Source organism: Rahnella ecdela (genome assembly GCF_019049625.1).
GTDB classification, from domain to species: domain Bacteria; phylum Pseudomonadota; class Gammaproteobacteria; order Enterobacterales; family Enterobacteriaceae; genus Rahnella; species Rahnella ecdela.
Map to the genome: position 1 here is coordinate 57,672 of NZ_JAFMOY010000123.1, position 105,548 is coordinate 163,219.

The 105,548-nt window shown below is 52.0% G+C and carries 93 protein-coding genes, 3 tRNA genes and 2 pseudogenes (1 of these 98 only partly in view); 61 read left to right on the forward strand and 37 right to left on the reverse strand.

What is annotated here, in order from left to right:
* On the forward strand, window positions 1-2,022 hold the 3' portion of the coding sequence (locus J1784_RS10405) for an efflux RND transporter permease subunit (RefSeq protein ID WP_217149141.1). The gene continues 1,104 nt to the left of window position 1, outside the view; 2,022 of the gene's 3,126 nt are visible here — the last part of the coding sequence; the start codon falls outside the window, past its left edge; the stop codon is at window positions 2,020-2,022.
* On the forward strand, window positions 2,015-3,463 hold the full coding sequence (locus J1784_RS10410; protein ID WP_238485474.1) for an efflux transporter outer membrane subunit: 1,449 nt from the start codon (window positions 2,015-2,017) through the stop codon (window positions 3,461-3,463). Before J1784_RS10405 ends, J1784_RS10410 begins: the two co-directional genes overlap by 8 nt.
* A 115-nt stretch (window positions 3,464-3,578) precedes the next feature.
* Here J1784_RS10410 and J1784_RS10415 read toward each other — a convergent pair.
* The 4 genes and pseudogenes from J1784_RS10415 to J1784_RS10430 form a co-directional block, all read right to left on the reverse strand.
* Window positions 3,579-3,851, reverse strand: a pseudogene (locus J1784_RS10415) (type IV toxin-antitoxin system AbiEi family antitoxin); the annotation flags it as partial.
* Between the two features lie 77 nt (window positions 3,852-3,928).
* Complete coding sequence (locus J1784_RS10420; protein ID WP_217149142.1) at window positions 3,929-5,332, reverse strand: efflux transporter outer membrane subunit; 1,404 nt, start codon at window positions 5,330-5,332, stop codon at window positions 3,929-3,931.
* Window positions 5,325-8,474: an efflux RND transporter permease subunit gene (locus J1784_RS10425; protein ID WP_217149143.1), complete on the reverse strand. Its 3,150-nt coding sequence runs from the start codon at window positions 8,472-8,474 to the stop codon at window positions 5,325-5,327. Before J1784_RS10425 ends, J1784_RS10420 begins: the two co-directional genes overlap by 8 nt.
* 9 nt (window positions 8,475-8,483) lie before the next feature.
* The gene (locus J1784_RS10430) at window positions 8,484-9,617 is read right to left on the reverse strand and encodes an efflux RND transporter periplasmic adaptor subunit (RefSeq protein WP_217149144.1); all 1,134 of its coding nucleotides are present in this window, start codon (window positions 9,615-9,617) and stop codon (window positions 8,484-8,486) included.
* A gap of 616 nt (window positions 9,618-10,233) precedes the next feature.
* Here J1784_RS10430 and J1784_RS10435 point away from each other — a divergent pair.
* The gene (locus J1784_RS10435) at window positions 10,234-11,835 is read left to right on the forward strand and encodes a PTS transporter subunit EIIC (protein WP_217149145.1); all 1,602 of its coding nucleotides are present in this window, start codon (window positions 10,234-10,236) and stop codon (window positions 11,833-11,835) included.
* Window positions 11,836-11,841: 6 nt separating this feature from the next.
* Here J1784_RS10435 and J1784_RS10440 read toward each other — a convergent pair whose 3' ends face one another.
* Together J1784_RS10440 and J1784_RS10445 are read right to left on the reverse strand one after the other, a co-directional pair.
* Complete coding sequence (locus J1784_RS10440) at window positions 11,842-12,582, reverse strand: GntR family transcriptional regulator (protein WP_217149146.1); 741 nt, start codon at window positions 12,580-12,582, stop codon at window positions 11,842-11,844.
* Window positions 12,583-12,755: 173 nt separating this feature from the next.
* Complete coding sequence (locus tag J1784_RS10445) at window positions 12,756-14,510, reverse strand: ABC transporter ATP-binding protein/permease (protein ID WP_217149147.1); 1,755 nt, start codon at window positions 14,508-14,510, stop codon at window positions 12,756-12,758.
* Between the two features lie 129 nt (window positions 14,511-14,639).
* On the opposite strand from J1784_RS10445, the gene J1784_RS10450 reads away from it, so the two are divergent.
* Window positions 14,640-15,356 carry a tetratricopeptide repeat protein gene (locus tag J1784_RS10450; protein WP_217149148.1) on the forward strand — a complete coding sequence of 239 codons (717 nt, stop codon included), beginning with the start codon at window positions 14,640-14,642 and terminating at the stop codon, window positions 15,354-15,356.
* A gap of 44 nt (window positions 15,357-15,400) precedes the next feature.
* On the opposite strand, the gene J1784_RS10455 is transcribed toward J1784_RS10450, so the two are convergent.
* Both J1784_RS10455 and J1784_RS10460 read right to left on the reverse strand, forming a co-directional pair.
* On the reverse strand, window positions 15,401-15,733 hold the full coding sequence (locus J1784_RS10455; protein WP_120508933.1) for a DUF805 domain-containing protein: 333 nt from the start codon (window positions 15,731-15,733) through the stop codon (window positions 15,401-15,403).
* Window positions 15,734-16,068: 335 nt separating this feature from the next.
* Window positions 16,069-16,382 (reverse strand): annotated as a pseudogene (locus tag J1784_RS10460) (MBL fold metallo-hydrolase); the annotation flags it as partial.
* Between J1784_RS10460 and J1784_RS10465 the strand changes: the two are divergent.
* Both J1784_RS10465 and J1784_RS10470 read left to right on the forward strand, forming a co-directional pair.
* The gene (locus J1784_RS10465; RefSeq protein ID WP_238485491.1) at window positions 16,371-16,544 is read left to right on the forward strand and encodes a hypothetical protein; all 174 of its coding nucleotides are present in this window, start codon (window positions 16,371-16,373) and stop codon (window positions 16,542-16,544) included. The pseudogene J1784_RS10460 and the gene J1784_RS10465 sit on opposite strands and share 12 nt — an antisense overlap.
* Before the next feature lie 217 nt (window positions 16,545-16,761).
* Entirely contained in the window at window positions 16,762-17,925 is a 1,164-nt protein-coding gene (locus J1784_RS10470; protein WP_217149149.1) for an MFS transporter, read from the forward strand.
* 65 nt (window positions 17,926-17,990) lie between these two features.
* Here the strand turns inward: J1784_RS10470 and J1784_RS10475 are convergent, their stop codons facing one another.
* Window positions 17,991-18,926: a LysR family transcriptional regulator gene (locus tag J1784_RS10475; protein ID WP_217149150.1), complete on the reverse strand. Its 936-nt coding sequence runs from the start codon at window positions 18,924-18,926 to the stop codon at window positions 17,991-17,993.
* A gap of 133 nt (window positions 18,927-19,059) precedes the next feature.
* Between J1784_RS10475 and lysA the strand changes: the two genes are divergently transcribed.
* Window positions 19,060-20,319, forward strand: coding sequence for a diaminopimelate decarboxylase (gene lysA / locus J1784_RS10480; protein WP_217149151.1), 1,260 nt, complete (start codon window positions 19,060-19,062; stop codon window positions 20,317-20,319).
* A 137-nt stretch (window positions 20,320-20,456) separates the two neighbouring features.
* On the opposite strand, the gene J1784_RS10485 is transcribed toward lysA, so the two are convergent.
* On the reverse strand, window positions 20,457-20,777 hold the full coding sequence (locus tag J1784_RS10485; protein ID WP_120134522.1) for a PTS lactose/cellobiose transporter subunit IIA: 321 nt from the start codon (window positions 20,775-20,777) through the stop codon (window positions 20,457-20,459).
* A 278-nt stretch (window positions 20,778-21,055) separates the two neighbouring features.
* Here J1784_RS10485 and J1784_RS10490 point away from each other — a divergent pair, with 278 nt between their 5' ends.
* Genes J1784_RS10490 through J1784_RS10510 form a run of 5 tightly spaced genes read left to right on the forward strand, consistent with a single transcriptional unit; the run spans window position 21,056 to window position 25,458 of the window.
* Window positions 21,056-22,399: a PTS sugar transporter subunit IIC gene (locus J1784_RS10490; protein ID WP_217149152.1), complete on the forward strand. Its 1,344-nt coding sequence runs from the start codon at window positions 21,056-21,058 to the stop codon at window positions 22,397-22,399.
* Between the two features lie 23 nt (window positions 22,400-22,422).
* Window positions 22,423-23,859 (forward strand): glycoside hydrolase family 1 protein, encoded by a 1,437-nt coding sequence (locus J1784_RS10495; protein WP_217149153.1) that lies wholly within the window; start codon window positions 22,423-22,425, stop codon window positions 23,857-23,859.
* A gap of 14 nt (window positions 23,860-23,873) precedes the next feature.
* A complete protein-coding gene (locus J1784_RS10500; RefSeq protein WP_217149154.1) occupies window positions 23,874-24,191 on the forward strand; it encodes a PTS sugar transporter subunit IIB in 318 nt (105 codons plus the stop codon).
* 38 nt (window positions 24,192-24,229) lie between these two features.
* Window positions 24,230-25,003 (forward strand): FCD domain-containing protein, encoded by a 774-nt coding sequence (locus J1784_RS10505; RefSeq protein WP_217149155.1) that lies wholly within the window; start codon window positions 24,230-24,232, stop codon window positions 25,001-25,003.
* A gap of 5 nt (window positions 25,004-25,008) precedes the next feature.
* Window positions 25,009-25,458, forward strand: a complete 450-nt coding sequence (locus J1784_RS10510; protein ID WP_217149156.1) for a GNAT family N-acetyltransferase — start codon at window positions 25,009-25,011, stop codon at window positions 25,456-25,458.
* Here J1784_RS10510 and galR read toward each other — a convergent pair.
* Together galR and J1784_RS10520 are read right to left on the reverse strand one after the other, a co-directional pair.
* The gene (gene galR / locus J1784_RS10515) at window positions 25,455-26,462 is read right to left on the reverse strand and encodes an HTH-type transcriptional regulator GalR (protein WP_217149157.1); all 1,008 of its coding nucleotides are present in this window, start codon (window positions 26,460-26,462) and stop codon (window positions 25,455-25,457) included. The two genes, J1784_RS10510 and galR, sit on opposite strands and share 4 nt — an antisense overlap.
* Before the next feature lie 209 nt (window positions 26,463-26,671).
* The gene (locus tag J1784_RS10520; RefSeq protein ID WP_238485476.1) at window positions 26,672-27,634 is read right to left on the reverse strand and encodes a LysR family transcriptional regulator; all 963 of its coding nucleotides are present in this window, start codon (window positions 27,632-27,634) and stop codon (window positions 26,672-26,674) included.
* Between the two features lie 113 nt (window positions 27,635-27,747).
* On the opposite strand from J1784_RS10520, the gene J1784_RS10525 reads away from it, so the two are divergent.
* From J1784_RS10525 to lplT, 4 genes are all read left to right on the forward strand, one after another.
* Window positions 27,748-28,986, forward strand: a complete 1,239-nt coding sequence (locus tag J1784_RS10525) for an MFS transporter (RefSeq protein ID WP_217149159.1) — start codon at window positions 27,748-27,750, stop codon at window positions 28,984-28,986.
* 155 nt (window positions 28,987-29,141) lie between these two features.
* On the forward strand, window positions 29,142-31,400 hold the full coding sequence (locus J1784_RS10530) for a molybdopterin guanine dinucleotide-containing S/N-oxide reductase (protein ID WP_217149160.1): 2,259 nt from the start codon (window positions 29,142-29,144) through the stop codon (window positions 31,398-31,400).
* A 359-nt stretch (window positions 31,401-31,759) separates the two neighbouring features.
* Window positions 31,760-33,925 carry a bifunctional acyl-ACP--phospholipid O-acyltransferase/long-chain-fatty-acid--ACP ligase gene (aas, locus tag J1784_RS10535; RefSeq protein WP_217149161.1) on the forward strand — a complete coding sequence of 722 codons (2,166 nt, stop codon included), beginning with the start codon at window positions 31,760-31,762 and terminating at the stop codon, window positions 33,923-33,925.
* The gene (gene lplT, locus J1784_RS10540; RefSeq protein WP_217149162.1) at window positions 33,922-35,133 is read left to right on the forward strand and encodes a lysophospholipid transporter LplT; all 1,212 of its coding nucleotides are present in this window, start codon (window positions 33,922-33,924) and stop codon (window positions 35,131-35,133) included. Before aas ends, lplT begins: the two co-directional genes overlap by 4 nt.
* A gap of 76 nt (window positions 35,134-35,209) precedes the next feature.
* Here lplT and J1784_RS10545 read toward each other — a convergent pair whose 3' ends face one another.
* The 3 genes from J1784_RS10545 to mutH all read right to left on the reverse strand — a co-directional run bounded on the left by J1784_RS10545 (window position 35,210) and on the right by mutH (window position 37,437).
* On the reverse strand, window positions 35,210-36,250 hold the full coding sequence (locus tag J1784_RS10545) for an NADP(H)-dependent aldo-keto reductase (protein WP_217149163.1): 1,041 nt from the start codon (window positions 36,248-36,250) through the stop codon (window positions 35,210-35,212).
* A 176-nt stretch (window positions 36,251-36,426) separates the two neighbouring features.
* Window positions 36,427-36,645: a YgdI/YgdR family lipoprotein gene (locus tag J1784_RS10550; RefSeq protein ID WP_162940790.1), complete on the reverse strand. Its 219-nt coding sequence runs from the start codon at window positions 36,643-36,645 to the stop codon at window positions 36,427-36,429.
* A 105-nt stretch (window positions 36,646-36,750) separates the two neighbouring features.
* Window positions 36,751-37,437 (reverse strand): DNA mismatch repair endonuclease MutH, encoded by a 687-nt coding sequence (gene mutH / locus J1784_RS10555; protein WP_420803965.1) that lies wholly within the window; start codon window positions 37,435-37,437, stop codon window positions 36,751-36,753.
* Between the two features lie 694 nt (window positions 37,438-38,131).
* Here mutH and rppH point away from each other — a divergent pair.
* The 9 genes from rppH (at window position 38,132) to ptrA (ending at window position 48,137) form a co-directional block, all read left to right on the forward strand.
* Complete coding sequence (gene rppH, locus J1784_RS10560; RefSeq protein ID WP_013574162.1) at window positions 38,132-38,659, forward strand: RNA pyrophosphohydrolase; 528 nt, start codon at window positions 38,132-38,134, stop codon at window positions 38,657-38,659.
* 11 nt (window positions 38,660-38,670) lie between these two features.
* Window positions 38,671-40,917, forward strand: coding sequence for a phosphoenolpyruvate--protein phosphotransferase (ptsP, locus tag J1784_RS10565; protein WP_120508919.1), 2,247 nt, complete (start codon window positions 38,671-38,673; stop codon window positions 40,915-40,917).
* A 182-nt stretch (window positions 40,918-41,099) separates the two neighbouring features.
* Entirely contained in the window at window positions 41,100-41,969 is an 870-nt protein-coding gene (gene lgt / locus J1784_RS10570; protein ID WP_112288300.1) for a prolipoprotein diacylglyceryl transferase, read from the forward strand.
* A gap of 6 nt (window positions 41,970-41,975) precedes the next feature.
* Complete coding sequence (thyA, locus tag J1784_RS10575; RefSeq protein ID WP_217149165.1) at window positions 41,976-42,770, forward strand: thymidylate synthase; 795 nt, start codon at window positions 41,976-41,978, stop codon at window positions 42,768-42,770.
* 266 nt (window positions 42,771-43,036) lie between these two features.
* Window positions 43,037-43,531: a prepilin peptidase-dependent protein gene (locus J1784_RS10580; RefSeq protein ID WP_217149209.1), complete on the forward strand. Its 495-nt coding sequence runs from the start codon at window positions 43,037-43,039 to the stop codon at window positions 43,529-43,531.
* A complete protein-coding gene (locus J1784_RS10585) occupies window positions 43,522-44,100 on the forward strand; it encodes a prepilin peptidase-dependent protein (RefSeq protein ID WP_338019903.1) in 579 nt (192 codons plus the stop codon). Before J1784_RS10580 ends, J1784_RS10585 begins: the two co-directional genes overlap by 10 nt.
* Window positions 44,097-44,585: a YgdB family protein gene (locus tag J1784_RS10590; protein ID WP_238485478.1), complete on the forward strand. Its 489-nt coding sequence runs from the start codon at window positions 44,097-44,099 to the stop codon at window positions 44,583-44,585. Before J1784_RS10585 ends, J1784_RS10590 begins: the two co-directional genes overlap by 4 nt.
* Window positions 44,563-44,922: a prepilin-type N-terminal cleavage/methylation domain-containing protein gene (locus J1784_RS10595; protein WP_238485479.1), complete on the forward strand. Its 360-nt coding sequence runs from the start codon at window positions 44,563-44,565 to the stop codon at window positions 44,920-44,922. Before J1784_RS10590 ends, J1784_RS10595 begins: the two co-directional genes overlap by 23 nt.
* Before the next feature lie 302 nt (window positions 44,923-45,224).
* Entirely contained in the window at window positions 45,225-48,137 is a 2,913-nt protein-coding gene (gene ptrA / locus J1784_RS10600) for a pitrilysin (protein WP_217149167.1), read from the forward strand.
* A gap of 77 nt (window positions 48,138-48,214) precedes the next feature.
* On the opposite strand, the gene argA is transcribed toward ptrA, so the two are convergent.
* The gene (gene argA / locus J1784_RS10605; protein WP_217149168.1) at window positions 48,215-49,540 is read right to left on the reverse strand and encodes an amino-acid N-acetyltransferase; all 1,326 of its coding nucleotides are present in this window, start codon (window positions 49,538-49,540) and stop codon (window positions 48,215-48,217) included.
* Window positions 49,541-49,768: 228 nt separating this feature from the next.
* Between argA and amiC the strand changes: the two genes are divergently transcribed.
* Window positions 49,769-51,019 carry an N-acetylmuramoyl-L-alanine amidase AmiC gene (gene amiC, locus J1784_RS10610; protein WP_217149169.1) on the forward strand — a complete coding sequence of 417 codons (1,251 nt, stop codon included), beginning with the start codon at window positions 49,769-49,771 and terminating at the stop codon, window positions 51,017-51,019.
* 126 nt (window positions 51,020-51,145) lie between these two features.
* Here the strand turns inward: amiC and J1784_RS10615 are convergent.
* The 3 genes from J1784_RS10615 to J1784_RS10625 form a co-directional block, all read right to left on the reverse strand.
* Window positions 51,146-51,222, reverse strand: a tRNA-Met gene (locus tag J1784_RS10615).
* 73 nt (window positions 51,223-51,295) lie between these two features.
* Window positions 51,296-51,372: transfer RNA gene (locus J1784_RS10620), tRNA-Met, on the reverse strand.
* Window positions 51,373-51,434: 62 nt separating this feature from the next.
* Window positions 51,435-51,511, reverse strand: a tRNA-Met gene (locus J1784_RS10625).
* A gap of 220 nt (window positions 51,512-51,731) precedes the next feature.
* Between J1784_RS10625 and mltA the strand changes: the two genes are divergently transcribed.
* Both mltA and tcdA read left to right on the forward strand, forming a co-directional pair.
* A complete protein-coding gene (gene mltA / locus J1784_RS10630; RefSeq protein ID WP_120508910.1) occupies window positions 51,732-52,844 on the forward strand; it encodes a murein transglycosylase A in 1,113 nt (370 codons plus the stop codon).
* A 33-nt stretch (window positions 52,845-52,877) separates the two neighbouring features.
* The gene (gene tcdA / locus J1784_RS10635) at window positions 52,878-53,693 is read left to right on the forward strand and encodes a tRNA cyclic N6-threonylcarbamoyladenosine(37) synthase TcdA (RefSeq protein ID WP_217149170.1); all 816 of its coding nucleotides are present in this window, start codon (window positions 52,878-52,880) and stop codon (window positions 53,691-53,693) included.
* Here the strand turns inward: tcdA and csdE are convergent.
* The gene (gene csdE, locus J1784_RS10640; protein WP_217149171.1) at window positions 53,681-54,115 is read right to left on the reverse strand and encodes a cysteine desulfurase sulfur acceptor subunit CsdE; all 435 of its coding nucleotides are present in this window, start codon (window positions 54,113-54,115) and stop codon (window positions 53,681-53,683) included. The two genes, tcdA and csdE, sit on opposite strands and share 13 nt — an antisense overlap.
* Window positions 54,116-54,135: 20 nt before the next feature.
* On the reverse strand, window positions 54,136-55,341 hold the full coding sequence (gene csdA / locus J1784_RS10645; protein ID WP_217149172.1) for a cysteine desulfurase CsdA: 1,206 nt from the start codon (window positions 55,339-55,341) through the stop codon (window positions 54,136-54,138).
* Between the two features lie 187 nt (window positions 55,342-55,528).
* Here csdA and J1784_RS10650 point away from each other — a divergent pair, with 187 nt between their 5' ends.
* From J1784_RS10650 to rlmM, 4 genes are all read left to right on the forward strand, one after another.
* Window positions 55,529-55,750, forward strand: a complete 222-nt coding sequence (locus J1784_RS10650; protein WP_217149212.1) for a YgdI/YgdR family lipoprotein — start codon at window positions 55,529-55,531, stop codon at window positions 55,748-55,750.
* 506 nt (window positions 55,751-56,256) lie between these two features.
* Complete coding sequence (locus J1784_RS10655) at window positions 56,257-57,177, forward strand: transcriptional regulator GcvA (protein WP_112288312.1); 921 nt, start codon at window positions 56,257-56,259, stop codon at window positions 57,175-57,177.
* A gap of 94 nt (window positions 57,178-57,271) precedes the next feature.
* Window positions 57,272-57,667: a DUF423 domain-containing protein gene (locus J1784_RS10660; RefSeq protein WP_112288313.1), complete on the forward strand. Its 396-nt coding sequence runs from the start codon at window positions 57,272-57,274 to the stop codon at window positions 57,665-57,667.
* Entirely contained in the window at window positions 57,660-58,766 is a 1,107-nt protein-coding gene (rlmM, locus tag J1784_RS10665) for a 23S rRNA (cytidine(2498)-2'-O)-methyltransferase RlmM (protein ID WP_217149173.1), read from the forward strand. Before J1784_RS10660 ends, rlmM begins: the two co-directional genes overlap by 8 nt.
* 169 nt (window positions 58,767-58,935) lie before the next feature.
* Here the strand turns inward: rlmM and xni are convergent, their stop codons facing one another.
* The 3 genes from xni to queF form a co-directional block, all read right to left on the reverse strand.
* Window positions 58,936-59,688 (reverse strand): flap endonuclease Xni, encoded by a 753-nt coding sequence (xni, locus tag J1784_RS10670; protein ID WP_217149174.1) that lies wholly within the window; start codon window positions 59,686-59,688, stop codon window positions 58,936-58,938.
* Between the two features lie 66 nt (window positions 59,689-59,754).
* The gene (ppnN, locus tag J1784_RS10675) at window positions 59,755-61,119 is read right to left on the reverse strand and encodes a nucleotide 5'-monophosphate nucleosidase PpnN (protein ID WP_217149175.1); all 1,365 of its coding nucleotides are present in this window, start codon (window positions 61,117-61,119) and stop codon (window positions 59,755-59,757) included.
* A gap of 170 nt (window positions 61,120-61,289) precedes the next feature.
* Window positions 61,290-62,135 (reverse strand): NADPH-dependent 7-cyano-7-deazaguanine reductase QueF, encoded by an 846-nt coding sequence (queF, locus tag J1784_RS10680; RefSeq protein WP_217149176.1) that lies wholly within the window; start codon window positions 62,133-62,135, stop codon window positions 61,290-61,292.
* Between the two features lie 79 nt (window positions 62,136-62,214).
* Here queF and syd point away from each other — a divergent pair, with 79 nt between their 5' ends.
* Window positions 62,215-62,766 carry a SecY-interacting protein gene (syd, locus tag J1784_RS10685; RefSeq protein ID WP_217149177.1) on the forward strand — a complete coding sequence of 184 codons (552 nt, stop codon included), beginning with the start codon at window positions 62,215-62,217 and terminating at the stop codon, window positions 62,764-62,766.
* Between the two features lie 677 nt (window positions 62,767-63,443).
* On the opposite strand, the gene J1784_RS10690 is transcribed toward syd, so the two are convergent.
* Window positions 63,444-64,682 (reverse strand): MFS transporter, encoded by a 1,239-nt coding sequence (locus tag J1784_RS10690; protein ID WP_217149178.1) that lies wholly within the window; start codon window positions 64,680-64,682, stop codon window positions 63,444-63,446.
* Window positions 64,683-64,872: 190 nt separating this feature from the next.
* Here J1784_RS10690 and J1784_RS10695 point away from each other — a divergent pair, with 190 nt between their 5' ends.
* The 3 genes from J1784_RS10695 to J1784_RS10705 are packed head-to-tail and all read left to right on the forward strand — an operon-like array spanning window position 64,873 to window position 66,460.
* Complete coding sequence (locus J1784_RS10695; protein WP_217149179.1) at window positions 64,873-65,187, forward strand: YqcC family protein; 315 nt, start codon at window positions 64,873-64,875, stop codon at window positions 65,185-65,187.
* Between the two features lies 1 nt (window position 65,188).
* On the forward strand, window positions 65,189-65,968 hold the full coding sequence (gene truC / locus J1784_RS10700) for a tRNA pseudouridine(65) synthase TruC (protein WP_217149180.1): 780 nt from the start codon (window positions 65,189-65,191) through the stop codon (window positions 65,966-65,968).
* Window positions 65,969-66,010: 42 nt separating this feature from the next.
* The gene (locus J1784_RS10705) at window positions 66,011-66,460 is read left to right on the forward strand and encodes a flavodoxin (RefSeq protein WP_217149181.1); all 450 of its coding nucleotides are present in this window, start codon (window positions 66,011-66,013) and stop codon (window positions 66,458-66,460) included.
* A gap of 87 nt (window positions 66,461-66,547) precedes the next feature.
* On the opposite strand, the gene J1784_RS10710 is transcribed toward J1784_RS10705, so the two are convergent.
* The 4 genes from J1784_RS10710 to map form a co-directional block, all read right to left on the reverse strand.
* Window positions 66,548-66,937: a DUF3461 family protein gene (locus J1784_RS10710; RefSeq protein ID WP_056781756.1), complete on the reverse strand. Its 390-nt coding sequence runs from the start codon at window positions 66,935-66,937 to the stop codon at window positions 66,548-66,550.
* A 144-nt stretch (window positions 66,938-67,081) separates the two neighbouring features.
* Window positions 67,082-67,906, reverse strand: a complete 825-nt coding sequence (gene dapD, locus J1784_RS10715; protein WP_101079222.1) for a 2,3,4,5-tetrahydropyridine-2,6-dicarboxylate N-succinyltransferase — start codon at window positions 67,904-67,906, stop codon at window positions 67,082-67,084.
* Window positions 67,907-67,952: 46 nt separating this feature from the next.
* The gene (glnD, locus tag J1784_RS10720; protein WP_217149182.1) at window positions 67,953-70,643 is read right to left on the reverse strand and encodes a bifunctional uridylyltransferase/uridylyl-removing protein GlnD; all 2,691 of its coding nucleotides are present in this window, start codon (window positions 70,641-70,643) and stop codon (window positions 67,953-67,955) included.
* A gap of 108 nt (window positions 70,644-70,751) precedes the next feature.
* A complete protein-coding gene (map, locus tag J1784_RS10725) occupies window positions 70,752-71,543 on the reverse strand; it encodes a type I methionyl aminopeptidase (RefSeq protein WP_217149183.1) in 792 nt (263 codons plus the stop codon).
* Between the two features lie 367 nt (window positions 71,544-71,910).
* Here map and rpsB point away from each other — a divergent pair, with 367 nt between their 5' ends.
* The 21 genes from rpsB (at window position 71,911) to J1784_RS10830 (ending at window position 96,223) form a co-directional block, all read left to right on the forward strand.
* The gene (gene rpsB, locus J1784_RS10730; RefSeq protein WP_217149184.1) at window positions 71,911-72,636 is read left to right on the forward strand and encodes a 30S ribosomal protein S2; all 726 of its coding nucleotides are present in this window, start codon (window positions 71,911-71,913) and stop codon (window positions 72,634-72,636) included.
* A gap of 147 nt (window positions 72,637-72,783) precedes the next feature.
* Complete coding sequence (gene tsf / locus J1784_RS10735) at window positions 72,784-73,635, forward strand: translation elongation factor Ts (protein WP_112288325.1); 852 nt, start codon at window positions 72,784-72,786, stop codon at window positions 73,633-73,635.
* Between the two features lie 159 nt (window positions 73,636-73,794).
* The gene (gene pyrH / locus J1784_RS10740; protein ID WP_095923215.1) at window positions 73,795-74,526 is read left to right on the forward strand and encodes a UMP kinase; all 732 of its coding nucleotides are present in this window, start codon (window positions 73,795-73,797) and stop codon (window positions 74,524-74,526) included.
* A 108-nt stretch (window positions 74,527-74,634) separates the two neighbouring features.
* Window positions 74,635-75,192 (forward strand): ribosome recycling factor, encoded by a 558-nt coding sequence (frr, locus tag J1784_RS10745; protein WP_112288326.1) that lies wholly within the window; start codon window positions 74,635-74,637, stop codon window positions 75,190-75,192.
* 157 nt (window positions 75,193-75,349) lie between these two features.
* The gene (gene ispC, locus J1784_RS10750; protein WP_217149185.1) at window positions 75,350-76,546 is read left to right on the forward strand and encodes a 1-deoxy-D-xylulose-5-phosphate reductoisomerase; all 1,197 of its coding nucleotides are present in this window, start codon (window positions 75,350-75,352) and stop codon (window positions 76,544-76,546) included.
* A 285-nt stretch (window positions 76,547-76,831) separates the two neighbouring features.
* Window positions 76,832-77,590 carry a (2E,6E)-farnesyl-diphosphate-specific ditrans,polycis-undecaprenyl-diphosphate synthase gene (ispU, locus tag J1784_RS10755; RefSeq protein WP_095923213.1) on the forward strand — a complete coding sequence of 253 codons (759 nt, stop codon included), beginning with the start codon at window positions 76,832-76,834 and terminating at the stop codon, window positions 77,588-77,590.
* Window positions 77,591-77,599: 9 nt separating this feature from the next.
* Window positions 77,600-78,448: a phosphatidate cytidylyltransferase gene (gene cdsA / locus J1784_RS10760; RefSeq protein WP_217149186.1), complete on the forward strand. Its 849-nt coding sequence runs from the start codon at window positions 77,600-77,602 to the stop codon at window positions 78,446-78,448.
* Between the two features lie 41 nt (window positions 78,449-78,489).
* A complete protein-coding gene (gene rseP, locus J1784_RS10765; RefSeq protein ID WP_217149187.1) occupies window positions 78,490-79,845 on the forward strand; it encodes a sigma E protease regulator RseP in 1,356 nt (451 codons plus the stop codon).
* A 36-nt stretch (window positions 79,846-79,881) separates the two neighbouring features.
* A complete protein-coding gene (gene bamA / locus J1784_RS10770; RefSeq protein WP_217149188.1) occupies window positions 79,882-82,302 on the forward strand; it encodes an outer membrane protein assembly factor BamA in 2,421 nt (806 codons plus the stop codon).
* A gap of 153 nt (window positions 82,303-82,455) precedes the next feature.
* Window positions 82,456-82,953, forward strand: coding sequence for a molecular chaperone Skp (skp, locus tag J1784_RS10775; RefSeq protein ID WP_120134677.1), 498 nt, complete (start codon window positions 82,456-82,458; stop codon window positions 82,951-82,953).
* Between the two features lie 2 nt (window positions 82,954-82,955).
* Window positions 82,956-83,978, forward strand: a complete 1,023-nt coding sequence (gene lpxD / locus J1784_RS10780) for a UDP-3-O-(3-hydroxymyristoyl)glucosamine N-acyltransferase (RefSeq protein WP_217149189.1) — start codon at window positions 82,956-82,958, stop codon at window positions 83,976-83,978.
* Window positions 83,979-84,092: 114 nt separating this feature from the next.
* Window positions 84,093-84,581 carry a 3-hydroxyacyl-ACP dehydratase FabZ gene (gene fabZ, locus J1784_RS10785; RefSeq protein ID WP_120163110.1) on the forward strand — a complete coding sequence of 163 codons (489 nt, stop codon included), beginning with the start codon at window positions 84,093-84,095 and terminating at the stop codon, window positions 84,579-84,581.
* Window positions 84,582-84,584: 3 nt separating this feature from the next.
* Window positions 84,585-85,373 (forward strand): acyl-ACP--UDP-N-acetylglucosamine O-acyltransferase, encoded by a 789-nt coding sequence (lpxA, locus tag J1784_RS10790; protein ID WP_217149190.1) that lies wholly within the window; start codon window positions 84,585-84,587, stop codon window positions 85,371-85,373.
* A gap of 18 nt (window positions 85,374-85,391) precedes the next feature.
* Window positions 85,392-86,540 carry a lipid-A-disaccharide synthase gene (lpxB, locus tag J1784_RS10795; protein ID WP_217149191.1) on the forward strand — a complete coding sequence of 383 codons (1,149 nt, stop codon included), beginning with the start codon at window positions 85,392-85,394 and terminating at the stop codon, window positions 86,538-86,540.
* Entirely contained in the window at window positions 86,537-87,133 is a 597-nt protein-coding gene (gene rnhB, locus J1784_RS10800) for a ribonuclease HII (RefSeq protein ID WP_217149192.1), read from the forward strand. The genes lpxB and rnhB overlap by 4 nt, the downstream gene beginning before the upstream one ends.
* Before the next feature lie 70 nt (window positions 87,134-87,203).
* Window positions 87,204-90,686 carry a DNA polymerase III subunit alpha gene (dnaE, locus tag J1784_RS10805; RefSeq protein ID WP_217149193.1) on the forward strand — a complete coding sequence of 1,161 codons (3,483 nt, stop codon included), beginning with the start codon at window positions 87,204-87,206 and terminating at the stop codon, window positions 90,684-90,686.
* 12 nt (window positions 90,687-90,698) lie between these two features.
* Window positions 90,699-91,658, forward strand: coding sequence for an acetyl-CoA carboxylase carboxyl transferase subunit alpha (gene accA, locus J1784_RS10810; protein ID WP_120134671.1), 960 nt, complete (start codon window positions 90,699-90,701; stop codon window positions 91,656-91,658).
* Between the two features lie 187 nt (window positions 91,659-91,845).
* On the forward strand, window positions 91,846-93,993 hold the full coding sequence (locus J1784_RS10815) for a lysine decarboxylase LdcC (protein ID WP_217149194.1): 2,148 nt from the start codon (window positions 91,846-91,848) through the stop codon (window positions 93,991-93,993).
* Window positions 93,994-94,079: 86 nt separating this feature from the next.
* On the forward strand, window positions 94,080-94,469 hold the full coding sequence (locus tag J1784_RS10820) for a VOC family protein (RefSeq protein ID WP_217149195.1): 390 nt from the start codon (window positions 94,080-94,082) through the stop codon (window positions 94,467-94,469).
* Window positions 94,470-94,476: 7 nt separating this feature from the next.
* A complete protein-coding gene (gene tilS, locus J1784_RS10825; protein ID WP_217149196.1) occupies window positions 94,477-95,823 on the forward strand; it encodes a tRNA lysidine(34) synthetase TilS in 1,347 nt (448 codons plus the stop codon).
* 52 nt (window positions 95,824-95,875) lie between these two features.
* Window positions 95,876-96,223: a c-type cytochrome gene (locus J1784_RS10830; RefSeq protein WP_420803966.1), complete on the forward strand. Its 348-nt coding sequence runs from the start codon at window positions 95,876-95,878 to the stop codon at window positions 96,221-96,223.
* Between the two features lie 64 nt (window positions 96,224-96,287).
* Here the strand turns inward: J1784_RS10830 and rof are convergent, their stop codons facing one another.
* Together rof and J1784_RS10840 are read right to left on the reverse strand one after the other, a co-directional pair.
* Complete coding sequence (gene rof / locus J1784_RS10835) at window positions 96,288-96,548, reverse strand: Rho-binding antiterminator (RefSeq protein ID WP_015696107.1); 261 nt, start codon at window positions 96,546-96,548, stop codon at window positions 96,288-96,290.
* Entirely contained in the window at window positions 96,535-96,735 is a 201-nt protein-coding gene (locus J1784_RS10840; RefSeq protein ID WP_120508883.1) for a YaeP family protein, read from the reverse strand. Before J1784_RS10840 ends, rof begins: the two co-directional genes overlap by 14 nt.
* 215 nt (window positions 96,736-96,950) lie before the next feature.
* Here J1784_RS10840 and J1784_RS10845 point away from each other — a divergent pair, with 215 nt between their 5' ends.
* The 3 genes from J1784_RS10845 to nlpE are packed head-to-tail and all read left to right on the forward strand — an operon-like array spanning window position 96,951 to window position 98,670.
* Window positions 96,951-97,511 (forward strand): YaeQ family protein, encoded by a 561-nt coding sequence (locus tag J1784_RS10845; protein WP_217149197.1) that lies wholly within the window; start codon window positions 96,951-96,953, stop codon window positions 97,509-97,511.
* On the forward strand, window positions 97,478-97,933 hold the full coding sequence (gene arfB / locus J1784_RS10850) for an alternative ribosome rescue aminoacyl-tRNA hydrolase ArfB (RefSeq protein ID WP_238485480.1): 456 nt from the start codon (window positions 97,478-97,480) through the stop codon (window positions 97,931-97,933). Before J1784_RS10845 ends, arfB begins: the two co-directional genes overlap by 34 nt.
* Window positions 97,934-97,992: 59 nt before the next feature.
* The gene (gene nlpE / locus J1784_RS10855; protein ID WP_217149199.1) at window positions 97,993-98,670 is read left to right on the forward strand and encodes an envelope stress response activation lipoprotein NlpE; all 678 of its coding nucleotides are present in this window, start codon (window positions 97,993-97,995) and stop codon (window positions 98,668-98,670) included.
* A gap of 95 nt (window positions 98,671-98,765) precedes the next feature.
* Here nlpE and proS read toward each other — a convergent pair whose 3' ends face one another.
* The 6 genes from proS to metN all read right to left on the reverse strand — a co-directional run bounded on the left by proS (window position 98,766) and on the right by metN (window position 104,438).
* Entirely contained in the window at window positions 98,766-100,484 is a 1,719-nt protein-coding gene (proS, locus tag J1784_RS10860) for a proline--tRNA ligase (RefSeq protein WP_217149200.1), read from the reverse strand.
* Between the two features lie 119 nt (window positions 100,485-100,603).
* On the reverse strand, window positions 100,604-101,311 hold the full coding sequence (gene tsaA, locus J1784_RS10865) for a tRNA (N6-threonylcarbamoyladenosine(37)-N6)-methyltransferase TrmO (RefSeq protein WP_217149201.1): 708 nt from the start codon (window positions 101,309-101,311) through the stop codon (window positions 100,604-100,606).
* Window positions 101,308-101,715: an Rcs stress response system protein RcsF gene (gene rcsF, locus J1784_RS10870; RefSeq protein WP_217149202.1), complete on the reverse strand. Its 408-nt coding sequence runs from the start codon at window positions 101,713-101,715 to the stop codon at window positions 101,308-101,310. Before rcsF ends, tsaA begins: the two co-directional genes overlap by 4 nt.
* A gap of 168 nt (window positions 101,716-101,883) precedes the next feature.
* The gene (locus J1784_RS10875) at window positions 101,884-102,699 is read right to left on the reverse strand and encodes a MetQ/NlpA family lipoprotein (RefSeq protein WP_217149203.1); all 816 of its coding nucleotides are present in this window, start codon (window positions 102,697-102,699) and stop codon (window positions 101,884-101,886) included.
* A 61-nt stretch (window positions 102,700-102,760) separates the two neighbouring features.
* Entirely contained in the window at window positions 102,761-103,414 is a 654-nt protein-coding gene (locus tag J1784_RS10880) for a methionine ABC transporter permease MetI (RefSeq protein WP_217149204.1), read from the reverse strand.
* The gene (metN, locus tag J1784_RS10885; protein WP_217149205.1) at window positions 103,407-104,438 is read right to left on the reverse strand and encodes a methionine ABC transporter ATP-binding protein MetN; all 1,032 of its coding nucleotides are present in this window, start codon (window positions 104,436-104,438) and stop codon (window positions 103,407-103,409) included. The genes J1784_RS10880 and metN overlap by 8 nt, the downstream gene beginning before the upstream one ends.
* Window positions 104,439-104,617: 179 nt before the next feature.
* Here metN and gmhB point away from each other — a divergent pair, with 179 nt between their 5' ends.
* On the forward strand, window positions 104,618-105,178 hold the full coding sequence (gene gmhB / locus J1784_RS10890; RefSeq protein WP_217149206.1) for a D-glycero-beta-D-manno-heptose 1,7-bisphosphate 7-phosphatase: 561 nt from the start codon (window positions 104,618-104,620) through the stop codon (window positions 105,176-105,178).
* The last annotated feature ends 370 nt before the right edge of the window (window positions 105,179-105,548 follow it).

Below are 105,548 nucleotides of genomic sequence, written 5' to 3' on the forward strand. Positions count from 1 at the left end.
TCTCTGATCGGCACCTGCGCGGTGATGTATCTGCTTGGCTACAGTCTGGATAACCTCTCGCTGATGGCGCTGATTATCTCCACCGGGTTCGTGGTCGATGACGCCATCGTGGTGCTGGAAAATATTACGCGGCATATCGAGGAAGGGCTGGGGCCGGTGCGGGCAGCGCTGAAAGGTGCGCAGGAAGTCAGTTTCACTGTGCTGTCGATGACGCTTTCTCTGATTGCCGTATTCATCCCGATCCTGCTGATGGGCAGTATCGTCGGGCGTCTGTTCCGTGAGTTTGCGGTCACGCTCAGCGTGTCGCTGATCATCTCCATGCTGGTGTCGCTGAGCCTGACGCCGATGTTGTGCGCGCGTTTCCTCAAGCGCAAGCCGCCGGTGGAAAAACGCCAGCCACGCATTTATCGCATGATTGAACGCGGACTGAACAACCTGCTGGCCGCGTATTCCGCCGCACTCGGCTGGGTGATGCGCCATCAGCTGATCACTCTGGTCGGCCTGTTCCTGACGATCCTGCTGAATTTTTACCTGTATACCGTAGTCGAAAAAGGCTTCTTCCCGGATCAGGACACCGGCATGCTGATGGGCATGTTGCGTGCGGATCAGAACACCTCGTTCCAGTCGATCCAGCCGCAGGTGCTGAAATACAGCAAGATCATTCAGGACGATCCGGCAGTAGATGCCGTGATGAGTTCGGCGGGCAGTGGCGGTTTTGGATCACGTAACACCGCCACCTTCTTCGTGCGCCTGAAAGATTTCGACAAACGCACCGCGACCGCCAATCAGGTCGCTAACCGTCTGATGATGGCCACCGGCAAAGAACCGGGCGCGCAGCTGTTCCTGATGGCGGCGCAGGACCTGCATATCGGCGGACGCAGCGCCAACGCGCAATACCAGTACAGCCTGCAATCTGACGATCTTTCCGTGCTGCGTGAATGGGCGCCGAAAGTGCAGAAAGCGCTGGCGAAACTGCCGCAGCTGACCGGTGTGGATTCAGACGCGCAGACCGGTGGTCAGGAAATCATGCTTAATATCGACCGGGATCGCGCCACGCAGCTCGGTGTGAACGTGAAGATGATCGACACGCTGCTCAATAATTCCTTCAGCCAGCGGCAGGTAGCCACCATCTACAAAACGCTGAATCAGTATCATGTGGTGATGAATCTGACGTCTGACTACACCAGTAATCCCGATGTCCTGCATCAGCTGTACGTCGTGACCGATTCTGGCAATCAGGTGCCGCTGTCGGCTTTCGCCACGTTCAGCGGAGCCAATGCGCCGCTGTCGGTTTCCCATCAGGGACAGACGGCGACGACGACCATTGCGTTCAACCTCGCCGACGGTTATGCGCTGGAAGATGCACAGGCCGCGCTGAAAACGACGATGGCGCAGATTGGTTTGCCGGATACCGTTCATGGCAGTTATGCCGGTACCGCGCAGGCGTTTGAGGCGCTGGCCAGTTCTATGCCGTGGCTGATTCTGGCGGCGCTGGCGGCGGTGTATATCGTGCTCGGCGTGTTGTATGAAAGTTATATTCACCCCCTGACCATCCTTTCCACGCTGCCGTCCGCCGGGCTTGGTGCGTTATTACTGATGTTGGTGACGGGAACGCAGCTGACGGTGATCGCTCTTATCGGGATCCTGCTGCTGATCGGCATCGTGAAAAAGAATGCGATCATGATGATCGACTTCGCGCTCGACGCCGAAAGGCGGCTCGGCCTGACGCCGCAACAGGCGATCACTCAGGCGTGTCTGATGCGATTCCGCCCGATCCTGATGACCACGCTGGCGGCGTTCTTCGGCGCATTGCCACTGGCCCTGGGCAGCGGCGGTGACGCGGATCTGCGCAGTCCGCTGGGCCTTGCGATTGCCGGTGGTCTGGCACTGAGTCAGATCCTGACCTTATTCACCACGCCGGTCGTTTACCTGTATATGGACCGCACCAGCCGCGCAACGCATCGTCTGTGGCACCGTCTGCGTCCTCACGCGACGTCTCCGGAGGCCAGTTCACATGACTGATCACACTGAAACTCATTATCCTGAAGCGAATCTGATGACTCTGCAAAAAACACGTTCTATGGTGTTCCGTCTTGCTCCGCTGGCACTGGCACTTCTGGTCAGTGCCTGTGCTGTCGGCCCTGATTACCAACGACCGGATGTCGCCATGCCAACGGCTTTTAAAGAAGACAAAGGCTGGACGGCGGCGATCCCGAAAGATAATCAGGCCAAAGGCGATTGGTGGTCGGTGTATCAGGATCCTGAACTGTCATCACTGCTGACGCAGGTGCAGATTTCTAACCAGAACGTCGCGCAGTACGCCGCGCAATATCGTGAAGCGCAGGCTCTTGTGACGCAGGCGCGTTCCGATTTATACCCTTCCGTGGATGCCACCGTCGGCAGCACACGCAGCGGCAGTAAGACGACCACCAGCAACAGTCAGTCCGCGCAGCTCAGTGCCAGCTGGGAGCTGGACTTGTGGGGCAAACTGCGCCGCACGGCGGAAGAACAAGACGCCAGTGCGCAGGCCAGCAAGGCGGATCTGGCCGATGCGACGCTCAGTGCGCAGTCCGAACTGGCGCAGGATTATTTCCAGCTGCGGGTGATGGATCAGCAAATCGCGCTGTATAAACAAAGTATCGATGCGTATCAGCGTTACCTGACAGTGATCCAGAACCAGTATGAGGGCGGCAACACCTCGCGCGGCACTCTTGCGCAGGCGCAGACTCAGCTGGAAAGCACCAAAGCCTCGGCGCTGGATCTTCAATGGCAGCGCGCCCAGCTTGAGCATGCTATCGCCGTGCTGATTGGCAAACCGCCAGCGCAGTTCAGCCTGGCCGCGAGGGATGTGAAACTGAACCTGCCAGCGATGCCGGATGCCATTCCGTCGCAGCTGTTGCAGCGTCGTCCTGATATTGCTGCCGCTGAACGCACGATGGCGTCTTCCAACGCCGCCGTCGGTGTGGCGACTGCAGCGTACTATCCGGATCTGACTTTAAGCGCCAGCGGCGGTTTTGCCAGCTCGGCGTTCCATAATTTGTTCTCGCTGCCAAACCGTGTCTGGTCATTAGGCCCGGAACTCAGCCAGACGGTACTGGATTTCGGTTCCACCCGCGGCAAAGTGGCACAGGCCGAAGCCGCGTATGACGCCGACGTCGCCAGTTATCGTCAGAGCGTGTTAACTGCGATGCAGGAAGTGGAAGATTATCTGGTCGAACTGCACACGCTGGACAGCGAACGGGTCGCCCGCCAGAACGCCGCCGATTCCGCCAAAGAATCTGCGCGCGTTACCAACAACCAGTATCAGGCCGGGATGATCGATTATCTGGATGTCGCCACAACCGAAAACACCAGCCTGACACAACAGCAAAGCGTCCTGTCACTGGTCAGCACCCAGATGGTCACCAGCGTTAAGCTGATTGCCGCACTGGGCGGCGGCTGGAACGGGGATGTGGGTAAGTAACAGAGTTTGAATGAAAGGGCTGGAAACAGCCCTTTCGCAGATATACCTGAAGGACAGCTACAACCTATATTCCGCAGAGTTCCGCCCGTTTTTAATATCCATTTCGCTCAGCACATCACTTAATCAGATGAGTATCCCTGCCAACACGGCGCAAATCTCGGATTGCCGTGGCGGGTATCGCTTGTTTCAGTGGTGATTGCGTTTCGACGGGTGCATCGAGAATATCCAAAATGCTCCGGTGAGTATGCGTCAGTTCGATAGTGTCCCAGGGCGTCGGGTATTCCCCTCCGCGTCCGGTTGTCATGACAGTCAGTCTGTCGACAGGTATCTGCGAAATGATGCCATATGCAGATAATGCAGATTCCAGACTGACGTAGCTGTACTCCCCGCTTTCATTGCATGCGTGAGGTCCTCAGGAATATTTTCTGCAGGTCACGCAACAAAAAACGCTCCGCCCCTGACGGCTTAATGCTTCCATCCCCCGCCTAACGCCTTATACAAACTGATGTCCTGATTCAGCTGGGCGAGTTGGGTGGTGATCAGCGTTTGCTGCGCGGAGTACAGGGAGCGTTGCGCGACCAGTACGCTCAGGTAGTTGTCGACACCGCCTTTGAAGCGCATTTGCGAAAGATCGTAGTTACGCTGGTTGGCGTCGGCGTCCTGCTGTCGGGCCAGTAGTTCGTCTTTGTAGGTCGCCTGACCGGCTAAGCCGTCGGACACTTCTTTGAACGCTGTCTGAATCGCTTTCTCATAGTTGGCGATATCAATTTTCTTGGTGTCCTTGGCGATGTCGAGATTGGCCTGATTCACGCCCCCGTCGAAGATTGGAATATTAATTGAAGGCATAAATGACCACGCGCCGGTGCCGCCGTCGAACAGTTTGCTCAGGCTTCCACTTTCTGAACCTGCGGTGCCGGTCAGCGTGATGCTCGGGAAGAACGCCGCACGCGCCGCGCCGATGTTAGCGTTAGCCGCTTTCAGCGTGTGTTCCGCCGCAATAATATCCGGGCGTCGTGTCAGCAGGTCAGAGGGCAAACCGACGGGTGTCTGCGGGAATTTCCAGTCCTGTTGCAGTGTGGCATCCGCCAGCAGATTCTTCGGAATGGTTGTTCCGACCAGCAAGGTCAGCGCGTTCACGTCCTGCCGAACCTGGCGGGTGTACTGCGCAATATCGGCCTGTGCTGCGCGCACCGTAGTTTCCGCCTGCACCAGATCCTGCGAGGTGCTGATGCCGGAATCGTAACTGCGTTTGGTCAGCTCGTAGGATTTGTTCTGGCTGTTGGCGGTGTTGATCGCCAGCTTCAGCAGGTCATTATCCGCCGCCAGACTCAGATAACCGGAAGCCACTTCAGACACCAGCGATATTTGCGTCGCCCGCTGTGTCGCTTCGGTGGCGAGATAAGTTTCCAGCCCCTGATCACGCAGGCTGCGCACCCGTCCAAACAGGTCAACTTCATAGGACGTTACACCCAGATTAGCGCTGTATTGCTGATACGTCACCGGCCCGGTGTTTTGCGTCGAATACAATCCGCCCGGCAGATGCTGGTTGGTTTCACCGGCGCTGGCGTCGAGCGTCGGCAGCAGCGCGGCGCGGTCAATCTGGAAGGCGGCGCGGGCAGTATCGACGTTTAACGCCGCGACCCGAAGGTCGCGGTTGTTCTTCAGGGACATGCCAATCAGCTGGTTCATCGCCGGTTCATTGAAGAATGCTTTCCAGCCGATATCTTCTGCGGCACCGGTTTTGGCGCCGTCCCAGTTGCTGGCGACCGGCAGCGCAGGGCGTTGATAATGCGGTTCCATCGTACAGCCCGCCAGCAGGGTGAGTGAAAACGCGCCGATAAGTGACAGCGCGAAATGCGATTTATTCATGGTGTGTTGCCTCAGACGCAGGAAGCGCCTTGTCTTGTTTTTTCGATTTGCGGGTGAACAGATTCACAATCGTGACGTAGAACATCGGGACGAAGAAAATCGCCAGGAAGGTCGCCGTAATCATCCCCCCGACCACGGCGGTACCGATGGAGTGCTGGCTGCCCGCGCCCGCGCCGCTGGAAATCGTCAGCGGGAATACACCGAGAATAAAGGCCATTGAGGTCATGATGATTGGCCGGATGCGCAGTTTGGCGGCTTCAATCGCCGCTTCGGTGACCGACATCCCTTCGTTCTCATGCAGCTCTTTGGCGAACTCGACAATCAATATGGCGTTCTTCGCCGCCAGCCCGACGGTGGTTAACAGGCCGACCTGGAAGAAGACGTCATTCGACAGCCCGCGCAGCAGCACGGCGCCGATGGTGCCTAATATCCCCAGCGGAACCACCAGCATGACTGAGAACGGAATCGACCAGCTCTCGTACAGCGCCGCCAGACACAGGAACACCACGATCATCGACAGGCTGTAAAGCGCAGGGGTTTGTGAGCCGGAAAGCTTTTCTTCATAGCTCAGGCCGTGCCATGCCACTTTGTAGCCCGGTGGCAGTTTGGCCGCGATTTCCATCACCGCGTCGTTGGCATCGCCCGAACTGTAGCCCGTTGCCGGTGCGCCCATCAGTTCGACGGAGGACACGCCGTTGAAACGCTCGTAACGCGGTGAGCCATAGACCCATTTTCCGCTGCCGAAGGCGCTCCACGGCACCATATCGCCGCTGGAATTACGGAAATACCAGTTGTTCAGATCTTCCGGCGTGACGCGCGAAGCCGCCTTGCCCTGGATATAAACGCGCTTCACGCGGTTGTTGTACATGAACTGGTTCACGTAGGCCGAACCCCAGGCCGCCGACAAGGTGTTGTTGATGTCGTCGAGGCTCAGACCCAGCGCCTGCGCGCGTTCATCGTCAATTTCCAGCTGATATTGCGGCTCGTCTTCCATTCCGTTCGGACGTACAGCGGTCAGACGTTTGTCCTGCGAGGCCAGTTGCAGGAATTGGTTACGTGCGGCCATCAGGGCGGCGTGCCCCTTGCCGTTGGTGTCTTGCAGGAAGAAGTCGAAACCGGTGGCGTTACCCAGTTCCATTACCGCGGGCGGAACGAAAGCAAACACGCGGGCGTCTTTGATGGTGGCGAAATGCGCCATCGCACGACCGGCCAGCGCCTGCACTTTCTGCGCCGCATCAGGACGTTTAGCCCAGGTTTTCAGCTGCACGAAGGCGATACCGACGTTCTGACCACGTCCGGCAAAGCTGAAGCCGTTGGCGGTGAACACCGAGGAAACAATGCCGCCTTCCTGCGTCATCAGATATTCACGCACGTTATCCAGCACCTGCTGGGTGCGCTCCGCCGAGGCGTTAGCGGGCAACGTGGCCTGAACCAGCATCACGCCCTGATCTTCATCCGGCAGGAAGGTGGTCGGCACGCGGGTGAACATAAAACCGGTGGCGATCACGATCAGCAAATAGATGCACATAAACAGACGGCGGCGGGAAATCACCGTGCCTACGGCGCTGGTGTAGCGCATCGCGCCTTTGTCGAAGGTACGGTTAAACCAGCCGGCGAAGCCTTTCTGCGATTTTTCCTCGTCGTTGTGTCTGATGATGGTCGCACACAGCGCCGGGGTGAAAATCAGCGCCATCAGTACGGAAAGCGCCATCGCGGAAACGATGGTGATGGAGAACTGACGGTAGATGATCCCGGTCGAGCCGCCGAAGAACGCCATCGGCACTAATACGGCAGAGAGCACCAGCACGATACCAAACAGCGCGCCTTGAATTTGCTTCATCGATTTGATAGTGGCTTCTTTGGGCGACAACTTATCTTCTGTCATCACACGTTCGACGTTTTCCACCACCACGATGGCGTCATCCACCAGCAGGCCGATGGCCAGCACCATCCCGAACATGGTCAGGGTGTTAATGGAGTACCCGGCGGCTGCCAGAATACCGAAAGTACCGAGCAGAACGACCGGCACCACCAGCGTGGTAACCAGCGTCGCGCGCAGGTTTTGCAGGAACAGTAACATTACGCAGAACACCAGCACGATGGCTTCGATCAGCGTCTTCACCACTTCTTCAATGGACGCACTGACCACCGGCGCGGTCTGGTAAGGGAACTCCACTTTCACGCCCGCAGGCAGGGAATCTTCCAGCCCAGCGACGGTGGCTTTTACCGCTTTGTCGGTATCCAGTACGTTCGCGCCGCTCGCCAGACGCAGGGCGATAGCGGTAGATGGTCTGCCGTTAAAGGTGGAAGAGATGGAATAACTTTCCGGCCCCAGATCCACATTCCCGACATCGCTCAGGCGCACCTGCGAGCCGTCAGCGTTCACTTTCAGCAGCACGTTTTTGAACTGATTAATGCTGTCGAACCGGGTTTTCCCGATGATGGTGGCGCTGACTTTACTGTCTTTGACCGTCGGCAGTCCGCCGAGAGAACCGGAAGACACCTGCACGTTTTGCGCTTCAATCGCCGCGCTGACATCACTTGGGAACAGCTGATATTTATACAGTTTTGCCGGATCCAGCCAGATACGCATCGCGTATTCCGAACCGAGCACCAGGAAGTCGCCGACGCCTTTGGTACGAACGATCGGATCTTCGAGTTTAGTGACCAGCAGGTTACTCAGATCCGAGTTACTCATTTTGCCATCGGTCGAAATCAGGCTGACCAGCAGCATGAAGTTGGCCTGATATTTGGCAATACGGATCCCCTGATTGACCACTTCGGTCGGCAACTGCGATTCGGCCAGCGACACTTTGTTCTGCACCTGAACTTGCGCGATATCCGGATTAGTCCCCTGATCGAAGGTAGCAATAATGGTGGCGCTGCCGTCGCTGTTACTTTGCGATTCGATGTAGCGCAGGTTATCCAGCCCGTTCAGCTGCTGCTCGATAACCTGAACCACGGTGTTCTGCGCGGTTTCCGCCGAAGCACCCGGATAGGTGACGCTGACGGAAATTGCCGGAGGCGCGATATTCGGATACTGGTTGATCGGCAGTTTCATGATCGACAGCGCACCGGCGATCATGATGACGATGGCGACAACCCAGGCGAATATCGGGCGGTTAATAAAGAAAGTTGACATTCAGCTCACCTATTGCGCGGAGGGATCGGTCATCGCGAGATTAGCCTGTTCGGCAGGGGCACTGGCTTTGCGCTCGGTGGCATTCACTTTGGCACCCGGTCGGACATTCTGTAATCCGTCGGTGATCACTTTGTCGCCGTCATTCAGTCCCTGATTCACTAACCAGTTGCCGTTCATCATCTGACCGGTGGTGACGGAACGCTGTTCGACGGTGTTATCGGCTTTCACGACGTAAACGTACGGTGCGCCTTTTACGTCGTGCATGATGGCTTCCTGCGGCACAAGAATGCCTTTGTCATCAATTCCTTGTTGCAGCTGTGCGTGAACAAACATACCCGGCAGCAGTTCGTCGTGCGGGTTCGGGAAAGAGGCGCGCAGGGTCACGGAACCGGTGCTTTGCGACACGGTGACTTCAGAGAATTCCAGCTTGCCCGGCAGCGCGTATTTACTGCCATCTTCCAGCGTCAGCGTGGCCTGTGCGGCATTGTCACCGGCCGATTGCAATTTGCCGGACGCCAGCGCACGGCGCAGTCTCAGTAAATCCTGCGAGGATTCGTTCACATCGACATAAATCGGGTTCAGCTGATCGATGGTGGTCAGATACGCCGTCTGGCCGCTGGTCACCAGCGCCCCTTCGGTATACAGCGAACGGCCAATATGACCGGAAATCGGCGCATAAACTTTGGTGTATTGCAGATTCACGCGCGCGGTTTCGACATCTGCCGCGGCTTCGCGCTCGGCGGCAACGGCATCGTCGTATTGCTGGCGGCTGACGGCCTGTGCATCAACTAGCGGTTTGTAGCGGCGGGCGGTGGCGTCGGCGCTTTTCCAGGTCGCCATCGCGCGGTCAAATGCGGCCTGATAGGTCGAAGGATCAATCTGATAAAGCTGCTGACCGGCTTTGACTTCGCTGCCTTCCACAAAAAGACGTTTTTGGATCACGCCGTTTACCTGCGGACGGACTTCTGCACTGCGAACCGCCGTGGTGCGGCCGGGCAGGCTGGTAGTCAGGGCAACGGGCTGGCTGTGTAAAGTGACGACATTGACCACAGGTGCCTGGGCCACCGGAGATGCAGAACCGGCGGAACCGTCACATGCCGAAAGCAGTACAACTGTACTGACAGAAAGAAACTTCAGGTGCATAGAATTCACTCTTTTTGGAAGATTGAGAATAACCATTCTCAACAAGTCCTCCACTATACGAGAGCGCCAGAGTTCCCTGTGTAAGGATATTGTCATTACCCATGAGTCGATGTGTCGAAGTATGAAGAAAATGTTGCCGCATAATCCATTGAAATTATAGGGTTTTAAACTTTTTGTGCAGTGGCAAATGGCAGGGAAGTCGTTACTTAGCAAACTAATTTATAGTTCTTAAGAATGATAACCAGTTAAATATTCTGAAAGTGAATGAATTGTTGGTGGTTAGGAAAGTGTGATGCAGATCAAACAAATTTATACATTTTAACCGGCTGCTTACCAGAAAAGGCTGAAGGATCGCGGTAACTGCCGTTACCTTAAGGGCCGAGAGCGAGCAGTTCTCATATTTGCTTGTTGCCAGCCGTTCTGAACGACGGCCAGTCGCAACCCCCGTGCCCACAGTCCGATGTGGGCTTTTTTTTGCCTGCTACCCCAATCCGCTTTTCCCCGGCAAAACTGTGATCCCTTTCATACTCCTGACTGCTATGTCTATACAACTATACATTCTGTGACTTAACTCAATTAACGGCTTATTTTTAGCCAGCTAACTGAGGGACGACAGATGATAAAACTTGGCAGCAAGGTGCATGATCTGGGCAAGGCCCTGATGACGCCTATCTCGGTGATTGCCGCCGCCGGGATTTTCTTGGGTCTGGCGGCGGCTTTGCAGAATCCGGCAGTCACCGGTGAAGCCTTCACGCAGATGAAAACTCTGCAACTGGTGATCGGCTTTATCCGCCAGGTTTCCGGCGCGTTGTTCGCCAATCTTCCGCTGTTCTTTGCCGTTGCCACGGCGATGGGGCTGGCCAATGCAGAGAAAGCCACAGCGGCTTTTTCCGCAGTGATCGGCTTTGTCGGATTGCACGTCGGGGTTAATTACAGCCTGCTGGCGCAGGGGATTACGCCGGATACCATTACGGTCGCCAAACTCACCGCAAAAGGTATGACGCAAAGCGATGCGATGATTTACGCTGCCGAGTTCACCAATACGCTGGGGATTTTCACTTACAACATGAGCGTGCTGGGCGGGGTACTGGTCGGGTTAATCACCATGTGGCTGCACAATCGCTTTTATACGATTGTGTTGCCGACGGCGATCGCGTTTTTTGGCGGACGTCGTTTTGTGCCGATCGTCACTGTACTGGTACTGCCGATAGTGGGGGTGCTGATGTCACTGATCTGGCCGACTATTGCGATGGGGATCCAGTGGATCGGTGAACTGATCGGACGCACCGGCGAGATCGGCACTTTTATTTATGCCACGTCGGAGCGTTTGCTGATCCCAACCGGTTTACATCACATCATCAACGAAACCGTGCGTTTCACGCCGATTGGCGGTGTCACAACGGTAGATAATCAGAGCATCGTGGGCGCGCTGAACATCTTCAATGCCGCACTGGCGAATCCCGGCATGATCCCGGATGCGGTGACGCAGCAGGCGACGCGTTTCCTGGCGCAGGGCAAAATTCCGGTAATGATGTTTGGTTTACCTGCGGCGGCGCTGGCGATGTATCACTGTGCCAGACCGGAACATAAAGGCCGCGTAAAAGCGCTGATGCTGGCGGGCGGACTGGCGTCGTTTACTACCGGTATCACCGAGCCGCTGGAGTTCTGTTTTATCTTCGTCTCGCCGGTGCTGTATATCCTGCACGCGGTGCTGACCGGCCTGTCATTTGTGCTGATGCAGATGCTGCATGTGATGATCGGTAACGTACAGGGCGGGGCGATCGATTTCCTGATCTTCGGCGTGCTCGGCGGCAGCCGGACGCACTGGTGGTATCCGCTGATCCTCGGGATTATTTATGCGCCCGTTTATTACTTCAGTTTCCGCTGGGTTATCTTGCGCATGCAGATAAAAACGCCGGGACGGGAGGATGAAAATGATGCCGAAGAACGCGCGAAGCCAGCGCAGGGAACCGGTGAGAAAACCAAAAATATCATTATCGGGCTGGGCGGTGAGGGGAATATTACGGCGGTCGATTGCTGCTTTACCCGTCTGCGCGTGAAAGTGAAAGATATGGCGCAGGTGCAGGACGGAACGTTAATGAAGACCGGCGCGGCGGGGGTCAAGAGGATCACAGACACCGATGTGCATGTGATTTATGGCCCGCAGGTTGAGCAGGTAGCAAATCTGGTGAAAGCTGAGTTGTCAGGTATTGCCTGACGGCGTTTAACCTTTGACTTTGGCATGGACGCTGAAGCCATAGTTTTTCTGGTTGTAATAGACATCAGACACTTCAAACAGCGAACCGTCAGTGAAAGAAACCACTGCGTGCGAGTGCAGCACCGGCTGGTCGCGTGACAGGTTCAGCGCAAGGCGGATTTCATTAGAGGGCAGTTCGGCAGAAATCAGTTTGGTGCTGCCTGCTGGCTGAAAACCTTTGGAGCGGATGTACGCATATTTCGACGCGGTCATGGCGGCGCGGTTAATATCCGGGAAATTATCGGCGCGCATCCAGCATTGTTCATACACAAACGGCTCATCGCCCAGAAGACGCAGCCGGACCATAAAATACACGTCTGTTCCGGCAGGGATATTCAGCTCGCGGGCGATGTCTTCACTGACGGGTATCCGGCGAAAATCCAGCACCTGATTTTCAATCCGCTGATTATTTTCCTGCGCGACTTCGCTGGCGGTGAGATGCCGGTCGAGCGGTAAGATGATTTTTTGCTGCTTCGGCGGTTCGACTACAAAGGTGCCGCGTCCGCGAAATCGTGCCACACGACCCTGACGGACCAGATAATCAACGGCTTTGCGTGCGGTCATCCGCGAGACCCCGTAGATTTCGCACAGCGCCGCTTCGGTCGGGATCGGGTCACCCGGTTTAACTTCTCCCGCGCTGATTTTTTCGGTCAGTTGTTGCTCAATTTGCAGATAGAGCGGGGTGAATGAGTTCTTATCTATTTTCATTAAGCCTGACCTCCGGTTCTTCACTTAAGAATAATTGTATAGTCAGCTATACAAATCAGCCAGCCACCCTGTTGATTTTCTGTCCAAAATGGGTTTCAGCACACAAAAAAGAAAGGTTGCTGACATCAGCAACCTTTCTTCATTTATCAGCCACTTCGCAGCGGCTCCAGGCGTTATTCAGGCAGCAGCGCGCTGGACGTAAATCCACATGGACCGTTTTCCTGATTTTTGAACCGCCAGCAGTGCTGATGGTACTTCGCCACAGTATTTCGGTGTGCGACGCTGATAACCGACGTCTGAGGCAATTCGCTCAGCAGCAGAGCATATACCTGTTGCTCGGTTTCATCATCCAGCGCGCTGGTGGCTTCATCGAGGAACAGCGTATCCGGTTGGATCAGCAGCGCGCGGGCGAAAGACAACCGCTGCTGTTCACCCGGCGACAGACGCTGGCTCCAGTTGGCGTAATCATCGAGGATTTCAACCGAGGCCAGATGCGGCAGGCGGCACTGTTCCAGAACCTGCTGCAGGCGTTCATCGGTATATTCGCGGCTGGCGTCAGGATAACTCAGCGCGTCACGCAGGGTGCCAATCGGGATATAGCTGCGCTGCGGCAGGAACAGGTAACGCTTACCTTCCGCCAGCCCGATATTACCCGAGCCGTAAGGCCAGATCCCGGCGATTGCGCGCAGCAGAGTGGATTTACCACAGCCAGAAGGACCGGCAATCAGCACGCGCTCACCCGGTTTCATCGAGGCGGAAACATCACAGAATAGCGGATTACCGTTCGGCAGATTCAGTGTCAGCTTATCGAGTTGCAGGGCGTGTTCGCTGCTCTGACCGACTTTGATCCCGCGCGGTTGCGCATTGACCTGATCGATTGCGGCGTTGAAACCGGCAAGACGGTTAACCGTGGCTTTCCAGTTAGCCAGATCGGTAAAGGCATCGATGAACCAGGACAACGCCCCCTGTACCTGTCCGAAGGCAGAGGCGATTTGCATCAGCGCACCCATCTGGATGGCGCCGGCAAAATAGCGCGGAGAAGCCACCAGAATCGGGAAGATATTGGCAAACTGCGCGTAGAAGTTAGAGGCCACGTTCAGACGACGGGTCACGCGCATGATTGACCACCAGTTGGTTTTGATGGATTCAAATTTGCCGGTCAGCTGGTCATGTTCATTTTTCTCACCGTGATACAACGCGATGGCATCGCTGTTTTCGCGGATACGGATCAGGCCAAAACGGAAGTTCGCTTCGAACCATTCCTGATTAAATCCTAGTTTTACCAGCGGCTTACCGATATACCAGATAATGAAGGAACCGACGGCAGCGTACAGCAGCGCGAACCACAGCATGTAGCCGGGGATTTCAAAGTGGTGTCCCGCCAGCATGAAGTTCAGCGGACCACTGATCGACCACAAAATGAACACGAACGAGAACAGCGTCACCACGCTCGACAGCAGCCCGAGTACCAGAGAAAGTGTCCCGCTGGTGAGGGCATTCAGGTCGTCGGAAATACGCTGATCAGGGTTATCGACCTGATGCTGATACTCCGTGTAATAATAGGCGTGATTGGTCAGCCACTTCTCCATATACTCTTCGGTCATCCAGCGCCGCCAGCTCATTTGCAGGCCCTGCGTCAGATATACCCGGTAGATGGCAATCACGATGAACAGCAGCGCCAGCCAGGTAAATTTCCACAGCTGGGCTTTGAACACCGGATAGTTTCTGTTTTGCAGCGCGTCATAAAACACGCGGTTCCATTCGTTAAACTGCACGCTGAGGTACACGCCAGCCAGCGAAAGGATGATGATAGTGGTCAACATGCCCCAGGCTCGCCACTTTTCTTCTGAACGCCAGTAAGGCTTAATTAACTGCCAGACGGCGCCCCATTGCGCCGATTTCCCAGGTTTTTTAGTCATAATAGCCATGTGTAATCGATATGTTGTGAAGCCAATCATCCCAGAATGAGTGCCTCAGTGCGATAGGGCAATGAGCCACTTGTAAGGATGTTTTTCCAGCACGAAGCTCTGTAGACCACAAAAGTAGAAGGATGTTTGATGAAAGTCGCAGTGAATTTACTGCTGGTGGCAGGATGTTTTGCCAGTGCTCAGACACTGGCCCAGATTGATGAACCTGATATTGAAGCGGATTGCGTAAAAACGGGCATTTATGCCGCTGCCGGGAAAGTCGCATATCAGCAGGGAGATCTCGCCAACGCGCGTGAAATTTTCCGTAATCAGGTCGCCTGGAGTGAGTTTTGCCACAAGCCGCAGGATCAGATAGCGACCGCCTACAACAACATTGCGCTGACCTACATAAAGCAGGGTGATTATCTGAAAGCCAAAGCCTGGCTGATGCTGGCACCTGCTGACAAAAAATCACAACACAACCTCGGTCTGATCCAGCCAAAACTCGACACATTGCCGCAGGCTGAGAGTCCGGCAGGCATTTACTGGCAATATGCCGGTTTTGGCAGCTGGAACATTGTGGAAGTGAAAGGCGAGGAAGCGCAGTTCAAAATCGATTTCAGCGGCTTATATATGGGACAGATGTCGTTGTATTACGGCCCGAACACCGGCGAGTTTTCAGTGGTGACGGCAATCAAAGATAATCACGCGATTTACCACGAAGCCGACGATGCCTCCGCCGGGGGCGGTGAATGCAGCGTCGATATGAATTTCGACCCGCAAAACGTGAAACTGCATACCACCGGCGACTGCGGTTTCGGCCACAACGTGCAAGCCGAAGGCGGCTTTGTACGGGTGACGCAGTAGATCTGAGCCCCCTCCCCTTTAGGAGGGGGCAGATCGAATCTTTTCTATGCCTGAGGATCTACCACATAAGGACCGAAGCAGTTGTCTTCAGGATCGCTTTGGAAGAACATCAGGATCAGATTGAAGACCGGGCACAGCACCCACCAGCCGCTGTATCCTGCATCGTGATTACGACGCACGGCTAATGCCAGGCTGGGAAGGAAAATGAATAATGAGTAAAGCAAAGACGTTAAATATTCATCACCAAACATCATGGCAATAATGCTCACACCAATTGAAATAAGAATATTGAATAACACGAACCACCAATACTCTCTTCTTTGTGCTCGCCCAGAAAAGTTAGCGTAATTTTTAATTGCCTTCAAATACCAATTCATAATAATCCTTTATATAAAGTTAATTCAGGCTCGCCTCTGTGTATGACAGAGTCCGTATGCCTGGAAGTGGAGAGGGATGTGATCCGGCAGAAGTCTAATATGAGGGGCTTGCGGGTTCAATTTTTAATTAACAGTTTGTTATTTCTGAATAATTACTTTTCAGTTCTTTTTGGAAATCATTAAGGGTAAGTGAGTGATAAATATTAATACGTTTGTTTTTTCATTTTTTTAAAATAAAAATCAGCGGGGAGTAATTCCGCCGCTTTGATTGGCTAATTATTTATAAATAATATCTATTAAAGTCACTGCATTTCGCCCTTCAATACTTTCGCGCTCAGTTCTAATGACGAATCATCCTTAAGTTGCGGCCCCCAGAAAGCCACTTTTCGGTCTTTAGTGGCATTGATCTGATCCACCGTCGCCTGCGTAGCCACCACTTTTGCTTGCGGGAAGGCGGCGCGGATCGCATCCAGCCCGAAGTAGAAATCAGGGTCTGACTGGCTGATGTAAACCGTGGTCAGTTTTTTGCCGCTCGCTTTGATCATCTCCACCAGTTTTTCAGCGTCATTGCGCTGGAACTGCGCGTCGATCAATACCGCTTTTTTTCGCCGGTAATGATTTCCGAGAACACCGGGAAATGCTGTCTTTGGCAGCTGAAATGGCCAGCGTGGCAGTGATTGCGGTCAGTGAAATCCTGCGACGACATCCGCAGGTGAGTATCGATCTTCAGCTGGAAAGCCGGGCGATCAATCTGGTGGAGTGGTTTAAAGAGAACCCGCGCTGGCTTTCGCTTAAAGAGGAAAAGCGCTGAGCTGAGGGGAAAGAAATCACTGGAATCGGTTCCTTTTCCGCTTTTATCGCATTTTCTGCAATGTATTGTTATGTAAAGATTAATCCGGAAGGTGGGTGTTTTTCAGGCCGTGAGGGCACAGACTGCGTCTGGTCAAAAGTGTGATCAACGTGGTATTTAAGCCAGTCCGGCGTGATGCCGGAGCCTTTACTCATAACTAAAAATATCCGGAGCTTTTATGCCTGTCGCACTCCTGGCACTGGCGCTCAGCGCGTTTGCCATCGGTACCACCGAATTCGTCATTATGGGGCTGCTCCCCAACGTGGCGGGGGATCTGAATGTCAGTATTCCTTCTGCAGGCTGGTTAATCAGCGGATACGCACTGGGCGTGGCGATCGGCGCGCCGATCATGGCCGTGCTGACGGCAAAACTGCCGCGCAAGAAAACCCTGCTGCTGCTGATGAGCATCTTTATTATTGGCAACGTGATGTGCGCGCTATCCTACAGTTACGGCTTCCTGATGCTGGCGCGCGTGATAACCGCCCTGTGTCATGGTGCATTCTTCGGGATTGGCGCGGTAGTAGCGGCCAGTCTGGTGGCACCGAATCGTCGGGCTTCAGCCGTGGCGCTGATGTTCACGGGGCTGACGCTGGCTAACGTGCTGGGTGTTCCGCTCGGTACTGCGCTCGGACAAGCTTTCGGCTGGCGCTCGACGTTCTGGGTCGTCGCGGTAATTGGCGTGGCATCGCTGTTTGCGCTGTATAAAAATCTGCCGGATAAGAAAGAAGAAGAGCCGACCGATCTGCGTAAGGAAATTCGGGCGCTGGGCAGCCTCGGCCTGTGGCTGTCGCTGTCGATCACCATTTTCTTTGCGGCAGCAATGTTCGCGCTGTTCACTTATATCGCGCCAATTCTTACGCAAATCACCGGCGTGTCTGAGCACGGTGTCAGCTGGACGCTGCTGCTGATTGGCCTCGGTCTGACCATCGGTAACGTGCTTGGCGGGCGTCTGGCGGACTGGCGTCTGGGTATTTCGCTGACCATGACCTTCCTGATGATCACGATATTCTCCGTGCTGTTCAGCTATACCAGCGTTCATCTGGTGGCTGCTGAAATCACGCTGTTTATCTGGGCGATGGTGAACTTTGCTGCGGTGCCTGCATTGCAGGTGAACGTGGTGACTTACGGCAAAAATGCGCCGAATCTGGTTTCCACGCTGAATATTGCTGCCTTTAACGTCGGTAACGCGCTGGGTGCGTGGGTCGGTGGTGCGGTTATTGAACGTGGCATGGGGCTGAGCACCGTACCTCTGGCGGCGGGCGGACTGGGCGCAATCGGCTTCGTGCTTTGCGTGATCACTTTCCGTCGTGCGGCGAAAAAAGCGGAAAAAGCGGCGGCGTAATTCAGTACTTTTAGAAAACAAAAGGCCACACGGAATTACTCCTGTGTGGCCTTTTTTGTTTCTGTTCAGTACATCAGCGCGGCTTCAAGGCGTTCTGCAAAACGTTGCGCCTGCTGATGGCAATGCTCAGCAAACGTGGTGACCAGCGCAGAAGCGGGGCGATGCAGCGGCCTGATCAGGCTGACGGTGAAGGGCACGACGATGCTGAATTCCCGCAGTACGACGCCGTTCTCGCTGTTATTAACAGAATAATCCAACGCTGTCAGCGGGTTGACTATAGAGACGCCCGCGCCTTCGCGCACCATGCTGCACACCGATGCGGCGCTGTGCGTTTCCATCACCAGCCGCCGGTTCACCTGTTGTTCGGTGAACAGCGCATCGAGTAATTGCCGGTAACTGTCGGTCGCCGACAGGCTGATAAAATTCAGGCCGCTGAAATCCTGTGGCGTGAGACATCGCTTCGCCGCCAGCGGATGTCCGGCGGGCAGCACGCACACTTCGTTCAGCGTCAGCAGTGTCTGGCGCTCGGTTCCCGCAGGCGTGTGAGTGTTTTCCGTCAGCCCTAAATCATGGCGCTGCGCCGAGAGCCATTCTTCCAGCAGCGGCGATTCCTGCGGCACAATATTAAAACTGACGTCGGGAAAGCGGTCGAGAAACGGCTTACATACCGCAGGCAGTAAAGACTGACTGAACACCGGCAGGCAGGCGATCGATAACTGCGCCTGCTCGAACTGACGGATGCTTTGTGCCGCGCTGACGATCCTGTCCAGCCCGTAATACGAACGCTGCACTTCCTCAAACAACCGCAAACCCTGAACCGTCGGATACAAACGCCCGCGCAGGCGCTCGAACAACTGAAGATTCAGCAGCATTTCACAGCGCGCCAGCTCGCGGCTGACCGTCGGCTGCGACGTATTGAGTAAGGCGGCGGCTTCGGTCAGATTGCCGGTGGTCATTACCGCATGAAAAATTTCGATATGGCGCAGGGAAATCGCAGGCATGGTTTATCCGGTGAGCGGAGCGAGTTATCCATATCATAATTGAATAGACTGGCCTGAAATAGATATTTTATCGCCGGTGAGTCACGCGGCATACTGAGGGAAATATGACTGAATTCACCTGACGGAAAATCTTATGCCACGCGCCCTGAATGACATGTCTACTGCGCTTAACGCCGCAAATTTACTGGCCCTGCCGCAACAATTTGGCTGCCCTGTGTGGGCGTATGATGCGGAAATTATCAAAGCGCGCATCGCGCAGTTGCGTCAGTTTGACGTTATCCGTTTTGCGCAGAAAGCCTGTTCCAATATTCATATTCTGCGTCTGATGCGCGAGCAGGGCGTGAAGGTTGATTCCGTTTCTCTGGGCGAGATTGAACGTGCGCTGGTGGCCGGTTTTATTCCGGGCCGCGAAGACAGCGAAATTGTCTTTACCGCCGACGTGCTGGATCAGCCGACGCTGGAGCGAGTAACGGCGCTGGATATTCCGGTGAACGCCGGTTCCATCGACATGCTCAGCCAGATTGGGCAGCACAAAGCCGGACATCCGGTGTGGCTGCGTGTGAATCCGGGCTTCGGTCACGGTCACAGTCAGAAAACCAATACCGGCGGCGAAAACAGCAAACACGGGATCTGGTATGCCGATTTGCCACAGGCAATGGCAGAAATCAGCCGGTACGGCCTTAAACTGGTCGGTATTCATATGCATATCGGTTCCGGCGTGGATTACGGACATCTGGAGCAGGTTTGCGATGCGATGGTGCGTCAGGTGATTGAAACCGGACAAGATATCGAAGCGATTTCAGCCGGTGGCGGTCTGTCGATCCCTTATCATTTCGAAGAAGAATCCATAGATACCGGCCACTATTTTGGCCTGTGGAACCGTGCGCGTGAACAAATCGCCGCGCATCTGGGGCATGAAATCAAACTGGAAATCGAACCGGGACGTTTCCTGGTGGCGGAATCCGGCGTGCTGGTGGCGCAGATCCGTGCGGTAAAAGACATGGGCAGTCGTCATTTTGTGTTGTGCGATGCGGGCTTTAATGACCTGATGCGTCCGGCCATGTACGGCAGCTATCACCATATTTCGCTGTTACCGGCTGATGGTCGTGACGTGAGCGGACAGCCGCTGACCGAAGCAGTGATTGCCGGTCCTTTGTGCGAATCCGGCGACGTGTTCACCCAGCAGGCAGGCGGCGGAGTAGAAACCTTCCCGTTACCGCCGGTACAAATTGGCGATTATCTGGTATTCCACGACACCGGCGCGTACGGTGCTTCGATGTCATCTAACTACAACACCCGTCCGCTGTTGCCGGAAGTGTTGTTTGAAAATGGCGTGCCAAGATTGATTCGTCGCAGGCAGACGGTGGAAGAATTGATCGCTTTAGAACTGTAATCCCCGCTATCCTCCGAGCTGAATCTGCGTTGGCTGCGTTCATGAACCCCGGTCACATACTTGTGTATGCTCCCGGGGATTCACTCAGTTGCCGCCTTGATTCTGCTCGAATGATTTAGGGGAGTTTCGTGTTGAATTCACTGTTTTTCAAACATCTCTTTTCTCAGTAACACGATTTCTTCTGCCAGATCACGGCACAGCATCGCGGTCATCAGATGGTCCTGCGAGTGCACCATGATCAGATTCACCGGTATTTTGCCCACGCCTTCATCCAGACCTATCAGTTGTGTCTGCACTTTGTGTGCGACACGGGCCGCGTCGTCCGAGGCTTTCAGCATCGCGTCCGCCTGTTCCCATTCTTTTTTACGCGCATGCTGAATCGCCATCATCGCGTTAGATCGTGCTTCTCCGGCGTTGATCAATAACTCCATCACCGTTTGTTCCAGATCGAATTCCATCAAAAACTCCAAATTGGTATACCAGAAAAGTGTGAATTCATCATATTGGAATTCCAATATTCACATGTGAGAACGCTGTCACAGAAATTAATTCGTATTCCGCTATTTTTTGGCATGCCACATTACGCAAAGATCGCCGAAAAGTGGCCGACAGGATAATTAACAGAACCGGATTCTGACTCAGCTTCGGGCGACACCTTTAATCCTCATTCAATATAAAAAGGTGAAGACGAAACCAACACCTGTGAAGTATAGAAAAAAGAAAATGAGGTGCTGTCATGTCACTGAAAGACCGTTTTATCGATTCTCTCGGGGGATTCGCCAATACCTTTAATAGCCTCAGATATATCATGGCTATTAAGGCTTCTTTTATCACGTTAATGCCGGTCATTATCGTGGGTGCATTCTCAGTTTTAATTTCTAATATGGTGATGGATCCGAAAAACGGATTAGCTCACTTTGAAATGTTCTCCTGGCTGGCGACGCTCAAACCGATCATGAGCAGTATTAACTACGCCACGCTCAGTTTTCTGACCATCGGTGCCGTCTTTTTAATTGGTATTGAACTCGGGAAAATTAACGGCTCGCGTTCGTTATTCCCTGGCCTGCTGGCGGTGATTTGTTTTATTGCCGTCACGCCGACCACCGTCGATATGATGGTGAACGGCCAGATGCAGGAAGTGAAAGATGTGCTGGCCAAACAATTCTCCGATACCAAAAGTCTGTTCCTCGGCATGTTTATTGCGATTCTTGCGGTCGAGATTTATTCCCGTCTCGAGCGGATAAACGGCCTGCGCATTAAAATGCCGGAAAGCGTGCCGCCTAACGTTTCTGCCTCATTCTCGGCGTTAATTCCCGCCATTATCACCGTGGTTATCGTCGCCACTTTCGGTTTTGTATTCCATCGCGTCACCGGCATGTATTTGTACGATGCGGTGTATCAGGTTATCCAGCGTCCGCTGGAATCGGTGATGCAAAGCCTGCCGGGCATCCTGCTGCTGATGTTTGTCGCGCAGCTGTTCTGGGTGATTGGTATTCACGGCAACCAGATGATTAAACCGATCCGTGAGCCGCTGCTGCTTGGCGCGATTATGGTCAATATGACGGCGTTTGAGCAGGGCCACGAAGTGCCGAATATCATCACCATGCCGTTCTGGGATGTGTATATGAGTATCGGCGGTTCCGGCTGCACCATCGGTTTGCTGCTGGCGGTAATGCTCGCCACCCGCCGTAAAGAGATGCGCGAAATCGCCAAACTTTCTCTCGGGCCAGGCTTCTTCAACATCAATGAACCGGTGATTTTCGGTATGCCGATCATGCTTAACCCGATTCTGGCGATCCCGTTCATCATCACGCCGCTTATCACCGGCACCATCGGTTATTTTGCGACGAGCCTTGGATTCGCCGGACGCGCCGTGGTGATGGTGCCCTGGACTACGCCACCGATTATCAACGCCTGGTTATCGACTGCCGGTTCCATGGGCGCGGTCATCACCCAGTTGGGCTGCATCGTGGTGGCGGTGCTGATTTACCTGCCGTTCGTGAAAGTGGCCGCTCGCCGTGCTGAACAGGCGCAGCTCGAAGCCATGCAACAGAGCCAGAAACAGGCCGCAACGGCGTAAACCATTTCGAAAAGAGGGACGTTATGAGCAAGGTTTCAATCGCCATTCCTGACGGATTTATGCTCGGTGCTGCAGCTTCTGCGTGGCAGACCGAAGGCTGGAGCGGCAAAAAAGACGGGCAGGATTCGTATCTGGATCTCTGGTACAAAAATAACCGCCACGTCTGGCACAACGGCTATGGTCCGGCGAAAGCCACCGATTTTATCAACCGTTATAAAGAAGATGTGGCGCTGATGAAGGCCAGCGGACTGAGCCATTACCGTACGTCAGTTAACTGGTCGCGCTTTTTCACCGACTACGAACTGGGCACCGTTGATGAAGAGTATGCGGCGTACATTGACGATTATCTCGATGAAATGAAACGCAATGGCATAGAGCCGATGCTGTGTCTGGAACATTATGAATTACCCGCGTTTCTGATTGAGAAATATGACGGCTGGAGCTCGAAGAAAGTCGTCGATTTGTTCGTGCTGTACGCGGAAAAAGTCTTTGAACGGTATGCCGGAAAAGTCAGCCGCTGGTTTACGTTTAACGAACCGATAGTCGTGCAAACCCGCGTGTATCTGGATGCGATCCGCTGGCCGTTCGAGCAAAACACTGCGAAATGGATGCAGTGGAATCATCACAAAGTGCTGGCCACCGCCAAAGTCGTCGAGCTGTTTTATCGCAAGGGGTATAACGCGTCGGGCACAGTCGGCGTGATTTTAAATCCTGAAGTGACGTATCCCCGTTCATCGGCAGCCCATGACCAAAAGGCGGCGCATTTATACGATTTATTCTATAACCGCGTATTTCTGGACCCGATGATCAAAGGGGAATATCCGCAGGAATTGCTGGAATTACTCGAAAAGCACGGCGTGCATTTCGAGTATTCAGAATCCGAACTGGCGGTTATCCGCAATAACACTGTGGATGAAGTGGGCATTAATCTTTATTACCCGCACCGCGTCAAAGCGCCGTCCCGCGAGTGGAATAAAGACACGCCTTTCCATCCGGCGTATTACTACGAGCACTTTGAATTGCCCGGACGCCGGATGAATAAATCGCGTGGCTGGGAAATCTATCCCAAAATTATTTATGACATGGCGAAGCGCATTAAAACGGAATACGGAAATATTTCGTGGTTTGTGGCGGAAAACGGCATGGGTATCGAAAATGAAGGCCAGTTCCGCGATGCGAATAGCGGGGAAATTCAGGACGACTATCGTATTGAATTTGTTGCCGAGCATCTTTACTGGACATTAAAAGCGCGCGAAGAGGGCGCAAATTGTCAGGGATATATGCTCTGGGCCTTTACCGACAATGTCTCGCCGATGAACGCATTTAAAAACCGTTACGGACTGATTGAGATTGATCTTGATAACAACCGTGATCGCCGTCAGAAGAAATCATCTCACTGGTTTAAATCGCTTAGTGAAAGTGGTGTGTTGTCTTTAACGCTCGATGACCAGGAAAAATAATCTAAGGAAACACTATGAAACGCATCGTTTTAGCTTGTTCGGCAGGGATGTCCACGTCACTGGTGGTCACCAAAATGGAAAAAGAAGCTGCTGCACGTGGCATGGAATTCAAGATCTACGCTATTCCGGAAAACAATCTGCGCGACGAGCTTGAAGCCTATGGCCGCGATATTGTCGCCGTCCTGCTTGGGCCGCAGGTTCGCTTTAAGCTGACGGAGAATAAAAAGCTGACGGATGAGCACGGTATCCCGATCGCAGTGATCGACATGGTGGCTTACGGCACGTTAAACGGTGCAAAAGTGCTGGATCAGGCGCTATCTCTGATACAGTAACATCCGGTCTTTTTTGTTTTTTGCATCAGGGTGATTGTGTGGAAAAAGGTGTGGTTTCGCAGGACAGAAAACAGTATCAGGAAATCGGGCACGACCTGCGTGAGCAAATCAAGCAAGGGCATTTCGCCGTGGGATCCCGCCTGCCGCCCGAACGTAATATGGCGGAAACCTACGGTGTCAGCCGGACGATTGTGCGCGAAGCCTTACTGATGCTGGAACTGGAAGGCACGGTGGATATCCGTCAGGGTTCCGGCGTGTACGTGATCCGCATTCCTTCACAGGAAGAAGGTGAAGACGAACTGATGTACCAGGGGCAAATTGGCCCCTTTGAAATCCTGCAGGCGCGGCAGTTGCTCGAAAGCAATATTGCCGCGTTTGCCGCCAAAATGGCCACTAAAGCCGATATCGAAAACCTGCGACGCACGCTGGAACAGGAACAAATCGCCATCGTGGCCAACGACGAAAGTGGTGATAACGACAAGCTGTTTCACCTGCTGATTGCTGGTGCCACGCAAAATCAGATGCTGCTCGATTCAGTCAAAAATATCTGGATGCACCGCGATTCCAGTCCGTTGTGGAAACAGTTACACAGTCATATCGCCACGCGCGGTTACCGCCTGAAATGGCTGGCTGATCATCAGAATATTTTGGCCGCACTGCGCCGCCGCGACGTCATGGGCTCGTATCAGGCGATGTGGCAGCACATGGAAAACGTCAAAAATACGCTGATGGAACTGTCGGATGTTGATGCGCCGGAGTTTGACGGGTATCTGTTTGAATCTGTCCCTATTTTTCAGGGAAAAATGGTTTGAGTCTGATGCAAATTATTAATCTCACCGAAAGACCGGAATTTGCTGAAGCCGTTACCGACTGGCAATGGCAGGCGTTCGGCAGCGAAAACAGCCGTGAGTTTTTTTCAAGCGTGGTGAAAAGCTGTCTGAACGGTGCGGATTTGCCGCAAACGTTTATTGCGCTGGATGGCGACATATTAGCGGGCACAGTGGGATTATGGCGCTGTGATTTGATCAGCCGTCAGGATCTCACGCCTTGGCTCGCCGCATTATACGTGGATGAACCCTATCGTTCGCGCGGGCTGGGACAGCAGTTACAGGAGTTTGTGCTGGAACAGAGCCGCCGCAGCGGCTTTCGTGAAGTGTATCTCTACGCCGAATTCGCCGGCTATTACGAGCGTTTTGGCTGGAAATACATCGGCGACGCGCTGGATTATCCGGACAAGCCAGTCCGCGTCTATCAGCAGTCGCTTTAAGTATTTGACGGGCTGCTCACCGAATGACGGCGTACCAGCGTCGGGCTGAACATGTGGGTGGTTTCCGGCAGCGGCTGACCGTTTGCCAGCGCTAACGCCAGCTGCGCTGCCTGATTCGCCATCGCGACGACCGGATAACGTACCGTGGTCAGACGCGGGCGCAGGTAGCGCGAAATCAGCACATCATCAAAACCAATCAGCGAAATTTCGCCCGGCACATCAATGCTGTTATCGCTTAATACCGATAATGCACCGGCGGCCATCGGGTCGTTGTAGCAGGTTACCGCCGTAAATCCTTTGCCTAATCCGAGTAAATCCGCCATGGCTTTTTCGCCACCGATTTCATCCGGCTCCGCGTAAGCAATCAGTTTGTCATCGACAGGAATATTGTGTTCGGTCAGTGCATCGATATATCCCTGCAGGCGATCGCTGGCATCAGAAATACCGTGGTTGGAACATAAAATAGCGATGCGCTGATGTCCGGCCTGAATCAAATGGCGGGTCGCCAGCCAGGAACCGTAGCGATCATCTAGGGCGATACAGCGCTGTTCGAAGCCCTGCAATGTGCGGTTAATCAGTACCATGCCGGGAATTTGCTGCATCAGGCTGGTCAGTTCATCTTCCGGCAGCATTTTAGCGTGAACCACTAACGCCGCACAGCGGTGACGGATTAACTGCTCAATGGCCTGACGCTCTTTCTCCACGTTATGGTAGCCGTTGCCAATGAGCAGGAAGTTGCCAGTCGCGTAGGCCACCTGTTCAACCGCTTTAACCATTGCACCGAAAAACGGATCAGACACGTCAGCCACGATCAGCCCCAGCGTTTCGGTCGCCTGCTGGGCGAGGGCGCGGGCGTTGGCATTCGGGTGATATTGCAGATGTTGCATGGCGTTCTGTACGGCTTCCCGCGAGCTGTCGCTGGCTTTCGGGGAATGGTTTATTACGCGTGAAACGGTCGCAACCGATACGCCTGCCAGTTTTGCTACATCCTTAATCGTTGCCATAACACTTCCGTTTTCCGTGAGGGTAATCGTTTACACCGCCCAGTTTTGCGGAAAAGACCGGTGGCTGCAAGGATGACGATCGCAACTTTGGGATGTAAGCGCCATGTAACGGGAAAAATACCTGAGGGTTTTGCGCCCCCCTGCGAGGGACGAGGCACAGAGAGGCGTTTTTGCCGGCGAAACCATCCTCCAATCCAGGTTCATTCTGACTAGACCCTTCCTTCTTCCTTAATCCACTGCATAAAATCATCGATAAATACTCTTGTTTTAAGCGGCAGAAGTTTATTGGGAAGGGTGATGGCGTAGGCGTTGCGCGGCAAAGGATTTTCCACCCGCCATTCAGGCAACACCCGATGCAACTGACCATCAGCGATATAGCGGTTGGCGATGAAAGTGGGGATCAGCGCAATACCGACACCCTGCAAGATGGCATCAATCATGGCGTCGCTGTTATTGATCATCAGCCGTGGAACCAGTGTCACCGTTTCCATAATTTCATTGTGCCAAAAACGCCAGGCACCGCGAAATTGCCGTTCATCAGGGAAAAAAATGTGGTGTTTGATGAGTCCAGCAGGGGAATCCGGCAGCACTTCGTCGTAATCCGCAGCACAAACCAAAACGTAATCGATAGGCATCAGGGCGCGGGCGACCATGTTCTCCGGCGGCCTTTCGGTTACGCGAAGTGCCAGATCGTAGGCGTCCTGCGTCAGATTAGTGACCCGATCGGTCAGCGACAGTTCGACGTTTATTTCAGGATAGCGGCGTAGAAATGCGGGCAGAAAAGGGGTGAGCAGAATTTTACCCAGTGTGACTGGCGCGGTTACCCGCAAAACACCCTGAGGGGTATCGCTGAAGCTATCTGCCCTGGAGAAAAGTGTCTGCGTAGCCGACAGTACCGCCAGCGCCTGCTGGTAAATTTCCCTTCCGGCCTCGGTTATGGCGACAGAGCGGGTCGAGCGGGTAAATAACACCACATTGAGGCGTTTCTCCAGCCGGTCAATCATCCTGCTCACCGAAGAGGGGGCCATCGAAATTTCCCGTCCTGCCGAAGAAAAACTTCCCTTTTCAACCACCTGGATAAAAACCGACAAACTGGGAATTAGCTCGGCTAACTCATTTGTGCTTTTCACGCATAGCTCTTTTGTTTCTGGAATATCTATCCAAATTATCATCAAGCCTTATGATGTTCAACAGAGGCAATCTCTGGGGGATTGGCAATAATAGTCAATTTATTTAATAAGTTAGTTACATCAATCCAGGCGGTTATTGAAAGGAAAGCAATATTATGAACAGTGATCGTTTTGGATTAAAACGTTTCGTCTTTTCCCGCTTTGCCGGGTCACTGTGCGATCAGTTTCTGCTGTTTGCCGTACCGCTGGCGATTTTGAAAGCGACCGGTTCTCTGACCTTTTCCTCGCTGGCATTCGTGATTGAATGGCTGCCACGCATTCTGTTTTTCCCGCTGTCAGGTTTTCTGGCTGACCGCATCAAGCCCCGTTTTATCTTCTTTAACGTGGAAGCCGGACGCTGTGTGTTAATGGTGGTCGCTTTCCTGACCCTGACTTTTCATCCCGGCGCCACATTCCCGGTACTGGCGGTCATGATGGCGCTGTTGTCGGTGGCCTATGTCCTGAACTTTGTCGCCACCGAGGCGCTCTTACCGCGCCATATCCCCGCAGAGAGGCTGCCGAAAGCCCATTCCATGTTACAGGGTGTCGACCAGACAACGCAGGTTCTCGGCCCGGCGCTGGCAGTAGCCATTTCCGTCTATGGTGGCATCGGGGCGATTTTAGCCTGTGCGGCCGTGCTGTTTGCTGTCTCTGCCATCAACTATCTATTCCTCGAAACGCATGACCTTGAAGTTGCAGAGAAGATGAGTCTGCGCTCCATTGTGCAATCCAACATTACGGCGATTCAGGTACTTAAGCAGAATAAAATCCTGCTGCATCTGTGTGCGCTGACCTGGGTCGTGAATCTGGTTTACGGTGCGGCGCTGGTGGTGAGTGCGGCGGTGATCCTCAAAGAGTTTCATCTGCCGGAGAGTTATTTTGGCGTCTTACAGACCTCGGCAGCGCTGGTTACCATTATTACGTTCATCTTTGTGCCGCGGATTGCCACACGCTTCGGGCTTTCCACGCTGGGAACCCTGTCATTTTGCGGCATGATATTGTCAGGCGCTCTGATGTCGCTTTCACTCGATTATGCGATGTATCTGGCAGGCTACGCATTACTGATGGCTTTTGACGGTGCATTCAGCGTCTACCTGCGCACCTTACGCAGCCAGATCATTCCGCAAAAACATCTGGGAAAAACCATGGGGCTTATTGGCCTGATGAACATGTGTTCGGTACCCGTTAGCGGCCTGGCGGTGACAGTGCTGGCAGGCAGCTTTATGCCGTTGCAAATCATCGCCATCATTCTGATTTTTGCGCTGATATTAGGATTGATGTTGATCGTCATCGGCCGCCGTGCCTTCGGCTACAACAGCTGGCTGCCACCGGTCATTGCTCAGCCACAGGCTTGAAACGCTCGTCTCTTTTCAAACTATAAACAATGGGGGAGCAAATCCCCTTTTCTGTTTATCCACATTTGTGCTTTGAGTTTTTCTGTCCGTGAATGTTATTTTGGACGCTGCTCACTTGCACACAACACATAATAAAAATCCCACCAGAGAAAAACATGTCTATTAAACGCTATCCGCAACTGGCCCACTGGGGCGCTTACACCGCCGTGGTGGAAGATGGCCGCCTTATCCGCTGCGAACCTTATAAAGCGGATTCTGATCCCTCACCTTTACTCGATTCCATCGCGCCGCTGGTCTATTCCGACAAACGTATTCGTAAACCGGCTGTGCGCCGCTCGTGGCTGAAAAACCGTGAGAGCAGCGATCGCTCGCTGCGTGGCCGCGAAGATTTTGTTGAAGTGGACTGGGATCTGGCGCTGGATCTGGTGGCTGAAGAAAACAAACGCGTACGTGACCGATACGGTGCTTCCGGCATTTTTAACGGCTCTTACGGCTGGTCATCCGCCGGTCGTCTGCATCATGCCCGTTCTCTGGTGCGCCGTTTTTATTTCACCGGCGGCGGTGGCGTGGATCAGCAGGGTAATTACAGCTGGGGCTCGGCGCAGTTCTTCCTGCCATATGTGATCGGAACCTTTACTCCGCTGACCGGGCGTGTGACCTCATGGCCGAGTGTGGTGGAACATGCCGACATTCTGGTGGCGTTCGGCGGTCTGGCGCTGAAAAATGCGCAGGTCGCTTCCGGCGGAGCAGTGGAACATACGCTGAAACCGGCGCTCGAACAGCTGGCGAAGAAGGGCACCCGCGTCATTAACATCAGCCCGATGCGCGACGACTGCCCGGAATTTGTGAATGCGGAGTGGATACCGATCCGTCCGAACACTGACGCCGCACTGATGATGGCGGTGGCCTTTGAAATCCAGCGCAAGGAAGCACAGGACAACGCGTTTCTTGCCACCCATTGCGTTGGTTATCCGCAACTGGCTGCTTATCTGCGCGGCGATACTGACGGTATTGCAAAAACGCCTGACTGGGCGAGCCACATTACCGGTGTTCCGGCGGAGCGAATCGCGCGTCTGGCAGACGATCTGATTGGCGTGCGCAGCTTTATTACCTGTTCCTATTCCGTGCAGCGCGCCCACCGCGGCGAGCAACCTTACTGGATGATGATCGCTATTTCCGCGATGCTCGGGCAGGTCGGTTTGCCGGGCGGGGGCTTCTCGTTTGGTCACGGTTCGATGAACAGCGTCGGGAATCCGCGTTATGATACGCCGGGGCCTGCGGTCAGCGCCGGGCCGAATCCTTCCGGTTTGTCGATTCCGGTGGCGCGCATCAGCGACATGTTGCTCAATCCCGGTCAGCCTTATGAATTCCAGGGCGAGACGCTGACTTATCCGGATATTCATCTGGTGCACTGGGCGGGCGGCAATCCGTTCCATCATCATCAGCAGCTTAACCGTCTGGTCGAAGGCTGGCAGAAGCCAGATACTGTGATTGTGCAGGATAACGTCTGGACGCCTGCAGCGAAGATGGCCGATATCGTGCTGCCTGCGACCACATCACTGGAACGTAATGATATCGGCGGTTCTTCGCGTGACCGTTTCGTGCTGGCGATGCATCAGGCAATTGCGCCTCAGCATCAGGCGCGTAACGATTTTGATATTTTCGCGGATATTGCGGAGCGCCTTGGTTATCGCGACCAGTTCACGCAGGGGCGTAATGAAGATCAGTGGCTGCGCCATATTTACCGCCAGTGCGGCGAAGCGCAGAAAGGCACCGGCGTCGAATGGCCGGACTTCGATACCTTCTGGGAGCGTGGTTTTGTCGAACTGCCGATGCCGGAAAAAGATTATGTTTTCTTCGAAGAATTCCGCAAAAGCCCGCGTGCTAATCCTTTAGGAACACACAGCGGGAAAATCGAACTGTTCTCCGAAACCATCGCCGGTTACGGTTATAAAGATTTTGCGCCACATCCTGAATGGCTGCCGCCGGTCGAATGGCTGGGTGCCGAAAGCGCCAAAGAATGGCCGTTGCACCTGATTTCCATTCAGCCGAAAGATCGTCTGCACAGCCAGCTCGATCAGTCGCCGCTGGCACAGTCGAACAAAACGGCCGGTAAGGAAACGCTGTTTATGCATCCTGAAGATGCGGGCAGCCGTCAGCTCAAAAATGGCGACCGCGTGAAAGTGCATAATGCGCGCGGCAGCTGTCTGGCAGGCGTTTCGCTTAACGACGGGATCACGCGTGGCGTAGTGCTGATGTCCACCGGTGCCTGGTTTGATCCGGGCTTTGGCGGTAAATGGCAGGAAACCGAGCAGGCGGGGAATCCGAATGTGCTGACGCTGGATATCGGCACGTCGCGGCTGACACAGGGGCCAAATGCCATGAGTTGCCTGGTTGAAGTCGAAATTATTTAGCCTAATAAGTTGAAGCGGTTAGCCTGATTTAAGAGAAATCGGGCTGATTTTCACCACTCGTTACACTTTGCGGAATTATGTTTCGATTGCCTGCTGGCTGTGGTTCGTACAAAACAGCTAAATTGAACGTCCCAGAGGTATTGATTGGTGAATCATCAACGTGCTCTGCATGTTGATACCGATTAAATTTGCACCAACCTACGCGGATGCGTAGGTTTTTTTTTGCCTCAATTCCGGCACGTCGCTAAGCAACCTCCTAAACTCTCTCTGACTGGCGTCTTTTACAACGGCTTATAGTATGCTGTTTCCCCAACCTTTTTCTTTCAAGATCAGGGATGACACATAAGGAGATGGCAAACATGTATAACTTTCTTTTCGCCGCATTCAGGTGGATTTTTCGTCTGATGTTCCGGGTCACTGTGACCCCGGCGAGAAACAATTTTGATTACCCGCGTTTAATCCTCACGCCGAACCATGTCTCGTTTATCGACGGCATGCTGCTGGTGCTTTTCCTGCCGATCAAACCGGTTTTCGCAGTCTATTCCAATATTACCGATACCTGGTTTATGCGCTGGCTGAAGCCGTATGTGGACTTCATGCCGCTGGACCCGACCAAACCGATGGCGATTAAGCACCTGATCCGCGAAGTGGAAAAAGGGCGTCCGGTGATTGTGTTTCCGGAAGGCCGCATTACAGTCACCGGTTCATTAATGAAGATTTACGACGGCGCGGCCTTTGTGGCGGCGAAGTCACAGGCGACTGTCATTCCGGTGCGCATTGATGGCGCGGAATATACACCGTTCGGGCGTTTGTTCGGCAGCTTCAAGATCCGCTGGTTCCCGAAAGTCACCATCAATCTTTTACCGGCGACGACCATCCCGATGCCGGATGCACCGCGCTCCCGCGATCGCCGTGTGCTGGCCGGTGAACAGCTGCATAAAATTATGATGCAGGCGCGCATGGAAACCCGCGAGCCGCAAACGCTGTATCAGGCGTTGTTATCCGCGCAAACCCGTTATGGTCGCCGCAAACCGTGCATCGCCGATATCGCATTCAAAGAAGATTCCTATCAGGGACTGCTGAAAAAATGCCTCGGCGTGAGCCGTATCCTGCAACGTTTTACCCGTGAAGGTGAACACGTCGGGATGCTGCTGCCGAACGCCACCATTATGGCGGCGGCGCTGTTTGGCGCATCGATGCGAAATCGTATTCCGGCGTTGCTCAACTACACCGCGGGCGCGAAAGGGCTGCAAAGCGCGATGAAAGCGGCGCAGATTAAAACCATCGTGACGTCCCGCCAGTTTCTTGAGAAAGGCAAACTGACGCATCTGCCGGAAAATGTGCCCGAGGCGAACTGGGTTTATCTGGAGGATCTGAAAGATACGGTGACCACGCAGGATAAGCTGTGGATCCTGTTCCATCTGATTTTCCCGCGTCGTGCAATGCTCCCGCAAAATCCTGATGATGCGGCGCTGGTGCTGTTCACCTCCGGCTCGGAAGGCAATCCAAAAGGCGTGGTGCATTCACACGCCAGCCTGATGGCGAACGTTGAGCAAATCCGTACCGTCGCAGACTTCACGCCGCGTGACCGCTTTATGTCTTCGCTGCCGCTGTTCCATGCATTTGGTCTGACCGTCGGATTGCTGACGCCGCTGATGACCGGCGCGCGTGTATTTTTATATCCAAGCCCGCTGCATTACCGCATCGTGCCGGAACTGGTATATGACCAGAATTGTACCGTGCTGTTTGGCACATCCACGTTCCTGGCGAACTATGCCCGCTTTGCCCATCCGTATGATTTCGCCCGCCTGCGTTATGTGGTGGCTGGCGCGGAAAAACTGGCCGAGAGCACCAAAGAAATCTGGCAGAACAAATTTGGTATCCGCATTCTCGAAGGCTACGGCGTGACAGAATGCGCGCCGGTGGTGGCAATCAACGTGCCGATGGCAACTAAAGTGAATACTGTCGGCAAAATTCTGCCGGGGATGGAATCGCGCCTGATTACCGTGCCGGGTATTGAAGAGGGCGGACGTCTGCAACTGCGTGGCCCGAACATCATGAAGGGCTATCTGCGCGTCGAAAATCCCGGCGTGCTGGAAACCCCGCAGGCTGAAAATGCCGCAGGCGAGATGCAGGCTGGCTGGTATGACACCGGCGATATCGTCACGTTGGATGAAAAAGGTTTCTGTGCCATTCGTGGCCGAGTGAAGCGTTTTGCCAAACTGGCGGGTGAAATGGTGTCGCTGGAAAGTGTCGAGCAACTGGCCATCAAAGCTTCACCGGACAAACAACATGCGGCGACGTCGCGCAGTGATGCCAGCAAAGGCGAGGCGCTGGTGCTGTTTACTACCGATGCAGAATTGCGTCGCGATGCGCTGAGCAAAGCCGCCCGCGAACTGGGGCTGCCGGAACTGGCGGTGCCGCGTGATATCCGTGTCGTTAAAGCGTTACCGTTGCTTGGTAGCGGTAAACCCGATTTTGTGACCCTGCGCCAGATGGCAGAAAACCCGGAGAGTGAGGCATGAGCCAGCCTTCAACGGCGGCCCCAGGGCCGCTGATGTCTAAAAGTATGTCTGCGGTGATCGTGGCGCAGTTCCTGTCCGCTTTCGGTGACAACGCGCTGTTGTTCGCCGCGCTGGCGCTTATCAAACAGCAGCTTTATCCCGACTGGAGCCAGCCGGTTTTACAAATGGCGTTCGTGGCGACATACATTATCCTCGCGCCGTTTGTCGGTCAGTTCGCTGACAGCTTCTCCAAAGGCCGCGTGATGATGGTCGCTAACCTGCTGAAACTGGCGGGTGCGGCGGTGATTTGCGCGGGCATGAACCCGTTCCTCGGTTATACGCTGGTTGGTATTGGTGCGGCGGCATATTCACCGGCTAAATACGGCATTCTTAGTGAAATCGCCAGTGGCGAACAGCTGGTGAAAGCTAACGGTCTGATGGAAGCGTCTACTATTGCGGCGATCCTGCTGGGTTCAGTGGCTGGTGGCGCACTGGCTGACTGGAGCATACTGGCGGCGCTCGGTATCTGCGTGCTGGCCTACGGCGCGGCGGTGGCGGCAAACTGGTTTATTCCGAAATTGAATCCGGCGCGTCCGGGACAGTCGTGGAATCCGGCAAGAATGAGCCGGACGTTTTTCGCAGCCTGCAAAACCTTGTGGCAGGATGGCGAAACGCGGTTTTCGCTGGTCGGAACCAGCTTGTTCTGGGGCGCAGGTGTGACGCTGCGTTTCCTGCTGGTACTTTGGGTGCCGGTGGCGCTGGGTATAACCGATAACAAAACGCCGACGCTATTGAACGCGATGGTCGCTATCGGGATCGTGTTTGGTGCGGGCGCTGCGGCGAAATTAATTCGTCTGGAAACCGTGAAGCGCTGCCTGCCTGCCGGTGTCGCTATCGGTATTGCGGTGGTGGTGTTTGCACTGCAAACCAGCATGCTGAGTTCTTACATCGTTCTGGTGGTGGTAGGTATCCTGGGCGGCTTCTTCGTGGTACCGCTGAATGCTCTGTTGCAGCATCGCGGTAAAATTTCGGTCGGTGCGGGTAATGCGATTGCCGTACAGAATCTCGGTGAAAACACCGCCATGCTGCTTATGCTCGGTCTGTATTCTCTGGTCGTTATGGCAGGTGCGCCGGTGGTGGCGATTGGTATCGGATTCGGTGTGGTCTTCGCGCTGGCGATTGCCGGGCTGTGGATCTGGAAAAACATGCAGAAACGCCGTCTGGCGTAATGTCGTAAAAGTGAAAATAGAAAAGGGCGCTGAGCGCCCTTTTTTTATGCCTGCGATCCGCACTGACTGGCAGGGATTACGGCGCAGGAATGGTGAAACGCTTGTGGATATTTTCCAGGTCAGCGAGGATTTCTTCATCGAGTGTCAGATCCTGACTGTCGATGTTGATCTTCAGCTGTTCCATCGTCGTCGCACCGAGCAGCGTGCTGGCTACGAACGGTTGCTGACGCACAAAGGCCAGCGCCATCTGTGAAGGATCCAGATTGCGTTTCTTCGCCAGCGCCACATATTCAGCAATAGCTGCTTCTGCCTGCGGGGAAGAGTAACGGGTGAAACGGCTGAACAGCGTATTACGCGCCCCGGCCGGTTTCGCACCGTTCAGGTACTTGCCGCTCAGCGTACCGAATGCCAGGCTGGAATACGCCAGCAGTTCGACGCCTTCGTGCTGGCTGATTTCTGACAAACCGATTTCAAAGCTGCGGTTCAGCAAGCTATACGGGTTTTGAATGGAAACGATACGCGGCAGATCGTGTTTCTCCGCCAGTTGCAGGTAACGCATCACGCCCCACGGGGTTTCGTTGGAAACACCGATGTAGCGGATTTTACCGGCACGCACCTGTTCATTCAGCGCTTCCAGCGTTTCCAGTAAGGTCACCGGAGACTGTTCTTCGGTGTACTGATAACTCAGTTTGCCAAAGAAGTTGGTCTGACGCTGCGGCCAGTGCAGCTGGTACAAATCCAGATAATCTGTATTCAGACGCTTCAGGCTGGCATCCAGCGCTGCGCGGATATTTTTGCGATCCAGCATCTGGCCCGGGCGGATAGCGTTGTCATTACCACGGGAAGGCCCGGCAACTTTACTCGCCAGAACAATCTTCTCACGGTTGCCACGGGCTTTGAGCCAGCTGCCGATATAACTTTCTGTCAGTCCCTGCGTCTCAGGACGCGGCGGAACGGGGTACATTTCAGCGGTATCAATCAGATTGATGCCTGCTGAAACGGCGTAATCGAGCTGCTGATGGGCGTCGGCTTCGCTGTTTTGTTCACCAAAAGTCATGGTGCCAAGTCCCAGTAAGCTCACTTCTAAAGAACTGTGGGGTATACGGTGATATTGCATTGCCGGTCTTCCTTTATATCTGAGAATGTCAGGCTAATGAAAAAGCGCCTCAACTGACTATATACAAGGGAATCATCAGGGGGAAGTGGCAGAGAGTGCCGGTAATCGGGGCAGGATGGGTAAAAAGCAAAAGAGCCGGTAAAAACCGGCTCTCATCGGACAGGGCGAAGACTAACTTAACGCTTCATGACCTGACTGACATTATCGTTATTGATCTGGCGTTCATTACCTTGTTCATCGGTGTAGCTCAGCAGCCCGGTCGATTTATCAAGCTTTGGTTTGCCATCGGTCAGGATCATGCTGCCGTCTTTGGTCGAGATGACGTAATCGCTGGCGCAACCTGCCAGGGTAAAAACCAGCATTGCAGCACCGGCCATCATCAATGTTTTCTTCATCATTATTATCATTCCTTTTATGCACAACAAGAGTGTCAGATTCTAGCGTAGCAAAAGGTTTTAAAAGTGGCAGAAAAGGTGATTAAAATTTTCGAAAAGCGGTGATTAAAGCAAAAAATGCCGGGCGAGGAGCGCAGAGGTAAAACGCTTCTTAAGATAGAAACCACGAGGCAGCGTCAGGATCGGCTGCCCGAATTCGCCGATGGCTTCGGTCAGCGCTTTACTGTTTGCCGCTTTAGGCCGGATTTGCAAAAACTCACCATGACGGGCAGTAATGCTTTCTACTTTGCCCAGCACAATCAAATCCATCAGCTCTTCCCAGTCCTGACACAGTTGTTCATCTTCTTCCTGCGAAGGCTGCCATAGCAACGGCGCGCCGATATGGCGTTCCGCCAGCGGGATCTGACGTTCGCCTTCGACCGGTATCCACAACACCCGTGCCAGTTTATGGCGCACATGGCTGTTTTCCCAGGTTACACCGCTGTTCCCGGTTAAAGGCGCTACGCAAACAAACGTGGTTTCCAGCGGTTTACCCCGGGAATCAACCGGAATAGTTTTGAGCTCGATGCCGATGTCAGCAAAATCCTGCTCAGGTTTACTGCCGGCTATCGCGCCAAGATACACTTCCAGCAACATGCCGACCCAGCCTTTCTCCCGTTTAAGATTTTCCGGAATAGGTAATCGCGCATGCTCAGCCAGCTCGCCCAGCGTGTGACCTGCCAGCGACTGCGCGCGTTGCAGCAGTTCCTGTTCGTGGTGGGGCGGTGTGATGGCGGGTAAAGGAATAGACATAAAAAACAACGCTCAATTTATGATTAATTTTTGTACTGCTTTGTGGCGGCACAATGAATAAAAAGTTATCCCTGTGGAGTAAAGAAATAATAGCATGATTTGCCTTAGGTTTTTTTTAGCTTTCTGGTCTCTTATATTCACATTTGATTAGGTTGATCACCTGTTGAAGGCGACAATAAACAGGATCTTCCACCTACTTATCCACAGATTTCTTGGATAACCCTGCCTGATACCGATCACTGGTTCGATTTACAGGCTTGACGGAAGGGGTTTTATCCAATTTTTGCCCTGACAGCGTCAACTTTTAAACGATCGCTGTGGATAAAAACGACATTGGTGGATCTTTCACCAGCTCGCTGTGCGGTGTGAGATAACTCTCATTTTTGACCGTGGGATAACTTCATTAATTGTGTTTAATTATTTGTTTTATAATATTTTTATCTGGGCGCGATTTCTGGATCAAAATTAGTTCAGGAGAGTTTTACCCCGCTTACTCTTAAGTTCTTCACATACCTATCCACAGAAAAAGTGAATAAAATCCGGAGTGATTTCCGAAATCTGTTTATAACTTTGAGTATAACTGTGAGTTATCCCATTTTTATTCATGCTCATCGGCATTAACCAGTGGTTTACCGCCTGTTGGTAGTATGAAACAATCAGAACATCTATGATTTTGAGCTATTGAGGTAGTCCGGTGATCGATGATGATGGCTACCGCCCGAATGTTGGTATCGTAATCTGTGACAAGCAGGGTCAGGTATTGTGGGCCAGACGATACGGTCAGCACTCCTGGCAGTTTCCTCAGGGGGGCATAAACCCCGGTGAAACCGCTGAGCAGGCCATGTACCGCGAACTGTTTGAGGAAGTGGGGCTTGGCCGTAAAGATGTACGTATTCTGGCTTCGACCCGTAACTGGTTACGTTATAAATTGCCAAAACGTTTGGTGCGTTGGGACACAAAGCCGGTTTGTATCGGCCAAAAGCAAAAATGGTTCTTGCTGCAACTGATGTGTAACGATGCTGATATCAATATGCAGCGCAGCAGTACGCCTGAATTTGATGGCTGGCGTTGGGTGAGTTTCTGGTATCCGGTTCGTCAGGTGGTTTCTTTTAAACGGGATGTTTATCGTCGCGTAATGAAAGAGTTCTCCACCACGATTATGCCGATGCAGGAAGTTTCCCTTCCCAGGACATCACCCGCTTATCGTCGTAAAAGAGGCTAAGTCACGAAGAGATGCTCACGCGTTTGCGAGAAATTGTTGAAAAGGTAGCAATGGCGTCCAGCCTCAATGATGCGCTGGATGTACTGGTCAATGAAACCTGCCTGGCGATGGACACTGAAGTGTGTTCCGTCTATCTCGCTGACAATGACCGCCGTTGTTATTATCTGATGGCGACGCGAGGTTTGAAAAAACCTCGCGGGCGGACTATTACCCTGGCGTTTGATCAGGGGATAGTCGGTCTGGTAGGGCGTCTGGCTGAGCCTATTAACCTTGCCGATGCGCAGAGCCACCCCAGCTTCAAATATATTCCTGCCGTAAAAGAAGATCTTTTCAGATCCTTTTTAGGTGTGCCGATCATCCACCGTCGTCAGTTGCTCGGCGTGCTGGTTATTCAGCAACGCGAACACCGCCAGTTCGACGAAAGTGAAGAGTCGTTTTTGGTCACGCTGGCGACGCAGCTGGCTGCAATCCTTTCTCAGGCACAACTTAATGTGCTTTACGGTCGCTTTCGTCAGACCCGTGTCCGCGCACTTGCGGCCTCGCCGGGTGTGGCGATTGGTATCGGCTGGCAGGACAGCTCGCAGCCATCGCTCGAGCATGTTTATATGGCGTCCACGCTTGATACGGTACGTGAACGCGAACGCCTGACCCGCGCCCTTGAAGATGCCGGTGCTGAATTCCGCCGTTTTAGTAAACGTTTTAGCGCCAGCGCGCAGAAAGAAAGCGCCGCGATTTTCGATCTCTATTCCCACCTGCTTAACGATGCACGCCTCAAGCGAGAGTTGTTCGCCCAGATTGATCAGGGTGCGGTAGCGGAATGGGCGGTCAAAAAAGTGGTTGAAGAGTTTGCTGCTCAGTTTGCCAGCTTGCAGGATACCTATTTGCGTGAGCGTGGCAGCGATTTACGTGCGCTGGGCCAGCGGCTGGTCTTCCATCTCGATGACACCATTCAGGGTAACACCCAGTGGCCTGAGCGTTTTATTCTGGTCGCCGATGAGCTGACTGCCACGTTGCTGGCTGAAGTGCCGCAAGACCGGCTGGCGGGTGTCGTGGTTCGCGATGGCGCGGCCAACTCCCATGCGGCGATTCTGGTGCGCGCAATGGGCGTGCCGACCATTATGGGTGCCGATATTCAGCCTGCACTGCTCAGCCAGCGGCAACTGATTGTGGATGGCTATCGCGGTGAATTGCTGATTGATCCGGAACCCGTACTGGTCACGGAATACAAGCGTCTGATCAGCGAAGAAATGGAGCTGAGCCAGAAAGCTGAAGATGACGTTGAGCAACCAGCCGCGCTGAAAAGTGGCGAACGGGTGAAAGTGATGCTCAATGCCGGTCTGAGTGCGGATCATGAAAAACTGTTCGGCAGCCGCGTAGATGGTGTCGGGTTATACCGCACTGAAATTCCGTTCATGTTGCAAAGCGGTTTCCCTTCTGAAGAGGAACAGGTCGCGCAGTATCAGGGCATGTTGCAGCTGTTCCCGCAAAAACCGGTGACCTTGCGAACGCTGGATATCGGGTCTGACAAACAACTTCCGTATATGCCGATCAGCGAGGAAAACCCTTGCCTGGGATGGCGAGGCATCCGAATTACCCTCGATCAGCCGGAAATTTTCCTGATTCAGGTGCGTGCAATGCTGCGCGCTAATGCGGCGACCGGTAATCTCGGTATTCTTTTGCCGATGGTGACCAGCCTTGAAGAGATTGACGAGGCGCGCCGTTTAATCGACCGTGCCGGACGTGAAGTGGAGGAACAACTCGGTTACGAACTTCCGCGGACACGTCTTGGCGTGATGATCGAAGTCCCTTCTATGGTCTTTATGCTGCCTGCGCTGGCAGGAAGGGTAGAATTTATCTCCGTCGGCACTAACGATTTGACCCAGTATTTGCTGGCAGTAGATCGCAATAATACCCGCGTGGCCGGGCTTTATGACAGTCTGCATCCGGCTATGCTGCGTGTGCTCAAGCAGATTATTACCAGCGCAGAAGTCGCCGGACTGGACGTCAGCTTGTGTGGAGAAATGGCGGGCGATCCGATGGGTGCATTACTGCTTACCGGTATGGGGTTCCGTAATCTCAGCATGAACGGACGCAGCGTCGCCCGTGTAAAATATCTGCTGCGCCGTATCGAATTGAACGATGCCGAAGAACTCGCCGGACGCGTATTACAGGCGCATTTCACCACGGACGTGCGTCATATGACGGCCGCTTTTATGGAAAGACGCGGACTGGGTGGACTTATCCGCGGTGGTAAATAAGCGGCGGCCGCCACATTCTGCGCCGCGTCAGTCTCATCCTGAATGCACTTCTGCGCAGGATGAGAAGATTTTTTACAGAACTTTTCCAGCGGCTTAGCCCCGGAAAACCTTCCGGCTATGCTACTATTCGCTCCCTGCTGGCCCCTGACCGGGCAATAATGATAAACAATTTGTGGTGATAGATGAGCAATAGCTATCTGGCGTTTCCCCAGTTTGATCCGGTGATTTTCTCAATCGGGCCGGTTTCTCTTCACTGGTACGGACTGATGTATCTGGTCGGTTTTGTGTTTGCAATGTGGCTGGCGGTTCGCCGTGCCAATAAGCCAGGCAGCGGCTGGACCAAAGACGAAGTTGAAAACCTGTTATACGCGGGTTTCCTTGGTGTCTTCCTCGGTGGTCGTATAGGTTATGTATTCTTCTACAACCTGCCTTTGTTCCTCGAAAATCCACTTTATCTTTTCAAAGTGTGGGACGGTGGTATGTCCTTCCACGGGGGCCTGATTGGTGTGATCGTGGTCATGCTGATTTTTGCGCGTCGCACCAAACGCAACTTCTTCCAGGTTGCCGACTTTATCGCTCCGCTGATCCCATTTGGTCTGGGCGCTGGTCGCCTCGGCAACTTTATCAATGGTGAACTCTGGGGGCGTGTAACCACAGATGTGCCCTGGGCGATGTTGTTCCCGGGTTCGCGTCAGGAAGATATCGCGATAGCCGCCGCTGACCCTAAATGGCAGCCGCTGCTGAACCAGTACGGCGTTCTTCCGCGCCATCCTTCCCAGCTGTATGAACTCCTGCTCGAAGGTATCGTACTCTTCATTATTCTGAACGTATTTATCCGTAAATCTCGCCCAATGGGCGCGGTCTCAGGCTTGTTCCTGATCGGTTATGGCTTATTCCGCATCATCGTTGAACACTTCCGCCAGCCGGATGCACAGCTCGGCCTGTTCGACGGGATTATCAGTATGGGACAGGTTCTGTCCATCCCAATGGTCGTTATCGGCCTGATTATGATGGTCTGGGCATATCGCCGTCCGCAGAAACAATTGTCGTGAGGTAACATGAAACAGTATCTGGATTTAATGCAGAAAGTGCTCGATGAGGGCACCCCTAAAGCCGACCGTACCGGTACTGGCACGTTGTCGATTTTTGGTCATCAGATGCGTTTCAACTTGCAGGAAGGTTTCCCGCTGGTCACTACCAAACGCTGTCATTTACGCTCCATCATTCATGAACTCCTGTGGTTCCTGAAAGGCGAAACTAACATCGCTTATCTGCGTGAAAATAATGTCAGCATCTGGGACGAGTGGGCTGACGAAAACGGCGACCTTGGCCCGGTGTATGGCAAGCAGTGGCGTGCCTGGGGCGCGGCTGACGGCAAGCAAATTGACCAGCTGGCGAATGTTGTCGAGCAACTGAAGAAAGATCCTGATTCGCGGCGTATTATCGTTTCAGCGTGGAACGTTGGCGAACTGGATCAGATGGCGCTGGCTCCTTGTCACGCCTTCTTCCAGTTCTATGTTGCGGACGGAAAACTGTCCTGCCAGCTGTATCAGCGTTCATGCGATATCTTCCTTGGTCTGCCGTTTAATATCGCCAGCTACGCGCTGCTGGTACATATGATGGCTCAGCAGTGCGACCTCGAAGTGGGTGACTTTGTCTGGACTGGTGGCGATACCCATCTGTACAGCAACCATATGGAGCAAACGCATCTGCAACTGACGCGTGAACCTCGTGCGTTGCCAAAACTTATCATCAAGCGCAAACCAGCCTCCCTGTTTGACTACAACTTCGAAGATTTCGAGATTGAAGGATATGATCCGCATCCGGCAATCAAAGCGCCCGTCGCTATCTGATCCTTCGTTGTCTCCCGCCTGACGCCCCCGTCAGGCGGTCATTTCTCTTGCGTCCTGCTTTTTCCCTATGCCGCACTTTGTACGCCTTTTCCTGAGTATTCCAACTCCGATGTAAAGCCAGATGCTTTTCCCGCGAGACATCACGCAACGTTTTTGTTGTGCACATTGTGTTGCGCTGATTGTTATGGAGACATGCCGTAAAAAAACACTTTGCCGGTCGCAGAACAAATTTAAGCGCTTACCCTGACGGCATGAAGACTAACAGCATGATTGCCACCAGGCACAAAGGGGAACGCGGGATGTCACTGATAGAAATGATGGTCGTGATTGCTTTGGTCGCTATATGCACATTATGGGGAACGCAAAGCTGGCGCGGCTACCAGCAGGCGCTGAAACTTGAACAACATGCCCAGCGCCTGCGTTTGTATCTTTATGGCGTTCAGTCATGGGCCAATAATTACAATCTTTCAGCGGTATTGTGGGCAATTGATGGCAGCGACGGATGTGTCGGATACGGCCCCCGCCCGTCGGATTGTCACAATGCTACCGGTAAAATATTTGTCACAGAGGAACATGATATTGAATTGTCCGGGCTCCCCGACAAATCCATGGGGTTCTACGGGCTGCGAAATGCAGCGCTGGCGGGGCGTTTAACGCTAAAAAATTCAGCAGGGAGTTTGCGTGTCGTGCTTTCAGCAAGGGGACGACTGCGGATATGCAGCGAAGACAAGTCGTTGCTGGGGATTGGCCTGTGTCAGTAGCTTCTCGCGGATTCACACTGCCGGAAATCATGATTGCGATGAGTATTGGCAGCATGCTGATGCTCAGCGCTGCTCAGATTTATCCACTGATGCGTCAGAGAAGTCAGAGTCTTGGGAGGCACTATCAGCTCGACCAGCTTTTGCATCAGACTGTTTTTACTCTTGCCAAAGATCTCCGGCGCGCCGGTTTTTGTAATGGCAGCTGCGAGGATAAACCGGTCATAACGGGGCATGCTGATGGTGAACCTGAAGGCTCCTGTATCATTATCCTTTATGACCTGAACCGCAATGGCCGGTGGGAAAAGCCCGGTACAGCAGATTCGGAATATTTTGGTTATCGCTTACGGCAGGGCGGAATTGAGATCCAGCGTGGATCTGCCGATTGCGGCAGTTCCGGCTGGGAGAAACTGCTCGATCCTGCTGAAGTCAGTGTCATGAGGTTCAGCGTGAGTGTGTCTCCAGAAAATTTTGCTGGCGGGCTGTATTCGTTGCAACTTGAAGCCCGCTGGCGCAACACCCCCTCCATCCACCGGCAGGTGACTGAAATGGTGGCAGGGCACTCGTTATGACTGAGACAAAGAAGGCTGACAATCTGTTCAGGCAAAAGGGAAGCGCCATGATACTGAGCATCATGGTGATGATGGGGCTGGGGTTAATTGCCCTGGGGTCATTGCAACAACAGCTTTCAGCGGGGCTTGCACAGACCTCTGATCAGCACCGCTTTGTTATCGCCTGGGAAAATGCGTCTTCCGCTTTGGCATGGGGCATAAGTCAGCCGTGGAAGGATGTTGGTGATTCCCGCTGGCAATGTCAGGACGTACCGGCAATGCTCATTTCCTCCGGTGGTGGCAGAGTTTGTGCTCGCACCTCACTACGCCAGGATGTGTTTATTCTTCGCGCAGAAGGAACCGCGGGCGAAAGTAAGGCAGCAGTGAAATTGTTTCAGCAAGCCAGCATGGAAAAGCAGGCGGACGGAAAATTGAGTTTTTCACCACTGAAACAGGGATGGCTGGATTTTTGTCCGGAAGCGGATGAGCAGGTTTGCAATGACTGAAAACGGTTCTAGGCAGCACGGTTTCAGCCTGCCCGAAGCGCTGATCGCAATGTTATTGCTGTCTGTATCCCTGCTCGGACTGTTGAATTATTACCAGTCGCTGACCAATGGTTTTATGCGTCAGTGGCAGACTCAGGAAGCATGGGCAGAGGCCCATTCTCAGCTGGAGGCGCACGCTGCGACAGGGAAGGGAACTGAGCCTCTGGCGGAGAACTGGAGTTATCAGCTCTCGGGTATTTCTGTGGGTCAGTTATGCCAGCGGGTGCAGGTAACCGTGCAAACGCCCGCAAAATATCAGGCAGTATTACATCGGCTCGAATGCAAATTTGTGCCCTGAAAAAGAGGCTACTGGCCCGCTTGCTGGAAGCAAAAATAGCGTCAAGCTGCTTGCAATGGTGTTTTAACAGCTTAGAGTGGTTTAACTCAGTGATTTTTACTTATTGGTAGGATTTGGCTTTACGGCTAAAACGTGACGGAATACAGAGAGAAAATCCCGATTCGATTTTTTTCACAACTATCCTGTTCCTGCGGGGTCTGAACAGACTCAACCGCTAAAAACAGCTTGTTGAGGTTCAGCTGTTATTGAACCGTGTATTTATTGCCCGTGTGGCACGTTTATTTGATTGAGGGAGAGTGGCAATGTTAAAACAGGTCACCCGAATTTCCGGGTTACTGTTGTTATTGACCTTTTGGGCCCCTGTTGCGAGTGCAGCGGTTTCAAGTGTGGCGGTTTCTGATGCCGCCAACTGGCAGCCTTATGCACAAGTTATCAATAAAAGTCAGAATGACCCGCGTCAGTATCAGGCTATAAAACTGGCCAATGATATGACCGTCTTGCTGGTTTCTGACCCTCAAGCTCCAAAGTCCCTCGCTGCAATGGCTATTCCGGTAGGTTCGCTCGAAGACCCTGATTCTCAATTAGGCCTGGCTCACTATACCGAACACATGTTGCTGATGGGTTCAAAGAAATATCCTCAACCGGAAAGTCTCTCGGAGTTTCTCAAAAAGCATGGTGGCAGCCATAACGGAAGCACGGCTTCATATCGCACGGCTTTTTATCTGGAAGTTGAAAATGATGCCCTTCCTGAAGCGGTCGATCGCCTTTCCAATGCCATTGGTGAACCCTTACTTGATCCGGCTAATGGTGACCGTGAGCGAAATGCCGTCAACGCTGAACTGACAATGGCCCGCTCGCGCGACGGAATGCGTATGGCGCAGGTGCGCGCAGAGACATTAAATCCTGAGCATCCGGCATCCCGTTTCGCGGGAGGAAATCTCGATACCCTGAAAGACAAACCCGGCAGCAAGCTACATGACCAGCTAACAGCTTTTTATCACCGCTATTATTCCGCGAACCTGATGGTCGGTGTGATTTACAGCAACAAGTCATTACCGGAGCTGGCAGAACTGGCCTCAACGACCTTTGGTCATATAGCCAATCATCACGCGGTGGTACCGCCGATCACGGTGCCTACATTAACTGCTGAACAGAAAGGGGAGTTCATCCATTTTGTTCCTGCACAGCCCCGAAAAGAATTACGCATTGAATTTGCGATTGATAACAACAGCGCGGATTTTCGCAGTAAAACAGATACCTATATTAGCTATCTGATTGGAAACCGCAGTCCGAACACACTCTCTGACTGGTTACAGAAACAGGGTTATGCCGACGGGATCAGCGCCGGAGCGGATCCTATGGTGAACCGTAATATGGGTGTCTTCAATATCTCGGTTTCCCTGACGGATAAAGGGCTCGCGCAGCGTGATACCGTGATTGCTGCCATATTTAACTATCTCAATGAGATGCGAACTAAGGGTATTGATAAGCCTTATTTCGACGAAATAGCCCACGTGATGGCGCTTGATTACCGGTATCCGGCATTAACGCGGGATATGGATTACGTTGAATGGCTGGTTGATACCATGCTGCGTGTGCCGGTGGAGCATGTCCTTGATTCACCTTATCTGACGGATCAGTACGATCCTAAAGCCATTGAATCCCGTCTGGATGAAATGACGCCGCAAAACGCACGCTATTGGATAATCAGCCCAAATGAGCCGCACAATAAAATGGCTTATTTCGTAAATGCGCCTTATCAGGTCGACAAAGTGCCGCCTCAGACTTATGAGCAATGGCAAACCCTCGGGCAGAATATTTCATTGTCACTACCGGCGCTTAATCCCTATATCCCTGAATCACTTGCGCTGGTGACCAAAGATTCTAATGCTACTCGACCGGAACTGCTGGTCGACGACAAAGGTTTACGGGTTTACTACATGCCCAGCAGATACTTTGCTGATGAGCCAAAAGCCAATGTGACCGTTTCTTTCCGTAACGATCAGGCGCTGAGTACGGCTAAAAATCAGGTGCTGTACGGCCTGACTGATTATCTGACCGGTGTGGCGTTTGATCAGTTGAGTTATCAGGCCTCGATTGGCGGGATCACTTTCGGGACATCTCCGGACAATGGCCTGCAATTTACAGCGACAGGTTTTACCGAGTGCCTGCCTGATTTGCTGGCCGCGCTGGTAGACAACTATCCAGATTTCAAACCTACACAGGAACAGCTGGATCAGGCAAAGTCCTGGTATCTCGAACGTCTTGCTTCGGCGGATAAGGGAAAAGCGTTTGAGCTGGCATTGCAGCCCGTACAGTTGCTCTCCCGAGTGCCTTACACCGAGCGCAGCGAACGTGAGAAACTGGTTTCAGCCATCACACTCGATGACGTAAACGCTTACCGTGAACAGCTGGTGCATCATGCTGCTGTCGAAATGATGGTTGTCGGTAATATGACTGCTGGCCAGGTTAAAGCTATGTCGCAGCAGATCATGCAAAAGCTTGGCGTGCACGGTGACAGATGGTGGCGTGGCGAACAGGCGCAGGTGACTGAACCGGTTAAAGCTAATATTCAGCGTGTCGGTACCAGTTCTGATTCGGCGCTGGCTGCCGTTTATGTGCCAACAGGCTACGATGAAGTCCAGAGTATGGGATACAGTGCGCTGCTCGGGCAGATTATTCAGCCCTGGTTCTACAGCCAGTTGCGTACTCAGGAGCAACTCGGATACGCTGTCTTTGCTTTCCCAATTCCTGTCGGAAAACAGTGGGGTATCGGTTTCCTGTTGCAAAGTAACAGCAAGCAACCGGACTATCTGTATCAGCGCTATCTGGCATTTTATCCACAGGCTGAAAAGCGCCTGCGTGAAATGAAAGATGCGGAATTCCTGCAATACAAGCAGGGACTGGTCAACGAAATGCAGCAGAATCCGCAAACGCTGGATGAGGAAGCCGACAGGTTTGGTAATGATTTCAGTCGCGGAAATGCGCAATTTGATACCCGAGCGAATGTTATCCGCGTGATTGCCGGACTGACGCAAACTCAGCTGGCAGATTACTTCCAGAAAGCGGTAATTAAACAGGAAGGGCTGGCGATGCTGTCCCAGGTATCGGGCAATGACAGCAAAACACCGCAGTATGCCGCGCCGGAAGGCTTTAAAACCTGGCCGGATACCTCGACATTGCAGAAGACGCTGGAACCTAAATCCGCGGAATAAACGACTAACCGTAGAAAACAATAAGGACGCATCAGCGTCCTTTTTGTTTTCTACAATTCAGCGGCCAATTTGTAACGTTAGAGCTCAGAAATCAGGATCTTGGAACGGCGCTGATAGTTATACATTTCCTGTTTCTGAATTGGCAGCACATCGACTTCTGCCGGTTTAAAGCCGCGTTCCTGGAACCAGTGAATACTGCGCGTCGTCAGAACAAATAAACGGTTTAGCCCCATCATTTTTGCCTGACTGGCAACGCGTTGCAGCAACATTTCACCGCGTGAAGAACTGCGGTAGTCCGGATGAACGGCAACACAGGCCATTTCGCCAATCCCTTCGTCATGGAACGGATAGAGCGCGGCACAGGCGATAGTCAGATTGTCCCGTTCGATAATGGTAAATTTATCGATTTCCATCTCCAGCTGTTCGCGGGAACGGCGCACCAGAATACCCTGTTGCTCCAGAGGGCGGATCAGTTCAAGGATACCGCCGATATCGTTGATGGTCGCGCGGCGAACCTGTTCAGCACTCTCCATAACGATTTGCGTACCGATACCATCGCGGGAGAACAGTTCCTGAACCAGCGCGCCGTCTTCCTGATAACTGATCAGGTGACTGCGACGAACACCGCTGCGGCAGGCTTTCACCGCACCGCGCAGGAAGCGGACGGTGCCGGAAAGATAATCGCCACTGGATTCCATCTGATCAATTCGTTCCTGTGCGTCATTGGGGAACAATTCGGAAATGATATTACCTTCCTCATTAATCACTCCCTGCGAAGAACAGAAGCCGATCATTTTCTCAGCCTTAAGCTTAATCGCCAGCTGCGTTGCTACTTCTTCTGATGTCAGGTTGAAGCTTTCACCGGTGACGGAAACCGCAACTGGCCCCATCAGTACAATGGCATTGCTGTCGAGCTGACGATGAATCGCTTCCTCGTCGATACGGCGGATACGGCCGCTGTGGCAGTAATCGATACCGTCATCCACACCCAGCGGCTGAGCGATGATAAAGTTGCCGCTGACCACGTTGATGTGCGCGCCCTGGAGCGGCGTATTATTCAGACTCATCGACAGCCGCGCAGTGATATCGAGCTGTAAAAGGCCGGCAGCCTGCTTAACCAGTTCGAGCGACCGGGCATCGGTGACACGGATGTTTTTATGATAAATCGGTTCGTAATTATGCTCAGCAAGGTTTGCATCAATCTGCGGACGGGCACCATAAACGACCACCAGACGAATGCCTAAGCTGTGTAACAATCCGATATCGTTGACAATATTACTGAAGTTCTCATGTTCAATGGCCTCTCCACCGAGCATGACAACGAAAGTTTTGCCACGGTGAGCATTGATATAGGGAACTGAGTGGCGAAATCCCTGAACCAGTTCAGTACTACGTTCCTTCACGGCAAAACCTCATTTGAATTTTTATTCGTAATTTTTGTATTTTTATTCTTTTAGGTGCGTGTGGCAAGTAAGAAATCTCTGTTTTTGAATTAACACTGATTACAAACAGTCAACAAATTGATAAATCGAATAAATGTTTGGGAATGACATGCGGGATTCGATTCGCTAGAATTCGCAAACTGATTTTTTTATCACCTATTTTTTACTTTTAGATACTTTTGAGACTGCATGACTGACGATAATCACAATCCCGGACGACGACGCCTTCTTCAAACCGTAGCTGCCTCCTGGATGCTGAGTGTGAGTAAAATAGGTTTTGCCGCCAGCTCACAGGTCATCGCGGTACGCATCTGGCCTTCCTCGACGTATACCCGCATTACTCTCGAATCCAGCACTCCTTTAAAATATAAGCAGTTTCTGCTCAGCGACCCGCCACGGGTGGTGATTGATATCGAGGGCGTGCATCTCAACAGCGTGCTCAAAGGCCTTGGCGAGAAAGTTCAGCAAAGTGATCCTTATATCCGTCAGGCACGGGTAGGGCAGTTCGATACTAAAACGGTTCGCATGGTGCTGGAACTCAAGCGGGCCATCAGTCCGCATGTTTTCACGCTCAAACCAGTGGCGGAGTTTCATAACCGTCTGGTGGTCGACCTTTATCCGCAAGAAGGGGAGGTCAGTGTTCAGGATGATCCGCTGCTGGCGTTACTCGAAGATTACAATCGCGGGGATGTCGCAAGAACGTTGCCGCCGGAAACCGCCAAAGACGGGAAGGCAGGGCGCAGTCGCCCGCTGGTAATCATGCTCGATCCCGGACATGGCGGCGAAGATCCGGGTGCCATCGGCAAATATAAGACGCGTGAGAAAGACGTGGTGTTACAGATTGGCCGCCGGTTACAAAAGCTCATTACGCGCGAGCCGAATATGAAAGCGTACATGACCCGCAATGAAGATGTGTTTATTCCGCTAAAAGTTCGTGTGGCGAAGGCGCGCAAGCTGCGGGCCGATCTCTTTATCTCCATTCATGCCGATGCATTTACCAGCCGGGCAGCCAAAGGTTCATCTGTTTTTGCGTTATCGACCAAGGGCGCGACCAGTTCGGCGGCGCGCTTTCTGGCACAAACCCAGAATGAATCTGACCTGATAGGCGGCGTCAGCAAAAGCGGCGACCGTTATCTCGATCATACGATGTTTGATCTGGTTCAGACGGCGACCATCAGTGACAGTCTGAAATTCGGTAAAGAAGTGCTGACGCGTATGGGCAAGATTAATCATCTGCATAAAAACAAAGTCGATCAGGCGGGATTTGCGGTGCTGAAGGCTCCGGATATTCCTTCGATTCTGGTCGAGACGGCATTTATCAGTAATATCAATGAAGAGAAAAAACTTCGCACTGCGCATTTTCAGCAGCAGGTGGCGGAATCCATTCTGGCCGGGATTAAAGCGTATTTCGCACAGGGCGGGATGTCTGCGAGGGGATAAGTCAGTTGTGTGCGGGAAGGACGCGGGAAATTCATTCCCGCTGTTCGCCGGAATTCAGATACAAAAAAACACCCGTTAAGGTGTCTGATGTTTTCTTTGCTGCTTATTTAAGCTGACGTTAGTAGTTGGTTGCGGGGGCCGGATTTGAACCGACGACCTTCGGGTTATGAGCCCGACGAGCTACCAGGCTGCTCCACCCCGCGTCCGTCACTACTTAGTACTGCTTTACTGCATCACATTATCCGAACCGAGCATCTTCATACTTCAGTCTCGAATTGGTTGCGGGGGCCGGATTTGAACCGACGACCTTCGGGTTATGAGCCCGACGAGCTACCAGGCTGCTCCACCCCGCGTCCGTATACTGCTTTACTTCATCGTACAATTCAACTGAGCATTTCATGCATCGAAATCGAATTGGTTGCGGGGGCCGGATTTGAACCGACGACCTTCGGGTTATGAGCCCGACGAGCTACCAGGCTGCTCCACCCCGCGTCCGATGGAGGCGAACTATACTCCCCATGAGATTTCGTGCAACCCTTTTTTTAATTTATTCAAATAAAGCACTTAGTTGCTGGCTTTTCATCCACAAAATCGCCGTTTCATGTCCAATTTGGCTCAGTGCACTTTTTTCAGCTGTGGCAATTCCTTTCTGATAGGCCGTTTGTTATCGTTTCGCCAGTCATTTCCCTGAATGTAAGAGAGCGCGGCAATAATGAAAGGACGTTGGAGTAAATATCTGCTGGGTGGTCTGGTGATAGCGGTATTGGCGGGATGTTCCTCGAGACCTACCGACCGCGGCCAGCAGTATAAAGATGGTCGTCTGGATAACGCGCTTGAATACGTGAATGAGCCGAATGCGACAGGCAAACCGGTAAATGCGCTGGATTACTCCAATCAGGTTGCAGCCGTTCAAATTGCCTCTTCTTCTTTATATGGTCGTAATAACACGACATTCCAGGCCGTCGAGCAATGGTTACGCTCCGGCGCGGATACCCGCAATCTGAGTCAGTACGGCATCAGCGCATATCAGATGGAAGGCGCGGACAATTTCGGTAACGTCCAGCTGACCGGCTATTACACACCGGTGGTGCAGGCACGTTATACCCGTCAGGGTGAATTCCAGTATCCGCTGTACCGTATGCCGCCAAAACGTGGTCGTTTACCCGATCGCGCTTCCATCTATTCCGGTGCGCTAAGCGATAACTACGTGATTGCCTGGACTAACTCCCTGATGGATAACTTCATGATGGAAGTGCAGGGCAGCGGGTATGTCGATTACGGCGATGGTCGCCCGTTCATGTTCTTTGGTTACGCAGGCAAGAATGGTCATGCTTACCGCAGTATCGGCAAAGTGCTGATCGACCGTGGCGAAGTGGCGCGTGAGAACATGTCTATGCAGGCTATCCGCCAGTGGGCCGATACGCACAGCGCGGCAGAAGTGCGTGAACTGCTCGAGCAGAATCCGTCATTTGTCTTCTTTAAACCAGAACCTTTCGCGCCGGTTCGTGGCGCAAGTGGTGTTCCGCTGATTGCCAAAGCATCTGTGGCATCTGACCGTTCGCTAATCCCGGCGGGTACAACTTTGCTGGCTGAAGTGCCGGAGCTTAACGATAAAGGTAAGTTTACCGGTAAATATCATATGCGTCTGATGGTAGCACTGGATGTCGGGGGCGCGATAAAAGGGCAACATTTCGATATGTATCAGGGGATTGGGACTGATGCCGGTCATGCAGCAGGATATTATAATCACTACGGACGCGTCTGGGTGTTAAAATCAGCGCAGAACGGCAAGCCGCTGTTCACGGCGTACGCGCCCTCTAACTAGATTTCGACACAACGCACTGAGGTTTATCGTTTCATGACAGCTACTTACTCCGACGCTTATCAGCAACGTTTTGGTGGAACTGCACGGCTCTACGGTCAGCAGTCACTGGAGCTGTTTTCGCAGGCGCATGTCTGTGTGATTGGTATTGGAGGAGTGGGCTCATGGGCGGCGGAAGCGCTGGCGCGAACCGGCATTGGCGCCATCACGCTGATTGATATGGATGACGTGTGCGTCACTAACACCAACCGCCAGATCCATGCCCTGCGTGAAAATGTCGGGCAGGCGAAGACGGAAATCATGGCGCAGCGCATCCTGGCGATTAATCCGGAGTGTAAAGTCACTTGCATCGACGATTTTATTACGCCAGACAACGTGGCTGAGATGCTCAATCAGGGGTTCAGCTACGTGATTGATGCAATCGACAGCGTGCGTCCCAAAGCCGCGCTGCTGGCCTATTGCCGTCGCTATAAGATCCCGGTAGTCACGACGGGCGGCGCGGGCGGACAAATCGATCCGACGCAGATCTCTGTCGTGGATTTGGCGAAAACCATCCAGGATCCGCTGGCAGCAAAACTGCGTGAGCGCCTGAAAAATGATTTTAATGTGGTGAAAAACAGCAAAGGCAAGCTCGGAATTGACTGTGTATTTTCCAGCGAACCGCTGATGTATCCGCAGGCCGATGGCTCAGTGTGCGCTTCACGGGCAACGGCGGAAGGACCGAAGCGCATGGATTGTGCTTCCGGTTTTGGTGCGGCGACGATGGTCACCGCAACGTTTGGGTTTGTCGCGGTTTCTCATGTCCTGAAGAAAATGATGGCGAAAGCACAGCGTCAGTCTCAGGCAGCCTGACGGGCAAGGGTGATCACGCCTCCAGCAAGAGCATTAAGTCCGCTCGAGCGACTGGTGCTGAGCTGCTCACGCAATCCCAACACATCAAATAACGCCAGCGGATCCCGCTTTAAGATCTCGTCTGGCGTTTTGCCTTCTACCGCCGTCAGTAACACGGCCAGCAAACCTTTCACGATGCGACCTTCGCTGTCACCATAAAAATGCATCGTCCCGTTCTCTGCTTTCTCGGCACCCAGCCAGACCCGGTTTTCACACCCTGACAGCTCATTTTTTGGCGTTTTCAGCGCAATATCCAGCGGTGGCAGGGATTTTGCGAGCAGGATTAACTGGCGGTAGCGGTCTTCCCACTGACGGAATGACGCGAATTTTTCGGTCAGTGAGTTTTCAGTGATCTCGTGGCCGAAAGGATGTGGCGCTAACATGTTATTCCCCAAACAATGAATTAATCGGCTAACAAATCGAGGGCATATTTTACCGCACCGACCAGCCGCATAACGTCCTGTTCATTATTATACGGCGCAAATGATGCCCGTAATGTTCCGCTGATGCCCAGCACATCCATCAATGGCTGAGCGCAATGCTGTCCTGCGCGCAAGGCAATCCCCTGTTCGGCCAGCAATGCGACCAGATCACTGTGATGTACTCCGGCGATATCGAATGCCAAAACAGAAGAATTCTGAGCGCGGAAACTGCGGAAACCTTCAATCTGCGCCAGCTGTTCTTCAGCCTGTTTCGCCAGTTGCTGGGTGTATTTCTCCGCTGCTTGCAGATCTACAGTCTTCAGCCATTTCAGGGCAGCAGACATCCCGATCACTCCGGCAATATTTGGCGTTCCTGCTTCGAAGCGGTGCGGAATAGCCTGCGGCGTGAAACCCGTCATCGAAGCCTGTGTCAGCATTTTTCCGCCCCCCTGCCACGGCGACATACTCTCAAGTAACTCGGTTTTGCCATACAGCACGCCGATGCCGGTCGGCCCGTAAAGTTTATGACCGGAGAAAGCATAAAAGTCGATATCGAGTTGCCGTACATCTGGCGGGCAATGCACCACGCCCTGGGCGCCATCGATAAGAACGGCGGTGCCGTTTGCATGCGCCTGTTTAACGGCGCGGGCAATATCGGGCATTGCGCCGGTCACGTTCGACATTTGCGTCAGCGCCAGCAGGCGTGTTTTGCTGTTAAGAAGGGAAGAAAGGGCATCGATATCCGGTGTACCGTTTTCCTCCACCGGCAGCGTGACGACGTGCGCCTGACACTGTTGCGCCACCATCAGCCACGGAATGAGGTTCGCGTGATGCTCAGCCTGACTGACAATAATCTCGTCACCCGGCTGCAAACGCGGGCGCAGCCAGCTTTGTGCTACCAGATTTATCGATTCGGTGGTGCCTCGCGTCCAGACGATGTTTTCGCTATGCGGCGCATTAATCCATTCTGCGACCTGCGTTCTGGCCTGCTCGTATTGTTCCGTCAGCGTTTGCGCTGCCCGATGCTGGCTGCGGTGGACGGTTGCGCCTTCCTGCGTATAGAAATTCACAGTCGCGTCGATCACCGCCTGCGGTTTCAACGCCGTCGCAGCGCTGTCGAGGTAACATTGTCCCTGAGACAACGCAGGAAAGTGCTGCCGGAAACCGGTGGGATTAAAGTCAGTCATACGAAATCAGATCCTTCGGCCTGAGTTAAAAAATGCAGGTTTTTTGTAACACAAGCCGCTTATTCATTTTAGGAATGGTTACCTGGAAATTTATCAGAGGTTTGTTATGCTGAATTACGAAGACTAGAAGCATTAACCTGGAGTTTTACCAGGAATTTAAAGCATTTCAATCTGCAAGGAGTCTATGATGAAGAAGATCGTCGCCGTAATTTCAGCTGCACTGCTGACGACAACACTTGCCGCCTGTTCGAGCAACTACGTAATGCATACCAACGATGGCCGTACCATTGTTGCTGAGGGCAAACCAAGCACGGACAGTGATACCGGTATGATCAGTTATACCGATGCGTATGGCAACAAGCAGCAGATCAATAAATCTGAAGTTAAAGAAATGGCAGAAGGGAATTAATCCCTCAGGTGACCACCCTGATTGTTTGAATCCGGGGTAACCTCACATTCTGCTTTATGACAAAACCGGCTCTTCTTGCGATGAGGCCGGTTTTGTCACGTTATGCGCCCGCATAACGCTGTTATTGCCCTGACGTGCCCTGACGTGCCCAGTCTTGCCTGTCTGTCTTGAAAGAAAACAGGCAAAAAAAAGCACCGCAAATTGCGGTGCTGAAAAATCACTTTGGACAGACAGGGTAATGTACAGGAAGTGAAAAGTTTGTAGCATTCAAGCTACGTGTCTGGATCGCCAGACAATTGCAAACACAACATCACAACCACAAGCCAAAAGTATTTCAGCATCCTCATACCAATCTACTTTTCGTTCCGGCTCAGGAAGTGGCGCCACTATAGGTTTTTGCCTGTACATCCTCAACGGACAAATTATAATGTCTCGGATAAAAAAAACTAATGTCTAAAACCGTGGACAGTCGCTCCGCATACCGGCGAATAAGAAGTATCCATTCTATGTCAAAACGTTTACCGCCTTTGAATTCTCTGCGGGTATTTGATGCCGCAGCTCGCCACCTTAGTTTTACTAAGGCTGCCGAAGAATTGTTCGTCACGCAGGCCGCTGTTAGCCACCAGATTAAGTCACTTGAGGACTTTTTAGGGTTAAAACTGTTTCGCAGGCGTAATCGCTCATTGTTACTGACTGAAGAAGGGCAGAGCTATTATCTGGATATTAAGGAGATATTCTCGTCCCTGAATGAGGCAACGCGTAAACTTCAGGCGCGCAGTGCGAAAGGCGCTCTGACAGTGAGTTTGCCTCCGAGCTTTGCAATTCAGTGGTTGGTGCCAAGATTGTCTGGCTTTAACTCAGCTTATCCGGGCATCGACGTGCGCATCCAGGCTGTGGACCGTGAAGAAGACAAATTGTCAGATGACGTTGACGTAGCGATTTTCCATGGTCGGGGCAACTGGCCGGGGCTGCGGGCCGAGCGTTTATATGCTGAATATTTACTTCCGGTTTGTTCTCCTTCTTTACTGATGAGCGATAATCCGCTGAAGGAACCGGCAGATTTAAGCCACCACACTTTGCTGCACGACGCCTCCCGCCGCGACTGGCTGGCTTATACCAAACAGCTCGGCTTACAGCAGATCAATGTTCAACAGGGCCCCATTTTCAGCCACAGCGCGATGGTGGTTCAGGCCGCCGTACACGGGCAAGGCATTGCGCTGGTGAATAATGTCATGGCGCAGACTGAAATTGAGGCCGGACGTCTGGTCTGTCCGTTCAGCGAAGTTTTGATCAGTAAAAATGCTTTTTATCTGGTTTGTCATGACAGTCAGGCAGAACTGGGTAAAATAGCCGCCTTTCGTCAGTGGATCCTCGCGCGTGCAGCCAGCGAGCAGGAAAAACTGCGCTTTCGTTTCGATCAGGCATGATGCCGGATTTCTGGGGATAGAATGTTCTGGGTCAGTTTATAGGACTGATTACTCAGGATTTTCATCGGCAAATAACGATAACAGGTAACGTATAATGACCAGTCGTTCAATGTTGATCTTCGCCGCAATCAGCGGTTTTATCTACGTCGCTTTCGGTGCCTTTGGCGCACATGTGTTGAGTCAGTCACTCGGCGAAGCGGAAATGGCGTGGGTCCACACCGGATTAACGTATCAAAGTATTCATACACTGGCGGTGATGATTTTAGGTGTTGCGATGCAGCGCCAGCGTAATGTGTGGTTCTACTGGAGCAGCGCCTTTTTAGCGCTGGGAACCGTGTTGTTCAGCGGCAGCCTTTATTGTCTGGCTCTGTCGCATCTCCGTTTATTCGTTTTTGTAACTCCGATTGGCGGTACCTTGTTCCTGGTCGGTTGGATTTTGATGTTGATCGGCGCACTGCGCCTGAAGAAAAAGGCCGAACGCCATGAATAAAGTTGCTCTCTACTGCCGCCAGGGTTTTGAAAAAGAATGCGCTGCAGAAATTACCGATAAAGCCGCAAAGATGGAAATCTTCGGTTTTGCCCGTGTTAAAGAAAATAGCGGATATGTGCTGTTTGAATGCTATCAGCCGGATGATGCTGACAAGATTGCGAAGAATTTACCGTTCCGCGAACTGATTTTTGCCCGTCAGTTAATCGTGGTTGGCGAGTTGCTGAAAGATTTACCCCCGGAAGATCGCGTTTCTCCGATCGTCGGTATGGTGCAGAACGTGATCACCAATGGCGGTGAGCTTCGCGTCGAAGTACCGGACACCAATGAAAGCAAAGAACTGACTAAGTTCTGTCGCAAACTGACGGTGCCGTTGCGCTCAGCGATGCGTGAATGCAAAGTGCTGGGAAAGAAAGAGAATGCCCTGCGCCCGGTGGTGCATGTGTTCTTTATCGCGCCGGGTTGCTGCTACGTGGGGTATTCCTACAGCAATAACAACTCACCTTTCTATATGGGTATTCCTCGCCTCAAGTTACCGTCCGAAGCCCCAAGTCGCTCGACGCTGAAACTCGAAGAAGCTTTCCACGTTTTTATTCCTGCGGATGAGTGGGATGAGCGTCTGGCGAGTGGCATGTACGCGGTCGATTTAGGCGCGTGTCCTGGTGGCTGGACGTATCAGCTGACACAACGCAGCATGATGGTCACCGCTATCGACAACGGTCCGATGGCGCCAAGTCTGATGGAAACTGGTCAGGTTATCCACCTGCGCGAAGACGGCTTCCGCTACAAATCTACCAGTACCAAAAACTACTGGCTGGTGTGCGACATGGTAGAAAAACCGGCGAAAGTGGCGGCGCTGATGTGTGACTGGCTGGTCAACGGCTGGTGTCGCGAGGCGATTTTCAACCTGAAGTTACCGATGAAAAAGCGTTACGAAGAAGTGTCCAATATTCTGGCGCGCATCGACGAACGACTGAAAGAAAATGGCGTGAACGCAGAGATCTTCGCGAAACAGCTTTATCATGACCGCGAAGAAGTGACCGTGCATATCCGCCGTTTCTGGTCGGCTATTGGCGGGCGTCGCGATGAGCGTGATCGCTGATACTCTTCATACTTCAAGTTGCTGATGCGTTGGCCGCCTGCGCTCACCCGAATCACTTACTCATGTAAGCTCATCGGGATTCACTGACTTGCCGCCTTCCTGCAACTCGAATTATTTTGAGTATCTGATAATGGCGTTTCTAATAAGAAGCGCCTTTTTTACCCCCATTTTATGGCAGGCGCAGTTGCTGTAAGTTGCCGTCCAGCGCGACGTCGGTTTGCAGCGTTGAAACCCGTTTGCAGATATAAGCTTGTTCACGATGTTCCTCCAGCTTCTTACGCCATTTTTCCGGCACGCCTTCGAGATTATCGTAAAGCTCATCCAGCGATCCGGTCTGCGTCAGTAACGTGACCGCAGTCTTGGGGCCAATCCCCGGTACGCCGGGAATTTTACTGCTGCTGATCCCCGCAAGCCCCCAGTAATCGGTCAGTTGTTGCGGCAGAACGCCAAAGGTTTCCTGCACAAAAGGCATGTCCAGCCAGCGTTTCTGGAAGTAATCGCGGATTTGAACATTTGGTGCCAGCAGCTGGCAGTAACCTTTATCGGTTGAAACGATAGTGACCTGATGTCCGCCGGACGAGACTTTCGCGGTCAGCGTGGCCGCCAGGTCATCCGCTTCGTTACCTGCTGAATGCCAGCAGGCGATGCCATGCGCTTCGAAACCGGCTTTCAGACTGGGCATTTCCGCGAATAAGTTTTCCGGCATTGGTGTGCGCCCGGCTTTGTAGTCGGGCAGGCTCTGATGACGCCAGCTGTCGGCGCGGTCATCTTCGTCGAAGACGGCAACGGCATGGGTGGGCTGAGTATGCTGAATCAGTTGCGCGATGGCGTTCTGGCAGGTAGTCAGACAGGGCGAACCCTGAACCGCATGAATACGGCGGATCAGGTTGAGGGCATCGATAATCAGCAGATGTATAGCCATGATAATCTCCATAATAAAGGCGACTCGCGTCGCCCTTAGATCTGCTTTAGAAACGTGGCTGAGGAGTCAGGCACAAATCTCATAACAAGGAATGTACGCGCTGCCCGGCAATTTCATGCGGTGCTGTGCGACGAACCCTTGCAGCAGACTGTCCATTTTTTTCATTAATGCCGGATCACCATGCAGCTTGAAGCGACCATGTTGTTCGATGGCGTGGATCCCGAACTCTTTCACGTTACCGGCCACAATCCCGGAGAAGGCGCGACGCAGTGCGGCGGCCAGTTCCTGCGGTGGCTGGTTTGGATAAAGGTTCAGGTTCGCCATGTTTTCATGGTTTGGCTCGAAAGGATGCTGTAAATCAGGCGCAATGCGAATCGACCAGTTAAAGCTGTACGCGTCGCCGCTGTTCCGGCGGTTTTCTTTCACCAGCGGCATTGCGCGTTTCATCTGACGGGCCACTTCTGTCGGATCGTCGATGATAATGGTGTAGAACTTACAGGCTTCTTCACCGAGCGTATCTTTAATGAAAGCGTCGAGCACATGGAAGTAGTCGGCGCTTTCTTTCGGGCCGGTCAGGATCAGCGGAAGAACCTGATCACTGTTTTCCGGATCCATCAGGATCCCCAGCAGATACAGCAGTTCTTCTGCGGTGCCTACGCCGCCAGGGAAAATAATGATCCCGTGGGCAATACGAACAAATGCCTCAAGCCGTTTTTCGATATCCGGCATGATGATCAGTTCGTTGACCAGCGGATTAGGCGGCTCGGCGGCAATAATCGAAGGCTCGGTCATGCCGATAAAGCGGCCTGATTTGTAACGCTGTTGCGCGTGGCCGACCGCGGCACCTTTCATCGGCGCTTCCATCGCACCCGGACCACAGCCGGTACAAATGTTCAGTTCGCGTAAACCCAGCTGGCTGCCAACGTTGCGGGCGTACTGGTATTCGATTTCATTAATGGAGTGTCCGCCCCAGCACACGACCATGTTCGGATCTTCATCCAGATGCAAGGCACGGGCGTTGCGTAAGATTGAAAACACCAGGTTGGTCAGGTGTGCTGAATTTTCGGTATTCAGGGTCTGATAACGTCCGGCGTTGTCGATTTGCCCGCTGACGAAGAGGATATCGCGCAGCACAGCAAACAGGTTGGCCTGCAACGAACGGATGATACGCCCGTCCACAAAGGCGTCTTCCGGTGGATTCACCAGTTCAAGTTTCACACCACGCTCTCTGCGCAGTACGTTGATATCAAAGCTTTCGTAACGTTCGAGAAGTTCTTTACTGCTGTCAGTCTGGCTGCCGCTGTTGAGGACGGCGAGTGAACAATTTCGGAAAAGGCGGTAGAGGTCGCTGCTCGCAGTGCGTTTGAGCATGTCGACTTCCAGCTGCGACAACAAATCCATTGAGCCTAACGGGCTGATATGTGTAATCAAAGTTGCTCCTTGACACCAACGGGTGCAGTGATTCTTTCTGCTACCTGATTGCGGCGCATGATTTTTCGAATCATGTTTTTTGCGCCGTATGCAATTTAACAGTAACCCTGTCATCAGGCTTTTACCAATGCTGACAGAGCGTTAGCTCAGTTCTTGAGCAACGTCTCGCATTATTGTCTGACAAGTCTCGCTGTTGCAGGGTAAAACGGGAAGTTGGATCTCCACGGATTGATATCCAGGCCGCCGCGTCGCGTATAACGGGCGTACACGGAAAGTTTTTCCGGCTGGCAGAAACGCAGTAGATCGTTGAAAATTCGCTCGACGCATTGTTCGTGGAATTCGTTGTGATGACGGAAAGACACCAGATAGCGGAGCAGGGCTTCACGGTCGATTTTCGGGCCGCGATAGTGGATCTGTACGGAACCCCAGTCCGGCTGATGGGTGATCAGACAGTTGGATTTTAGCAAATGACTGACCAGCGATTCTTCAACAATTTCTTCGCCTTTGGCATTGGTCAGATAATCCGTGCTGAACTCGTAACTGTCGATTTCAATATCCTGCTCATCAATGCAGACGCCTTCGAAACGCCCTACCGGCGTGCCTTCAATTTCAGACAGGCGGCAGACCGTTACCGCCACGTCACCTTGCGCGCAGGCGCTTAAGTCACGGGTTAAGGTTTTCTGCACCGTTTCCCAGTCAGGGAAAACGGTCTGGTTGAAACTGTTCAGATAGAGTTTGAAACTTTTGGATTCGATCAGGTTCTGACTATCGGCATTCAGGCTGATTTCGCCAACAGCAACCTGCGGTAATCCTTTCGCGTTGAGCCAGGACAATTCATACAGCGTCCAGATATCGGCGCCATGAAACGGTAAGTTATCCGGATACAAGCCCAGCGGCTCACGGTTCATGCTGCGCGGAACAGCCTGCAATAAAGACGCATCATAATGGTCGACGTAAGCCGTACTTTTACCCAGCGTCAGTTGCGCCAGAGCGGGGTTATCCTGATATGAGGACATGCTGTCACCTTGCTTAGAGATCGGTACAATAGAGAATAGCCACCAGTTTAACCCAGCCTTACCGGAAGATGAGAGAATTATGGAGTCTGAAGTTTCTGTATCATTGCGTGAATTTACTCAGCGTTTTGTCGATCTCTGGCAACAGGAAACCGGCATGCCGCCTTCCAGCGAAGCCCTGTTCGGTGTGGAATCACCATGCGTGGTGAAGACGGATGAAGACAAAGTGTACTGGCTGACCCAGACATTCAGCCCGCAGGCGACCCTGGAAAATGTAGAACGCGCAATGGAATTACAGCTGCGTACAGAGGCGCATGAGTTTTATACCACCCAGTTCGCCGGAGATATGACGGCCAGTTGGCAGGGCAATGCGCTGACACTGTTGCAGGTGTGGAGCCCGGAAGATTTCACCCGTTTGCAGGAAAATCTGATTGGTCATTTGGTTACACAAAAGCGTCTGAAGCTGACACCCACTATTTTTCTGGCGACCACAGATTCCGAGCTGGATCTGATTTCGTTGTGTAATGTGACGGGCAATGTTGTGCTTGAACAGTTCGGTAGCAAAAAACGAACTATACTCTCGCCATCGTTGTCAGAATTCCTTACAATGCTGACCGCTGTTTACCCCGCCTGATTTAATAATCGATGTACCCCAACCCGCAGAGCACAAATGGCTCACAAGCGTGTGAGAGATCTCTCACAAAGGCTGTAAGAGATCTCGCTAATTTGACTTAATTGTTTGCTTTAAATTAATTTAAATTCCTTTTTAATCAATAGCTTTATGAATACTTTTCTTGTGATGCGGCTTACACCCCCTGATTTTGGCTTACAGCCTGTCTTGTCCGGGAGGGCAAAATCAACGATTCTAGTCGTGCACCAAGGAAGCATGAGACAGAACATCAGGATGATGGCTGAATCATAAAAGAAGGGGACGGCTCAGGAAGAGTCAGGACGGCATCGGATTATGCCAGGATGTTTCAGGACGAAACCAGGGACACCTCCAGGACGGAGAAGAGAGTTCACAAAGGAAGCTGAGCGGGTCACAGATGACCAAGGGATATCAGTCAGGATGACTTAGGACAGACCGTCAGGATGAAAGTTGGACGATGCGAAGGATAGCCGGTTAGGATAACCGCAGGAAAAGTTTTCAGGGATTGAGCAGGGAGCACTTAGGTAGCTGGATTGCTATAAAACGAACCGGGGGCACTGTGTAAACAGTGCCCCCAACTTTTTGTTTGAATCTTTTATCGCAGTGCTGGAACAGTCTGGTAACAGAAGGCGCTCCGCGATATCCGAAGCGCCCCTCTGTTTTTAGCCTATTGCACCTAAGACATCATCCTGTCCCTGCTTTTTCGGCAGCAGGAATAACGTGGCGAAGATATCCAGCAGATAAATCGCCGCCAGTAATGTAATGGCTGCGGTAAACGAAACCTGCGCCACCAGTATCCCGATCACCAGCGGACCAAAACCGCCCACGCCACGTCCGAGATTAAACAACAGATTCTGCGCGGTCGCTCTGACGTGTACAGGATAGAGATCCGATATCAGCCCGCCGTAACCGCCAATCATGCCATTCACAAACATGCCCATCACCGCACCCGCGAATAACATCAGGATCGGATCGGTAAGTTGCGCATAACACACCACCATAATGACGGCTCCGACCTGATAAATCAGGAAGATTTTCCAGCGCGGGAAACGGTCAGAAAGCACGCCGAACAGCCAGATCCCAAACGTCATCCCCACAACAGTCACCGCCGTCCACAGGCCGGATTTGGTCAGTGAGAAGCCGAAGTTTTTCGACAGATAGCTTGGCATCCAGATCATCAACCCGTAATAGCCGAAGTTCTGTACCGAACACAGGATCAGAATACCGAGACTGGCTTTCGTGGTGGCTTTATCGCGGAACAATAATTTGATGCGGCTGAACAGTGAGCCATCATTATTACTGGCTGTGTGTTTGACGAAGGCTTCCGGTTCCCCCATTGTGCGGCGGATAAGAAAAGAGGCCAGAGCAGGCAGCAGCCCGACCAGGAACATGCCGCGCCAGCCGATAACGCCGAGCAGCAGCGGTGTCAGAAATGCCGCCATTAATACACCGAGCTGCCAGCCCATGCCGACATACGCCGAGGCGCGGTTACGTTTTTCAGCCGGCCACGCTTCTGCAATCAGCGCCATACCAATACCGAATTCGCCACCGAGCCCGACACCGGCCAGCGTGCGGTAAATCAATAAATCCCAATAGCCTTGTGCGAAAGCACACAAACCGGTGAACAGGGAGAACATCAAAATGGTGAAGGTCAGTACGCGGATACGGCCAAAACGATCGCTGATTGGCCCGAAAATCACGCCGCCCAGTACGGCACCAATCAGAGTCCAGGTGACCAGAGAACCGCTTTGTGAGGATGACAAACCAAATTCGCTGGTGATAGCGGGAAGCATGAAGCCGAGGATCAGTAAATCAAAGCCGTCCATAGCGTAGCCGGTGACGGAGGCCAGCATGGCTTTTGCCGGTGTTGCGTGTGCTTTTTGAGTATGTTGTGCGGACATTTTTACACATCTGTGAAGAAAAAAGTGGCGGTAGTTTGCCCGTATCGGGCGTTTATCGCCACCACGAAAAACTTATGGTTGGATTGATAAATTGGATACGATGCAGAAAGTTGGGGCATCAGTCCTTCAATGTTATGCTTTGCGGCCCCAGGCGGAGGCTGTCCGGGGCCATGAACGAAGAGAGTCATTAATGAATACAGAAAACCAGGTTCGCGAGATTTTAGAAGATATCGAGCAGGTCATGCGTGACGATAAATTGTGGCACGCCACGCCACCGGAAGCGGAAGCCTTTGAAAGCAAAGAGCCGTTTTCCGTCGATACCATGTCAGCTGAACAATGGCTGCAATGGGTGCTGGTTCCCCGCATGTATGCGTTGCTGGAAGCGCATGCGCCATTGCCAACCCGTTTCGCTATCACCCCCTATTTTGAAGTGGCGATGCCTGAATCACTCCGTTTGCTGACTCAGCTGCAACGCCTTGACGATTTGCTGAATATAGAAGACTGACATGCTGGAAATTTTGTATCAGGACGAACATCTGGTAGCAGTGAATAAACCTGCTGGCATGCTGGTTCACCGCAGCTGGCTGGATAGCCATGAAACGGTGTTTGTGATGCAGACATTGCGTGATCAGATTGGTCAGCATGTGTTTACGGTTCACCGGCTGGATAAGCCGACGTCCGGCGTTTTGCTGCTAGCGCTGTCCAGCGAGGTGGCACGTTTACTGTCGCAGCAGTTCGAAAATAATCAGATGAGCAAAACGTATCACGCGGTAGTTCGCGGGTATGTGCCAGCAGACGGCACCCTGGATTACGCGCTGACCGAAGAGCTGGATAAAATCGCCGATAAGTTTGCGAATCCGGATAAAGCGCCGCAGCCTGCGGTCACGCATTATCGCGTTGTTACACAGGTTGAGATGCCGGTGGCTGTCGGACGTTACGACACCGCACGCTACAGTCTGATGGAACTGAAACCAGAAACCGGCCGCAAACATCAGTTGCGTCGCCATATGTCACATTTGCGCCACCCGATTATCGGTGACAGCGCGCACGGCGATTTAAAGCAGAACCGCGGCATGACCGAACACTTCGGCTGTTCCGGACTGATGCTGCACGCCAGCCATATGCAGTTGCCGCATCCGGTGACCGGAGAACCGCTTTCACTGAATGCACGCTGGGATCATCGCTGGCAGAATGTGGTGGCGCAGTTTGGCTGGCAGGGGAAAATCCCTGAGCTTGAAAGGGTTGAGTTTGCAGAAAGTTGCGGTCAGGATAGTCCACAAATTTAAGTCCTTTGATTGAAATATTGGCATCACACAGGAGTGAAACCCATGGCAGAAGTCGGAATTTTTGTCGGTACGGTATACGGCAATGCGTTACTGGTAGCAGAAGAAGCGGAAACCGTGCTGAAAGGCCAGGGCCATGAGGTCAAATTGTTCGAAGAAGGCACGCTGGAGGCCTGGCAGTATTACCGTCATCACTTTGTACTGATTGTGACGTCCACCACCGGTCAGGGCGATTTGCCGGACAGCATTGCGCCTTTGTATACCGCTATCCGCGATACCGTGGGTTATCAGCCAGAGCTGCGCTACGGCATGATTGCACTGGGAGATATCAGCTACGATCATTTTTGTGGCGGCGGCCATAAGCTGGATGATTTGTTGCAGGAACAGGGTGCATCACGTATCGGCGAAATGCTGGAAATTGATGCGATGGAAACGGCTGAACCCGAAACGGTCGCTGTTCCCTGGGTGGAAAAATGGGGTCAGTTGCTTAAATAACATCGCACCCGTCTTCTCTGCTCGCAATAAAAAAGGTCAGGTAAATGCCTGACCTTTTTAGTTTCTCAATCTTCTGGCTGCGAATAATCAGCGACCACTGGTCAGCTTTTCCAGATCGGATTCAATCTCTGTAATCTTATTCGCCACAACGGATTCCAGGTGACGCAGGTCATCAAGAATTTTACGCTTCAGATCCACTTCAACCTGATCGCGCTGACAGATTTGGTCCAGCTCATCAATCACATAGCGCAGGTTAGGGCTGATTTCATGAATTTCTTTATAACCTTGTCCCGCATTATCGGCGACGATGGTTTTGCGCTGGCGTGGATATTTAAATTTCACGCTTTTAGCAAAGAACTCACCTTTATCTCTGCGGAAGTAGATCTTCAGAATGTCGTTATTGGCCTCCTGACGCAGGCTGTAACGATCAATATCGTCGGGATTATTAATGCCCAGGCTTTTCAGATTGTCATACATAGCGCCACCTTCGTTTAGGAGAAAATCAGAGTGTCATGATGAACTGAACGGCGGCTTTAATCATTGATTAATTGCACAGTTTGCCGTTTAGAAGATAAAAAAATAGCGGGTTAGTTTTTAAAACAATACCCGCTCTTTTCAAGTTTAGTCGATTGTGCGCAATAACTCATTCAGGCCGGTTTTGCCCAGAGTCTTCGCATCCACTTTCTTAACGATCACGGCGCAATACAGGCTGTATTTGCCGTCTTTAGAAGGCAGGTTACCGGAAACAACAACGGAGCCCGCCGGCACGCGGCCGTAATGTACTTCGCCGGTTTCGCGGTCATAAATTTTAGTGCTCTGGCCGATGTAAACGCCCATGGAAATCACAGAGCCCTCTTCGACGATCACGCCTTCAACGATTTCTGAACGCGCGCCGATAAAGCAGTTATCTTCGATGATGGTCGGGTTAGCCTGCAATGGCTCCAGAACACCGCCGATACCCACGCCGCCAGAGAGGTGAACGTTTTTACCGATCTGCGCGCAAGAACCTACAGTCGCCCAGGTATCAACCATGGTGCCTTCATCAACGTAAGCGCCGATGTTGACGTAAGAAGGCATCAGCACGGTATTACGAGCAATGAACGCGCCTTTACGCACGGCAGCAGGTGGCACCACGCGGAAACCTTCACGCTGGAAACGCGCTTCATCGTAGTCAGCGAATTTCATGGGCACTTTATCGAAGTAACGGCTTTCACCGCCTTCCATGACCTGATTGTCGTTGATTCTGAACGAGAGCAGTACCGCTTTCTTCAGCCACTGATGCGTCACCCATTCGCCATCAATCTTCTCAGCCACGCGCAATTCGCCGCTGTCGATTTTGTTGATAACCTGAGTGATGGCGTCGCGCGTTACGCTGTCAACGTTAGCCGGGGTAATATCTGCACGGCGCTCGAAGGCTTGTTCAATAACGGTTTGTAGTTGCTGCATCCTGTTCTCTTTCCTGAATTGGTTTTAAAAGATAGTGGTACTTGTATCACATTTTATCGCCGGGGTTGAGTGCCTCAGTTAATCGGTGTGTGATTTCCTGACGAGTTTGCTTATCCAGCGCGCGGCGCTCACCGTTGGCCAGAATAAATAAGTCTTCTACGCGTTCGCCGATGGTCGAGATGCGCGCACCGTGCAGCGACAGCCCGAGATCAGAGAATACTTCCCCGACGCGGGCCAGCAGGCCAGGCTGATCAAGCGCTACCAGTTCCATATACGTGCGGCGGTCAGTATGCGTCGGCAGGAAACTGACGTCGGTCTGCACGCTGAAATGACGCAATTTTGGCGAAGGACGTCGCGCGCGCGGTGGCTGATAGGCCTGCGTCATCGATTGTTCCAGTGCGTAACGGATGGCTTCATGGCGGTCCTGAGCCAGCGGACTGCCGTCCGGTTCGAGCACGATAAAGGTATCCATCGCCATGCCGTCGCGATTGGTGAAAATCTGCGCGTCATGAATGCTCAGGTTACGTCGGTCGAGCTCACCAGCGACGGTGGCAAACAGATATGGGCGATCCGGGCTCCAGATAAATATCTCGGTACCGCCGCGCGTCGCCTGGCGGCTGACCAGCACCAGCGGTTTGGTGGAGTCGTGTTCCAGCAGATGTCTTGCGTGCCACGCCAGCTGATTCGGCGAGTGGCGAAGGAAATAATCTGCGCGGCATCGGCTCCAGATGCGATGCAGCGCTTCCTCATCAATATTGTCCATGCGCAGCAACGCCAGCGCCTGCAAACGGTGATGACGTACGCGCTCGCGCAGATCCGGCGTGTTCTGCATACCGCGGCGCAGCTGTTTCTCGGTAGCGAAATACAGCTCGCGTATCAGGCTCTGTTTCCAGCTGTTCCACAGGGTTTCGTTCGTGGCGCAGATATCGGCGACAGTCAGGCTGACCAGATAGCGCAGACGGACTTCGGTCTGCATTTCCGCCGCGAATTGCTGGATCTCATTCGGATCCTGAATATCGCGGCGCTGAGCGGTGACAGACATCAGCAGATGGCAGCGGACCAGCCACGCGACCAGCTGAGTTTCGCGGGAATTCAGCCCGTGCAGTTCGGCAAATTCCAGCACATCCTGCGCGCCGAGAATTGAATGATCGCCGCCACGGCCTTTGGCGATATCGTGGAACAACGCGGCCATCAGCAACAGTTCAGGCTGTGGCAGGCGCGGATACAGTTCCACACATAAAGGATGCTTCGGTCGCGTCTCTTCGTGGGCAAAACTTTCCAATTTTTGCAGGACGCGGATGGTGTGTTCATCGACCGTATAGGCGTGGAACAAGTCGAACTGCATCTGTCCGACGATTTGTCCCCATTGCGGCATATACGCCCACAACACGCTGTGACGGTGCATCGGCACCAGCGCACGGGATACCGCGCCCGGGTGGCGCAGAATCGACATAAACATTTCGCGCGCCTGTGGGATCATACACAGCGGCTCTTTCAGATGGCGGCGGGCATGGCGCAGCAAACGCACAGTGGTGGAGTAAATCCCTTTGATTTCGCGGTGACGCACCATCAGGTGGAACATGCTGATGATGGTTTCCGGGCGGTTATCGAACAGGGATTCGTCGCGCAGATCGATAAGGTCGCCGCGAAGCTGAAAATGTTCATCCAGCGGACGCGGTTTTTCATTCGGGCCAATCGCCAGAATCGCTTCATCGAACAGCTGCAACAACATCTGATTCAGCTCGCCGACCCGACGGGTCATGCGATAGAAATCTTTCATCATGCGTTCAACCGGCTGATTGCCTTCGCCCTGATACTGTAATAACTGCGCCACGCTTTGCTGACGGTCGAACAGCAGACGGTTGTCGTATCTCGGCAGAACCAGATGCAGGGCGAAACGGATACGCCACAGGAAACTTTGACATTCCAGCAGTTCGTTGCGCTCGGCTTTGGTCAGGAAGCCAAACGCGACCATTTCATCGAGCGACGTGGCACCAAAATGGCGGCGGGCAACCCACAGGATTGTGTGGATATCGCGCAGGCCACCGGGGCTGCTTTTGATATCCGGCTCAAGGTTATAGCTGGTACCGTGATAACGCTGATGGCGCTCATTCTGCTCGGCGATTTTTGCGCGGAAGAAGTTCGGTGAAGGCCAGAACCCGTCGCTGAAAATGTGTTTCTGCATACTGAGAAACAGCGCGACGTCGCCGCAAATCAGTCGGGATTCGATAAGGTTGGTGGCGACAGTTAAATCGGCCAGGCCTTCTAAGAGGCACTCTTCCAGCGTCCGGACGCTGTGGCCGACTTCCAGTTTGAGATCCCACAGAAGGGTGATCAGCTCACCAATGCGCAACGCCTGCTCGTCGTTGAGGCGTTTCTGGCTCAGGACCAGCACGTCGATATCGGATAAAGGATGCAGCTCGCCGCGCCCGTAGCCGCCGACAGCCACCATCGCGGTTTCAGGAATATTGTCGAACCCGTAGAATGTCCACAGACGTTGCAGCAGCTGGTCGATGTAATGCGCCCGCGCATCCACCAGTTCTTCCGCCCGTTGCCCGGCATTGAAGGCATCTGCCAGCCATACCTGAAACACTTCCATATGCTGTTTCAGGCTCTGACGGTTTAAATCGTCATCCGGATAGACAGCAGGGGAGGCAGGTTGTAGCGGGAAACTACGGGTGAGATCCTGCGTGGTTTCTGGTTGCAGACTCTTTTCAGCCGGAAAATTTTCAATCATGGGTGCGCAGCCCTACACGTGAGAGACCAATAAACGTGAAAGATAAAAAAACCGGCTTTCGCCGGTTTGATTCACAGATTTATACCCTCTCCGCAGAGCGGGCGACTGTTAGTCGTGCGTCAGGATAGCCGGGATGGTGTCATCCTTACGCAGCGTCATAATTTCACAACCGTTATCTGTCACCACAATAGTATGCTCGTACTGAGCCGACAAGCTGCGATCTTTAGTTTTTACTGTCCAGCCGTCTTTCATGGTGCGGATACGGAAATCACCGGCGTTGACCATAGGTTCAACGGTGAAAGCCATGCCAGCCTGTAATACCACGCCACCGTCATCCGCATCGTAATGCAGAACCTGAGGTTCTTCGTGGAAACCTTCGCCGATACCATGACCGCAATATTCGCGAACCACAGAGAATTTCTCCGCTTCGACGAATTTCTGGATCTCTTTACCCAGTGTACGCAGGCGAATACCCGGTTTGATCATGCGCAGCGCTATATACAGGCTTTCCTGTGTGATGCGGCAAAGACGCTCGCCCAGAATGGTCGGTTTGCCTGCGATGAACATCTTGGAGGTGTCGCCGTGGAAACCGTCTTTAATGACCGTGACATCGATGTTCACGATGTCACCATCTTTCAGGATTTTGTCTTCACTTGGAATACCGTGGCACACCACTTCGTTAATCGAGATACAGACAGATTTCGGGAAGCCGTGGTAATCCAGGCAGGCAGAAACCGCTTTCTGATTGTTCACGATATGATTGGCACAAATGCGGTCCAGTTCACCGGTGCTCACGCCAGGTTTGACGAAAGGCTCAATGATTTCCAGCACTTCGGCGGCCAGACGGCCAGCGACGCGCATTTTTTCGATGTCTTCAGGGGTTTTGATTGAAATAGCCATGTGTTGTCCTGCAGGTTCTGTGCATCAGGTGTGCTTTATTTCTACACCGATGTCGTCAATAATTAGCTGTGGCTTATGGTATCAGCCCTGATATTTGCTGCCAAACTATCATTTTCCGCTAAGCAATTCGGTGAACAAAAGTTGCTGTCCGGCCGTTATTTATGATATAAAGCGCGCCGGCAATCCGCTCTGGGTCTTACGACGCAAAGGGATTAAAGCCAAAATCACTCATTGTGTACTTATTAACGTAAGTAATAACACACACGTATCGACACATACGCCGGGGTGCCTTGGGAATTCGTTCTTCGGGGTCGGTTGTATGGGATACGTGGAGGCATAACCCCAACTACTTAATAGAGGTTTTATCATGGCAACTGTTTCCATGCGCGACATGCTCAAGGCCGGTGTTCACTTCGGTCACCAAACCCGTTACTGGAACCCGAAAATGAAGCCATTCATCTTCGGCGCTCGTAACAAGGTTCACATCATCAACCTTGAGAAAACTGTTCCAATGTTCAACGAAGCTCTGGCTGAGTTGCAGAAGATCTCCTCCCGTAAAGGTAAGATCCTGTTCGTTGGTACTAAACGCGCAGCAAGCGAAGCGGTAAAAGAAGCTGCACACAACTGCGACCAGTTCTTCGTGAACCATCGCTGGTTGGGCGGCATGCTGACTAACTGGAAAACCGTTCGTCAGTCCATCAAACGTTTGAAAGATCTGGAAGTTCAGTCTCAGGACGGTACTTTCGATAAGCTGACCAAGAAAGAGGCGCTGATGCGTACTCGTGAACTGGCTAAGCTGGAAAACAGCCTGGGTGGTATCAAGGATATGGGTGGTCTTCCTGATGCTCTGTTCGTAGTCGACGCTGATCACGAACACATTGCAATCAAAGAAGCTAACAACCTGGGTATCCCGGTATTCTCCATTGTTGATACCAACTCCGATCCGGATGGCGTTGACTTTGTTATCCCTGGTAACGATGACGCAATCCGTGCAGTAAATCTGTACCTGAGCGCTGTTGCTGCCACTGTTCGTGAAGGCCGTTCGCAAGACTTGGCTGTTCAGGCAGAAGAAAGCTTCGTAGAAGCTGAATAATAAGGCAAGCTCAGCAGAGCCCTTATTAACCAGGTATTGAAATATGTTGGTTAGGGGGCCTTTATTGGCCCCCTTTGCTTATCTTAAATGCGAGAAATATCTCACCGCAAAAAGCCTTTTTGCACTGAGATAATCGAGGAAAATACAATGGCTGATATTACCGCTGCCCTGGTAAAAGAACTGCGCGAACGTACTGGCGCTGGCATGATGGATTGTAAGAAAGCTTTGGTTGAAGCTAACGGCGACATCGAGCTGGCAATCGAAAATATGCGTAAATCTGGCGCGATCAAAGCGGCGAAAAAAGCAGGCAACGTAGCTGCTGACGGCGTGATCAAAACCAAAATCGAAGGCAACTTCGGCGTGATTCTGGAAGTTAACTGCCAGACTGACTTCGTTGCTAAAGATGCTGGTTTCCAGGCTTTCGCTGACAAAGTGCTGGACGCTGCTGTTGCAGGTAAAGTGACTGACGTTGACGTTCTGAAAGCTCAGTTCGAAGAAGAGCGTATTCAGCTGGTTGCTAAAATCGGTGAGAACATCAACATCCGTCGCGTTCAAATCCTTGAAGGCGATGTGCTGGGTAGCTACCTGCACGGCGCACGTATCGGTGTTCTGATTGCTGCGACCGGCGCTGATGAAGAACTGGTTAAGCAAATTGCTATGCACGTTGCAGCAAGCAAACCAGAATTCGTTAAGCCTGAAGATGTGTCTGCTGAAGTGGTAGAAAAAGAGTACCAGGTTCAGCTGGACATCGCGATGCAGTCTGGCAAGCCGAAAGAAATTGCAGAGAAAATGGTTGAAGGCCGCATGAAGAAATTCACCGGCGAAGTTTCTCTGACCGGTCAGCCTTTCGTTATCGATCCAAGCAAAACTGTTGGCCAGGTTCTGAAAGAGCACAACGCTGACGTGACTAACTTCATCCGCTTTGAAGTGGGTGAAGGTATCGAGAAAGTTGAGACTGACTTTGCTGCTGAAGTTGCAGCAATGACTAAACAGTCTTAATCAGTACCTGATACACCCTAAAATGGAACCGCTGCGAAAGGGCGGTTCCGTTTTATCCAGCCCCAAATTCCTATTACATTGTGCGTAAAGTCATTCTGACAGCGCTATGATGTAAAGACCGACTATCCATTAAGACACATTGCTTCTAGGACAGACACCATGGCTACCAATGCGAAACCCGTTTATCAACGTATCCTGCTCAAACTCAGCGGCGAAGCCCTGCAGGGCAGTGAAGGTTTTGGTATCGACGCGAGTGTATTAGATCGTATGGCTCAGGAAGTGAAAGAGCTGGTCGAACTCGGCATTCAGGTAGGCGTTGTGATCGGCGGCGGTAACCTGTTCCGTGGCGCTGGCCTCGCACAGGCGGGCATGAATCGTGTTGTAGGCGACCATATGGGTATGCTGGCGACTGTCATGAACGGCCTGGCAATGCGTGATGCATTACACCGTGCCTACGTTAACGCGCGCCTGATGTCTGCAATCCCTTTGAACGGTGTTTGTGATAATTACAGCTGGGCTGAGGCTATCAGCTTGCTGCGTCATAACCGTGTGGTGATTTTCTCCGCCGGTACCGGCAATCCTTTCTTTACCACTGACTCAGCTGCCTGTCTGCGCGGTATCGAAATCGAAGCTGATGTGGTATTAAAAGCCACCAAAGTTGATGGCGTGTATTCCGCTGACCCGGTGAAAAACCCGGAAGCGACGCTGTATGAAAGACTGACCTATCAGGAAGTGCTGGAACAGGAATTGAAAGTGATGGATCTGGCGGCCTTTACGCTGGCCCGCGATCACAATCTGCCAATTCGTGTTTTCAACATGAATAAGCCTGGCGCACTGCGTCGCGTGGTGATGGGTGAAAATGAAGGGACGCTGATTTCTAAAGCGGAGTGATCCTTCACAATTGAACATTACGTTCAGCCAGCCTCTGCTGGCATGAGTATTCACGGACTATACTGATGTTATGGTCTGCCAGGTAACCCGCTTTCAAAGGTTAACAACGTGATTAACGAAATCAAAAAAGACGCTGAAATTCGTATGGAAAAATGCGTCGAATCATTCAAAACCCATATCAGCAAAATCCGCACCGGCCGTGCATCTCCAGGCATCCTGGATGGCATCATGGTGGAATATTACGGTTCAGCCACACCTTTACGCCAGCTGGCGCAGGTGACTGTTGAAGATTCCCGTACTCTGGCTATCTCCGTGTTTGACCGTTCAATCAGCGCAGCGGTGGAAAAAGCGATCATGACCTCTGATTTGGGTCTGAACCCATCTTCAGCAGGCGCGACTATCCGCGTTCCACTGCCAGCACTGACCGAAGAACGTCGTAAAGACCTGATCAAGGTTGTACGTGGTGAAGCAGAGCAGGGCCGTGTGTCCGTGCGTAACGTTCGCCGTGATGCGAACGATAAAACCAAAGCACTGTTGAAAGATAAAGAAATCAGCGAAGACGAAGATCGCCGTTCTCAGGACGACATCCAGAAACTGACTGATATTTTCATCAAGAAAATCGACGTTGCTCTGACCGAGAAAGAAGCAGAGTTGATGGAGTTCTGATCCGACTTTAGCTTGCTCCCAAGCGCCGCAATTGCGGCGCTTTGTTTTTATCGGGCTTTTATTTTTTTACCGCTTGGCGCAATCTCATAGACAAGCCAGATGAGAGGTTTCAGACTGTGCACTTTCCGAATTTACGAGCGCTATCCCGGGCATTTTCATGAAACAAATGACTATTCTTGGTTCGACAGGGTCTGTCGGCACCAGCACGCTTTCCGTTGTCCGGTCGAATCCTGACGATTTCACCGTTAAAGCACTGGTTGCAGGGCGCAATGTTGACGTTATGGCGCAGCAGTGTCTTGAATTTCAGCCGGCTTATGCCTCAATGGCGGATGAAGCTTCTGCCCGTGCGCTGAAAGCTATTCTGGCTGAACAGGGATGCCGAACCGAAGTGCTTTCCGGTCCTGATGCGGCTATCGAACTGGCGGCCCTTGATGATGTTGACCAGGTGATGTCGGCTATCGTGGGTGCTGCGGGACTGTTACCCACACTTGCCGCTGTCCGTGCTGGTAAACAAGTGCTTCTGGCCAATAAAGAATCGCTGGTCACCTGCGGACGCATCTTTATGGATGCCGTGCGCCAAAGCCAGTCACAGCTTTTGCCGATCGACAGCGAACACAACGCGATTTTCCAGAGCCTGCCGGAAGCTGTTCAAAAACAGCTGGGGTTTGCTTCTCTCGAAGAGCACGGCATTTCACGCATTATTCTGACCGGCTCCGGCGGTCCGTTCCGCGAGCTCCCTTTGAGCCAGTTTAGCGATGTGACGCCTGACCAGGCATGTGCTCATCCAAACTGGTCGATGGGGCGCAAGATTTCAGTGGATTCCGCCACCATGATGAATAAAGGTCTTGAGTACATTGAAGCGCGCTGGCTGTTTAATGCCTCAGCCGCAGAAATGGAGGTCATCATTCATCCGCAATCGGTGATCCATTCAATGGTACGTTATTGCGACGGAAGTGTGCTGGCTCAGCTGGGATCGCCGGATATGCGCACGCCAATTGCGCATGCGATGGCCTATCCGCAACGCGTGAAGACTGAAGTGGAAGCGCTGGATTTCTGCAAAATGGGCGCCATGACCTTTGGTGCGCCAGATTATGCGCGTTATCCATGCCTGCAACTTGCCATTGAAGCCAGCAATACCGGCCAGGCCGCCACCACCGCGCTGAATGCAGCTAACGAAATTTCTGTCGCTGCTTTCCTCAACGGTGAACTGCGCTTTACTGACATTGCTTCGCTTAACCGTGAGGTCATGGAGCAACTTGTGAGTGCTGAACCCGATTCTGTTGAGGAAGTGTTGCAGATAGACGCATTGGCGAGGGCACGAGCGAAAGCTAAACTTCGTACTTTTGCGATGTAAGCCCGTTTTAGTACTTATGCAGCAGTTTGTTAGCATCACACTGAGATGGTATAGTCTGCGCCACACTGGCAGCAGATTTGGCTTTTCAGAGACTGAATGTTACAGGTGGAATCGGTGAGCTGTCAGTCAAGCCGTGCCTGAAAGGGAGACACGGCTTTTTTGCGCGTGTAGTCGCATAAGCGACAAATAGGTGCAGCGCCAGTTGGCTGTTCTGGTGTAAGCCTGAAGAACGTTAAGCCAGCCTGAAAGCCGTTGTGTTCTGATAAAAGGAAATGAGTACGCGTTATGTCCCTCGAAAATCAACAGATGTCTGATATGTGTTGCTCTCAACCTCGCCATGTAGCCATTATCATGGACGGTAACGGACGCTGGGCAAAACGTCAGGGTAAAATGAGGGTATTTGGTCATAAAGCGGGAGTGAAGTCAGTGCGCAAAGCTGTGAGTTTTGCTGCCAGTCATCACCTCGATGCGCTCACGCTTTATGCCTTTAGTAGTGAAAACTGGAATCGCCCGGCTCAGGAAGTTTCCGCACTTATGGAACTGTTCGTGCGTGCACTGGACAGTGAAGTAAAAAGCCTGCACAAACACAATGTCAGGTTGCGAATCATTGGCGATGTCAGTCGTTTTAGTGCTCGTCTGCAGGAACGCATTCGTCGTTCAGAAACACTTACTCAAAATAACGACGGTCTAACACTCAACATCGCCGCGAATTACGGTGGCCGATGGGATATTATTCAAGGCGTTAAGACACTGGCTGGTCAGGTTGAAGCCGGTACACTGCGGGCGGAGCAGATTACAGAAGAGTTGCTGAATTCAGCGGTCTGTATGAGCGAACTGGCACCCGTCGATTTGGTGATCAGAACCGGTGGGGAACATAGGATCAGCAATTTCCTGTTGTGGCAAATTGCCTATGCAGAGCTGTATTTTACCGATGTCCTCTGGCCTGATTTTGATGAAAATACCTTCGAAGGTGCGCTGACTGCATTTGCACAACGCGAGCGCCGTTTCGGGGGGACTACACCTATCGGCGCTGATGCGTCCTAGGGAGAACATTTGCTGAAGTATCGCATTATCACAGCTCTGATTTTAATACCGATTGTTATTGCAGCACTCTTTTTGCTACCACCGGTAGGTTTCGCCATCGTCACATTAGTCGTGTGTATGTTGGCGGCGTGGGAGTGGGGGCAACTGGCTGGTTTTGCAACGCGTAATCAGCGTATCTGGCTGGCCATACTCTGTGGTTTTCTGCTGGCTGCCATGCTGCTCAGCATACCGGCTTATCAACAGAGTGTGCATCTGATACAGGTTAGCGGTTCTTTGTGGGCCGGACTTGCCTGGTGGTGCGTGGCGCTGCTGTTAGTGGTGGGATATCCGGCTTCGGCAGGATTCTGGCGCCATTCCCGCGTATTACGGGTAATATTCGGTGTGCTGACGATTGTGCCATTTTTCTGGGGCATGATTGCATTGCGCCAATATGGCTATGCTGAGAATCATCACACTGGCGCATGGTGGTTGTTATATGTGATGCTACTCGTCTGGGGAGCTGATTCCGGCGCTTACCTGTTTGGTAAATTATTTGGTAAGCACAAGCTGGCACCGAAAGTCTCTCCAGGGAAAACCTGGGAAGGGTTTGCCGGCGGGCTTCTGACTTCAGCCCTCATAGCCTGGTTGTTTGGTCGTTATGCACCGTTAAGTGTGCAGCCTTCAATCTTGCTGATTTGCTCCGTTGTCGCGGCGCTGGCTTCTGTGCTGGGCGACCTGACGGAAAGTATGTTCAAACGCGAGGCAGGAATCAAAGACAGTGGTCATATGATCCCTGGCCACGGCGGAATACTTGACCGTATCGACAGCCTGACGGCTGCGGTGCCTGTATTCGCCTGTCTGATGCTGTTAGTGTATTAATCCGTCGCAGACGGTGAAGTTTCTAAGGAATAGTTAGACATATGATGAACATACTCTGGAGCCTGGCCGCCTTTATCGTCGCATTGGGGGTGCTTATCACCGTGCACGAGTTCGGCCATTTCTGGGTTGCTCGTCGTTGTGGTGTCCGTGTAGAACGTTTCTCTGTCGGTTTTGGACGTGCCCTCTGGCGCAGAACCGACCGGCAGGGAACCGAGTATGTGCTGGCTGTTATTCCTCTCGGCGGCTACGTCAAAATGCTCGACGAACGTGTCGAAGCCGTTGCGCCTGAATTTCGTCATCAATCTTTCAATAATAAAAAGATCTGGCAACGTGCAGCTATCATCAGTGCCGGGCCGATTGCTAATTTCATTTTCGCCATTTTTGCGTACTGGCTGGTCTTTGTCATCGGCGTGCCCAGCGTGCGCCCTGTCATCGCGAATATCACTGCGAATTCAATCGCTGCCCAATCGAATATTTCATCCGGAATGGAACTAAAGTCTGTTGCCGGTATCGAAACGCCTGATTGGGAATCAGTTCGTTTAGCGTTGATGGGCGAAATTGGTGATGACCAAACGACCGTAGGTGTTGCTCAGTTTGGCTCATCTCAGGTTGTTGAGAAAACTCTGGATTTGCGCCAATGGCAGTTTGATCCTGAAAAGCAGGATCCGGTCGTTTCTCTGGGTATGATCCCAAGAGGTCCGCAGATAGAATCTGTTCTGCAGGAAGTGCAGCCTGATTCAGCCGCTCAAAAGGCGGGTTTGCAAGCCGGGGACAGGATCGTTAAAGTCGATGGTCAGATTCTGGAGAGTTGGCAGTCGTTTGTCATACAGGTCCGGGACAATCCGGGTAAACCTATTGCGCTGGAAGTTGAGCGGGGTGGGGATCCTGTCGCTTTAACATTAACGCCGGACACGAAGTCCGCAGGCAAAGGCAAAATACAGGGTTTTGCTGGCGTGGTACCGAAGGTGATACCGCTGCCTGACGAATTTAAAACAATCCGTCAGTATGGTCCGTTTGTGGCGTTTTATGAGGCCGGGGATAAAACCTGGCAACTGATGAAACTCACTGTGAGCATGCTGGGTAAGTTAATTACCGGAGATGTGAAGCTGAACAATCTGAGTGGCCCAATATCCATCGCACAGGGTGCAGGAATGTCAGCAGAGTATGGTTTGGTGTCTTACCTCACGTTTTTGGCACTTATCAGTGTCAATCTGGGGATCATCAACCTCTTCCCATTACCGGTATTAGATGGTGGACACCTGCTTTTTCTCGCAATAGAAAAGCTAAAAGGTGGGCCAGTTTCCGAGCGAGTTCAGGACTTCAGTTACCGCATTGGTTCAGTTTTGCTGGTGTTGTTGATGGGGCTTGCACTTTTCAATGATTTCTCCCGTCTTTAAGACCGGAGATTAGGTTAGGAAGAACGCATAACAACGATGGCGATCAAAAAGTTGCTCATAGCGTCGCTGCTGTTTGGCAGCGCCACCGTATACGGTGCAGACGGTTTCGTAGTGAAAGATATTCATTTCGAAGGCCTGCAGCGAGTTGCCGTCGGTGCGGCGTTACTCAATATGCCGGTTCGCGTCGGTGATACGGTTACTGACGATGATATCAGTAACACCATTCGTGCATTGTTTGCCACTGGCAACTTTGAGGACGTTCGCGTCCTTCGCGATGGTGATTCACTGATTGTTCAGGTCAAAGAACGCCCAACCATTGCCAGCATCACTTTCTCCGGTAACAAATCGGTGAAAGATGACATGCTCAAGCAAAACCTGGAAGCCTCTGGCGTCCGCGTTGGCGAAGCGCTTGACCGCACCACCATCGGCGGTATCGAGAAAGGTCTCGAAGACTTCTATTACAGCGTGGGTAAATACAGTGCGTCGGTAAAAGCGGTTGTGACCCCTTTACCGCGTAACCGTGTTGACCTGAAACTGGTCTTTACCGAAGGTGTTTCTGCCAAAATTCAGCAGATCAACATCGTAGGTAACCATGCCTTTACGACTGATGAGCTGATCTCACGCTTCCAGCTGCGTGATGAAGTGCCATGGTGGAACGTCGTCGGCGACCGTAAATATCAGAAACAAAAGCTCGCGGGTGACCTTGAAACCCTGCGCAGTTTCTATCTGGATCGCGGTTATGCCCGTTTCAATATTGATTCGACTCAGGTCAGCCTGACGCCGGACAAAAAAGGCATCTACATCACGCTAAACATAACAGAAGGTGAGCAATACAAACTTTCTGGCGTGGATGTGACTGGCAGCATGGCGGGTCACTCGGCAGAAGTTCAAAGCCTGACTAAAATTGATAAAGGCGAGCTGTATAACGGCGCCAAAGTCACCAAAATGGAAAACGACATCAAACAGATGTTGGGGCGTTATGGTTACGCTTACCCACGTGTGACAACACAGCCAGAAATTAATGATGCAGACAAAACCGTTAAACTGCACATCAACGTTGACGCGGGTAACCGTTTCTACGTGCGTCATATCCGCTTTGAAGGTAATGACACCAGTAAAGACAGCGTACTGCGCCGTGAAATGCGTCAGATGGAAGGTGCCTGGTTAGGCAACGATCTGGTCGACAAAGGCAAAGAGCGTCTGAACCGTCTGGGTTACTTCGAAACTGTGGATGTTGATACACAACGTGTTCCGGGTTCACCGGATCAGGTTGATGTGGTCTACAAAGTGAAAGAACGTAATACCGGTACTTTCAACTTTGGTGTGGGCTACGGTACAGAAAGTGGTGTCAGCTTCCAGGTCGGTGTCCAGCAGGACAACTGGCTGGGAACGGGTAACTCTGTCGGCATCAGCGGTACCAAGAACGATTACCAGACGTACGCGGAATTCACCATCACTGACCCATACTTCACCGTTGACGGCGTAAGTTTGGGTGGTCGTATCTTCTATAACGACTTTAAAGCTGATGATGCGGATCTCTCCAGCTATACCAACAGAAGTTATGGTATTGGCGGGAACCTGGGCTTCCCGATTAATGAGAACAATTCATTACGTCTGGGTCTGGATTACGTCCATAACGATCTGTCCAATATGGAACCACAGATTGCTATGTTCCGTTATCTGAACTCTGTTGGCCTGCAACCTGCTGTGACGACCAGTGACAACGCAGATGCAGACTTCAGCGCGGATGACTTCTTCGTGAATCTGGGTTGGGGTTATAACAACCTTGACCGTGGCTACTTCCCGACTTCAGGGACCAAAGCCAGCCTGAACGGTAAAGTGACTGTTCCGGGCTCTGATAACGAATATTACAAAATTACATTTGATTCAACCAGTTACTTGCCGCTGAATCAGGATCGTGATTGGGTGCTGATGGGTCGTGCGCGTGCAGGTTACGCAGATGGTCTGGGCGGTAAAGAAGTGCCGTTCTACGATAACTTCTATGCCGGTGGTTCAAGTAGTGTTCGTGGTTTCCAGTCGAACACCATTGGTCCTAAAGCAGCGTATTACAGATGTACTACCGCTAATACCTCCTACAACACTTGTCCGATTGATAATTCGGACGATGCAGTCGGTGGTAACGCAATGGCGGTACTGAGTGCGGAACTGATTGTTCCTACTCCATTCGTCAGCGAGAAATACGCGAACTCACTGCGTACTTCCCTGTTTGTGGACAGTGGTACAGTATGGGATACCGGTTGGGAAAATACCCCTGAGTCGCAGGCTGCGGGCGTTCCTGACTACAGTAAACCAGGAAACATTCGTGTTTCTTCCGGTCTTGCATTGCAGTGGATGTCTCCACTGGGACCATTGGTCTTCTCATATGCACAACCGATTAAGAAATATGAAGGCGATAAGGCAGAACAGTTCCAGTTTAACATTGGTAAAACCTGGTAACGTCCTGCCTGGGCAGAATTTGTTCAGCAGAATCGCAAAGGCCAGATGCTGAATTTGATACACGGGTTTCGGCCCGTGTATTGTTTTCTTATCGGGTGTTTTGTGTAATTTACTGTGCCATCTGGCACAAACGGGTGATGGAAGGAGTTTATAGTGAAAAAGTGGTTATATGCCGCAGGCCTCGGTTTAGTTATGGCTTCTTCAGCTAGCGTTCAGGCTGCTGATAAAATTGCTATCGTTAACGTAGCAAGCATTTTCCAACAGATGCCTGCTCGTGAAGCAGTAGCAAAACAGCTGGAAAACGAGTTCAAAAGCCGTGCGACAGATTTGCAATCTCAGGAACGTGATCTGCAAACCAAAATGCAACGTCTGCAACGTGATGGCTCTACAATGAAAGCCAGCGATCGTTCAAAACTTGAAAAAGACGTTATGGCTCAGCGTGAAGCTTTCTCTGCTAAAGCGCAGCAGTTCGAGCAAGATAACCGTCGCCGCCAGGCTGAAGAACGTAACAAAATCCTGAGCCGTATCCAGGATGCTGTTAAATCTGTAGCCAGCAAAGAAGGTTATGATGTTGTTATCGATGCAAACGCCATCGCGTATGCAAACAATGACAAAGATATTACTGCTGATGTGCTGAAACAGGTTAAATAAACATGTCTTCAATTCGACTGGCTGATCTCGCACAGCAGTTGGATGCACAATTGCACGGTGATGGCGAAATTGCCATCACCGGCGTTGCTTCAATGCATTCCGCACACTCTGAGCAAATCACGTTTTTATCAAACAGCCGTTACCGTGAACAGTTGGCTTCCTGCAATGCAGGTGCCGTAGTGTTGACCGAAGCGGATCTGCCATTTTGCCCTACAGCGGCATTAGTGGTTAAAAACCCTTACCTGACCTACGCGCGTATGGCGCAGTTGCTGGATACCACTCCGGCACCGGCACAGGATATTGCTGCGAGCGCGGTGATTTCTGACAGTGCAACTTTAGGTAAGAATGTCTCGGTTGGCGCAAATGCAGTCATCGAATCCGGCGTTGTACTGGGTGATAATGTCATCATCGGTGCAGGCTGTTTTATCGGTAAAGAAGCGAAAATAGGAGCCGGAACCCGACTTTGGGCCAACGTTTCTATCTATCATCGTGTTGATATTGGCGAACAATGCCTGATCCAGTCTGGAACAGTGATTGGTGCTGATGGCTTTGGTTACGCTAACGATCGCGGTAACTGGATCAAAATTCCTCAGTTAGGTACCGTCATTATTGGTGATCGCGTTGAAATTGGTGCCTGTACCACAATCGACCGTGGCGCGCTGGATGATACCATAATCAGCAACGGCGTTATCATTGATAACCAATGTCAGATTGCACACAACGTCGTGATTGGAGACAATACGGCGGTTGCCGGTGGTGTTATCATGGCCGGTAGTCTGAAAATCGGACGCTACTGTCAAATCGGCGGAGCCAGTGTTATCAACGGTCACATGGAGATTTGTGACCAGGCTGTCGTCACGGGAATGGGAATGGTAATGCGACCAATCACTGAACCTGGGGTATACTCCTCCGGTATCCCGTTACAACCGAATAAAGTTTGGCGTAAGACGGCTGCATTGGTAATGAATATTGACGAGATGAATAAGCGCTTGAAAGCTGTCGAGCGTAAAATCGAAAAAGACTAATTACCACCTACGATGCTGCTTTGTGTTCCCTTTGTTGAGTGAACCTGCGACATACGTTCCTATTTGCGGCCTGCCTGATGACCTTCTTTTGGGGTCTGGCAGGCCGTGTTATTGATGCCATCAGTTTTTATAGACAGGAAGAGTATTTTGACTACTGACACTCATACTCTGCGTATTGAAGAGATACTGGATTTATTGCCACACCGTTACCCGTTCTTGCTGGTTGACCGAGTGTTGGACTTTGAGAAAGGGAAATTTTTGCGCGCCGTGAAAAACGTTTCTTTTAACGAACCGTTCTTCCAGGGGCACTTCCCGGGTAAACCTATTTTCCCAGGCGTTTTGATTTTGGAAGCGATGGCTCAGGCCACCGGTATTCTGGCATTCAAAAGCGTAGGTAAACTGGAACCGGGCGAATTGTATTATTTTGCAGCAATCGACGATGCACGCTTTAAACGTCCGGTCTTACCGGGTGACCAGATGGTTCTGGAAGTTGAATTCATTAAAGAGCGTCGGGGCGTTGCTCGTTTCAAAGGTGTCGCGAAAGTTGATGGTGAGATCGCTTGCGAGGCATCAATGATGTGCGCCCGTCGCCGGGAGTCTTAATACATGATTGATAAAACCGCCTTTATTCATCCAAGCGCTATTGTTGAAGACGGTGCCGTAATAGGCGCCGGAGTCCATATCGGTCCTTTCTGCTACGTGGGATCCCAGGTAGAAATTGGTGAAGGTACTGAGCTTAAATCACACGTAGTGATTAATGGCGTGACCAAAATTGGCCGCGATAACCGTATTTTTCAGTTCGTTACCATTGGTGAAATTAACCAGGATCTGAAATATGCCGGTGAACCAACACGCGTTGAAGTCGGCGATCGCAACAATATTCGTGAGAGCGTTACCATCCATCGTGGTACCGTTCAGGGCGGTGGTCTGACAAAAGTGGGTAGCGATAACCTGTTGATGGTTAACGCACATATTGCCCACGATTGCGTCATTGGTAATCGCTGTATTTTGGCGAACAACGCAACCCTTGGTGGTCACGTTGAGATTGATGATTTCGCGATCATTGGCGGTATGACGGCGGTACATCAGTTCTGTATTATCGGCGCGCATGTCATGGTGGGGGGATGTTCCGGGGTTGCTCAGGACGTTCCTCCGTTTGTGATTGCACAAGGTAACCATGCGACACCATTCGGTATCAATATCGAAGGGCTTAAGCGTCGTGGTTTCGAAAAAGCCGATCTGCATGCTATCCGCAATGCTTATAAGTTACTGTATCGCAGCGGTAAAACGCTGGAAGAAGCCCAACCGGAAATCGCTGCAATTGCGGCTGAATTCCCGAAAGCTAAACCCTTCAGTGATTTCTTTGCCCGCTCAACGCGCGGCATTATTCGCTGATCTGCGCTACGGAAAACAATGCAAAAGCCTGTTCTGACAATTGGCCTGGTGGCCGGTGAAACGTCCGGTGACATTCTTGGCGCCGGGCTGATTCGAGCCTTGAAAAAGCATCATCCTGATGCCCGTTTTGTGGGTGTCGCAGGTCCGCTGATGCAGGCGGAAGGATGCGAAGCCTGGTACGAAATGGAAGAACTGGCGGTAATGGGCGTGGTAGAAGTTCTTGAACGACTGCCACGTCTTTTGAAAATCCGCAAAGATCTGACCCAGCGCTTTAGCGAACTCAAGCCCGATGTGTTTGTGGGCATCGATGCCCCTGACTTTAATATCACGCTGGAAGGTCGTTTAAAGCAGCGCGGCATCCGCACCATTCATTATGTCAGCCCGTCTGTCTGGGCCTGGCGGCAAAAACGTGTTTTCAAAATCGGCAAGGCGACAGATTTAGTTCTGGCATTTCTACCGTTTGAAAAAGCGTTCTATGACAAATTCAATGTTCCCTGCCGTTTCATCGGCCATACCATGGCTGATGCAATGCCGTTGCATCCTGATAAACAGGCAGCACGTCTGGCGCTGGGGATCCCTGATGATGTTCACTGCCTGGCATTATTGCCGGGAAGTCGCCATGCAGAAGTGGAAATGCTCAGCGGAGATTTCCTGAAAACTGCGTTGCAGTTGCGGGAAACCTATCCTGATTTGCACATCGTTGTACCGCTGGTGAATGCGAAGCGTCGCGAGCAGTTCGAGCGTATCAAGGCTGAAGTTGCGCCTGATTTACCTGCTCACTTGCTTGATGGTAAAGGCCGGGAAGCGATGATTGCCAGTGATGCGGCATTGCTGGCATCCGGGACGGCAGCGCTCGAATGTATGCTGGCGAAATGCCCGATGGTCGTGGGATATCGCATGAAACCATTCACGTACTGGCTGGCTGAGCGTCTGGTGAAAACACCGTATGTTTCATTGCCGAACCTGCTGGCAAGACGCGAAATCGTCACCGAATTATTGCAAACCGAATGTGTGCCTGAAAAACTCTCTGCTGCTTTGCTGCCTTTACTGGCTGACGGTGATAAAAGCCACGCGCTGCGTGAGACGTTCCTTGAATTGCATGAAAGTATTCGCCGTGATGCAGATGAACAGGCTGCTCAGGCCGTCATGGAGCTGGCAAAGCGATGAGCGATTTATATATCTATCCGCAAGCCGTATGTATCGCGGGTGTGGATGAAGTGGGACGCGGCCCGTTAGTGGGCGCTGTGGTGACAGCCGCTGTGATCCTCGATCCGGCCAATCCGATTAAAGGCCTGGCGGATTCGAAAAAACTGTCTGAAAAGCGTCGTGAGGCGTTATACATCGAAATTAAAGAGAAAGCGCTGGCCTGGAGTCTCGGGCGTGCTGAACCGCATGAAATCGATGAACTGAATATTCTGCATGCCACCATGCTGGCCATGCAAAGAGCGGTTGCCGGTTTGGGTATCACACCTGATATGGTGCTGATCGATGGCAACCGCTGCCCTAAACTTCCTATGGCGTCACAGGCGGTGGTGAAAGGGGACAGCAAAGTCGCTGAGATCAGCGCAGCTTCAATTCTGGCTAAAGTTACCCGCGACCGCGAAATGGTTGAACTGGATCTGCAGTTCCCTGAATATGGGTTTGCGAAGCACAAAGGTTATCCGACGCCGGTGCATCTCGAAAGCCTTGCCCGCCTTGGAGCAACAGCATATCACCGTCGAAGTTTCTCTCCGGTGAAACGCGCGCTCGGGCTGGCATAACGCGTCACTTGTTCCTGCCCCGTTTTACGGGGTATACAACCCTTAATTCACTCATTTCTGGACTCTGGATATGGCCGAACCTCGTTTTATTCATCTGCGTGTACATAGCGACTATTCCATGGTGGATGGGCTCGCGAAAGTGGGCCCGTTGGTGAAATGCGCAGCGTCACTCGGCATGCCCGCTCTGGCGATTACTGATTTCACCAACCTTTGCGGACTGGTTAAATTTTACGGTGCCGCTCACGGTGCCGGCATTAAGCCGATTATCGGCGCAGACCTGAATGTTCAGAGTGAAATCCTCGGCGATGAGCTGGCTCAGCTGACCGTTCTGGCGATGAACAATCAGGGGTATCAAAACCTGACATTGCTCATCTCCAGGGCCTATCAGCGTGGTTATGGCGCAGCCGGACCGATTGTCGATCTTGAATGGCTCGCTGAACTGAACGAAGGCCTGATCTTGCTTTCCGGCGCGAGAATGGGCGACGTCGGTAAGTTTCTGACCCGCGGCAATGATTTGCAGGTCAGTCAGTGTCTGGATTTCTACCAGCAATATTTCCCTGATCGCTATTACCTCGAATTAATCCGCACCGGCCGTGCAGAAGAAGAAAACTATCTTCATGCTGCCGTTGCGCTGGCAACAGAGCGTGGCTTGCCGGTCGTGGCCACTAACGACGTACGTTTTATGGTGCCGACTGACTTTGATGCCCATGAAATTCGTGTCGCTATCCACGATGGTTTTACCCTCGACGATCCTAAGCGTCCGCGTAATTACACTTCGCAGCAATATATGCGCAGTGAAGACGAAATGTGCGAGCTGTTTGAAGATGTTCCTGAAGCGCTGCAAAACAGCGTGGAAATCGCCAAACGTTGTAACGTGACCATCCGTCTGGGCGAATATTTCCTGCCGCAATTCCCGACCGGGGATATGACTACCGCAGATTTCCTGGTCGAAAAGTCAAAAATAGGTCTGGAAGAACGTCTCGAATTTTTATTCCCGGATCCGCAAGTACGCGCTGAAAAACGTCCTGAATATGACGATCGCCTTGATATCGAGCTCAAAGTTATCAACCAGATGGGATTTCCGGGATACTTCCTGATCGTAATGGAATTCATCCAGTGGTCCAAAGATAACAGCGTGCCGGTTGGACCGGGGCGTGGTTCCGGTGCGGGTTCTCTGGTGGCGTATGCGCTGAAAATTACCGATCTGGATCCTCTCGAATTTGACCTGCTGTTCGAACGTTTTCTTAACCCTGAACGTGTTTCCATGCCCGACTTTGATGTCGACTTCTGCATGGAAAAACGCGACCGTGTTATCGATCACGTCTCTGAAATGTACGGTCGTGAAGCCGTTTCACAGATTATCACTTTCGGTACGATGGCTGCCAAAGCGGTTATCCGCGATGTGGGACGCGTCCTCGGTCACCCGTATGGTTTCGTTGACCGCATTTCAAAACTGGTGCCACCTGATCCGGGGATGACGCTGGAAAAAGCGTTTGCCGCAGAACCTCAGTTGCCAGAAATTTATGAAGCTGACGAGGAAGTTAAGTCGCTGATCGACATGGCCCGTCAGCTTGAAGGTGTCACCCGTAACGCAGGTAAACACGCCGGTGGGGTGGTTATCGCGCCAACTAAAATTACCGATTTCGCGCCGCTTTATTGCGATGCCGAAGGTAATCATCCGGTTACACAGTTCGATAAAAACGACGTGGAATACGCCGGGCTGGTGAAGTTTGACTTCCTCGGCCTGCGTACGCTGACCATCATCGACTGGGCGCTGGCAATGATTAACGCCCGCCGCGAGAAATCCGGTGAGCCGCCGCTGGATATTGCGGCCATCCCGCTCGACGACAAGAAAAGCTTCGACATGCTGCAACGCTCGGAAACCACAGCGGTATTCCAGCTTGAATCTCGCGGCATGAAAGATTTGATCAAACGTCTTAAGCCCGACAGCTTCGAAGATATGATCGCACTGGTGGCGCTGTTCCGTCCGGGGCCTTTGCAGTCAGGCATGGTAGATAACTTTATCGACCGTAAACATGGTCGCGAAGAGATTTCCTATCCGGATATCCAGTGGCAGCATGAATCCCTGAAACCCGTACTGGAGCCGACTTACGGCATCATTTTGTACCAGGAACAGGTCATGCAGATTGCGCAGGTTCTTGCGGGTTATTCGCTGGGTGGCGCAGATATGCTTCGCCGCGCGATGGGTAAGAAAAACCCGGTTGAAATGGCCAAGCAGCGCGGCGGTTTTGAAGATGGTGCGAAATCTCGTGGAATTGACGGCGAACTGGCGATTAAAATCTTCGACCTGGTAGAGAAATTCGCCGGTTATGGTTTTAACAAATCTCACTCAGCAGCCTATGCTTTAGTGTCATATCAGACTCTTTGGCTGAAAGCGCACTATCCGGCAGAATTCATGGCGGCGGTAATGACCGCAGATATGGATAACACCGAGAAAGTCGTCGGTCTGGTCGATGAATGCTGGCGTATGGGGCTGAAAATTCTGCCGCCCGATATTAACAGCGGTTTGTACCATTTCCACGTGAACGACGAAGGTGAAATCGTTTACGGCATTGGCGCAATCAAAGGCGTGGGCGAAGGCCCGATTGAAGCCATTATTGAAGCACGTAATGAAGGCGGCTATTTCAAAGAGCTGTTTGATCTCTGCGCGCGTGCTGATGTCAAAAAACTGAATAAACGCATTCTCGAAAAACTGATCATGTCCGGTGCGTTTGACCGTTTAGGCCCGCATCGTGCAGCGCTGATGAGTTCTCTGCCGGACGCACTGAAAGCGGCCGATCAGCACGCTAAAGCCGAAGCGATTGGTCAGGTGGATATGTTCGGCGTTCTGGCCGAAGCGCCGGAACAGGTCGAAAAATCCTACGCTAACGTGATGCCCTGGCCGGAACAAACGGTGCTGGATGGCGAGCGCGAGACGCTCGGGTTGTATCTTACCGGCCATCCGATCACTCAGTATTTGAAAGAAATCGAGCGTTATGGCGGTGGTCAGCGCCTGAAAGATATGCACCCGACGGAACGGGGCAAAATGACCGTCGCAGTGGGACTGGTGCTCGCTGCACGTGTCATGGTCACCAAGCGCGGTAACCGCATTGGGATCTGTACACTCGATGACCGTTCAGGTCGTCTGGAAGTCATGTTGTTCACTGAAGCATTGGAAAAATTCCAGCATTTATTGGAAAAAGACCGTATCCTTATCGCCACAGGACAGGTCAGCTTTGATGACTTCAGTGGCGGGCTTAAAATGATGGCCCGCGATGTAATGGACATCAGTGAAGCACGGGAAAAATATGCACGCGGTCTTGCTATATCGCTGACTGACAGGCAAATTGATGACCAGCTTTTGAACCGTCTCCGCCAATCGTTGGAACCTCATCGATCGGGGACGATACCAGTGCATCTGTATTACCAACGAGAAAACGCAAGAGCCCGGCTACGATTCGGGGCGTCATGGCGTGTTACGCCAACGGACAAGCTGTTGCTGGATTTGCGAGGCCTGGTCGGTAGTGAGCAGGTGGAACTGGAATTTGACTAAAATAGGAATGCTATGAGTCTGAATTTTCTTGATTTTGAACAGCCGATTGCGGAACTGGAAGCGAAAATTGACTCGCTGACTGCAGTCAGCCGTCAAGACGAAAAATTAGATATTAATCTGGACGAAGAAGTTGCACGCTTGCGCGAAAAGAGCGTGGAACTGACTCGTAAGATTTTCTCTGATCTGGGTGCCTGGCAAATTGCCCAACTGGCGCGCCATCCTCGTCGCCCTTACACCCTGGATTACATCAAACATATCTTTACCGATTTTGATGAACTGGCAGGTGATCGTGCATACGCAGACGATAAAGCTATCGTTGGCGGTATCGCCCGTTTAGGTGAACGTGCCGTGATGATCATTGGTCATCAGAAAGGCCGTGAAACCAAAGAGAAAATTCGTCGTAACTTCGGTATGCCAGCGCCGGAAGGGTATCGCAAAGCGTTACGCCTGATGGAAATGGCCGAACGTTTCAAACTTCCAATCATTACCTTCATCGATACTCCGGGTGCTTATCCTGGGGTTGGCGCTGAAGAGCGTGGTCAGTCTGAAGCTATCGCCCGTAACCTGCGCGAAATGTCACGTCTGAATGTTCCGGTTATCTGCACTGTTATCGGTGAAGGTGGTTCCGGCGGCGCACTGGCGATTGGCGTTGGCGACAAAGTTAACATGCTGCAATACAGCACCTATTCGGTCATTTCACCGGAAGGTTGTGCTTCTATTTTGTGGAAGAGCGCAGATAAAGCGCCTCTGGCTGCGGAAGCAATGGGTATTGTTGCTCCGCGCCTGAAAGAGCTGAAACTGATCGACTCCGTTATTCCGGAGCCTTTGGGTGGCGCTCACCGCAACGTGGAAGCTATGGCTGCTTCTTTGCGTGCACAACTGGAAGCTGATCTGAGTGACCTGGATGTTCTCAGCACTGAAGAACTGCGCAACCGTCGTTATCAGCGTCTGATGACTTACGGCTACTGCTGATTTGCCAGTGATTTCGAAAAGGCCATGCTTATGCATGGCCTTTTTTATTGCCTGTTTTCCTGCTCAGACTTTCCTGCAATCTTAAAATCCTGTGTTTTGACCCAAACTCATCAGCAAAGGGTACACAGCAGGCACCAACCGTGTTTCTATTAATACCTGAGAGAAAAACAACAGAAGGATTTGTCAGATGAATATTATCGCTATCATGCGCCCGGAAGGGGCTTACTACAAAGAGGAGCCAATCCGCGAACTGGATAGCGCACTGACGCTTCTTGGGTTTCAGATAATTTATCCGCGTGATCGGGCTGACTTACTCAAACTCATCGAAAACAATGCCCGTATCTGCGGTGCAATTTTCGACTGGGATCAGCACAGCGAAGAGCTGTGTACCGAAATTAACGAGCTGAATGAATATCTGCCGCTTTACGCCTTCATCAATACGCATTCGACGCTGGACGTTGACGTCAATGAAATGCGTATGGTGCTGTATTTCTTTGAATATGCGCTGAGTGCGGCTGACGATATTGCCAAACGCGTCCGCCAGTACACTGATGAATACATCGACACCATTACGCCACCGCTGACGAAAGCGTTATTCACCTATGTGGAAGAAGGGAAATACACCTTTTGTACGCCGGGACATATGGCCGGCACTGCCTTTTTGAAAAGTCCGGTCGGAACGTTGTTCTATGATTTTTTCGGAGCGAAAACGCTGAAAGCGGATGTGTCGATTTCAGTCACCGAGTTGGGTTCTTTGCTCGATCACACCGGCCCGCATCTGGAAGCCGAGGAATATATCGCGCGGACCTTCGGCTCTGAGCAGAGTTATATCGTCACCAACGGGACTTCGACCGCCAACAAAATTGTCGGCATGTATGCGGCGCCTGCCGGAAGCACAGTGCTCATTGACCGCAACTGTCATAAATCACTCGCGCACCTGATGATGATGACCAATATCGTGCCGGTCTATTTACGCCCGAACCGCAATGCTTACGGCATTCTTGGCGGTATCCCGCAGCGTGAATTCACTCGCGAAAGCATAGAAAAGAAAATTTCCCAGACCGCGAATGCTACCTGGCCGGTTCACGCCGTCATTACCAATTCCACCTATGATGGCCTGTTGTATAACACCGATTACATCAAGAATACGCTGGATGTTCCGTCGATTCATTTTGATTCCGCATGGGTTCCGTACACCAACTTCCATCCGATTTATGATGGTAAAAGCGGAATGAGCGGCGAACGGATCCCGGGAAAAGTCATCTACGAAACCCAATCGACGCACAAATTGCTGGCGGCTTTCTCGCAGGCTTCGATGATCCACATCAAGGGCGATTACAACGAAAGCACCTTTAACGAAGCCTATATGATGCACACCACGACATCGCCAAACTATGGCATTGTCGCCTCGGCGGAAACTGCGGCGGCGATGTTGCGCGGAAATCCCGGACGGCGCCTGATCAACCGCTCAGTGGAACGTGCATTGCATTTTCGCAAGGAGATCCAGAGGCTTCGTGAAGAAACTGACGGCTGGTTCTTTGATATCTGGCAGCCTGAACATATTGATGAAGCGGAATGCTGGCCGCTGGATCCGGATCAAAACTGGCACGGTTTTGCTAATGCTGATGCCGATCATATGTATCTGGATCCAATCAAAGTGACCATCCTGACACCCGGCATGAACGAAATGGGCAAGCTGGAAGAAGAGGGGATCCCGGCGGCGTTAGTGGCGAAATTTCTCGACGAGCGTGGCGTGGTGGTAGAAAAAACCGGTCCCTACAATCTGCTTTTCCTGTTCAGTATCGGTATTGATAAAACCAAGTCTATGAGCCTGATGCGCGGCCTGACCGATTTCAAACGCAGTTATGATCTCAACCTGCGGGTCAAAAATATGCTGCCAGATCTCTATGCGGAAGATCCTGATTTCTACCGCAATATGCGTATTCAGGATCTGGCGCAGGGGATCCACAAGCTGATTGTTCGCCACGACCTGCCGCGTTTAATGCTGGAAGCGTTTGCTGTACTGCCGGAAATGAAAATGACGCCGTACGAAATGTTCCAGCATCAGGTTCGCGGACATATTGATGAATGCGATATCGATGAACTGATTGGCAAAGTATCCGCCAACATGATCCTGCCTTACCCGCCGGGCGTGCCGGTGGTGATGCCGGGAGAGATGATCACAGAGGAAAGCCGCGCGGTACTCGATTTTCTGATTATGTTGTGCTCGATAGGCGAGCGTTATCCCGGCTTTGAAACTGATATTCATGGAACGCGTCTCACAGAAGACGGGCGCTATCTGGTGAAAGTCTTAAAACTTCCGGAAGCGGAGTAACAAACAGCCCTCTTCGTGAGGGCTTTTTATTGACGATTCCGGACAGCCTGAGTAACGTTCACCACAGAAATCAACAGGACATGACTATGCTTAATCTTCGCCAGATCCACCACATCGCTATTATTGGTTCTGATTATCAGGCCAGCAAACACTTCTACTGTGACATTCTCGGATTCACGTTGCAGGGCGAATTTTACCGGGAAGAGCGTGATTCCTGGAAAGCCGATCTGGCGCTGAACGACCAATACACCATTGAACTGTTCAGCTTCCCGCAGCCACCTGAACGACCAAGCCGCCCGGAAGCCTGTGGATTGCGCCATCTGGCGTTCAGCGTGGATGATATCGAACAGTCCATTTCAGCGCTCACTGCGTCGGGTGTTTTCTGTGAACCGGTAAGAATTGATCCCTATACCGGTAAAAAATTCACTTTCTTCAACGACCCTGATGGCTTGCCGCTGGAATTATACGAATCCTGAAAATTCTATGAACTCAAAAACTGCCACGACATTTCTGACTGAACATTTGCACCATAAAATCGGTGACGCGCGAAAACTTTGCGTGGCCTTCAGCGGCGGGTTGGATTCTTCTGTCCTGCTGGCCGGGCTTGCAGAGCTACGTGAAACCACTCTGCCAAAAATTGAACTGCGTGCGCTGCATATTCATCATGGATTAAGCCAGTTTGCCGATGACTGGCTGGCGCATTGCCAGGCGTTTTGTCTTCAGCGGAACATCCCTTTTTCCGCCGTAAAAGTTCGGATCGATGCGCATAACGGCGGTATAGAAGCGGCTGCGAGAGCGGCGCGGTATCAGGTTTTTGCAGACCATCTGGCTGAGGACGAAATCTTACTGACCGCACAGCATCTCAATGATCAGTGCGAAACCTTCATGCTGGCGCTGAAGCGTGGCAGCGGCCCGGCGGGTCTTTCCGCCATGAGCGCGGACAGTTCAACGCATGGCTATCGTTTGTTGCGACCTCTGCTGGACGTCACCCGTGAGCAGCTGGAAGAATTCGCGACACAGTTGCAGCTACGCTGGATTGAAGACGACAGCAACCGGAATGTCCGTTTTGATCGCAATTTTCTGCGGCTGGAAATTTTGCCTGCGCTTTATCAGCGCTGGCCGCACTTCGCAGAAGCTACCGCTCGTAGTGCTGCGCTTTGCGCGGAGCAGGAGGCGTTGCTGGATGAGCTGCTCAGTGAGTCGCTCGCAATGTTGACTGACGAGCAGGGCAGTTTGTCGGTCGGAGGACTGAAGGCGTTTTCTGTCGTCAGACGATCTGCTTTACTGCGTCGCTGGCTGGCATTGCGTGGCGCAAAAATGCCATCGCGGGAACAGTTACAAAGAATATGGGATGAAGTGGCACTTAGCCGCGAAGATGCACAGGCACAGTTAGTGCTGGGTACGCTGATCATCCGGCGTTTTCGTAAACGTTTGTATTTATTGCCAGAACTCCAGCCGTTAAAAGATGTGGTGATCCGCTGGGATCCGGTTAAGAAGTTAATATTACCGGATGGACTGGGTTATCTGATGGCCGATCCGGATCCTGCCGCGCAGGCGGCTGAATGTGTCATCCGCCAGCCCCGTGTTGATGAACAGGTGACAGTGCGTTTTCAGGCGCAGGGAGTTATCGAAAAAGTCGGGCGGGATAGGGCGCGGCAGGCAAAAAAACTGTGGTCAGAATTAGGTGTGCCGCCGTGGCAGCGGGATCGGATCCCACTGATTTATTACAATGAACAATTAATAGCGGCACCGGGATGGTTTATCACCCGCCAGTCTCAGCCCGGAAATAATGAAGCGCAGTGGCAGATAGTCTGGTCGGCGGCGCAATAAACGTAAACTGCAGTTTATTCAGGGCGAACCTTATTTGCCCCAGGGAGTTGTGATGCAGGCAATATTCGCTGAAAAAACAGCGGGAAGAATAGTCACAGGGATCGTGGCGTTAATGCTGGTCAGTTTACCAGCCTTAGCGGGCGGAAATGTGGCTGACGGGAAAGAGAAATCCGCCAGCTGCGCGGCATGTCATGGCGCTAAGGGAAATGCAGTTAATTCGATTTACCCCAATCTGGCGGGCCAAAATGCAGATTATCTGACGCTTTCGCTGCATGCTTATAAGAAAGGGGAAAGAAATGGCGGACAGGCGGGTGTGATGCAGGCTTTCAGCTCATCATTGTCAGATCAGGATATCAATGATTTGTCTGCGTATTACGCCAGTCTCAAGCCGCTGGACTAATCCCGGCTCAGAAATGCAAACGGGCAATCCTGAGATTGCCCGTAAGGTAATGGAGGGGGATCTGCTATTCAGCGCTGACAACTACCGTGCCAATTTCCGGATGGCTAAAGCTTTCTATGTGATCTAAACGAAGATCCCGTTGTTCGCCGTTCGCCTCAACCACCAGATATTCCACTTTTTTACGCATTAACAGATCGTTGGCTTTAGCCTCAACAATTTCTCCGCTACGCATCTTCAGCGTCAAAACAAGGTGATGCTGGCAGGCGAGCTCGAGATTATCGTAGTCATCGCAATTGATGGGTTGGTACTCATCATTCATCGACATAATCGCTCACCAATAAGTTAGCGGCGGCATAGGCCGCCTGGTCCCTAACGGAAGACGGAAGTTCAGTGTTTGCTGCCACTTCGTCCAATGCTTTCAATACACAACCCAACGCATCGGGCACATATCCGAGATCGCCACTGGCGATTTCAGAATATCTACGGCGTACCAACTCACAGTATTGTTGCATAAGTTCTCCCTAAAAAGCGTATCCCTCTGAGGAAAGCGCAGAAAGATAAGCTCTCAGTATTTAACGACTATAGCACAGGAGAGTGTGAGTTATTAGCCGGCCTGTAAAGGTAAATCGTTTGCGTAAAACCATTATTGAGGATGACCATCGGGGGAAAACTGGTCGCGACAGGACGCTTTCAAGTACACTGTGCGTCTATTATCAAGGGGTTTACCATGGCGTTAAAAGCAACCATTTATAAAGCAGCAGTCAATATCGCCGATATGGACCGCAATTTCTTTCATGACGCTAATCTGACACTGGCACAGCATCCTTCAGAAACAGAACAACGCATGATGCTGCGTCTGCTGGCATGGATTTATCATGCTGACGAAAGACTGGTGTTTACCCGCGGATTAAGCGCGGAAGATGAGCCGGAAATCTGGCGTAAGAATGACCACAACGGTATCGAGTTGTGGGTCGAATTAGGATTACCTGATGAGAAGCGTCTGAAAAAGGCCTGTAACCAATCGCGCGAAGTCGTACTTTACGCGTATGGTGAGCGTGCGGCGAAAGTCTGGTGGTCGCAAATCGAGGGTAAAGTCAGAGGTTTTGAGAACCTGCGCATCCGTTATATAGAAGATGAGTTGCTGACTCAGCTAACCGCTTTCGGCACTCGTACCATGAATTTACAGGCGACGTTGCAGGACGGAACTATTTGGCTTTCTGATGCTCAGAGTAATTTGGAAATTCATTTTTCTGAATGGAAAGAGTCTGTTGTGAAAGAAGCCAGGTAATCAGCGTGCTAATCCTTTCCGGAAAACTGGAAATACCCGACAGCGAAATCGAATTAACTGCGATACGCGCTCAGGGGAACGGCGGACAGAACGTCAATAAAACCTCAACGGCCATTCATTTACGCTTTGATATTAAAGCGTCGAGTTTGCCAGAATATTACAAAGAGCGTTTACTGGCGTTCAATCATCATTCTGTTACCGCTGAGGGCTGGGTCATTATCAAGGCCCAGGAGTATCGGAGCCAAGAGATGAATCGCGAAGCGGCACTGGCCAGGCTTAGGGCATTGATTGCGCAGGCGATGGTGGTAGAAAAACCGCGTCGGGCAACGAAACCGACCCGCGGGTCTAAAATTCGACGGGTAGAAAGTAAGGTTCGCAAGGGGGCGACGAAAGCATTGCGGGGCAAGATACGTCAGCCCTAAATTTGTGCTGCAGGACAATTTTTATCGCAGCACTGTGGAATAGCAGTAGGGGAGAAACTGTGAAAAAAATCATTATTGGAGCAGTGCTGGCGCTCGGGGCGTTATCATTGTTCGGCTGTCATACCGCCGTATTTAATCATGAAAAACCATTGCAGGCGATGCAGCAAAGTTACAGCGGCGTGTTGCCCTGCGCGGATTGCAGCGGCCTGAAAACGTCACTTTTCCTGCAACAGGACGGAACATATATCCTGCAGGAAATTTATCAGGGAAGTAAAGATGGCGATCAGGTGTTCGCCAGTTACGGGCGCTGGGCGCGAACTGCCGATAAATTGGTGCTGACGGGTAACGATGGTGAGAAACGCTATTTCCATCCGAAAGATGAAAATCTGGAACTGCTGGATGTGAGCGGTGAGCCTATTACTTCTCAGTTCAATTATACCCTTAAGCCGGTGCAGCAAAGTTTGCCTAAGACGCCGATGGCACTGACCGGAATGATGCAATACAGCGCGGATGCCGCGTCATTTAAAGATTGTGCAACTGGTAAAGTGTTCCCGATGTCGGCAAACAAATCACTGGAAGAAGGCTATCTTGCGGCGCGTAAAGTACCCAATCAGCTGGTCTTCCTTTCCATGGATGGTCATTTCATGACAGAGCCTTCAATGGAAGAAGGGCAGATACAGAACGCTGTGGTGGCGGATAAAAACGTTAAGTTTGACGTAAGCAGATCCTGTCCTTAAAACCAAAGCACACTGAACTGCACTAACTGAATGGCACAAACAAAAATGCCCGCACTAAGCGGGCATTTTTTATAACAAACAATCGTTAGCCGATCTTAACGCGGGATCTGGCTCAGCAGGTACTCAACGATATCGCTTTGTTTAATCATCTGTTTTTCACCAGAGCGACGGTTTTTGTATTCCAGCTCTTCAGCATCCAGATTACGATCACCAATCACTACGTGATGCGGAACACCGATCAGTTCCATATCCGCAAACATGACGCCCGGACGTTCTTTTCGATCGTCGAGGATCACATCGATACCGTGTGAACGCAGTTCTTTGTACAAAGCTTCTGCTGCATCTTTCACGCGGAAAGATTTGTGCATGTTCATTGGCAGAATAGCGACCTGGAAGGGTGCGATAGCATCCGGCCAGATTATGCCGCGATCGTCATGGTTCTGCTCAATCGCCGCAGCAACCACACGTGTCACGCCGATACCGTAACAACCCATGGTCATCACCTGATTACGGCCATCTTCGCCCTGTACGGTCGCATTCATCGCTTCAGAGTATTTGGTACCCAGCTGGAAGATGTGACCGACTTCGATACCGCGTTTTATGACCAGCGTACCCTGACCATCCGGGCTTGGATCGCCGGCAACAACGTTACGGATATCGGCAACTTGTGGCAATGCAGCATCACGATCCCAGTTAATACCGAAGTAATGCTTACCGTCGATGTTAGCCCCTGCGCTGAAATCACTCATGGCGGCAACAGTACGGTCAGCCACAATTGGCATCGGCAGATTGACCGGACCGAGTGAACCCGGGCCAGCAGCAACGATTTCACGAATTTCGGCTTCAGTTGCGAAGGTCAGTGGTACAGCAATCTGTGGCAGTTTTTCGGCTTTGATTTCATTCAGCTCATGATCGCCACGCACCAGTAAGGCAACCAGTTTATGGCCGCTTTCTGCCGTCGCGTGAACCATCAGGGTCTTAACGGTTTTTTCAACCGGAACCTGGAACTGTTCGGTAAGTTCAGCGATGGTTTTGGCATTTGGAGTTTCAACAACACGCATTTCTTCGGTTGCTGCAGCGCGCGGAGCAGCCGGAGCCAGCGCTTCAGCGAACTCAATGTTAGCCGCGAAATCAGAAGAGTCAGAGAACACCACATCATCTTCGCCACTTTGTGCCAGAACCTGGAATTCGTGCGAAGCGCTGCCGCCGATAGAACCGGTATCCGCCAATACTGCACGGAAATCCAGACCCATACGGCTGAAGATCTGGCTGTAGGCTGCGTACATTGCATCGTAAGTTTCCTGCAAAGACTCCTGCGTCGCGTGGAACGAATAGGCATCTTTCATCAGGAATTCACGGGAACGCATCACGCCAAAACGCGGACGTACTTCGTCACGGAATTTAGTCTGGATCTGGAAAAAGTTCAGCGGTAATTGTTTGTATGAGCTGACTTCATTACGGATCAAATCGGTAATGACTTCTTCGTGAGTCGGACCCAGAACGAACGGACGATCGCCACGGTCAACGAAACGCAGCAACTCCGGACCATATTGTTCCCAACGTCCGCTCTCCTGCCATAAATCGGCGGGCTGAACTACCGGCATCGACACTTCAATGGCGTTCGCGTTGTTCATTTCTTCGCGTACGATGTTTTCAACTTTCTTGAGAACACGTAAGCCTGTCGGCAGCCAGGTATACAGGCCTGAGGCCAGTTTACGGATCATCCCCGCACGCAGCATCAGCTGATGGCTGATCACTTCCGCGTCGGCTGGCGTCTCTTTCAGTGTAGAGAGCAGATATTGAGTAGTACGCATGATGTTGTTGGTTCCGTTAGCACTGCAAATTGCAATCAGGCTGCCATTGGCAGCCAAAACGTAAAAAGTGGTTTAGTTTACCAGCGAGTTGCTGTTGCCAAAAGAGAAGCAGAGGAAATTTAGTCTTTGTCGAGCGACAATACCTGATTCAGAGAGCCCGTCACCCGCCAGCGGACGTTAAACTCCAGCAAGCGAACGGCATAATCCCGGTCTGCTGCTTCCCCTTTGCGGTAAGCCGGACGGGGATCCTGTCCTAAAACCTGCGTGATAAAACGGCGAAGATGCGGATATTGTCCCGCATGTTCAGCCAGCTGTATTTCAGCCTGAGGTAAAAATTCTACCGGCATGCCGGAATCCGGCGCGTGCTGAGCAAATCCGGCACGCGCATCAGGATGGCTTTCTGCAAAGGGAAGATAAGGCTTAATGTCCACGACAGGCGTGCCATCCACTAAATCCAGACTGCCCAATTGTAGAATGACATTTTGCCCCTGGCAGCGGATCCCTTTCAGCTCAACCAGAGACATTCCGAGCGGATTCGGCCTGAAGGTTGAACGGGTCGCAAACACACCGGTACGCGTATTCCCACCCAGACGTGGCGGACGAACAGTCGGACGCCATCCGCCCTCCATCGTCTGATGAAAAATAAACATCACCCATAAATGGCTGAAGTCTTCCAGTCCGCGAACGGCTTCGGGCTGGTTGTAAGGTGCGTGCAGATGTAATTCACCGCCACCATCCTCAATCAGACCGGGCTGGCGCGGAACAGCAAACTTCTCTTTATAGGGTGAATGAATCGTCCCTATTTGCTCAAAAGAAAATGAGGTCATTTAAACGTGACATTGAGGGCAGAACCCTGACAAATCGCCTGCTGGAAACAACCCGGCACACCGCTGATGATCTGGCATTGGTGCAGTAATACTGCATTGGCCTTCATATAAGATGCGCGGGTCAGCATTCTTTTGCGCGCGGCAGCGAGGCTGGGTGGTGCATCATTTTGATCGCCCTGGCAGGATTCGCCAGAGACTTCGCCTAAATCACGGAAAGGGCTACCAACCAGTGCTTCGGCATCTTTATAGAGTTTTACCGGGGCAGGACGAACCGGAGCCGGTTTAGGTTTTACTGGTTTTGGCTCTTCTTTAACAACGGGTGCAGGAGGGGTTGGCTGTGGATGTGGAGTCAGAGAACAACCCGCCAGCAAAAGCGCCGACAAACAGAGAGGTAAAGCACGCATGGTATATCCTCTGCTTTTTAATATGTTTACAGGAAAGAATGTGGCGTTATTGAACCAAGGTATTGAGGAAATAACAAGGCGGGCATATGCCCGCCTTGAATTTATTTATGAAAGTAATATTTACAGACTAATAGTCAGAGCAAAACCTGCGTACCTGACAGCAACGGATTACCAGCCTTTAACTGCGCCGCCGTTGAAGATTTTGTTCGCTGCAGCATTCACTTCATCAGACTGGTAAGCCTGAACAAATTTCTTCACGTTTTCAGCGTCTTTGTTATCTTCACGCGCAACGATCAGGTTAACGTACGGAGATTCTTTATCTTCTACGAAGATGCCGTCTTTCTCAGGAGTCAGGTTGATCTGGCTCGCGTAAGTGGTGTTGATCACAGCCAGAGCGATTTTCGCATCATCCAGTGAACGTGGCAGCTGTGGTGCTTCTAGCTCAACCAGTTTCAGGTTTTTAGGGTTCTCAGTCACATCCAGAACGGTTGGCAGCAGACCCACGCCATCTTTCAGTTTAATCAGCCCCACTTTTTGCAGCAGCAGCAGTGAACGGCCGAGGTTAGTCGGGTCGTTTGGCAGAGCAACCTGGTCGCCATCTTTCAATTCATCAACAGATTTGATTTTCTTAGAGTAACCGGCGATTGGATAAACGAAGGTGTTACCGACCGGAACCAGTTTGTAGCCACGATCTTTAATCTGCTGATCCAGGTAAGGCTTGTGCTGGAAGGCGTTAACGTCGATATCACCTTTGCTCAGCGCTTCGTTAGGTAATACGTAATCGTTGAAAGTCACCAGTTCAACGTCAAGACCGTATTTTTCTTTCGCAACTTTCTGAGCCACTTCAGCAACTTGTTGTTCTGAACCGACGATTACACCCACTTTGATATGGTTTGGATCTTGTTCTTTTGGTCCGCAACCGACTAATGCCAGCGATCCCAGAAGCGCGCCGACAACGGCAATGGATTTGAATTTGTTAGACATGTCCTTTCCTCAATAAACGGATTTAAATCATTCACAGGGTAGCTATTACAGCGGCTATTTCTTATTTATGTGTGACTGCTTTTACGATGCGGTCGCCACAAAATTGAATTAAATACACCAAAACCACTAACAGGACTAATACCGTATTCATCACAGTTGCGTCGTAACCGATATAACCGTACTGATAACCGATTTGTCCCAAACCACCGGCACCGACTGCGCCACCCATAGCAGAATAGCCTACGAGTGTGATCAGCGTGATGGTCGCTGCATTGACCAGACCAGGCAGGGCTTCCGGCAATAAGATTTTGCGGATGATCTGCATCGGCGTTGCACCCATCGCGCGGGAAGCTTCCACCAGACCACTTGGAATTTCCAGCAGGGCATTCTCAACCATACGGGCAATAAACGGTGCAGCCCCGACGGTGAGCGGAACAATCGCGGCCTGTAAACCGATGGAAGTACCGACAATCATGCGGGTGAACGGGATCATCCACACCAGCAAGATAATAAAAGGAATAGAGCGGAAAATATTCACCAGCGCTGACATCACGCGGTAGACGTTTTTATTCTCTGCAATCTGACCCGGGCGCGTCACATACAGCAGGACGCCAAAAGGCAGGCCAAGTACAAAACCAAAGAAACCAGAGGTCAGTGTCATCACGACAGTTTCCCAGATACCCCGGCCCATTAACCACATCATTGCCTCAGACATAACCGAGTACCTCTACTTTCACCTGATTCTCATGCAGGAACTGAATTGCTGCCTGAGTGTTTTCTTCTGAACCGTGCATTTCTGTCAGCATAATCCCGAACTTCACGCCGCCGGCATAATCCATCTGAGCACTGATAATATTGTTATTAATGTCAAAGCGACGTACGACCTCTGAAAGCAGCGGAGCATCGACCGACTGACCGGTGAATTCCAGACGCAATAAAGGTACGCGACCTGCTTCCGGTTGCGGCACCATACGAACGGCGTAATCTTCTGGAATATCCAGATGTAATGTGGACTGAATGAACTGCTGTGCCAGCGGAGTTTTTGGATGAGAGAACATCTCGCTCACTTTATCCTGCTCAATCAGTTTTCCGTCACTGATGACGGCAACCTGGTCACAAATACGTTTTACGACGTCCATCTCATGGGTAATGAGGAGGATGGTTAATCCCAGACGACGGTTAATGTCTTTCAGGAGCTCAAGAATGGCGCGGGTAGTGGCCGGGTCCAGTGCGCTGGTGGCTTCATCACATAGCAACACTTTCGGATTGCTGGCAAGTGCACGGGCGATCGCTACACGTTGTTTTTGTCCGCCGGAAAGATTTGCCGGATAGGCATCATGCTTATCTTCAAGGCCCACCAGACTCAGCAGTTCTGAAACGCGCTTTTTAATTTCAGCTGAAGACAGATTATCCAGTTCCAACGGCAATGCGACATTGCCGAAAACGGTGCGTGATGAAAGCAGATTAAAGTGCTGGAAAATCATCCCAATCTGGCGACGTGCGCGGGTCAGTGCTTTCTCAGAAAAGGACATAAGATCCTGACCATCAACCAATACCTGGCCTTTAGTCGGACGTTCCAGCAAATTGACGCAGCGAATCAGGGTACTTTTACCTGCGCCGGATGAACCGATGACGCCATAAATCTGTCCGGCAGGGACGTGAAGACTCACGTCAGAGAGTGCGACTATCTGGCGCGCACCTTGCTGGAAAACCTTGGTGATGTTTGAAAGTTTAATCATATTATTTTTTATTCTGTCTTTTCGCCGTGACGTGGTGAAATTAACTCTTCGGGGAGCGTCCCCGTAGCATGTCGTGGATGCTAAGGCGTCTAGACGTCTAAGTCAACCAGGTTAGCATTCTCACAGACAGTGAAAACATGCGATACTCACGCCATTAATCAGGCATCAGGAGCAAATTTGTGGCACAACCTGTTTCAGCAATCTTTCTCGACCGTGATGGTACTTTGAATGTCGATCACGGCTATGTACATGAAATCGATAACTTCCAGTTCATCGATGGCGTTATTGACGCTTGTCTTAAATTAAAGGAAATGGGCTTTCTGCTGGTGCTGGTGACCAATCAGTCAGGTATTGCACGCGGTAAATTTACTGAAGATCAGTTTATGACGCTGACCGAATGGATGGACTGGTCTCTGGCTGACCGGGGCGTCGATCTCGACGGTATCTACTTCTGTCCTCACCATCCCGAAGGCACAGTTAAAGAGTTTACCCAGGTTTGTGATTGTCGTAAGCCCCTGCCGGGTATGTTTTTAACCGCTAAAGAAGAGCTGAATATTGATATGGCTTCTTCTTATATGGTGGGTGATAAGCTTGAGGACATGCAGGCTGCTGCTGCTGCGGGTGTCGGACACAAGATTTTAGTGCGTACGGGTAAGCCTGTTACAGAACAAAGTGAAAGTGCAGCTGACGCCGTGCTGGAAAGCCTTGCTGCCTTGCCTTCCTTTATAGCAAAAGCGTAAAAACAGGGGGCTTTGGATAAAAAAACGGCAAACGAAATAAAACTGTATTTATTCGCTTGCCATTAAAATCTAACTCCCTATAATGCCGCTCCATCGACAGGGAACAACGTGAACAACATCACGAAGTCACCGGGTCGGAAAGATTAAAAACAGCGGCAACCGAATGAAATAAACGGTTGACACTGAATGAGGAAAGCGTAATATACGCCACCTCGAGTTAGCAAGCGAAAGCGCGTAACTCACTGCTCTTTAACAATTTATCAGACAATCTGTGTGGGCACTCACAAGACGATATCAGCCACTTCGGTGGCAAAAAATATCAAGTCTTAAAGAGTGACCAAGCAGTAATTCATTTAGTTGAATTATTACG

What these genes read in the sequence shown, in the direction of transcription:
- J1784_RS10450 (WP_217149148.1), top strand. Translation starts at nt 14,640, where the DNA reads ATGAAAGTCGCAGTGAATTTACTGCTGGTGGCAGGATGTTTTGCCAGT.
- J1784_RS10520 (WP_238485476.1), bottom strand. Translation starts at nt 27,634, where the DNA reads ATGATAATTTGGATAGATATTCCAGAAACAAAAGAGCTATGCGTGAAA.
- metN (WP_217149205.1), bottom strand. Translation starts at nt 104,438, where the DNA reads ATGATTAAACTTTCAAACATCACCAAGGTTTTCCAGCAAGGTGCGCGC.
- lpxD (WP_217149189.1), top strand. Translation starts at nt 82,956, where the DNA reads ATGTCTTCAATTCGACTGGCTGATCTCGCACAGCAGTTGGATGCACAA.
- J1784_RS10500 (WP_217149154.1), top strand. Translation starts at nt 23,874, where the DNA reads ATGAAACGCATCGTTTTAGCTTGTTCGGCAGGGATGTCCACGTCACTG.
- J1784_RS10650 (WP_217149212.1), top strand. Translation starts at nt 55,529, where the DNA reads ATGAAGAAGATCGTCGCCGTAATTTCAGCTGCACTGCTGACGACAACA.
- thyA (WP_217149165.1), top strand. Translation starts at nt 41,976, where the DNA reads ATGAAACAGTATCTGGATTTAATGCAGAAAGTGCTCGATGAGGGCACC.
- map (WP_217149183.1), bottom strand. Translation starts at nt 71,543, where the DNA reads ATGGCTATTTCAATCAAAACCCCTGAAGACATCGAAAAAATGCGCGTC.
- J1784_RS10445 (WP_217149147.1), bottom strand. Translation starts at nt 14,510, where the DNA reads ATGGCTATTATGACTAAAAAACCTGGGAAATCGGCGCAATGGGGCGCC.
- J1784_RS10580 (WP_217149209.1), top strand. Translation starts at nt 43,037, where the DNA reads ATGATTGCCACCAGGCACAAAGGGGAACGCGGGATGTCACTGATAGAA.
- J1784_RS10875 (WP_217149203.1), bottom strand. Translation starts at nt 102,699, where the DNA reads ATGTCTAACAAATTCAAATCCATTGCCGTTGTCGGCGCGCTTCTGGGA.
- J1784_RS10530 (WP_217149160.1), top strand. Translation starts at nt 29,142, where the DNA reads ATGTCTATTAAACGCTATCCGCAACTGGCCCACTGGGGCGCTTACACC.
- dnaE (WP_217149193.1), top strand. Translation starts at nt 87,204, where the DNA reads ATGGCCGAACCTCGTTTTATTCATCTGCGTGTACATAGCGACTATTCC.
- lgt (WP_112288300.1), top strand. Translation starts at nt 41,100, where the DNA reads ATGAGCAATAGCTATCTGGCGTTTCCCCAGTTTGATCCGGTGATTTTC.
- J1784_RS10525 (WP_217149159.1), top strand. Translation starts at nt 27,748, where the DNA reads ATGAACAGTGATCGTTTTGGATTAAAACGTTTCGTCTTTTCCCGCTTT.
- rof (WP_015696107.1), bottom strand. Translation starts at nt 96,548, where the DNA reads ATGTCGATGAATGATGAGTACCAACCCATCAATTGCGATGACTACGAT.
- J1784_RS10830 (WP_420803966.1), top strand. Translation starts at nt 95,876, where the DNA reads ATGCAGGCAATATTCGCTGAAAAAACAGCGGGAAGAATAGTCACAGGG.
- csdA (WP_217149172.1), bottom strand. Translation starts at nt 55,341, where the DNA reads ATGACTGACTTTAATCCCACCGGTTTCCGGCAGCACTTTCCTGCGTTG.
- csdE (WP_217149171.1), bottom strand. Translation starts at nt 54,115, where the DNA reads ATGTTAGCGCCACATCCTTTCGGCCACGAGATCACTGAAAACTCACTG.
- J1784_RS10465 (WP_238485491.1), top strand. Translation starts at nt 16,371, where the DNA reads ATGCTGTCTTTGGCAGCTGAAATGGCCAGCGTGGCAGTGATTGCGGTC.
- fabZ (WP_120163110.1), top strand. Translation starts at nt 84,093, where the DNA reads ATGCCATCAGTTTTTATAGACAGGAAGAGTATTTTGACTACTGACACT.
- syd (WP_217149177.1), top strand. Translation starts at nt 62,215, where the DNA reads ATGGAGTCTGAAGTTTCTGTATCATTGCGTGAATTTACTCAGCGTTTT.
- accA (WP_120134671.1), top strand. Translation starts at nt 90,699, where the DNA reads ATGAGTCTGAATTTTCTTGATTTTGAACAGCCGATTGCGGAACTGGAA.
- rpsB (WP_217149184.1), top strand. Translation starts at nt 71,911, where the DNA reads ATGGCAACTGTTTCCATGCGCGACATGCTCAAGGCCGGTGTTCACTTC.
- proS (WP_217149200.1), bottom strand. Translation starts at nt 100,484, where the DNA reads ATGCGTACTACTCAATATCTGCTCTCTACACTGAAAGAGACGCCAGCC.
- J1784_RS10420 (WP_217149142.1), bottom strand. Translation starts at nt 5,332, where the DNA reads ATGAATAAATCGCATTTCGCGCTGTCACTTATCGGCGCGTTTTCACTC.
- tsaA (WP_217149201.1), bottom strand. Translation starts at nt 101,311, where the DNA reads ATGACCTCATTTTCTTTTGAGCAAATAGGGACGATTCATTCACCCTAT.
- aas (WP_217149161.1), top strand. Translation starts at nt 31,760, where the DNA reads ATGTATAACTTTCTTTTCGCCGCATTCAGGTGGATTTTTCGTCTGATG.
- J1784_RS10595 (WP_238485479.1), top strand. Translation starts at nt 44,563, where the DNA reads ATGAGCAGGTTTGCAATGACTGAAAACGGTTCTAGGCAGCACGGTTTC.
- ptrA (WP_217149167.1), top strand. Translation starts at nt 45,225, where the DNA reads ATGTTAAAACAGGTCACCCGAATTTCCGGGTTACTGTTGTTATTGACC.
- J1784_RS10690 (WP_217149178.1), bottom strand. Translation starts at nt 64,682, where the DNA reads ATGTCCGCACAACATACTCAAAAAGCACACGCAACACCGGCAAAAGCC.
- lpxA (WP_217149190.1), top strand. Translation starts at nt 84,585, where the DNA reads ATGATTGATAAAACCGCCTTTATTCATCCAAGCGCTATTGTTGAAGAC.
- J1784_RS10485 (WP_120134522.1), bottom strand. Translation starts at nt 20,777, where the DNA reads ATGGAATTCGATCTGGAACAAACGGTGATGGAGTTATTGATCAACGCC.
- J1784_RS10710 (WP_056781756.1), bottom strand. Translation starts at nt 66,937, where the DNA reads ATGTATGACAATCTGAAAAGCCTGGGCATTAATAATCCCGACGATATT.
- J1784_RS10490 (WP_217149152.1), top strand. Translation starts at nt 21,056, where the DNA reads ATGTCACTGAAAGACCGTTTTATCGATTCTCTCGGGGGATTCGCCAAT.
- mutH (WP_420803965.1), bottom strand. Translation starts at nt 37,437, where the DNA reads ATGTCTATTCCTTTACCCGCCATCACACCGCCCCACCACGAACAGGAA.
- lysA (WP_217149151.1), top strand. Translation starts at nt 19,060, where the DNA reads ATGCCACGCGCCCTGAATGACATGTCTACTGCGCTTAACGCCGCAAAT.
- rseP (WP_217149187.1), top strand. Translation starts at nt 78,490, where the DNA reads ATGATGAACATACTCTGGAGCCTGGCCGCCTTTATCGTCGCATTGGGG.
- J1784_RS10545 (WP_217149163.1), bottom strand. Translation starts at nt 36,250, where the DNA reads ATGCAATATCACCGTATACCCCACAGTTCTTTAGAAGTGAGCTTACTG.
- ispC (WP_217149185.1), top strand. Translation starts at nt 75,350, where the DNA reads ATGAAACAAATGACTATTCTTGGTTCGACAGGGTCTGTCGGCACCAGC.
- J1784_RS10455 (WP_120508933.1), bottom strand. Translation starts at nt 15,733, where the DNA reads ATGAATTGGTATTTGAAGGCAATTAAAAATTACGCTAACTTTTCTGGG.
- J1784_RS10695 (WP_217149179.1), top strand. Translation starts at nt 64,873, where the DNA reads ATGAATACAGAAAACCAGGTTCGCGAGATTTTAGAAGATATCGAGCAG.
- rlmM (WP_217149173.1), top strand. Translation starts at nt 57,660, where the DNA reads ATGAATAAAGTTGCTCTCTACTGCCGCCAGGGTTTTGAAAAAGAATGC.
- J1784_RS10425 (WP_217149143.1), bottom strand. Translation starts at nt 8,474, where the DNA reads ATGTCAACTTTCTTTATTAACCGCCCGATATTCGCCTGGGTTGTCGCC.
- J1784_RS10845 (WP_217149197.1), top strand. Translation starts at nt 96,951, where the DNA reads ATGGCGTTAAAAGCAACCATTTATAAAGCAGCAGTCAATATCGCCGAT.
- J1784_RS10705 (WP_217149181.1), top strand. Translation starts at nt 66,011, where the DNA reads ATGGCAGAAGTCGGAATTTTTGTCGGTACGGTATACGGCAATGCGTTA.
- lplT (WP_217149162.1), top strand. Translation starts at nt 33,922, where the DNA reads ATGAGCCAGCCTTCAACGGCGGCCCCAGGGCCGCTGATGTCTAAAAGT.
- J1784_RS10840 (WP_120508883.1), bottom strand. Translation starts at nt 96,735, where the DNA reads ATGCAACAATACTGTGAGTTGGTACGCCGTAGATATTCTGAAATCGCC.
- tsf (WP_112288325.1), top strand. Translation starts at nt 72,784, where the DNA reads ATGGCTGATATTACCGCTGCCCTGGTAAAAGAACTGCGCGAACGTACT.
- tcdA (WP_217149170.1), top strand. Translation starts at nt 52,878, where the DNA reads ATGACAGCTACTTACTCCGACGCTTATCAGCAACGTTTTGGTGGAACT.
- arfB (WP_238485480.1), top strand. Translation starts at nt 97,478, where the DNA reads ATGGAAAGAGTCTGTTGTGAAAGAAGCCAGGTAATCAGCGTGCTAATC.
- J1784_RS10440 (WP_217149146.1), bottom strand. Translation starts at nt 12,582, where the DNA reads ATGAAAATAGATAAGAACTCATTCACCCCGCTCTATCTGCAAATTGAG.
- ptsP (WP_120508919.1), top strand. Translation starts at nt 38,671, where the DNA reads ATGCTCACGCGTTTGCGAGAAATTGTTGAAAAGGTAGCAATGGCGTCC.
- ispU (WP_095923213.1), top strand. Translation starts at nt 76,832, where the DNA reads ATGTCCCTCGAAAATCAACAGATGTCTGATATGTGTTGCTCTCAACCT.
- J1784_RS10470 (WP_217149149.1), top strand. Translation starts at nt 16,762, where the DNA reads ATGCCTGTCGCACTCCTGGCACTGGCGCTCAGCGCGTTTGCCATCGGT.
- J1784_RS10820 (WP_217149195.1), top strand. Translation starts at nt 94,080, where the DNA reads ATGCTTAATCTTCGCCAGATCCACCACATCGCTATTATTGGTTCTGAT.
- pyrH (WP_095923215.1), top strand. Translation starts at nt 73,795, where the DNA reads ATGGCTACCAATGCGAAACCCGTTTATCAACGTATCCTGCTCAAACTC.
- amiC (WP_217149169.1), top strand. Translation starts at nt 49,769, where the DNA reads ATGACTGACGATAATCACAATCCCGGACGACGACGCCTTCTTCAAACC.
- queF (WP_217149176.1), bottom strand. Translation starts at nt 62,135, where the DNA reads ATGTCCTCATATCAGGATAACCCCGCTCTGGCGCAACTGACGCTGGGT.
- galR (WP_217149157.1), bottom strand. Translation starts at nt 26,462, where the DNA reads ATGGCAACGATTAAGGATGTAGCAAAACTGGCAGGCGTATCGGTTGCG.
- bamA (WP_217149188.1), top strand. Translation starts at nt 79,882, where the DNA reads ATGGCGATCAAAAAGTTGCTCATAGCGTCGCTGCTGTTTGGCAGCGCC.
- xni (WP_217149174.1), bottom strand. Translation starts at nt 59,688, where the DNA reads ATGGCTATACATCTGCTGATTATCGATGCCCTCAACCTGATCCGCCGT.
- dapD (WP_101079222.1), bottom strand. Translation starts at nt 67,906, where the DNA reads ATGCAGCAACTACAAACCGTTATTGAACAAGCCTTCGAGCGCCGTGCA.
- J1784_RS10880 (WP_217149204.1), bottom strand. Translation starts at nt 103,414, where the DNA reads ATGTCTGAGGCAATGATGTGGTTAATGGGCCGGGGTATCTGGGAAACT.
- glnD (WP_217149182.1), bottom strand. Translation starts at nt 70,643, where the DNA reads ATGATTGAAAATTTTCCGGCTGAAAAGAGTCTGCAACCAGAAACCACG.
- rcsF (WP_217149202.1), bottom strand. Translation starts at nt 101,715, where the DNA reads ATGCGTGCTTTACCTCTCTGTTTGTCGGCGCTTTTGCTGGCGGGTTGT.
- J1784_RS10655 (WP_112288312.1), top strand. Translation starts at nt 56,257, where the DNA reads ATGTCAAAACGTTTACCGCCTTTGAATTCTCTGCGGGTATTTGATGCC.
- J1784_RS10430 (WP_217149144.1), bottom strand. Translation starts at nt 9,617, where the DNA reads ATGCACCTGAAGTTTCTTTCTGTCAGTACAGTTGTACTGCTTTCGGCA.
- J1784_RS10410 (WP_238485474.1), top strand. Translation starts at nt 2,015, where the DNA reads ATGACTGATCACACTGAAACTCATTATCCTGAAGCGAATCTGATGACT.
- J1784_RS10475 (WP_217149150.1), bottom strand. Translation starts at nt 18,926, where the DNA reads ATGCCTGCGATTTCCCTGCGCCATATCGAAATTTTTCATGCGGTAATG.
- J1784_RS10815 (WP_217149194.1), top strand. Translation starts at nt 91,846, where the DNA reads ATGAATATTATCGCTATCATGCGCCCGGAAGGGGCTTACTACAAAGAG.
- J1784_RS10435 (WP_217149145.1), top strand. Translation starts at nt 10,234, where the DNA reads ATGATAAAACTTGGCAGCAAGGTGCATGATCTGGGCAAGGCCCTGATG.
- J1784_RS10590 (WP_238485478.1), top strand. Translation starts at nt 44,097, where the DNA reads ATGACTGAGACAAAGAAGGCTGACAATCTGTTCAGGCAAAAGGGAAGC.
- J1784_RS10495 (WP_217149153.1), top strand. Translation starts at nt 22,423, where the DNA reads ATGAGCAAGGTTTCAATCGCCATTCCTGACGGATTTATGCTCGGTGCT.
- truC (WP_217149180.1), top strand. Translation starts at nt 65,189, where the DNA reads ATGCTGGAAATTTTGTATCAGGACGAACATCTGGTAGCAGTGAATAAA.
- J1784_RS10510 (WP_217149156.1), top strand. Translation starts at nt 25,009, where the DNA reads ATGCAAATTATTAATCTCACCGAAAGACCGGAATTTGCTGAAGCCGTT.
- J1784_RS10660 (WP_112288313.1), top strand. Translation starts at nt 57,272, where the DNA reads ATGACCAGTCGTTCAATGTTGATCTTCGCCGCAATCAGCGGTTTTATC.
- J1784_RS10550 (WP_162940790.1), bottom strand. Translation starts at nt 36,645, where the DNA reads ATGAAGAAAACATTGATGATGGCCGGTGCTGCAATGCTGGTTTTTACC.
- lpxB (WP_217149191.1), top strand. Translation starts at nt 85,392, where the DNA reads ATGCAAAAGCCTGTTCTGACAATTGGCCTGGTGGCCGGTGAAACGTCC.
- mltA (WP_120508910.1), top strand. Translation starts at nt 51,732, where the DNA reads ATGAAAGGACGTTGGAGTAAATATCTGCTGGGTGGTCTGGTGATAGCG.
- tilS (WP_217149196.1), top strand. Translation starts at nt 94,477, where the DNA reads ATGAACTCAAAAACTGCCACGACATTTCTGACTGAACATTTGCACCAT.
- rnhB (WP_217149192.1), top strand. Translation starts at nt 86,537, where the DNA reads ATGAGCGATTTATATATCTATCCGCAAGCCGTATGTATCGCGGGTGTG.